The following is a 115,343-nucleotide window of genomic DNA, read 5'->3' as shown; positions in this document are numbered from 1 at the left end:
ATTGTTAACTTCATTGGTAAGCCTGGCAACTTTTTAAATGCCATTATTACTGCTATTATTGCCTTTGTTTTAGGTTTTATCTTCACCTTTTTACTCGCAAAAGTTAAAAAAACTGATTCAAGTGCGTCAAAAACATCAGATACATTAAATTCATCTAATACTGAAAATTACGCTGAATTTGAAGCTGTTAACGCTCCAGTTGATGGTAAAGTTATTCCTCTAGATCAAGTTAACGATGAAGTGTTCGCAAGTGGATCGCTTGGTTCAGGTCGCGGGATTGACCCTGAAACTGATCTAATTGTTTCTCCTCTAGCCGGTAAAGTTACTATGACCTATCAAACTGGTCACGCAATTGGAATCACATCAGATAATGGTAATGAATATCTGATTCATATTGGAATTAACACAGTTAACTTAAAGGGCGAAGGTTTCGACGTTCAAGTTAAAGAGCAACAAGAAGTAAAACAGGGAGATCCTTTGGTTCAAGTTGACTTTGCTAAAATTAAACAAGCAGGATATGATCCGACTGTTTTAATAATTGCGCTCAATAAACCAGACAACCAGTTAAACTATAACTCAGTAGATCAAGTAACTGTTGATGATCGAATCTTCAGCACTAGAATTAAAGGACAAGATGATAATGAGTAAAACTTATTCGTTTCCCAAAGACTTTTTATGGGGCGGAGCAACAGCCGCTAATCAACTTGAGGGTGCCTACAATGAAGACGGTAAGGGGTTATCCACGATGGATTTACTTACTGGTGGTGATCATCAGACACCGCGAAGAATCACACGTCAAATCGAAGACAACACCCTCTACCCTAATCATATGGCCGTTGATCACTATCATCATTACAAAGAAGATGTTAAGTTATTTGCCGAAATGGGTTTCAAAACATACCGTTTTTCAATTGCTTGGTCAAGAATTTACCCTAATGGTTTAGAAAACGAGCCTAATGAAAAAGGGTTAGAATTTTATGATAACTTAATTGCTGAATTGAAAAAATATCATATCGAGCCGTTAGTAACCATCTCACATTTTGAAAATCCCATTGGATTAACACAAGAGTTCAATGCTTGGGCCTCTCGTAAAATGATTCCCCAGTATGTTAAATTTGCTAAGACTATAATCAAACGTTATCACCAAGATGTTAAATACTGGCTTACATTTAATGAAATCAACATGCTTGCCAAACCGCTTGGGGCGTATATGGGCGGCGGAATGTACTTAGGTGATTCAGAGGTCTTCAATAATACTGAGGAAGACTCTACCCAACTACGTTATCAAGCATTACATTATCAGTTCTTAGCGAGCGCCGAAATTGTTGATTGGGCACATCAGTATGATTCTTCATTAAAAATGGGCTGCATGATGGCCTACCGCATGATCTATCCTCTAACCAGCCATCCTGACGATGTTCGCTATGCTCAATATATGACTGAAATCAATAATTTTTACTGTGGTGACGTGCAGGTTAAGGGAAAATATCCTTACTTTGCGCAAAAGTTCTGGAATGACCACAATCTTAAGTTAGATATCACTGACGATGATTTAAAATTGTTACAAAAAGGAAAAGTTGATTTTTATACTTTTTCTTATTATCAGTCATCTACTGTCACTGTTACCCAAGACGATGCTGAAAAAGCTGCTGGTAACTTCTTTAATGGTGTCAAAAATCCGTATGTTGAACGTAGTGCTTGGGGGTGGGAAATCGATCCTGTTGGCCTTCGAACAGCACTAAATCAAATATACGAACGTTATGAAATTCCACTAATGGTCGTTGAGAATGGACTGGGAGCAGTAGATCAACTAGTTGAAAAAGATGGTCAATATACTGTCGAAGATGATTATCGGATTGATTATCTTCATGATCATATTGTTGAAATGGCTAAAGCAATTGATGACGGCGTTAACTTAGTTGGCTACACCCCTTGGGGCTGTATTGATCTTGTATCAGCAAGTACAGGCGAAATGACTAAACGCTATGGCTTTATCTATGTTGATAAAAATGATGATGGTAGTGGAACTTATAACAGATACAAAAAGAAATCATTTAATTGGTACAAAAATGTTATTGCAAACAATGCAATAGACGATTAACAACACAAAATAAAAGAGCTTCATAATAGTTGGGCTTCAAGCTAGCTATTTGGAGCTCTTTTTTCATGAGCAAATATGCTAATATTTTGTGAAATCTGCTAATTCAGATGCAACAGAGTAATTACATTTTTGAGCAAACTAAAATACACGATTCGATTAAATCTAAATCGTGTATTTAAATGTTATTCAGTTATACAAATATTTTGTTGCTTAACAGATTAGATACGCTTTTTAAATGCTGCAACCATTCCTAGCAATGAAACTGCAAGGACAGAAATACCAGCTAATAACATCTTCAAAGAGTTAGTCTTATCAGAACCAGTTTGTGGCAAAACAGCTGGTTTAGCGGCAGGATCCTTAGTTGTTGTATTTACATTGTCACTCTTGTTCTCATCTTTTTTGGCAGTATCAGTTGAAGCTGCTGGGTCCTTCTTATCTTTGCTAGGATCCTTTTGATCAGAACTTGTACCAGGCTTTTCAATTGGGTTTTGAATTTGTCCTGAATTGTCAGTTACATTGGTCTCATTTGAACCATTGTCCTTAGTATAAATGTAGATTACCTCTTTAGGTGTGTCTTCAAAGTAACCTTCAGTTGGTCCTTGCCAATTCTTTAAAGTGTATCCAGGAATTGCCTTACGCATTGTTCCGTAGCTAACTTGTGTATGGCCGGCAATAGTTTGATCGTCAGCAATCTTATTTCCTGCTTCATCTTGATAATGAGCAACAACTGTAGCAGTTCTTCCATCGTTAACTACTGTAGCAGCAGGATTGGCAGCATCAGCTTTAACAACATTAGTTCCATTAACACCAGCAAAAGCAAATACTGCTGCAGCTGCGGCAGTCAATAAAGCAGAGCTTTTCTTGATTTTTAAGCTTTCAATTTTCTTCATAATTACTCTCCTAATAGCGTTTTCTATTCTTTAATACAATTATAATATCACAACTTGTTCCCCATACCTAGAAATTTTCTAAGTCTAATTTAAACCGGTTAGCTCCCACTTCTTTAGTTTCCAGGTATAAAAATTTTTGCTAAAGAACAAACACCAGTATTTTATACTAAGTTCCCAGCTTACTGCACACAATATGATTAGAATACCTCAGGTTTAGTGATGCAAAAAATAACACCTACCAAAAGTTTAAATATACATATATAATAGCTACGGTCATATATTTTTATTGTCCACAACGCCAGTGACACTAAACCTATGGCATATTTTTGAAGGGAGATCTTAATGATCAAAATAAAAAAAGTACTATCAGTTGTTGGAGTCAGCTTCTTAGCAATCGCATTAGGTGGATGCTCTTCTAATAACAAGTCGAGCAATTCTAACACACTCACTAAGACTGAACTGCAGAAAAAAGCTTTTAAAGAAAAGTATGACGAAATTAAGCTTGGAGATATTTCTAAAAAGGGTGGCGGCGGTGCTTCCATTACTGAAACCACTGAACTCTTAGGGAAACCAAAGTCCACTAAAACCACTTTAGTTAACGGACTAAAAATCAAAACAATAGGTTGGACTAAAACAAGTGCAGCACTTGTTGTTCAGTTCTATAATAAAAAGGCAATAACAAAGACCATTACTAATTTCAAGTGGGAAAAAACAGCTGGTAAATTAACTCTAAAATCATATAATAAAGTTAAAGAAAATAGCTCTTATGCCAGTCTGGTTAAAAAACATGGTCAACCCGATACATTAAACGAGAACATCGTAATGGGAAAAAAGAACAAGATTGCTTTTTATCAAACTAAAACGAAATCAAAATCCGATAACAATAGTAATCGCGTTACTTTTGTTTTTTCAGACAACAAGCTCGTTTCAAAAACAAAAGCTGAGTTGAGTAAATAGTTTTAAGTACTCTGCTCAAGCTACTTCTAAATTTATAATTTAACCTCTCTTAATTTATTCAATCAAAAGGGTCGCATTCCAACAATTTAATTGTGGACTGTGACCTTTTAATATGCTCTGATTATTTTTTTATGACAACATTGCTTAGTAGGACTTACAAAGTTGCTTTCTTTATAAAGCTGTTCACATTTACAATGTAGTATTCCTTATTCTTTATTCTAATAGGTACGCCATAAGTCTTTACCAGCCTGTTTTTCTTTAATTTTGTTTTTGTGCGGTTGCCATATCGATTATAAAGATATGCATTATGTTTCAAATTAGATTGCTTTGCATCAATTGTTTCCTGCAGCAAAATACAAACCATTTGACAGTTCATAATAGCTTCTTTCATTACCTGTTTGAAAAGTCGGCATAGAATAAAATTTGCCTGTAGATCTTAAACTTGAAATTAACTCAGAAATAAAGCACTTTGGACATGAATTTTTCCATTTATAACTATATATATTAGAAAAGTAAAATTTTTTATTATACGGAAAAGCAGTACAATAGATTTTGTTGTTTTCTCTTAAAAAATCACAGAGCCAAGTATATTCATTAAAGTCTAAAGGACTAAAAATAGTTATAATCAAGCTATCATCAGATATTTCTTTTATCTTTGCTTCAAACCGGTCGCTTTGAAAAGTATTAAGGTGGTAGCTCGTTAGTGTGTCATTTTTTTCATTCATGACTTTAGACATCAAGTTATATATATTTTGTATTGGTAAAAACTACTGTATTTTTATATTCAGAATAATATTCAACTTTTTCTTCGAGAAGCTGAGAATCCAACATAAACTTTAAAGTTGACTTATATATTTCTAAACCAAAATAATCTTCTAAAAACTGCTCAGTAACTAAATTTTTGTGAAGATTGTCTATCTTACTAAAGAAACTAATTATGCTTCTATTTGTAAGGTGATTTATCCCATTTTTATTTTGGACTACTGCATTATTAATATCATTATTTAAAATTAAAAACTGTGGTATTATATATGATTTCATAGTTATCTTATCCTTATGTTTTTAGCTTTTTCCTTAATTTCAAGGTCATGACTAATGATTATAACTAGATTAGTTTGTGCAATTTTTTCCAATAAGCATAATAAATCTGATTGCAATTCAGGGTAAATATTAGCTAGTGGCTCGTCTAATAAAAAGCAGTGCGCTTTCTTTTTCAAAATAGCAGAGTAAAGCTTTACTAATTGTATTTCGCCCGTTGAAAGCTCAGTCATTTTCTTATCTAACACTTTTTTTATATTAAATTGAGAAGAGCTAAATACTTTTTGGAAATATTGATCACCAGAAATACAGTTTTCGTTACTCTCATTTACATACATATCTAAATATTCCCTTACAAGACAATTTGGAAGAACCGTATCTTGGAATAAACAGCTCATATTATTTTCTCTCAATTTTTCCTTATTTATTAAATCAATATCTATATTGTTTATTAAAATTGTTCCTTTTTTCGCTGACGTATACAGTCCAATTATCGTCCTTAAAAAAGTAGATTTTCCTATTCCATTTTTGCCTCTAATAACATAAAAACCAGGATTATTAAAAGTACATGTAAGTTCTTTTGAAAATAAAGTATTTTGTGCATCCAAGCTAATATTGAAATTGTGAACTTGTATATTTTTAACATTAGAAATGACTATTGCTCCGTCTACTTCATTCCGGATAGACATCAATTGATCAATTCTCATGTATGCAGCTCGAAAAGACTCAAAGTTAAACAAAATAGAAAAGCTTTCATCCACTTGTCCTAATAATTGATTAAAGTATTGAAAAAGAACTGAAAAAGATCCAATTGTCATACTTCCTGATATTACGGCCAATCCGCCATTAATAAACAATATTATCTGGAAAATCAATTGTAAGACGATTTCACAAGTAGACATACCCAAATTAAGAAGAAAGTTTTTTCTTGTAATATTTAAAAGAGAAACTTTAGTCTTTTTCCATCTTCTGGATTCTATTTCTTCCCGTTTATTACCTTTAATTTCAACATATCTATTCAGCCATTCAGCAAACCCAGAAAAATATTCATTGTAAATTCGTCTTAATTCTAAGTTTATTTTGAATATTTTTGGTTTTAAAAAAAGGTACAAAATAATATAGGCTGGTAGCAAAATCATTACTAGCAAGAAAAAGTGAGATTTAGCTTTAATAATATAAATAAAAATTATAATCGAGGAAATAATAATTGAAGCGATTTGATTTACTGTTTGAAACAAGAAATTTAAGATTTCATTAGTATCTTCCGTAATTCTATCTGCAGTTTGAATAGGATCAAGTTTTAAGACTTCTAACGTATCTTTTGAATAAAGCTTCTTTATTATAATATCGTTTACTTCTATGTTTATTTTTCTGAACTTTAGAATTTGAATTTTATTTATAAAAAAAGATAAAAATAATCTTATTAGGTTTAAAACTATTATCACTATTATATTACGTATAAATGATGTCCTATCAGCCTTATATACTAGTGAATTTATTAGCATACCTTCCAAAATAACATTAGATGTCTCAATACATGTATTAATAATACTCATTCCTAAAAAAAGAAAATACTCAAACTTGTACTTGCCATTAATCTCTTTTAGAACAGCACGCATAAAATCACCTACATAATTTAATTAAAGGATAATATCTTCTAAGGATTGTACTTCTTTTTCTAATTTTATTTCAGAGCCACTACTGACTGAGTTACTCTTTTTATAATTTGGCAAAAAAATACCTTCCAAAAAACATTAAACACTTTAATATTTAGTTAAAACAAAATTAACTAAAGACTAATTGAGCGACTTTAAATTGTCAATAAATTTTTATTTATATTATGAAATCTGAAAGCACTAAAACTAGCCAAAACCCTTATAGATTCTGGCTTTTTGGTGTCTAAGTCAGATTTAAACCTACTTGTTTTACACTAACCAACTGTACCGATTTAGCTAAATATCTAAGATTAGCCCACTTGCACGTCTACTTAAAAATATAAAGTTTTTTAACTTGTCCTGAACTAATTACAGAAAATTCGAGAAAATAAAAATGCCTTTATATCAGCGTTTAAACCATCTGACATAAAGGCAAAAATGTAATTATTGGGATATCCGGGCTCGAACCGAAACATGCAGGAACCAGAAACCTGTGCCTTACCATTTGGCTATATCCCAGTGTTAATCACCCGTACGAGAATTGAACTCGTAACTCCACCTTGAGAGGGTGGCGTCTTAACCATTTGACCAACGGGCAAAATCAACAGTAATTATTATGCTTTATACAGCCCTTGTTGTCAAGTGCTTTTGACGCATTTACACCAAAGATTTTCAGCTTAAAAATCACATATCCTCAATATTTTTTACTTTCTGAGTTTTGATAAACTTCTTCTTAACATAAAAATACAATTATTGTCTTTTCGATACAATTTTATTACTTTAATTGTATATAATAGTAGGTAAAGTATTTTATGAAGGAATTTTTTATGCTTGATTATTCAACCACACAAAATTTAATTGAATCAATGGTTTCCGAAAGGATTGTTCCAGGCGTTAACTACGCTTTTATTAAAGACAAGCAAATTTTTACTTCAACAATTGGTTTTGCTAGTACATACCCCAAAGTAACTCAACTCAGTCCATTTGCCCAATATGATTTGGCAAGTCTAACTAAAGTGCTAATTACTGAAAATATTTTATTAAAGCTTTATCAAAACGATGAATTAAACTTTACTGAGCCACTTCAAGATTTTATTCCAGAGTTTCAAGACAAACGAGTTCGCCTTTTTCATCTTCTCACCCATACTAGTGGAATTCGCGGTTGGATTGAAAATCGTGACCAGCTAAACCATGATGAGTTAATACATGCAATTATTAACTTACCTGTAACTGACGAATTTGAGCATAAAATGCGGTATGCCGATACCAACTTCATTCTTCTGGGCTTAGTAATTAAAAGAATCTATGGTAAGCCTGTTCAGGAAGTTGGAGTAGATGAAATTATCAGACCAATGAAACTCTCAGAAACCACTTTTTCACCTGATAAGGATAACTGTGTTCCAACAGCAATGGTAAACGGTTCCGTCCTCCAAGGAGTGCCTCATGATCCTAAAGCAAGACAACTTGGGAGTGATTGTGGCTCTGCTGGCCTCTTTTCTACAATGTCTGATTTAATTAAAATTTCGAAAGGTTACATTGGCTTAGACGATAATATTCTTCCATATGACCAAGAAACCGTAACTAAGCTTTTTGAGAATAAAAATCCTGCCGGTGTTCAGCCACGTTCTTGGGGTTGGGACTTACGCTTTGACCCTGAATTTAATTACCCAATTATCTTACATACAGGTTTCACTGGGACACTAATTCTCCTAGATCGAGTAAAAAAATCCGGAATGATCGTTTTAACTAACCGTGTTCATCCCACGGGACATAACCAAGTTTTTCTTGCCATGCGGGAAAAAATCATTCAGAGCTTTTTAAAAGAAAATGTCCAGTAAAAAAACAGCTTTTTATATAAAAAGCTGTTTTTTTAGTATTAACACTTCTTCTTTGGCCAGAAGTGATAAATTAGGTCAACTAAGGCTTGAGCAAACATACCGCCTGCCATCCAGTACATAGCCATCATCATCTTATCAGTAAATGTAAAGTAAGCAGTAATGCCATAAACAATTACCCAAACAATCTTAAAAAACAAATTATCACACATCATAGGTAAAAACCCCTTTCATTTATTATCCAAATTATACCTTTTTTCATAGTAAAAATGGGGCTTTTTCAGGTTATTTAATGGGCTTAACTTTAAAAAATTAAAATTTATTCTAATTAGTGTTATCATTTCAAAATGTTTACATTCGTAAGCAATAAGCAAACTTTTTTCAAAAATATATTTTACCGTTACAAGGCATCATTTATTTTCCTGGTTATGTAATTTAATTAGTATTTAAACAGCAAAAAGGTTTGAACTAGGTTCAAACCTTTTATTAACTTCTAGTATATTTATTCACTCATTAACTGGTATGCTTGATCTAATACTTTGGCTCCATCCATCATACCATATGCTTGCATATCAATTACTGCTAGCCCAATGTTTTTACCATCAACTTTTTGCTTAAATTCGTTTTCCATATAACGAACCTGAGGTCCAAGTAAAATACAGTCAATTTTGTTTTGCGCAAGGTTGTCATCTGCTTCCGCTGCAGGACAAGCAAAAATTTCCACATCTTTTCCTTGGTCTTCAGCTGCTTTTTGCATTTTAGTAACAAGTAAACTTGTGCTCATTCCTGCAGAACAGCATAGCATGATTGTTTTTTCAGCCATATTAAAACTCCTTATTCATCTATCTCTAATTTAGTAACATTTTTAGCGTTTGTGGCAATTACTTTTTGATAAAAGTAGAAACTATCTTTTGGATAACGCTTCATATCACGTTCAGAATTATTGTCACGATTAACAAATACTAAGCCATATCGTTTATCCATGCCATCGTTAACACTTAATAAGTCCAAAAATGACCAAGGATTAAATGAAATTACATTTACGCCATCCTTAATCGCTTCACGTAATTCATAAATATGTCCGTTAAGGTACTTAACCCTCTTTGAATCATGGACTTTTCCATTTTCAAGCTCTTCACGTTCTGGCCAACCACATTCTGTAATAATAATTGGAATATTTGGATAGCGATCATTAACCTTTTGCAAGGCAAAGCGTAAACCAACGGGATCGTATGAAAAGTCCCATTCAGAATTCATTAAACGATCGTCCCTAACCTTCTCGACATTAGAAATAACACCATCGAGCATTTTAGGGCTTTCTTCATTGCTTAATTTGAACACTGAAGTTGAGTACCAGTTTAGGCCTAAGAAATTAGCTCTTCCTTTTTGCAATATTTCGGCATCACCTTCATGTACATCAAGTGTTATATTGCTGTCCTTAAGGTAACGTAAATAATAGCTCGGTAATTCACCACGAAGAGCAACGTCCATATCAATAAAAGAAATCATATCTTCCATTGATTTACTCTTTAGTGCATTAGCAGAAGTATGATCGTAAGGGAAATTGGTCATATATGATACAGCTGGACCTATTTTGGAATTAGGGAACATTTCATGACACAGTGAGTAAACCTTAGCTTGAGCTAAAAACATATTGTAGTTTGAATTCTCGCCTTTTTCTCTTAAACGATGCATGTCAGTGTCGGTAATTCCGTTCATCGCTGGTACATTGGCAATTAGTGACTGTTCATTGACAGTTAACCAGTATTTTACACGGTCACCAAATTGTTCAAAAACAGTTTTAGCATAGCGATAGTAATCATCAATTGCTTTTCTATTGGCCCATCCACCATATTGTTTAACCAAATCTTCTGGACAATCAAAATGGAATAATGTAACTATCGGCTCAATTTTATTTTTGACCAATAAGTTGATTAGCTTATTGTAAAAATCAATACCTTTTTGGTTTGGTTCCTCATCATTACCATGAGGATAAATACGTGCCCAAGAAATTGAAAAACGGTAACTTTTTAGGCCAAGCTCAGCCATTAAGGCTACATCTTCTTCAACATGATGATAATGATCAGCTGCAACTGAAGTATCTATATACTTACTTTTCTGTGAACGTAAATCAGCAACTGTAACGCCTTTACCGTCTTCATTAGCTGCACCTTCAACCTGAAAAGCTGAAGTACTTGCTCCCCACAAAAAGTCAGCTGGAAAATCGTCCTTGAGCTGCTTTTGAATGCTCATTTTTATTTACTTTCCTCCTCTAATGCTTGCTTGTCTGCAACCTTAAAGAATGGAAGATAGATTGCACACATTAATGCAAAGTTGATAATCCAAATAACTGCACCTTGCCAGCCCATAATCATAGCATCAGCAACTAATTTAGGCATTGTCCAAGGCATACCCATTCCTAAACTTGGATTGTAACTAGTAATGAAGCCAATTTTAACAGCTAATAAAGCTACACCACTAGATACAAAACTAGATAAAATAAATGGAATAAACATAATTGGGTTTAATACAATCGGCATACCGAAAATGATTGGCTCGTTGATGTTAAAAATATTTGGTAAAGCTGAAACTTTGAAAAATTCCTTGTAACGCTTAGACTTACCGAAAACTAACGCAACTAGAACTAAACTCAGTGTAGCGCCAGCAGCATCATTATTTGCAAATGAAAATACAACTAAATTACTTAAATATGGAATAGTTTTACCAGCTTGGTATGCTGGCGTACTACCTACCATCATTGAAATTACAATTGGAATAATAACCGACTGAATAGCAGCTGGATGAATACCAAAGGTAAATAATAGGTTAGATAACACCATAATTAAAATTAATGTAATTGGTGAACCACCTACATGTAATAATGGAGTTGTAATTAGCTTATTAACAAAGTCAAAAACATTTCCAAATGGTGAAAAGTCAAAAATAGCTCTTACAATAAATACGCCAACAAAAATAATAATTCCAATAATTAAAGGTTCAATAGATGAACTAACCATGCTAGGAACCGAATCAGGTAATTTGATTGTTAACTTCTTGTTTCTACTTAACTTAACATAGAAAACACCAATTAAAATTGATAGCAAAATAGCAACAATTATACCTTCACTGCCTAAATAGTTAATCTTAAACGCATTAATTGGCGTTTTGCCTGGAATAACTTGCGGCATCAAAATGAAAAAGCTGGCCAAACTTAATAGACCTGATACAACACCGTTTGCCTTAGACTTTTGAGCGTAGTCATAAGCAATTGTAAAGGCAATGAAAACAGCTAAAATGTTCATTGTCCCGTTAACGATAGCAGTCATGGATGGTGTAATACCAACTTTAGCAAACCAATCTGCTACAGGTTTAATTGGAAAACTGGCAAAAATAGAGAAAATAGACGCACCAATTGTCACTGGCAGTGTCATAACCATTCCAGATGAAATACTTTGTAGGACCTTATTTTGTCCTAGCTTATTTGAAAACGGAACTAGATATTTTTCTAGCCACTCTTGAAATTTTTTCATTTCTTAAACTCCTTAAATAACATAAATCGCTTTCAGCAAAACAAAGTATATAAGTAAAAAAGAGGCATAACCATATTCAAAAAACAGAAAATATGTGTCCTATTCCCAGTTTTAGTACTTGTAAATATAAAAAGACCAGTTTCAAATTAAAAACTGGTCTTCTTTTTACTTAGATGTATTTTTCTTTGGAGGTGCTGAGCCATTATCAGCACTGGCATATCTAGATTTGGTAATTAAGCTTCTTTTTGTTTGTTCTTTTCTACTCTTGAACCAAAGCGAGTAATGAACAGTGCAGCAGCAGTTACAGCTGAGATTACAATTCCTGCAATATAAGAATCATGTCCTGGTGCAATTTTTACTGCTGCAAGTAACATTGGAACAATCATTCCCGCAATTGAACCAAGTAATGTATTAATTGAAATAGCCAATGGGAATTGCTTCTGGTCTGTCAAAAGAGACATTTCAAATGGAGCTGTGGCATTAACTAGAACAATCCCCATCCCTGAGAAGGCATTACCGATAATGTGAAGCACAACATTTGATGAGAATACAATACAGATGAATGATAGCGCGAATGCAACAAATCCCCAAGCAATTGTATCGCTCTTTGTGAATTTTCTAATATAAGTTAAGAAAGTAGCAGTGATAATACCACCAACATTACCAAGTGCTGTTACCATTGCCACATATGCAGTTCCTTTTCCTTGAGCTGCTAAAACGATAGATTGGTTTGCAAGGAAAGTCATCATTGCTAATGAAAGCATGAAGTTTACAAGATAAAGTACATAAACAAGACCATTAAAGTTCTTTAATAGCTTCCAGAAACTTGTCTTTTCACCAGACTTCTTATCTTTGTCTGAACTAGCAAGCTTACTATCTTGTGGAATCAATAAAAGTGCCAAAATGAAGACAATTAAAGCTAATGCGTATACCCAGAAAAGATTACGCCAATTTGCACTTCCAAGAACTCCTCCAAGAGCGGTAAAGATCATCATTCCGACGTTAGTAACACCTGTTGCCCAACCCATTGTTGTAGCGCGAGCTTCACCTTCGAAGTTCTCTTGTAATAGCACTGGCACAACATTAGTAATTGTTCCCGTACCAAAGCCTACTAAAACCATGCAGGCTAAAATAATATTTAAGCTACTGCTGTAGATAGCTGGAATAACTCCGGCAATTCCAACAACTGCAACTGCTAAAAGACCTAGATTCTTTCTGGTCATTTTAAATGTCAAGTAGGCAAATAAAGCAGTAGCAATAATTTGACCTAATTGAGGAATTGAACCAATTAATTGAACTTTAGAAATTGGCTCAGATGGAAATGATTTTGCAATCGCAGCTATAGCTGAAGTTACAGCAGTTGAGAGCATTAACAATAGGTTCATACTTAGAATACCTATCGCTTTGGATATCTGTTTTTTATTCATTAAATTCTTCTCCTTAGCTAGAATTCGCTTTCAGATTTCACTTAAAAAGTATATTAGCCAGAGCAAGAACTTGACCATATCCAAAAAACAGAAGAATTATATTCATTTCCCAGTTTTCATTTAAAATAACATGTACAAAAAAAGCTGACAAGATATTATATCAGCTACGTTTTTAACTATTTTTATTACGGTATTCAGCTGGTGAAATTCCAAAATATTTTTTGAAAATTTTATAAAAATATGATGGATTTTCATACCCAACTCGATTTGCGATTCGCTCAATTGGAGCAGTGGTATAAGTCAAGTATTCAGCAGCAACATTTATTCTTTGCAGGTGAACCAGCTGAATAAAGGTTTTACCGGTTTGTTTTTTAAGATAATCAGACAAATAATTAGGATTAAAGCCAAAGCGCTTAGCCATTTCTTGTAGGGTTATGTGGCTGTAGTGTTTTTCGATGTATAAAAGAAGTGACAACAGATTATTGTTCTTTTTGCGATAATCTTTTACCTTTATTTCTGAATTTGCTGTCTGACGGATTAACCGCGAAAAAAGTGTGAGCATTTCCAACCTAATCAGCTGGTCAGATTGAATGTCAGGATGATAATATTCATCGATTACATCATAGATAAGCTCAGTTATTTTTCGATCATGATTTGTTTTGAATAGACTATATCTTCCTTCACCATATTCTTCATCAGACAAAAGTGAGAAAAGAATATTTGAGATATTTGAACTATTCTTTTTGTTTTTTAAATAATCTAGTTCATTTAGTGAAAAAGCTGAGCTTCGCAAGGCAATATTTACTACTATTCCATTTTTACTAATCGGTTTCACTTTATGAACGGTTCGATTGCCCATAAAAATCAAATCATCCTGATTGACCTTGACTTCTGAATGCTCTAATACCACAGTGCAATCCTCCACTAAGGGTATCATAATCTCAATATAATTATGAAGATGATACGGTACGAATGATTCAGTTGGCTGCACCGCAATTGAAATTGAACTACTGTTTAAAGTCAAATCATCTGAATATGTGTCAAAAAAACGATAAATTGGCTCATCGTTTACCTTGCCTACTCTTTTAGTCAAATTACCGCTTTCTTTAACAGTAGCAAGCACATCTTCCCAATCTCTCGGCGCATTGTTTTTCCTAAGTAAACTCAATACTTGGTCTTTCATTTTTACCTCCTTTTATGATATTTTCAACCTAAAAGCCTTTAAAAATAAAACTGTGATATCAACACAACTTTTATGACTTTTGGCAATAGCACAAAAACAAACACTAGATTAAAATAAACTCGAAATCAATTTATATTTATAGCACACGGAGGAAAAATATGACAGACTTATCGAAAAAGCCTTATAACTTGTCTGCTTCACAAATCGACTTTGTAAAGCAAAAAGTAGCAAGCATGTCGACAGAAGCTAAAATTGGACAATTATTTTTCGTTATTGGTGAAGACGAAGAAAATACAGATTTAAAAGAATTCGTTAAAAAGTATCAACCAGGCGGAATCATGTACCGTCCTGACGCTGCTAAAAAGCTGCAACATGAAATTGCCACTTCACAAGAAGCAAGTGATATTCCACTATTAATTGCCGCAAACCTTGAAGCTGGTGGTAACGGCTTGGTTAATGAAGGTACTTGGGTTGGGCGTCCACTTCAAGTGGCGGCAACTGATAATCCAGAAAACGCATATAACCTCGGTGATGTTTCAGGTTATGAAGCAAAACAAGTTGGTGGCAACATGTCTTTTGCACCAATTGTTGACCTTGACTTAAACTTCCGCAATCCAATTATGAACTCACGTACTTTTGGTAGTGATAAGGACCGCGTAATTAAAATGTCCGATGCAGAAATCGAAGGACTTAATGCTAACCACGTTATTCCTGTTGCTAAACACTTCCCTGGTGACGGTGTTGATGAACGCGACCAACACCTTTTAAGTTCAATCAATTCACTTTCTGCTGATGAATGGATGGAATCATACGGTGAAATATACCACCACTTAATCGAAAATGGCTTGCCAAGTATTATGATTGCTCATATTATGCAACCTGCTTGGGAACAAAAATTACAACCAGGAATTGAAGATAAGGACTTGCGCCCTGCCTCAACTTCTAAATTGTTAATTGATGGCTTACTTCGCGACGTTTTAAACTTCAACGGTTTGACAATTACAGACGCTACGCCAATGATTGGTTACAATGCAATCATGCCACGTTCTGAAGCTTTACCAGCTACAATTAACGCAGGAATCGACATGATTTTATTCAACAAAGACATTGACGAAGATTACAAGTTCGTCACTGATGCAGTGGCTAACGGTACCATTTCAATGGACAGAGTGGATGAAGCTGTTACTAGAATTATCGGAACTAAGGTAGCACAAGGTGTTATGAACACTGATTGTGAACTTTGTGAACCTACTTCAAGTAACATTGACTTAAAGCTTGCTGAACATGAAAAGTTAGCTGCTAAAGTTGCAACTGAATCAGTTACCCTTGTTAAAGATCGTGACAACTTGTTGCCAATTACACCTAAAAAATATCCTCGTGTTCGCCTAGTAGTTTTAGGTGACAACGATGACGGTGGCTTTAAAGAAGGTGGCAAGGTTACTGCTAAATTTAAGGAAAAACTTGAAGAAAAAGGCTTTGAAGTTACTGTCTTTGATCGCCAACACTTAAACTTCCAAGAAGTATTTGCAGGTGGTGTTCAATACGAAAAAGACCAATTTGACTTAGCTTTTTACGTTGGTAACGTTGAAACTGCTTCTAATCAAACCACTACCCGTCTTGACTGGATTCACTTAATGGCTGCTGATGCTCCATGGTTCATGAAAGACATTCCAACTGTTTTTGTTTCAACTTGCAACCCATATCACCTCTTCGATATTCCAATGGTTTCAACTTACGTCAACGCATATACAGGTAATGACGTTACCATTGATGCATTGCTAAGAAAGATGACCGGCGAAGAAAAATTCATTGGTACTAACCCAGTTGATCCATTCTGTGGTCGTTTTGACACACGCTTGTAAAGGGAGCTAAAAATGATCGAAATTAGTCAAATTTCAATTAACCATATGACCACTCCACTTGGTTTTGACTTATATAACCATTTACATATTGAATTTAGTGTAAATAGCTCTAAACCTATGACGGAAACCAAAAAAAGAGTCATTATAAAAACCGATGAAGTTGTTTACGACTCTGATTGGCAAAACTATGACAATAACTTTTTTGATTTTGCAATCGAGTTAGAACCTCGTACCCACTATACAGTGTCAGTTTCCGTTCAAAATGCCGGTGATGAAATAACTAAGGATAGTTTTTTCGAAACTGGAAAAATAACTGAACCATTTTCAGCTAACTGGATTGGAAACAGTAACAAAGATTTACAAAATACTTTGTTAAGAAAAGAATTTGCATTAGATAAAGAAATTGCTGATGCACGTCTTTACATGACTGGTTTAGGTGTTTACGAAGTTTACTTCAACAACGAAAAAATTGGTGACGAGTTGCTTGCTCCTGGTGTAACTGCCTATGATCAAGTAACCCAAGTTCAGACATATGATGTCACTAGTTTTTTACAAAAAACTCAAAAGCATGAATTATTGATTTCTCTAGGCGACGGTTGGTATAAAGGAAACTTCGGCTTTGACGGCGGTCAAGAAAATATTTATGGTGATCGTCAAATGGCCATTGCAGAACTGCATTTAACCTTTGCTGATGGGACTGAAGAAGTAATTAACACGGATGATTCATGGCAAACAACTTCTGGAAAAGTTACTAAGTCGGCAATTTACTATGGTGAGGATTTAGACGACACAAAGGAAATTACTAACTGGGAACCAGCAGTAATCATTGATCATTCAAAAGAAATTCTGCATGATCGTTTAAGCTTGCCACTTAAAGTTGAAGAATACTTACCAGTTAAAGAAATCATTCAAACTCCTGCTGGTGAAACTGTCTTAGATTTTGGCCAAAATCATGCTGGTTGGCCTGAACTCTTCAACCATGAACCTGCAGGACAAACAATTGAACTTCAAGTTGGAGAAATTTTACAAAACGGTAATTTTTATCGTGACAACCTTCGTGAAGCCCGCGCAGCCTTTAAGTATACTTCTGATGGCAAAGAAAAATGGGTTCGTCCCCACTTTACTTACTATGGTTACCGCTATGCAAAAGTTACAGGTAATACCAAGCCACTTAAGAAGGAAGATTTCCGTTCAGCAGTCATCTACTCCGACATGAAAACGACTGGTGGAATTACGACGAATAATGCGAAAGTCAATCGTCTTTTGCAAAACGTAATATGGGGCCAAAAGAGCAATTTCTTTGATGTCCCTACTGACTGCCCTCAACGTGATGAACGTCTCGGTTGGACTGGGGATGCAGATGTATTTTCAGCAACAGCCGTTTTGAACATGGATACCTATGCATTCTTTAAGAAATATGCACGTGATATGCAAATCGAACAGAATGCTCATGATGGCATGCTCACAATGTATGCTCCAGCAATGGGTAATGGTAGCGGTGGCGCTGCAATTTGGGGTGATGCTGCAACAATTATTCCATGGACTGTTTACCAAGCATATAATGATCCTGCTATTTTGCGTCAAAATTACTCAAGCATGAAAGCTTGGGTTGAATGGATTGGTAAAAATACTTCAACTAAGAACCTTTGGACAGGTTGCTTCCAATTCGGTGACTGGCTTTCACTTGATGGTGAAAATCCAGCAATGCCAACTGGTAAAACTGATGAAGACTTCATTGCTTCTGTTTACTATTACTACTCTACTTCTATTGTCGCTGAAACAGCACAAATACTTGGTTTTAGCGATGATGCTGCTAAGTACTCAAAACAAACTAAAGCAATTAAAAAAGCTATTTCTAACGAATATATTACTGCAACTGGACGTTTATCAATTGATACACAAACAGCTTATGCGTTGGCTCTAGCCTTTGATTTAGTACCTAATGAGCAAAAGCAACGTGTCGTTAAAGACCTAGTTGCTCGCCTTGGTAAAGATAATAACCATCTAAAGACTGGTTTTGTTGGTACACCAATTGTTTGTCGTGTTCTTTCTGAAAACGGCGAACACAAGCTTGCAACACAAATCTTCTTAAATGAAGACTTCCCAAGTTGGCTTTATGCAGTTAATTTAGGTGCAACAACAATTTGGGAACGTTGGAATTCAGTTATGCCTGATGGCTCAATGAATCCTGAAGGAATGAACTCACTTAACCACTACTCTATTGGTGCGATCATGCAGTGGGTTTACCAGCAAGTACTTGGAATCAGTTCTCAAACAAATGGCTATCAAGAAGTCACTTTGGCACCACAATTTGATTACCGTCTCAAGCATGTTCAAGGTCATTATGAAAGTTCATACGGTGATCTTCAAATTGAATACCAACTTGAAACTGATGAACAACACACAATCAAGCTCAACCTGAATATTCCATTTGGTCAACAAGTAACAGTAAAATTACCACGTGCTACAGGTGAAGTTCAGCTTAATGGTGAAGCCACTAGTCTGCCACTTAAGCTAACCGGTGGACAATATTCTATCAGTTATGTTCCAAGTTCTAGCTATATCGAATACTACAACATTGATATGCCAGCCAAAGACCTTATGGCAGATTCTGAATTAGTAGAAAAATTGTCACCACTGAATGATGTCTTTGGTTTCTTACAAGATCAAAATAACCTTGACACATTTGGTGGAAGTTCATTAATTGAAATGAATACAATGTTACCATTTGTTAATATCTCCGATGAAGATTTCGCTAACATCAAAGCTGTTTTAGCAGAGACTCCATTGGCTAGTGAAAGGAAGTTTTTAAATGAAGGGCGTACTATTTGATCTTGATGGTGTAATTGCCGATACTTCGGTTTACCACTTTCAAGCCTGGCGAAAACTCATCAAAGACCACTTTAATCGCGAATTACCTGATGAATTAGAAGTCCAAACTAAAGGCGTAAGTCGTGCTGATTCACTTACTGCAATTCTGAACTATTTAGACATTAAAGTAACTGATTCTGAATTTAACAAAATGACTGAAGAAAAGAATGATGTTTTTCGTGAGTTATTAGCCAACTTAACCCCTGCTAATATCCTACCTGGAATATCTGAACTTATTTCTGAACTTAAGGCACATAATGTTAAGCTTTCACTAGCTTCTGCAAGCTTGAACGGTCCTTATATTCTAGAGAAACTGGAGCTTATTAATACTTTCGATGCAATTGCTGACCCTAGCAAGGTTGCAGCAGGAAAACCAGCGCCTGATATTTTCATCGCCGCAGCTGATGCCATTAACTTATCTCCTAAAGAATGCGTTGGCATCGAAGATTCAATCGCTGGAATTAAAGCAATAAATTCTTCAGGTGCCTTTTCAGTAGGTGTTGGTAATGAAAATGAACTTAGCGAAGCCTACTTGCTCTATTCTGATACCTCCAAATTAAGCTATGAGCAAATAAATGCCGCATGGAAAAAGCATAATTAAAACAACTTATATCTATCCTTTGAATTAAAAAACTAACTAAAAATCAAATCAAACAAAAATAGCCAATTTCCTTACCGAAATTGGCTATTTTCTTTATTTTTTATTCACCTAAATAAGCAAAAACTACTTTTTCATCATAGATGTGAAGCACTTTTTCAAATAAAAAGCGACAAATTACTGCAACAATTGCTGGAATAACAATCCAAACAAGCAGTGCCATTATGAAATTCAAACTGTACTTACCTGCATCCATTGAAGCCAGTGGTCCAACAATGCCTACAAGACCAAATCCTGCTGATGCAGGAGTCCCAGATACATGGAATAATGCGACAGGTATTGCGGACACAATTGCTGTGATTAGTGAGGGCAGAAGAATAATTGGATGTCTAAATAGATTTGGCATCATCATTTTCATTGCGCCTAACGCAATTGCAATTGTTACCCCTGATTTGTTTGTGCGCCAAGAATGAACAACTAGCACAATTGTCGTTGCTGCTACACCCATAGCTGCAGCACCAGCTGAAAGCCCGTTTAATTGAATTGCCATGCCAATCGCAACCGTTGAAATTGGTGAAACAATCAAAATACTAAACATGCAGGAAATCAATATACACATTAAAATTGGTTGTAAATCAGTAAATGAATTAATGACATTTCCTAACCAAGTGGTAATTTTACTTACATAAGGTAAAATTAATAACCCGATCCAGCCTGCGCCAACTCCAATAATAATCGGAGCAGCTACAATTTTTACTGATCCAAAACGTTCCCCCACTAGAAATAGTAGGAAAACAGCTAGACCTGCAGTAATCATAGTATTAATCAAATCACCAGTTCCAGCAGAAACAAACACACCTTGTGCTTTAGTTGCTGGATTGACAATTTGCGGAACAAATTTAGTTACGCCTGATCCGACATATGCTGCTGCAGCTACAATAGCTACATCCAACGGAACCATTTTAAATTGGATTGCTATTAATGCCCCAATCAACAACGGTGTCGCACATTGGAAAATCAGTAATGCCTGACCGATACTGGCGGTAATTGCATTCTGCCCAAATAACTTTAAAATTGCGCTTACTACTGCATTAGGAATCAAACCAACAATGATCCCAGTTGCAGTTCCTGCTAGAATATTGTTAAAAAATGTTTTGATTGTTAATTTGTTTGTTGTGGTTGTGTCAGCCATAAGAAATACTCCTTCGAATTAATTTTTAATGTTGATTGCATTTAAAAATAATTCGTTGCAAGTAAAAACGGCTTGAATTCAGCTGCATTCTTTTTTCCTCCCGTTCAAAGATATTATCAATAGTTTAACATGATAAATTTAAAAATAAAGGAAAAATTAAATAAAAATGAGTTAGATTCATTAAAAAAAGGAAAGCCACCATATTACGCTTTCCTTTTCATTTCTATAACAACGCACTTCTATTTATTTCTTGCTTCTAACCTAAATAAATTTAGATAACTTAAGAAAATAATGACACTAATGATTGACATAACTAAGAAAGCAACCTGACTTCCCTGGGCAGTTAAAACAGAATAATTGCCTGGCTTTTTTTGCCATGCTGAAATAATTGTTGCCATAACCGTTGTTCCCATTGAGCCAGCATACTGTTGACCAGTCTGAAAGACAGCGGTAGCATCAGTATGTAATTCATCTGGTTGCAATTTGGATGCTTCAGCCATTGTATTGTTGAACGCCATTTGTCTCCCAATAATCATAATGCCGTAGAAGACGCCCACCATAACTGTTGAGATTTTCAGACCGAAAATGGTAAATAGTATACTTGCCGTAAAGCAAAAGATTGTACCAGTTAAAAATGGAAGTTTTGGCCCTTTTTGATCATAGATATGTCCAAACCACGGATTCAAAAAGCCACTTAAAATGCATCCCGGAAGTAAAACTAACCCGCCAATGAGTGAACTTTCATGATTAACAATCTGAACATAGTTTGGCAACACGAAACTAGTGCCAATATTAATAAACTGCAGTAATAAATAAGAAATCATCGCAAAAACAAATGCTTTATTTTTGAAAATATCTAAGTTGATTAGCTTCTTTTTGCTCTTCTTCGACAGTTTGATAAAAAGGAACACCAGCGCTGCAACAACAGCCATACTTATCCAAAAATATGGATCACCGATGCCATTACTAATTCGATTAAAGCCCAAGTTAAAGATAATCATAGCCGCAACAATCACAAAGTAACTCGCCCAATCAAAGCTTGGATGCTTTTTTTCGTGGTATTGCTCAATTGACAGAGCTCCGATGATTAGTACGACTACAGCAATTAAAGCAACAATATGAAAAATTAACGGCCAGCCAAAATAATAAACAACTGTCCCACCAAATGTTGGTCCTAAAGATGGGGCAAGAATAACTACTAGACCAGTTAATCCCATATAAAAGCCCCATTTTTCCTGCGGCATTAGTTCAACAACCAAATTAAACATCAGTGGAATTGACAAACCAGCTCCCACAGATGAAATGAGTCTTCCTGCAAGCAAAACCCAAAAATTTGGTGCAAGTCCAGCAACTACTGAGCCGCCAATAAATGAAATAGCTGCAGTTAAAAACAGCTGTTTAGCCGAAAAGCGCTCGTTTAAATATGAACTTGCAACCATAATAACTGCAATTGTTAAAAGATACCCTGTAGTGGTCCATTGAACAAGTCCTAGACCAATGTGAAATTGTTTCATTAGCGTAGGAAAGGTAACGTTCAAACTTGTTTCGGTTAGGATTGATACAAATGCCATCAGTGCGCAGCTAACAATTGCTAGAATATGTTTTGGCGACTCTTTTTTTCTTTCCATTCTTGTAAACCTCCCTGTAATAAAAAAGAGTAAAAAGCTAATTAGCTTTTACCCTTTCCAATCCTTAATCGGTTTTCACCGATCAGATAACAATGTACAGGACAAATTATCCTTATTCTTGCTCAAAACGTGATACTAAGTTATCGTGTAAAGCTTCGTAACCTGGTTTGTTTAATAAACCAAACATGTTACGTTTGTATTCTTCAACACCTGGTTGGTTAAATGGATTAATGCCATTGAGGTAGCCAGAAATTGAAATGGCTAACTCGAAGAAGTAAATGAGGTAACCTAATGTGTGCTCAGTTTGATCTGGAATATTAACAGTCATAACTGGTACGCCACCATCAGTGTGAGCCAAAACAACACCTTCGTATGCACGATCGTTAACAAAGTTTAAGCTCTTTCCTTCTAAGAAGTTCAATTGATCTAAATTACGATCATCCGAAGGAATCTCTACATCGTTTGCAGGATTTTCAACTCTAATAACTGTTTCAAATAAGTTACGTAAGCCTTCTTGAATGTATTGACCTAATGAGTGAAGATCAGTTGTAAAGTTTGCACTTGCTGGCCAAATGCCCTTGTTATCTTTACCTTCTGATTCACCCATTAATTGCTTGCACCACTCACTAAACATTCTCAAAGTTGGTTCGTAGTTTTCGACAATTTCAGTAGTGTATCCTTTACGGTATAAGATATTACGTAAAGCAGCGTATTGGTATGGTGTTGCCTTTGATAAGTCAGTATCAGTGTATTCGCTACGTGCATCAGCAGCACCTTGCATAAGTTGATCAATATCAGCACCAGAAACAGCGATTGGTAATAAACCAACAGCAGAAAGGACGCTGAAACGACCACCAATGTCATCTGGAACAACAAATTCTTCATAGCCTTCAGCATCTGCTTCAGTCTTAAGAGCACCTTTAGCACGGTCAGTTGTAGCAAAGATACGTTTTTGAGCTTCTTCTTTACCGTATTTCTTAATTAACTTATCTTTAAAGATTCTGAATGCAACAGCAGGTTCTGTGGTTGTACCAGATTTAGAAATAACGTTAATGCTAAAGTCCTTATCTCCTAACCATTCAATCAAATCGTGAAGATATGAACCAGAAAGTGAGTTACCACAAAAGACAACAGTTGGATACTTATCCTTGCCCTTACCATAAAAAGCGCTATTTAAGAATTCAATGGCAGCTTGGGCTCCAAGGTATGAGCCACCGATACCAATACAAATCAAAACTTCCGAATCGGCTTGAATTTTTGCAGCTGCTTTTTTAATACGAGCGAATTCTTCTTTGTCGTAATCAACTGGTAAGTCAATCCAACCTAAAAAGTCACTACCTGCACCGGTACCTTCCTTTAATTCCTTAGATGCAGCATCAACCATTGCTTGCATTTCGCCTAGTTCATTTTCGTGAACAAATGGTGTTAATTTACTGCTATCGAATTTAATTAAACTCATAAAATACGCTCCCTTTATTGAATTAAATATCTATTTCACAAAACCATTTTAGCAATCTTATTTTATAAATACCAGCGCTTTTTAAATTGTTTTCAGCTTTACTCGTAATTGTTGAAAAAGCCAGTATAGTAAATAACCCAAGGCCGCCCCACAACTATTAAAGAAGACATCATCAATGTCACTCACACCGGTTGCGAGTAAAAACTGCATTGTTTCAATAAAAACTGAAAATAAGACGCCTGCTACTAACACCCTGATAAAAGTTTGCTTTTTTGAAAAAACAAATGGTGCTAAAAAGCCGAATGGTAAAAAGCAAGCAACATTACCTAATGAATTGTATATAAAATCCAGCCGACTCTGGGCATAGTACATCTTCCAAGTTTCTTTCATAAATACGAGATTAATATCACTTAGCGGTCGATGGAAATTGAAAGAAAGTTGCCATGGGAAATAGGTTCGGCGAAAAGTGGTTAACATTAAAATCAAAATTAAATAAAAAGCAAACAGCCATACCGTCGCTTCTGATTTAAGTGTTCGCCTTCGTCTTACCACCATTAACCAAAACAAACGCAAAATCATGAAAACCCAAAAATAAAAAATTGTCTTATCAAATGCCAACATAATTAACTTAATTAAGGCAAAATGATTAACTTTAGTTGCATAACTTTGAGCAATTAAGTTATATAGCGGTCCTAGAAATATCATTTTCAGTTCAAGTCCTATAAATTTAGTGTTCATCTAGATTATACCCAATCTTTGCCAAATTTTTCTTAAAAAAGGACTAACAATTCAGAAATGATTGTCTAAAGTGCGCGAAAATTCTAAAATAATTAAATAAGGAGAGTTCAACTTGAAAAAAAAGAAGCTGATTAATTTTATCCAAACCCGTACAGGCTTTTTTTGTCTGTTGGTTATTTTGTTTACATTAAAATATATTTTTGCCGCCTATCATGATTTTAACCTAGGCATTAATGATCCCTACCAACACATTATCATGTGGATCAGCCCTATCGGATCGGCAGTTTTATTACTAAGCATTGGATTTTACTTTTCTAAGCCAGTCGTATCCTATGTCATCATGTTATTAATGGATTTTGCCAATACTGGTTTGCTCTTTGCTAACATCTTAAATTATCGACAATTTGCAGACTTCATTACTGTTAAAACAATGACTAATGCAGCTAAAGTAGCACCCGGTCTCGGAAAAAGTGCTGTCGCCCTATTAAAGCCCTCTGACCTGATTTTATGGCTCGACTTAATTATTGTGATAGGACTTTTGCTTGCTCATAAAATCAAAATTGACCAAAAATCATATGGATTACTAACTCCATTTACGATTACAACGTGTGGGGCCCTAATTTTAAGTCTCAATGTTTTTTTAGCAGAATCGTCACGTCCTCGACTTTTAGGGACAACTTTTGATCGTTCTTACATTGTTAAGTATCTAGGAATTGATACTTTTACCGTGTACGACGGCGTGAAAAATGAACAAACTGAACAAGTAAATCGTAATGCTAACACCGCTGACTTAAACAAAATATTGACTTATACACGTAAAAATAAATTACCAGTTAGCCCTCAGTATTATGGTGCTGCCAAAGGCAAAAACGTCATTGTAATCCACCTAGAGAGTTTCCAGCAATTCGTAATCGATCTCAAAATTAACGGCAAGGAAGTCACACCTTTTCTTAACTCAATCTATCATAGTCGTCATTCACTTAGTTTTTCTAATTTCTACCATCAAGTTGGAATTGGTCGTACTAGTGACGCAGAAAACATGCTTGAAACAAGCACATTTGGTATCTCAGACGGTTCACTTTTTACTGCGCTAGGTAGTTCAAATACCTTCCAAGCTGCTCCACAAATTTTACGCGAAAATGGCAATTACACTTCAGCCGTTTTTCACGGTAATGTTGGTTCATTTTGGAATCGTGACGATGTCTACAAAAATATGGGCTATAACTATTTCTTTGACCAAAATTATTACAGTCATGATCAAAGCGATAGTATTGGCTACGGAATTAAAGATAAAGTCATGTTCGCTGAAAGTGTTAAATATCTTGAACGCATGCAACAACCTTTTTATAGCAAATTTATCACCGTTACCAATCATACCCCGTTTGATATGGATGAAGAAGATCGCGATCCAAACTTTAAAACTGCGGATACATCTGATAAAGCTATCAACAACTACTTTGAAACAGCTCACTATCTTGATCAAGCAATCAGGGAATTTTTCAACTATTTAAATAAATCTGGTTTAATGAAAAACACCGTGGTAATGATTTATGGTGATCACTACGGCTTAAGTAATTCCGAAAATGAAACCTTGGCCCCTATTATTGGTGAAAGCTCGGATACTTGGAATAGTTATAATAATGTCCAAATGCAACGTGTGCCGTTTATGCTTTACTCGCCTAGCTTAAAGGGCAAGATTATGAACGAAGTTGCAGGAGAAATTGATGTTCTGCCTACACTACTTCACTTACTTGGCATTTCCAACAAGAACTATATTCAGTTCGGTAATGACCTGCTATCACCGAAGTATAAACCATGGATTGTTTTCAGAAATGGCACAATTGTCAGTCAAAAATACGTTATTATCGGTGGAAAAGGTAAAAAGGGCACTGTTTACGATCGAATCAGCGGTAAAGAAATTATCAATTATACTGAAAAAGAAAACAAAGAAATTGCTGAACTAGCCAAAAAAGGAAAGATGGCTCTTAAGTACTCTGATTTGCTCAATAACCATAACCTTTTACGTTTTTACACCCCGAAGGGATTCAAACCAGTTGATCCAGGTCAATTCGATTACTTGAGTAACTTCCAGCAAATGGAAGCCTTAAGAGCAAAATTAAAGACCAAATCAACAGCACTAATCTCCACACATAAGCGCTCCACTACTCGCTTTTACCGTACTGATGCCCCTGAATTAAATGGTCGCCACAATGAAATAACTGAAATTCCTGAATCAGTGGCAGAAAATCATTTAGATAAAAAAAGGGATAATGATAGCCAAAAGAAAAAAAGAGAATATAATTAAGACATAGTTAATCTTTTTATAATTTGAGGTGTTTTAAACTATGGTCTATTTAATTTTGGTTATTGTCGTTATCCTTTTATTCCTATCGTGTTGCCGAGTTGTTCCTCAAAATAATGAAGGACTCATCGAAACTCTAGGTAAATACTCAAGAACAGTAAAAGCAGGCCTTGTTTTTGTCATACCTGTAATTCAAAGGTTGCGCCGTGTTTCATTAGCAATGTTTCCAGCAGAAATTTCTAAGTACTCAATTATTACTAAGGACAATGCTGAAATCACCACTAGTTTGACGTTAAACTATTTAGTAACTGATTCATATAAGTACTTTTACAACAATACCGATTCAGTTAAGTCGATGGTTGAATTAATTAGAGGACACTTACGCGATATCATTGGTCGGATGGACTTAAACGATGCCCTTGGTTCAACTAGTAAAATCAATTCACAACTTGCTGATGCAATTGGCGATTTGACAGATTTATATGGTTCGTGTCAATATTGATGAATTACTTCCTAGTGTTGAAATTCAAAAGGCAATGGATAAACAACTAACTGCTGATAGAGAAAAAATTGCAGCAATTGAAAAAGCCGAAGGTGAAGTTAAAAACATTGAATTAACCACTAAGGCCAAAAATGAGGCATTAATTGCCACTGCAAAGGCTAAAGCTGAAGCTGTCAAAACTGAAGCCGATGCTGAGGCATACCGAATTAATCAGCTACAGGCAAGCTTGGATAAAGCTTCAGATGGTTACTTTAGAAACCAAAGCCTAGATAGTTTTAACAAGCTTGCTTCTGGTCCTTCTAACCTAATTGTAGTCGATAAAGATGATATGACTAACTTAGGTGCAGTACCTGCTACAGCAAAAATTTGGCAAAAATCTACTGACAAAAAAGAATAAACAAAAAGCACTTCAGTTGAAGTGCTTTTTGTTTATTCAGATAGATACTGTTCAAACCCTTCATTAAAGAAAGTGATTGTGAAAATAGCTCCTTCGTTAGGACTCGAATCTACGCTAATTTTGCCACCATGCTGCTTAATTAGCGAAGAGACAATTGAAAGGCCAAGACCAGATTCACCAGTTCCTTGACGAGCCCTTGACGGATCAGCTTTGAAAAAACGATCAAAGATATACTTCATTTGTTCATCGCTCATTCCAATTCCGTTATCCATAACCACAATTTCTGTAGCATGGTCTTTTCTTCGGCCACTAATTACTATTTGACCATTTTTGGTAAATTGAATTGCATTTTGAACCAAATTGAAAATTATTTGGGTAAAGCGATCCTTGTCCGCATAAACTGACAAATCGCCAGGTGCAGCAATTCGAATCTCATCATGTTCCTTTTCAGCGTTTTGTGAAAGCTGCATTTTCACATCTTCTAATATTTTAGTTGCATTAAATGAAGTTTTAACCAACAAAATCTGATTATTGCGAATTTTTTCAAAATCAAGATTTTCATTGACTAATCTGATTAGCCTTTTAGTTTCTTTTTTCATTAGTGAAATTGACTTAGGCTTAGCGTCTTCAGGAATCGCATCATATTGCAATCCTTCCAAAATTCCATTAATGGTTGTTAGAGGCGTTCTCATTTCATGAGCAGCGTCAGCCAGGAACTGATCCCGCCGTTTTTCCTGATTCTTGATTTCTTCATCAGACTGTTTCAGCGACCGTACCATTTGGTTAAAGTTATCGGCTAGCTGATCAATTTCATCGTTTCCCTTATAATTGAGCTGCACATCAAAATTACCGGAAGTAACCTTCTTGGTTGCAATCGAGAGGCGCTTAATTTTGCTAGTAGTGTAATATGACAAAGCTAAACTTAAGGCAGCTCCGACAGTTAACGCAACAATAAAAGCATTTACCAAATTTTGCTTCGCCATTGCTATTGGTCTTTCAACGTTTTTTACCCTAGCGCCAAGCCAAATTGCACCAATCATCTTGTGCTCACTCATCCAAGGAACAAGAACACCAGTACATGGATCATTAGTGTGGCCCATATAAGAATGAGAGTCGTTATTATTTTTAATACGAATTTCTTGCCCTTGTTTCAAAATACCATATATATCAGAAGCAAGGTGCAAGTCTTTAGCAGTCTTCGGATAAATTTGGCGACCATCTGAATCAAAAATACGGAGATGAAGATCATCACCACGTAAGACAAATTCCATTTGCTTTAGGAAATTTGCATTTAACATTAATGTGCCATTCTTTTTATCCGTCGCCGCCAAAGAGCCCAAAGAAGACGCATAGTCTTCCATTCGCTGATAGTTTTGCGAATATGATTGGTTTGTTACATAAGCAATTTCGGAATAGCCAATAATTGCAACAGTTGTTAAAATAATCAGCAAAAAGCTAAGCATGTGCTGATAAATCAATTTCATAATTTATTAAACCTGTGAATCGTCAAATTTGTAACCAATTCCCCAGACCGTTTGAATGACGTTTGCTCCAACTTTCTCCAGCTTATGTCGTAATTTCTTGATGTGTGCGTCGACTGTTCGTTCTTCGCCAAAAAAATTATAGCCCCAAACATAGTCAATCAGTTGGCTCCGCGAAAAAACCTGCTTAGGTTTTTCTGCCATTATAGCCAACAAATCAAATTCCTTTGGGGTAATATCTGGTACTTTTTTGTTATCAAACAAGATTTCACGTCTGTCTTTAGAAATTTTGATATGTTCTGTTTCAACATCAAATTTTTCTTTTACTTTATCAGCTTCGGCTTTAGCTCTACTTTGGCTTTCTTCTATATCAATTCTTCGCTGAAGAGCCTTGATTCTTGCAATTAAAGCTAATGGACTAAATGGCTTTGAAACATAATCATCTGCGCCTACGCCTAGGCCCAAAATCTGCTCTGCTTCACTATTTCTCGCCGTCAACATAATAATTGGAATAGTTGGCGATTTCTCTCTAATTTCTCTAGCAACCTGGATCCCGTCTTTTTTTGGTAAATTCAAATCCAGTGTAACTAAATTATACTGGTCAGGATTAGCAGAAAATTTTTCAACCGCTTGCTCCCCATCAGTAGCAACCTCCATTGTCCAACCCTCTTTTTTGATGAACATTTCCATCATTTCAGCAACGGACTGGTCATCCTCAACCATTAAGATATTTAATTTCATTTTCGGTCCCTAAATCCCTTAGTTTTCTCATGCTTTACGTCATCAGGATTAACGTAATCATGTGGCAATTCATGGCAATCGATCAAAAACTTCTTTAAGCTTTTCTCAGTTGCCATAATTGGAAATACAAGAAAAAGATAAAATGTGAGTAACCAAATTAGGAAATATCGATCCCAATTTAGCAAATGGACACCGATTCCAATTAGCAACTGTATTCCGCCAAAAAGGATAAAGTAAAGACTAGCCTTTTTTTGAGCAAACTTAAAACTAGTCGAATTAGTCTGAGCAAGGTATGAATAATATCCGTAAAGTGGATGAGGTTTTCGGGGAGGATTAATTAGCCAGATAATTCCCACAACCATAATAACTGATCCACAAGCGATATATATCATACTTTTCCCTCTTTTAATTTTGAAAATCTATTTGTCATTTCCTGGAGCAGAAATAACCATTTTCATTTTACCAGTGAAAGTGAATTTTTTCATCTGATTAGGAATGATCAGATTTGTACCCTTTTTTAATTGGTATGAATCAGATTCAGTTTCTAGCTGACCAGATCCATCAATTACAGTTATTAGCAGATACGGGTGTTCATTTAAGCCCGTTCTCCACTCACCATTTAAATCAATTTGCCATAGATAAAAATGTGGTGATACAGGTGGGGCAACCAAGGTCGTAATTTGCGCATCTTGATCTTGTTCAATCTTGCCGTTAAGCTTAGGATCAACGTGAGGAACGGTAGTAACATCGATAGATTTCTCAGTATGTAAATCTCTCTTTTGTCCAGTCTTGTCATCGATTCGATCATAGTCATATAAGCGATACGTAACATCACTTGACTGTTGTGTTTCAATTACCATGATTCCTTTAGTTAAGGCATGAATTGTACCTGCCGGAACGTAGAAGAAGTCACCTGCTTTAACTGGAACTTTCCGCAAAAGCTTATCCCATTGGCCTTTGTTAATCATATCAGCCAATTCTGCACGTGTTTTTGCAGTATGACCATAGATTAAATAAGAACCAGGATCAGCTTGTAGTACATACCAACTTTCAGTTTTTCCACGATCATTTTCTACTTTTTCAGCATAATTATCATCTGGATGAACTTGGACAGACAAATCATCATTAGCATCAAGAAATTTCACTAATAGTGGAAATTCCTTACTTTTCGGATCACCAAAAAGCTCAGGGTTTTCTTGATAAATCGAACGCAAGCTCTTACCTTTTAATTCGCCGTTTGTTGCCGTTGAGGCATCATCCTTATAACCTGAAATAACCCATGCTTCTCCGACTTTTCCATCAGGAATATCGTAGTTAAAGATTGTTTCTAGCTTACGGCCACCCCATATTTTTGATCTAAAATACGGAGTTAAAAAGATCGGTTCCATTCCCTATCACCTCATATATAAGTTTAAACTTTTACACATTAAAATTAAAACAAATTTTCAAATATGAAAACAAGTTGTTGTTACAATAATAATATTTTTTATAAATCGCTAATTCAAAAATACAGCCTAATTTTAAAAAATAAAAAAGAAATCCTATCGCAACAAGCTAGATAATTGATAAGTAATATTTTGCAGTCACTTTATATTGTTTTTCTTTATATGTTTTTATTAAGCAAAGTTGTGTGCTATTTGAAATAACCAGTATAAAAACCTATCATATTATAATTTTAAAGCAATCCATAAGCAATTTTTACTAGATGTGGTTAATTACTATTCATGGATTGCATCACTTATATGTTATAAAGTAAGTCTTGTTTTTTCAATAACAAATTAACATTTGTTTATAAAAAGTTGCAGACTATAGTTCTTTTAGATTGTTTAAGCCACCTACAAAATTGAGTAAAACAGAGGTTATTAAGTAAATAACAGCTACAATAAAAACCTGTCAGATTGTTCTGACAGGTTTTTTGAGGAATAATTCACAACTAGTTTCATTATTACTTTATTATATTAGTTTTTACTTTTTAAATCTTCCAATCGTGATTCTTCTATTTCATTCCTTAATTCAGTTTCATACTCTTCTCTTTGCACTTTATCCCAGCCGTAGTAATCAGCCATATGGTTGACAACGCCAGTTTTAACTTCATTCAACGTGTCACTCTTGAATAAAATGTGGTAAGTGCGACGTAAAAGATAATCGACAGGTGTCAGTGTCATTTCTTCAGCTAACGAATAGTCAAGTGCGGCAGTTTCCCCCAGACTTAATCCATCTGCTGGTTTAATTGTACGAGCATAATCATATATTTGTTCAGCTTCAGAACCAAATAAATTGGCAATTTCTGTCGCATCTGCTTTTGACAGACCAGCTTCTTCACCCTCTTTAGCAATACGGGCAAGTTCTTCTTCAGCATTGTCAGAGTCAAAGTCGCCACCTGCAACTTTAATTTCGGCTGAATCTTGTAAGGTAAAATTCTTTGAAAACTTATCGTGCAGTTTTTCCAAAATCTTATCCATTGCTCCATTTGCCATAATACGGTAATCGGTCAACTTACCACCAGCTAAAGTGATTAATCCATCTTCTGCTTCAGTTAATGAACTACCACGTGACACAGCTGATGGTGCCGAAGTACTGTCAGAAACACTGGCACCTGTTGCGGCATCAGCTGCTTCGTTTCCTTCAACTTCTACTTCAATTAATGGACGAACACCAGCCCAACTAGCTTCTACATCATCTATAGTTAAATGAGCAGAAGGATATTTCTTATTTATAATACCTAATAAGTAGTCAACATCGCCTTGCTCAACTGTTGGATGAGCATAGTCACCTCTAAAGTCGGTGTCTGTAGTCCCAAAATAGGTCTTGCCTTCCCGAGGAATAGTAAAAATCATACGACCGTCATCGGTACCCGAACCGAAATAAGTTGGTTGTGGTACTGTCAGACGTGATTGGTCAACAACAAGGTGCACACCTTTAGTAGGACGTAAACGTGGTTTCTTGTAAACTTCTTTATCTGATTGTCTTACCAAATCAGACCATGGTCCAGAAGTATTAATAATTACGTCCGCATGAATTTCAAAATCTTCACCAGTTAAATTATCATGAACGCGTACGCCGTTTGCTTGCTTTTGGTCATCATGCAAAATTTCAACACATTTTAGTCGACTAACAGCCAAACAACCTAATTCGTGTGCCTTTTTAACGTTTTCTAGTACCAGACGTGAATCATTATTTTGATAATCTAAATAAACTCCTGCTCCTAGAAGATTTTTACTATTTAACTGTGGCTCACGTTTTAAGGTTTCTTCCTTATCCATCGTATAATTAGCATATTTGGTCAAAGGAGAATCTCCTTCAATGCCAGCTAGATGATCATAAAGATCCATTGCAACTTTGACGGAAAACATAGTAAAGGCTGCACCAGGTTCGTCATAAATAGGTAAAATCATTGGATCTGGTTGAGTCATATGTGGAGCAATATGCTGAATAACTGCACGTTCCTTAACTGTGTCGGAAACTACCTGAACGTCAAAAGTTTTAAGATAGCGAATACCCCCATGAACTAATCTAGTCGAGCGTGATGAGGTACCACTACCAAAGTCTTGCATATCAATCAAGCCAGTTTTCATTTTAGCTGCACTAGCTTGCAAAGCCACACCTGCTCCTGTAATACCACCACCGATTACTAGCAAATCTAGTTTCTCGTTTTTTAAACGTTCAATTTCTTCTTCTCTTGTTTTAATTGAAAATGCCATGATTTATTCTCTTTCTTTGTAAAAAACACTACTTACTTCTTTAGGTATGGTTTGTATGAAAAGCTTTGGGCTGCCTTAACCGCTGATTTCCAGCCTTCGTAAAGATGTTCTCTTTCCTCATCACTCATTTGGGGTTCAAAGGTCTTACCTACTTTTTGAATTTTCTTAATTTCATCAAGACCACTCCAGAAGTTGATTGCTAAGCCTGCCAGAAAAGCTGCGCCAAGCGCTGTAGTTTCAATGTTAGCTTCACGCTCTATCTCGGTTCCTAAGATATCTGCTTGGAATTGCATCAAATAGTCATTGTTTGCTGCTCCACCGTCAACCTTCAACTTAGGAATATCAATCTTTGTATCTTCATGCATTGTATCAATTACATCGCGACTTTCATACGCTAATGACTGCAAAGTAGCTTTAGTAAAATCATTCTTGGTAGTACCGCGAGTTAAGCCAAAGACAGCCCCGCGCACATTAGAATCCCAGTATGGAGCACCTAATCCAGTAAATGCTGGAACAACGAAAACTTCGTTATTATCCTTTGAATTTTGAGCTGCCTCTTCTGATTGAGAAGCGTCATCAATAATTTCCATCTGATCACGTAGCCATTGAATTGCAGAACCTGCTACATAAATACTACCTTCTAAAGCGTAATTTACTTTGCCATTTATTCCGTAAGCTACAGTAGTTAACAAGTTATTAGAAGAAAACTTTGGCTTTTCACCAGTGTTCATAACTGTGAAAGCACCAGTACCATAAGTATTTTTAACCATGCCTGGTTCAAAAGCTAGTTGACCAAACAAAGCTGCTTGCTGGTCACCGGCCATTCCAGCTATTGGCACTTCACTACCATAAAAATGGTATTCCGCTGTAGTACCATAGACTTCAGAATTAGACCGAATTTCAGGTAGTAATTGTCTTGGAATGTTCAACAGCTTAAGAATTTCATCGTCCCAATCAAGTTGAGTAATGTTAAAGAGCATTGTCCGGCTGGCATTCGTATAATCTGTCACATGAACTTTACCACCTGTTAATTTCCAAACCAGCCAAGTGTCAATGGTGCCAAATAATAATTCGCCCTTTTCAGCCCGCTCTTGAGCACCAGGAACATGATCAAGAATCCAGCGTATTTTAGTTGCTGAAAAGTAAGCATCAGGTATTAAGCCAGTTTTCTCATGAATCATGTCTGAATAGCCATCGGCAATTAACTTGTCAGCTATATATGAAGTTTGCCGTGATTGCCAAACTATTGCATGATAAATCGGTAATCCGGTTTTTTTATCCCAAATTACTGTCGTTTCACGCTGATTGGTAATACCAATACCAGCAATTTGATTAGGTTTGATTCCCGAATTAATAAACGAATTGGCAATTGTAGATAATACTGAATTCCAAATTTCATTGGCATCATGTTCTACCCAGCCAGGTTTAGGAAAATATTGATTAAATTCTTTGCGTGAGTCAATTACTTTTTTACCATCATGGTCAAAGATAATTGATCGAGTACTTGTAGTACCTTCGTCAATCGCTAAAATATATTTTTCAGCCATTTATACTTTTTCTCCTTTTTAGTCACAAAACTAATTTAGTAATGCTAACCGTTTTTACAGATTTAATTTTACCCTCGCTTTTTAGAAAGCGCTAACACATAATGATAATAACTTATTAGGTAAAGTTATAAGCAAAAGGATAAAACGTGATGAAATACAGTTTATTAGCATATAAATACTTTATTGATGTAGTTGAAACTCAAGGATTTACTCCTGCTGCAAAAAGAAATTTTGTCTCTCAAACAGCAATCAGCAATGCGATTAAAAATTTAGAAGATGAGTTAGGTGTCCAACTAATTGACCGCTCAACTTCACACTTTAAGGTAACCGTGGCAGGAAATAACCTATACAACTGTGCAGTACCTGTTTTAAAAAATTACTACGAATTCAATGAAAAAATCAGTCAATTAAACAATTCATTTCAAATTTTGAGAATACACTACTTACATGGCTTTGATTATTGGACTGTAAAATTAGCTGACTCTTTGACCCAAAATAGCCCTAGCCTAAAAGTACAACTGGATACTGAAAATTTTTCAACAAGTATACCTAAGCTTGATGCTGGAGACTATGACGTACTGATTGGCTTTTCTACTGCTGTCAGTAAAATTAAAAATATCCATGTTAGAAAGGTTGGTACTGCTAGTTTTGGCATTTTACTGAATCAAAATTCTTTCGATTCAAACGGGAAACTTAAAAAAAACATACTAAAAAAGCACCCCCTTTTTTTACAAAGATGGAGTGCTACTGATAATAATGATGTACAAACAAAAATCAAAAATACTCTGGAAAAAATGCATATTAGTTATGAAGAAATTGATTATTTAGATAGTTTTGACTCTGCATTATCAAATGTTGTGTTAAATCATGGTATGGCAATCTATCCAGAGGAACTATCATTACCAAAGATCTATGATAGCCGTGTTACTTTTTTACCTGAGCTACCGAAATTAAAATATGATGTTGTTGCAATATATAAGAACCCAGCAATCTCTAATATATTAGAGCGTTCTTTATCAAAAGACTAAGTGATTTTTCTAAAATTTTATGATCAATCCTAGACAAAATGTAACAAGTCGGCGACCATTTGGCGACCACTAATGATAAAAAAGCCTATAACCACGAAGGTTATAGGCTTTTATTTAGGGAGATGAGGGGAATTTATAATTGAAATCATCAATAAATATCAAATATAAACCTTGATATAATAGCATTTTAAAAACGACTGATAATAGTAATTTATGAAAAGTTAGTCCATGTGGTTCTCTATGTCATTATTGTTTTCTAATTCATTTCTTTTTTCGGCAATAATCTTTTCCAAGTTGTCTAAATCTTCAAGGGTCGCAAATTTATTAACGAATCTTTTAGCTTGAGACCTAGCCGCAAGATAATTCATTCGCTCTTTATTTTTTTGATTCCATTTTTTATTTGCTTCTTTTTTTGCTTCAGTTAGCTTAGCCATTTTGTCACGCTCCAAATTATCGCAATGATTACTACTACAATTATAACTGTTTTAAGGATAGTTCTAGGTCTTAAATCTATTTTTGTCTTGATTGTCCAATTACCTTTTTGCTTTTTAAAATTATATACTTTGTTCACTGCTTTTGCTCCTTCCTAATTTTTCCTGAAATTTTCTTTTTTCTTGTCTACAATAAAGAATATAAATAATTTATTGTTAGATAAAAAGGAGAACAACATGATAAATACAAAAGCCTTTACTAAAATTTCTTCGGGACTTTTAATTGGCTTAGGACTTTTAACTATACAGCAAAGTTCAAGCCCTGTTTTGGCTGCCTCTTCACCTAAAGTTCAGTTAAGACAGAATTCCTATGTATATTCTTCAAAGGGTAGTAGAAAAAGTAAAGTTTCATTAAAACGAGGAACATATCTTAAAACTTATGGGAAAAAATCTATAAAAGGAAAAGTATATTACAATATTGGTAACGGACGATATGTAAAGAAAATTAATACGGTCATCCCCCCTAAGGAAGACAAGGATCCAGTTTTATTTACGGTTTATTTGAAATATGACGCTGAGTTTTATACAAAGCCTAACGGTGAAAATTCACTTTATACACTGATTGGAAAGCAAAACGTCTATGAAACATATACAGACAGTGATGGCCATATATGGTACCGACTTAAGTATCATAACTGGGTTAAGGCAAGTGACACACAAAAGTCAAAACCAAAAGAAGATAAAGATATTCCAACTTCTGATAATTGGGATGATCCAAATGATAATACTAGTATCGAAGAAGTGAAAGATGAATTAAGCAGCATTCCTACTGGAACTGCTTTTGATAGGTCGACTATTGTAGAAACTGCAAAATGCTTTGAAAAATTGGTTAATGACTGGCGCGCTTCTCAGGGAGTGGACACTAAGATGTCATATACAGATAAACATTTTGACTATGATGTTTCTCGTTCAATACATGATGCTCAACATTTTGATGCATATCATGATTCAGACAGGCATCAAGGCTCTTCCAATTTTTATGGAGAACTTGAGGCCTTGGTTAAAGAAGGAACACCTCAGCAAATGGCTCAAGAAGCATTCAATAATTTTGTTTTTTATGATGGAAGTGCCAACTTTGCTCATAGAGATCACCTAAAACGTAGATCATGTACCTCATTCGGACTTGGGCTAGCTTCCACTCACAAAAACGGTTTCTACGTAAACGGGGTCAGCTTTGTCGTTGTAACTAACAACTAAAAGTCAAATCCCCACTTTTTTATAACTAAGATAATAAAAAGTTAATTGAAAAAGCAGAATCCAACCCTAACCCTCGATATAATAGGCAATATATAATTTTTACAGCCATTTATACTGGCATGAGAATTGGTGAAATCATGGCACTTAAATGGTCAGACATCAACTTTAAGGCTAGGACTATCGATATTACAAAAAGCTATTCCTATGCTTCTCAAAAAATTAAAGAGCCTAAAACTCCTTCATCTATAAGAATCATTAGGGTCAATCAAAAATTATTGAACGTGTTACAACAACTTAAAAAATACAATCATGAATATGTTTTTGGAACTTCATTTGAAACTGTTCCAACTCCAACGGCATGTAATAAAGTATTAAAAAAGCTTCTAAAGCAATGCAATATAACTATTCCTGGCTTTCACTTTCACAGTCTGCGCCATACTCATGCTTCTATATTGCTATACAAAAGTGTTGACTTATATGCCACTAGTCAGCAACTAGGTCACTCTAACATGTCAATTACCGCAAAAGCTTATGCTCATATGATTGACGAATTAAAAGCTAAGACAGATAACCATATTGAAGAAATACTAGATACCTTGTAAATAAAAAAATGGACTAAACAGTACTCAAGATAAGTACCATTTAGTCCATTTTTAGTCCACCTATGTATAATATCAGCATTTATAGCATAGATTCTATGGAGATGAGGGGAATTGAACCCCTGTCCAAACGCATTCCGTCACTGACATCTACAATCATAGTTATATTACTTGAATTTCACTAATCCAAAACGCCATATAACAGGGCTAGAATGGACTAGCTAACCTGAAATGACTCTTTTTAACTATTCAGATGAGGTAGTTAAACGTAACTCACTAAGTTGATACTTTTTACCAGACGTGAGTAATCCGATAACAAGCAACACATGCGCTTAAATTAAGCAGCTAATGCGTAAGAATTTTCTTTATTTGCAGTTATAAAACTGTTGACGTTGTTAACGCAGACGTGACCTACGGATTGCAGTCAATGCGAATCTACGCCTGTCGAATCCCAAAACATCCCCAAATAGGATAGAAATAGTATAGCATAAATTACACTAACTTACTATCCGGTAGCTTTTGAGTTACAGTAGACAACTTTACAAAACAAATTTATTAAATGCCTGTTCAATACCATCTTCATCATTTGAAGCAGTTACATAATCTGCATGTTCTTTTGCTGCAGCAGAACCGTTTTCCATTACTACTGAAGTTCCAGCCACTTTAAACATTGGAATATCATTGCGTTCATCCCCGATAGCCATTACTTCAGCAGTTTTGAGTCCTAGTTCTTTTTTCAAAAATTCTAGTGCTACTCCCTTGTTAACATCTGGATGCATTATTTCTAAAAAGTTAGCTGCTGCACGCACCACGTAATTTTCTTTTCCAAATGTTTTTACAACGTCAGCTTCAACTTGATCAAGCTTATCTTTTTCATCACCAAAAACAGCCTTAATTACTTGATCATCTTCAGGTAATTCATTAGGCTTTCTGATTAAGACACCAGCACTGTTTTCCCATGCCTGGACAACAGTAATTCGATTAACATTTAAATTACTTGTAATGATTGCACTATTCTCATCAACAATATTGTAATCCACGCCATGTTCTTTCGAATATTGGTCAATCTTTTCATAAGTTGCTTTATCAATTCCAGATTTTTGTAAAGTCTTACCTGTCACCGTCTCAATAACAGCACCATTAAAAGTAACAACATATTGATTATTCTGAACTATTCCTAGCTCATTCAAAAAATGCTTCACACCAGCTAATGGTCGTCCAGAGCATAGCACGACCTTAATATCACGCTCTACTGCTTTTTTAATTACTTCAATAGTAGATTGAAGTAACCTTCCCTGACTATTTAATAATGTGTCATCAACATCAATCGCAACTAATTTAATCATTTATTTTTCCTTTACTATTTTGTTCAAGTTTTAAGTTATTTACCGTTGAATCCGACCATGCTTTTGTGAATTATATTGATAGTCAAAATCAATCTAATAATGCGAATCATATAACCAAACTGGTTTGGCTAGTCTTTCCGGTTCCTCAGTTTGAAATCCGGAAAAGGCATATGCATGCAATAAATTATTCGTATTGCCCAAAATGTCATAATTAATTCTCTATGGCTGAGAGACTTGAAAAATTGAATTCCCTAATAGTGCTATAACAGTCAAAAAAGCTATTCTCTCCTCTAAATCGTTTAATGACGACACATTTTTTTTAGGCAATAACACATATTTTTTCCTATGTTACAGCATTATTTCCAAATACTATAATATCAAAAATAAACAAAAAAAGTCGCTAAGTTTTTTCTTAGCGGCTTCTTTATTTAATTACAGGTTTTATCGTTAACTCAAGTGAGCTAGACGAACAACATCACGTTCAATCATCAATTCTTCATCAGTTGGAATAATCATTGCCTTGATTGCTGAATCTGGTTTAGAAATGAACTTCTCGCCATTAGACTTATTAGCTTCATAATCTGGCTTTAGTCCCATAAATTCAAAGGACTTCATGATTTCTTCACGAATACCTGCATCATGCTCACCGATTCCAGCAGTAAAGATAATTGCATCAACACCCTTTAATTCAACAATGTAAGAACCAATATACTGTCTTATGTGGTTAACAAAGATCTTACGTGCTAATACTGCTTTTTCATCTGAATTATTTTCCAAGTCACGCATATCAGAAGAAATGCCGGAAATACCTAATAAACCAGATTGATCATTCAAAATGTCAATCATTTGATTAATATCAAGGTTTTCCTTATTCATAATATATTGCAAAACGGATGGATCAACATCACCAGAGCGAGTCCCCATAGTAACACCAGCAAGTGGTGTGAAGCCCATTGATGTATCATATGATTTGCCATTCTTTACTGCAGTAACGGATGCACCAGAACCTAAGTGACATACGATTAATTTCAAATCTTTGGCATCACGTTCAAGCATTTCTGCTGCTCTACCAGTAATGTAACGCACAGAAGTACCATGTGCACCATACTTACGCACACCATATTTTTCATAGTATTTATAAGGGATTGAATACATGTAGTGTTCTGGATCCAATGTTTGATGGAATGAAGTATCAAAAACCCCTACTTCAGGAACATCGGGTAGTAACTTCATAAAAGCTTCAATCCCCTTTCCTTCAGCCGGATTATGTAATGGGGCATATTCTTTTAAATCGTAAACTTTTTGCAGCTTTTCCTGATCAATAATAGCAGAATCAGTAAAATCTTCACCACCGGCAACAATTCGGTGACCTACTCCAGCAATTTCACTCAAGTCTTCAACAACTTTATATTCTTTTAAAGCCTTTAATAACAAATTGACAGCTGTTTCTTGATCAGGAATTGCAACCTTTTCTTCGTGCTTTTCACCATTGGCTAACTTAATTTCAAAAGATGAGCCATCAATACCAACTCGATCAGCAATCCCCTCTGCCAGTACTTTTTCTTCAGGTACAGCAAATAGTTTATACTTAAATGAAGAACTTCCTGAGTTTATTGCTAAAACTTTTTTCATAAATGAGATTCCTCCATACACTTTAATTTGACTTTTTTCACAAGTTAATGAATATTTTTAGTATACCACTCATTTAGTTTAACATTAAGCTTGATTAGGTCCTCTTCTTTTTTAAGTGTATCTAACTTTGTGAGAAAAACCTCACTACTTTTAGCATTTTTACCATGATTTTGGAAAACTAAAACGGACTTTTGATTAAATTTATTTTGGAACGCATTATCTGGCAGCTCAATTATTGCTCTTAAATAAACTTTTTCTGATAACCATGGCATAAAGTCACTTCCAGTTTTTCCAGACAAAATGTCCTTAGGAACAACAAGGAAAGCATATCCACCCTGCGCCAAATTCTTAATTATCTGTTCAATAAACAAAAGATGAGCAAATGAATGACCTTTTTCAGCCTTGGTTGCAAAATTTTCTGCATTTTCATCAATTGGATAATAACCAATTGGTAGATCACTCACAACAACGTCTGGCTCAGAACAAAACCATGGTGTTAACGCATCTTGGTTGAATAGCTCTATTTCAAGACCATTTAAATGCGCGTTAATATCGGCAAAGTTCAACATATCTTCATCGTTATCAATGCCAAATAAGTTAAAATCTGCTTTTGAATGATTCGCATTTTTGAGCTGATTTACCACTGAGAATAATAAATTGCCTGAACCAATTGCGGGATCAATTATAGTTAGCCCTTGATCCGGTAATAATTTCTGCATAAACATCGCAATAATAGTTGATATCACTGGAGGTGTTGGCATCTGATTAGGATCTAAATCGTCCTCATTAATAGCCTTGAGTGTTAAAAAAGTAAATATTTGCACTTTGGCCTTTTGTGAAAGATCTTCATAATGCAGCTGTTGGTATTTTTCACTTAGTTGGGCCACTGTTTCTTTATCAGGTGCACCTAATTCAATCTTTATCTGCTCATTTTCCAAATTATCAAAAGTCTCTGTCAATGCCTCACTAAATGATACGTTTAAAGCATTCTGTAATAACTCAACGCAGTCTATAAATTTATTAAATAAGTTTTCAATTTTATCCACTTTGATACCCCGTTTCTTCTAAACATTTTAATAGAAATCAGGTAACAAGCGCAAGTAAATCAATATCGACATAAATATTCGATTAATAGCGTATTGTTTTGCATACTGCTACAATAGGTTTCTTGATAAAACTGTAAAAAAAGCAAACAGGTAGTCAAAACTAAAACGCTACTTAATAAAGCACTAGCCTTTAATTTCATCATTTTTTTTCTTTTCATTTTTTGTTGTTTTAGGTTTTGCATCCAATTTGAAATATATTTCAGATGATCGCCCATCTTTTTCGACGACGTTAATTTTTATTTGTTGGTCTTTACTAGTAAATGAGGCTTTTTTAACGTTTAACAGTAGTGGCATATGTCCTCCTTCAGGCGTCCTCATTCTAATCATGTTTTTATATGAAGCCAAAATATAAACTTGCGTTTTTCCGCTTTGATCAATTTTTTTGATAGCAACTTGACGGCTATTTGTTCCAGCTGGAAAAAGATAAACGGTTTTAGCATCTTCTTTCAAAAAATGATCAAATTGAACATAAGCAAATACTATGTCATCGGTTCGATGATGTGCTTTATCAGCCGTTGCCATACTCTTTAACATATTCTGTAAAGTTACAACTGCTAGCAAGGTTACAAAAACAGCAAATACAGCATCAGCCAATAAGAAGCCATTACTTTTTAACCTTGTACATTTGTTTTTTAGTTGCATCATAAATTTTTGAATCACCTATCATTTGATAAACATGATCATGAACAATAATTTGCTTAATTCCATTTTCCTTCATTACTCGAATAGCATAAGTACGATCAACTTCTTGTTCATTTTCTCGTTCAAATGATCTACTTTCGCTCACAATCAATGAAATACTGACAATTCCTAAAAATGTAATAAAGAGTGCGACACAACTTTCAGCCATTAAAAAACCACCTATTTTATGCTGCATCGTCAATCACTCGTCCCCACATCATTTGCAGCCTGATTGTCTTTCTTTCTTGACGATTGGCAATCACAATTGTTCTCGGTGACATTGAGCCGCTCGACGAGATCCATAAATCTGATAATTTATAAATCTTTATTTGGGGTGCAATTTTAACAACTTTTCTATGGCCTGCTCTGGTAACCGTCAACATATTCGAATTAGGATAATACCTGATGTAGCTTGCAACATGTTTAATGGTAGAAATTGTAGCAGCCTGTTCGATTGTGCTTTTAACTTCTTTGGTAGTATTATTTAACATCATTTTTTCACTATAACCGTCAAGACAAACTGTACCCAGCATAATTACCCCGATTGAAATTGCTAAAGTAATTACCATTTCAATAACTGTAAAGCCACGTTGGCTTGCTTTAGTTTGCATTCTTTTGAACAACACCGTTAGTTACTGTATAATCTTGTGTCTTATCAAACTGTTTCTTAGTTAAATAGCCGTCGTCAAACATATTTTTAAAGGAAATTTCCTTACCGTCGCGCTCTTTGTCTTCTTGATATAAATCTGCCTGAGTTTGGAGAGTCGTTTTAAATGCATCATTAGCTTTGTCATTTGCACTTTGCTTTTGTTTAGTCAAATTAGGTGCAATGATTAGTAACAACATAACGATAATAGCAACGACTACTACCATCTCAATCAAAGTAAACCCTTGTGCTTTTCTATTTTTTGCTAGTAAACCCAATAGATATTTTTTTATTGCTTTTTTCATTTTTATATCCTCCTAAATACTTTGCATCATTGCATACATTGGTAGTAATAACTTTAAGTACATTCCGATAATGCATAATCCAATTAAGATGAAGCAAAACGGTTGAACATTAACAATTAACTTTTCAATTTTGTTGGACAAATTAGTAAACAGTGTCTTCCCTAAGAGCAAGCAGCGCTTACTTAAATCACTCTTTTTCGCACCAGTTTGAACTAGCAATAACAGTTCATTTGGTAAAAAAGGCTCTTTCTTGATAATTTCCTCCAGGCTTTTACCATCCCTAAGCTGGTTACCAACTTTTGCACCAATCACTTGTTGTAGTGACCCTGTTTCTTGTTTAGCAGCATACTCACACATCTTTTGTAGTGAAAACCCACTTGCAAGCAATAAACCAGCATCATAAACAAGTAAGTAATTAACATATAATTTAATAGTCGAACCAATGATTGGATAATGTTCTAACTTAACCAGAGAACGATAGTCCTGTTTCTTCAATAAGGTGGTAACTTTAACTAAAAAATAGATAAAAAGTAGCCCCATAACAAGTAAAACAAATAGCATAATGTCACCAGTATGCTCTCCAGTATTCGCAAACTGACTAGAAACGAAGGTTTGCATGAATACGAGCAACAAAACCATCATTACAGCTAAAACAAATGGGTAGGACATTTCGGCTTTTAATTTCTTTATTTGTTCATTTTTCAATCTACTCAATGACGCAAGTTGGCCAAGGCATTCAACTAAGTTGCCTTGATTCATTGCTAAGTCGATCTGGGTAACAACAGTTTTTGAAAAGCCTAGTCGTTCCATTTCTTTGCTCAATTTTGTTCCAGACTGAAGGCGTTTGTTTAACTTTCCAAGGATCTTTTTCTGCTTTGACCAAACAATTGGCATTAATTCCAAACTTGTACCGAGAGAAAAACCGTTAAGTAAACTATTTTGTAAGTAATCCAAAAAGAGAAATCGTTCTTTACTATTTAGCTTACCCCTGCTTGAATTGCTCAAATATTGCCGCACTAATTCTCTCCTCCTGCTTTAACTTCAATAGATTATCTTGCCAGTCAATATAATCACCACGTTGAGATTTCAAGACACTTTTATGTAAAAAATTCCCACTTGCAATGTCCATTAGACAAGAAAAACCATTTTTTGTTGGCAATAAACGTTGATAACAAACGACATTAAGACAATTTACCAATTCACTTTTAGTAATGTTCAAACTTTCTAGTCTTGAAATTGTTTGCAGTGTGCTTTTTGCGTGAACCGTTGCAAAAACTAAGTGACCACTCAAGGCAGCATCAATTGCCAAACGTGCAGTTACTGCATTTCTGATTTCGCCAATGATTAGAATATCTGGACGATGTCGTAAAGCTGCTTCAAGTAATATCGGATATGTAATGGCTGCCTCTAAATTAACTTGTGTCTGTAAAAAACTAGCTTCATGGATTTCCACCGGATCCTCAATTGTCATCACCATCCTGTCTTGACCAACATACTTAGCAAGTTTGTACATGGTGGTCGTTTTTCCCGAGCCCGTTGGACCACTAGTAATAATAAGACCACGTTTTTGCGCTAAGCTTTTCAGTAATTCAAGTTGCTGGTTAAAGAAATACTTTCCTTCACTTACACGGTAAATAATTCTAATAACCAGTGACTCGCAGTCAGTATAATCACCAAGACTGGATAAGCGCAGATAATATACTTGCTTATTGTACTCAAAATCAAATGCCCCAACTTGTGGTCGTCGGTGTTCAGCAATATCCATTTGAGCCGCAAACTTTAAATAATTAATCAACTCCTTTCCTTCGTTAATCGAAAAATTCGCTTGATTTGCAATTCCATTAATTGTTCGAAAATTAACCACTAATTTTCCTTTTTGGGTTAAAAAGAACAGGTCGCTGGCATGACAGTCAATTGCTTCTTGAATTAATGAACTAACCGCTTCTTTAATTCGCATAAATACCTCCTTTTTGCCGCCAATAATAATTACGCAAAAAGCTGGAATTTTTTTGTTAAAATCAAATATTATTTTGGATAAACAAAAAAGCAGCACTTTAAGTGCTGCTTCTTTATTCTTCTATTCATTTTTATAGTAGACAGAATGACAAGATTAGCATAATGACTACACCACCAAGCATTGGTACAGAAGTCCGCTTGATAATTTGAGCTGTATCCAAGTGAGTTGCCTCGGAAACGATTAGGACGACTGCCGCAACAGGCGAAACTGCTCTTAACAAATTAGCTGCTAATTGAATTGGAACAGAAAGTTGCTGTGGGGCAATTCCGGCAGATTTTGCTAACGGTACAATCAATGGAATTAATGCAAAAATCAATGCAATACCACTACCACTCAAGATAACAATTATAGCAGTAAAGATTACCATAATTATTGGCAAGAGGATGCCGGCACTTTTAATATCTGTCATTGAATTTTGTAGCATTGCCATGATGCCAACAGCATTTAATCCTTGGACATAAGTTTGAGCAGCAACTAAAAGTACGACAATACTCATTGCATTGCCCATCCCTTTAATGAACACATTGCTGTCTTGCAAAACTTGTTTAGCATCTTTGGTATTAATTAGTTCAACGATAATGGCAATAATCCAACTGATAAGCGTCACTTCCTGCACACTCATGGTTGTAGTTACGCCTCTAACAAGATTATAGATGAAGTCAACTATCAAGATGATAATTGGTGCTAAAGGCAAGAGGCCGTATACAAAGCGTACGAATTTTCCACCTTTAACCTTAAGTTTCTGGGTACTCTCTTCTTTTAACCCATATTTCTTTAGTTCTTCTTCATAGCTAATTTCTTGTCCATCTTTCTTATCTTCATGTTTTTGCCAGAAATATTGAATTACTGCCATTAAAAGTAAGGTCGGGATTGAAATTAAAGCGTGGTAACCAAAAACATATTGTGTAGTTGACATATGTAGGGCTGAAGCCAATGCCACATTATCTGAACCTAATGGTGTTGGAATGATTGTAGCTGAAGTAGCAATCAAAGCAGCAGAAGTTAATCTACTCATTCCTGTTGCTCTTAAAACAGGATACAATGTTGCCAATAAAATAATTGCTAAGTTTGAAGCACTTGGAACTACAAGAGAAAGGATGTTTGACATTAAGAAAACAATTGGAACTAATAGGTAAACCGATTTAATTCCCTTCATTGAGGAAGTCAAAGCACTCACTGTCACATCGTTTGCGCCAATGTGACTCATGTAGGCACTATACCCAGCTAAAAGCAGAATTACAAATCCTGCTTGTGACAGCGTCGAAGTAAATTGATCTATTATAACCTGTATAGGTTTTAAAAATGGATTCGACACTGGAGCTAAAACGGTTATCTTATTCCCCATTAGAACTGCACAATACAAAAGTACAAGTCCTAAAGCAAATAGCACAATTTTAATATCCATTTTCTTGGATAACATGTACACCAAGATGACTACTGACAACAAAGTTAATACAACTGCGATTAACTGATTCATTAAAAATTCCCTTCTAATCTAACAAGCTTTTTTGATTGCTTCGATGAACCAAGCAATAAATTCATCAACATTAACCGACTTACCAATTAAGGCATTTGCTGGTTTATTCAATTTATTATTGAAGTCCATTAAAGAAGCACCGTTTGTAGGACCTTGATCGGTTATGATATCCACATAGGCCTCTTCAAAATCAAACATAGTCGGATTTAGTAAAATTCCTGCTGCAAGCGCATCGTAAATTTTCAATCCAGTATTGAAACTACCGCCACGGTAGCGTTTAAACAGGCTATAGAACATATCACCAACACTGCCAAGTGACTTGATTTGCTCACTTATTTCAGGCTTAACAAGTGCTTGGAAGCCAAGCTCTAACGGTGCAACGCGAATTTTTAGTCCACTTTCAAAAACAATTTTTGCTGCTTCAGGATCGCCGGCAATATTAAATTCGGAATAAATGCCGTAATTTCCGCGACCAATGCAGCCACCCATCAATACTAATTCTTCAATATTAGCTAAATCTTCAGGATATAGCCGAATGTAGAGTGCAAAATCTGTTAATGGTGCAATCCCCACCAAAGTAACTTTTTCACTTGAATTAGCCACTACCTTGTGAATAGCTTCGGGTGCTGTTGTATCTTTTAATAGTAAATCTAAATCAGGCTCTGGAAAGTCATAACCATCCATGCCACTTTTACCATGAACGCTAGCCGCATCTACTGGTGCCTTAATTAAAGCGCGTTTACAGCCCTCTACAACAGGAACTTTTTTGCCTAAAAACTTTTCAAGCTTTAACACATTGTTTAGTGTCTGTTCAATTCCCACATTACCAGCAGCTGCCGCAATTAGCTTCACATCTACTTGCGGATCAAATAATAGAATTGAGATTGCAACTGCATCATCAATTCCAGGATCCGTACTTAAAATAACGGGTTTTGTCATCTTAACTCTCCTACTCATTAAAATGTCTTGTAATAAAGAATCTAATTAATTCCAGTAAAACAGTATACTACTTGTATACCTAATATTCCCAATAAATTTGTGATTTATTACTCAAATTTATAAATATCTTTTACTAACTTTGTTAAATAATGCCATGTTTACTAGTACCATTATGATAAGACGCTATTTATTTTTTTGTGAAGCAGTCAACTTTATTTAAAGCAAATCTGATGCTTTTAGTTTAGCCTTTGCACGAACAGTTATTACATTGGTTAAGAAACAACTAATTATGGCAAATAAAAAACCTTCCAGAATAAATCTGGAAGGTTTTATCTTCTATTAATTAGTCTTCCTCAGCTGCAGTATAAACGTTTTGAACATCATCATCGTCTTCAAGCGCATCAACTAAGTTATCAAATTGTTCCTTCTTATCTTCAGGAACAGGTGTTGTATTTTCTGGAATCATTGTTAATTCCGCATTTGCCAACTTGTAGCCTGCTTTTTCTAAAGCATCACGAACTTGAGCAAATTGTTTTGGATCAGTGTAGATTTCGAACGCATCGTCACTAGTTTGTAAATCGTCACCACCAGCATCCATTACGTCAAGAAGCATCTGATCTTCATCTGCATCAGTAGTAGTACGATCAATTACGATGTAACCTTTACGGTTAAACATGTAAGCAACTGAGCCACTAGCACCAAGAGAACCACCGTTACGAGTGAATGCAACACGAACTGCAGAAGCTGTCCGATTCTTGTTATCAGTCAAAGCTTCAACAAATACTGCTACACCACCTGGTGCATAACCTTCATATGTAATTTCATCGTAGTGCTCATCTGAATTACCTTCAGCCTTCTTAAGCGCACGATCAATATTGGTTTTAGGCATATTATTGGCACGTGCCTTATCCATCACCATACGTAGGCTAGGATTCCCAGAGGGATCAGGACCACCATTCTTTGCAGCCATATATATTTCACGAGATAACTTTTGGAAAATTTTACCTCTCTTTGCGTCTTGCGCATTCTTGCGGCCTTGAATATTGTGCCATTTTGAATGTCCTGACATAAGAATCCTTCTTTCTCTGCTTAAAATATTAACGATATAATCTTAACGCACGGTTTAAGAAAATTCAATACTATCAAGTCAAGCGGAGTAATTTTCTTCCAATCTAATATAATTACTTATCATAATAATGCAGACGAATTTATTAATTATTCCCTAGTCTTTTTCATTTTTAATGCGTAAAATGTAAATAATTGTTTAAAAAAGGAGAGAACTTTTGTGGAGGAACTAGATTCTAATAAGAAATATATCTCGTGGCCTGTTTTAACCCTAATGGCTTTCTGTACGGTTATTGGCCTCGATGATATCATGTACAATTTCCAAAATCAGGGAATGCCAGTTGTCACCTCATGGATTATAATGTGTCTTTTTTATGTTATTCCATATTCATTAATGGTTGGACAATTAGGCTCAGTCTTTAATCAGGAAGGCGGTGGGCTTTCCTCATGGGTACGTGGTACCAATGGGGAATTCCTTGGTTACTTTACTGCATGGACATATTGGGCTGCATCTATCCCTTATGCCGTCGATTCAGCTAACGAGATTATTGTCGATATTGGTTGGGCATTAACCGGTTCAGAAAAGTTTCAGAGTCAAATATCTAACACCAAATTTGCTCTCATGACTTTTGCCATGTTTATTATCTTCATCATCATTGAACACTATTTCTCTCGTTCAATGGAAATTTTGTCGACTATTGGTGGTGGCTTGATGTTAATCATGACACTAATGTTTGTTTTCTTGGCTTTCTTAGGTTTAGCTAAATCAGGTGGCCATATGGCAACCCATCCCTTTACTTGGAAAACATTAATTCCTAAGTTTGACATGCATTATTGGACCACTATTGCCATGTTAATTTACGCTTTAAATGGCTGTGAGCTAGTAGCGCCTTACGTTACTAAAATGAAGAAACCAAAAGCTGATTTTCCTAAAGCAATGGTTGCTTTAGCAATTATGACCATTTTCTTAACTGTCTTTGGCTCATTCGCACTTGGTATTTACTTTGACGGTTACCATATTCCAAAAGATTTAAAGATGAACGGTGCCTACTACGCATTTGATATGGTCGGTCACCAATATGGTATGGGTAAAACATTACTTTACATTTGGGCTTGGACCTCAGTCTTTTACAACGCGGCCCTTCTGGCTGTTTTACTAGATGCAATGACAAGAATGTTAATTTCCGATACTGGTGACAAATACATGCCACACTTTTTGCAGAAAAAAGATAAAAATGGATTACCAATTAATGGTTACGTTCTAACTGTCGGTCTTTCAGCTTTCATCATGCTTTTAGGAATTTTCCTGCCTGATATGAATGATATTTTCAACTGGCTCTTAAACCTTAACGGTATTATTTCACCAGGTGTTACCTGCTGGATTTTCTTCTCATTCATGCAAATCAGAAAGAATTCACAGAAATTCAAGTCCGATTATGTCTTTATAAAAAACGACAAGCTTGGCTATCTGGCTGGACTGTTTTTATTGATTGTTACTGCAGTGGCAACAGTACTCGGCATTGCGCCACAAGACATTAAGCAGTTCAGTGGCTATTGGTGGTATGAACTAATTATTAACATTGTCGCAATTGTAGTATTGATTGGTTTGGGTGCAATACTGCCAAGTATCAGGAAACGTGAAGAAGAATACGGAATTGCTTTCAATCGTGGTCAATGGACAACTATGGGTGTTCTAGTAATTGGTTCAATTATTTTTGATTTGTACTTAGGTGAAAGGAATCACTTGTTTAATGGCGCCACACTTAGTCTTGGACAGGCTAAACTAGGCATGAACATTGTATTAATTCTGATTGAAACAGTGTTTGCAATTCTGATTTGCTGGTTAGTTGGCAGAAAAAAGCCTACTTCAGCTAAAAAATAGTTATCAAAATTTAAAAACAGATTCATCGTTAAATGAATCTGTTTTTTTGTTAAATGAAGAAAAACTAATCTATCTAATATATAATAATATAGAGGATTTTAGACGAAGGAGAACACCGATGACACCAATTCCATTTAAAGCAGTTGCCGTAGATATGGACGGCACTTTTGAAGATGATAATAAACAATTTGATCATCACCGGTTTGAACAAGTTTTAACCAAATTACGTGAGCAAAAAGTTCATTTCATTGTTTCTAGTGGGCGCCCTCTTTCGCGTTTGCGACAAGACTTTTTTGATTTTCTAGATCGAATCGACATTATAGCTGATAATGGCTCAATTCTTACCAAGGATAATCAGGTCATCGCTAGACATGTTTTTACTTATAAGACTGGCATTAAGCTAATTAATTTCATTCAGACTAATTACCCCCAAATAGAAATTGTTGCGAGTGGTTTGGATAGTGCCTACTTAAATAAACGTGCATCCACCAATTTTAAAAAATTAATGCACTTTTTCTATCCCAACATTGATGAAATCGCAAACTTACTTGACCTTCCAACCAGCGACAGCTTAACCAAGCTGACACTAAGCTGCTCTTCTGAACTAGCTAATGAAATTGAAAAGAAATTCAACGCAGATAATACTGAGCGAATTCACTGCACAACTAGCGGTTTTGATAATATCGACATCATGCCAGTCAACGTTAACAAGGGGCAGGGAATCAAATTCTTTTTACGCTACTTTGGAGTTGAGCCTGAAGAACTGATTGCTTTTGGCGATGGAATGAATGATAAAGAAATGATCGAACTTGCTGGTTATAGCTATGCAATGGAAAATGGTGATGAACGCTTAAAGAAAATTGCCAAATTTGAAGCCCCTAGCAACAATGAAATGGGCGTTTTGCAAGTGTTAGAAAAGTATTTAGGCTAAAATCAAGTTAAACTAAAGGCAAAAAACAGATTTAATAAGGAAAAATTATTTATGAGTTATATTGAAGTCAAACACAATTTTAAACGTTACCAAACCGGTGATACTGAAATTTTAGCTAATAACGACGTCAATTTTTCCATTGAAAAAGGCGAATTGGCAATTATTTTAGGAGCTTCCGGTGCTGGTAAGTCAACTATCCTCAATATCTTAGGCGGAATGGACACCAACACCTCTGGTGACATCATTATCGATGGCAAAAATATTGCAAATTATAATAAACGCCAATTGACTACGTATCGGCGTAATGACATTGGTTTTGTTTTTCAATTCTACAACTTAATTCAAAACTTAACTGCAAAAGAAAATGTCGAACTAGCATCAGAAATTGTTGCCGATTCACTTGATCCAGTTCAAACCTTAATTGACGTTGGCTTGAAAAATCGAATTAACAACTTCCCTGCTGAACTATCAGGTGGTGAGCAGCAAAGAGTTGCTATTGCACGTGCTATTGCTAAAAATCCCAAAATACTCTTGTGTGATGAGCCAACTGGAGCGCTTGATTACCAAACAGGAAAAAGCGTCTTACAGACCATTGCCAAAATGAGTCGCGAAAATGGCGCAACAGTAGTTATTGTTACGCACAATAGCGCACTGGCACCCATTGCAGATCGCGTGATTCATTTTCATGACGGCCAAGTAACCAAAATTGAGCAAAACGCTCAACCAGAAGATATTACAAATATTAAGTGGTAGAAAAGGCAGATCATGAAAAAAATAATTTGGAAAGATTTTTGGCAGTCAATTAAGCACACCAAAGGACAATTCTTGTCAATTATGGGCTTAATGATGATCGGAGCATTCGCGCTGGTCGGGCTTTTTGTTACTGGGCCTGATATGCGTGATACTGGTAATCACTATGCGCAAGAGCTTAATACTGCTGATTTATCTGTAATGTGTAATTATGGTTTTGACAAAAAAGATACCGAAAAAATCAAGCAAACAAAGGGTCTTGAAGAAGTTGAATTCGGCTATATGACTGACACCGTTTTAAAAAATACCGATGAAAGTTTTCGCGTTTTTTCAAAGCCTAAATCTGTCGGCAAGTACGAAGTGCGCCAAGGTCGCTTACCTAAAAGTAAAAACGAAGTTGCACTTGCTGAGCACTATCATAATCGCTACAAGATTGGTCAAGAAGCCAGTTTTACCGAAAAGAAGAATCTGCTTGGTAGTACCCTTCTAAAAAGAAAGACATTTAAAGTTGTTGGATTTGTCCGCTCAAGTCAAATTCTATCTAATGTTAACTTAGGTCAAAGTAATAGTGGTACTGGCGAACTTAAAGGATATGCTGTTGTTTTGCCAAGTGCTTTTAACCATCAAGTTTACACTGTTGCCAACCTTAGATATCACAATTTACGTAACCTTGATTCATATGGCAAAGTTTATACTGCCCGAGTTAGTGATCACAAAAAGGCACTGCAAAAAACGCTCAAGAAAGATACCGAGCAACGCCAAAAACGAATTTATGCTAGCTTTAATCAAGTAATAAAGCCAAAGGAACAGCAACTTACTAACGCCAAAAATAAAATAGCCGATACTAAAAAGCAACTGTTACTTGCCGAGCAAGAATTAGATGAGCAGAAAAATGCCTTAGCTGCTCAAACTTCGAGTGCTACTACACCGGAAGCAAAAATGCAGCTTCAACAGGCTCAAGCAGAATTATCTGCCAAGGCAAAAGTTTTACAAGCAAAAAAACAAAAAGCATTGACTGCTTCAGCAAGTGCTGAAAAAACAATTGCAAAGAATGAGCTTAAATTAGCTAAGGCAAAAAAGCAGGCCAAAAAGTTATCAGCACCAAGTTATAGTGTTTACAATCGTCGAGAAGTGCCTGGTGGTGAAGGAAATCTTGTCTATACTACGGTCGCAAGAGTTGTCGAAGACTTAGCGAAAGTCTTTCCTATCTTTTTGTACTTTGTAGCTGCTTTAGTCACATTTACCACTATGAATCGTTTTATCGATGAGGAAAGAATCAATTCTGGAACACTGAAAGCATTGGGTTATAGCGACAATGTTGTTATCAGCAAGTTTGTCTTTTACGGTTTTCTTTCAGGAACCATCGGAACAATTATTGGTGTTTATCTTGGCCATACTTTAATGCCACAGATTGTTTACCATGCTTACTATAAGTCTCTGACGATTCCACCAATTGAAGAACACTTTTACTGGCAGATTAGTTTAATTGCTCTTGTTTTATCTTGGATCAGTTCCGTTCTACCCGCTTATTTAACTGCAAAAGCTGAATTCCGTGAAAAACCAGCTGCATTACTTCTACCTAAGCCACCTGCAGCTGGTTCAAAAATACTTCTTGAAAGAATTCCGTTTATTTGGAACCATCTTAGCTTCACCCACAAGGTAACTGCCCGTAACATCTTCCGTTATAAAAAACGAATGTTAATGACAATCTTTGGTGTTTGTGGTGCAGCTACTCTTCTTTTTACAGGTTTTGCAGTAAAGAACTCTATCAGTAATATGAACAATCGTCAGTTTTCAGGATTAATTCATTACAACATGATAGTGGCTCAAAAATCCCCAATTTCAGCTAATGACCAAGCTACACTCGATGATAAACTAGAAGAAAGTAACATTAAATCCGAACTACCTATCTATTATGAGTCGATGTCAAAAACTGCTGGTAAATCTGGTGACACGCAAGACATTACTTTAATTGCTCCAAAATCAGACCACAAACTTGATCAATATCTTTATTTAAACGATCGTCGCAGTAAAAAGAAGATTACATTAACCAATGATGGTGTTGTCATTTCCGAACGCCTAGCCAGTCTCCTAAACGTTAATAAAGGTGACTATATGACTTTGACTGATAAAGACAATCATCGTCGAAGAATGAAGATTGCTAATATTACTGAAATGTATATGGGCCACTTTGTTCTAATGAACTCAAACCAGTATAAAAAGATTTTTGCTAAAAAGTATTCTACTAACGCTCATCTGGTTAACTTAAAGAACAGTTCTAATAAGAACACCAAAAAAGTAGCTGCAGAGTTTATGAAGCTTAACGGTGTCGCTGGTGTCGTTCAAAACACAGCAATTAGTCAAGAACTAGACGTCGTTGTGCAATCCCTTAACATGATAATGGTTGTTTTAATCATTGTTGCTGGTTTGCTGGCAATTGTTATTTTGTACAATTTGACTAATATCAACATCGCAGAACGAATTCGCGAACTATCTACCATCAAGGTATTAGGCTTTTACAACAATGAGGTCACAATGTACATCTACCGCGAAACAATTTTGTTAACGGGTATTGGCATTCTAGTAGGATATTTGACCGGTGATTTGCTTTATCGCTACATCCTGTATGTTGTTCCACCTGATAATGTCATGTTCAATCCAGCTCTTTCCGCCTCAAGCTTCTTGTGGCCATTAGGTGTAATTGGATTAATTACAATTATTTTAGGATTTATCGTCAACAAAAAGTTAAGAGATTTAGATATGCTAGAAGCATTGAAATCCGTTGATTAATATCCTTTGAATAGTAAAAAAGTCGAACTATTATGCTCGGCTTTTTTCAATAGTTTTTTGTAGTCAAATTAAAACCACTTTATTTAAGTGAAAACATCGTTACAAATAACTAATGCTCATACAGAATAAAAAAGGATAGTCGACTGAATTTCGACTATCCTTTTTGTGTTAAATTTTAGCTTTTCCTAGTAAAACAGAACTTATTACAACTGATAATGAGCTAAAGGCCATTGCAAGACCAGCTATTTCAGGGCTAAGAGTAAAACCAATTCCTGCAAATAACCCCGTAGCAATTGGAATTCCTAAAATGTTGTAAATAAATGCCCAAAACAGATTCAACTTAATTCGTTTAAAAGTTTTTTTACTCAATTTAAGTGCACGAACAACATCTTCTAAGTCATTTTTGATTAGAACAATTCCGCCTGCATCAATCGCAACATCAGTTCCAGAACCCATTGCTATCCCAACATCTGCTTGTGTTAATGCTGGAGCATCATTAATACCATCGCCAACAAATGCAACCTTGTAGTTATGTTGCAACTTTTTAATTTCGTCAGCTTTATCTATCGGTAAAACTTCTGCAATTACTTGATCTATTCCTACTTGTTTAGCAACTGAATCTGCAACTTGCCTATTATCACCGGTAAGCATAACTGTTTTTAAGCCTTCCGCTTTTAAGTCGGAAATCGCCTTAGCAGCTGTTTCCTTTGGAGCATCTTGAATTGCAATCAAACCGATAACCTTATCATCCATAGCAACAATAACAACGGTCTTTGCTTCTTTTTGCAACTTAGTTATCGCATCAGACATTTTGGTTTCAACAGTATATTGGTCAATTTCGGGTTTACCGACAAAAACAGTTTTCCCATCGATTATTCCCTTAATTCCGTGTCCTTCAATCGCCTTGAAATCAGTTACATCTTTCATCTCAACATTTTCAGTTTGAGCAGCAGTTAGAATTGCTGGTGCAAGTGGATGCTCTGATAATTTTTCTAGGCTTGCAGCTACTTGTAATACTACTAATTTATTCCCAATGACGTCTGTTACTTGCGGTTTTCCTTTAGTAATTGTGCCAGTTTTATCAAAAACTATTGCAGTTAAATTATTAGCAGCTTCAAGAATTTCACCATTTTTAATCAAGATTCCTTTTTTAGCGCCCAAACCTGTTCCGACCATTAAAGCGGTTGGCGTTGCTAATCCTAAAGCACAGGGACAAGCAATTACCATTACGGAAACTGCGTAGTTAAGAGCTGTTGGTACGCTCTTATTTAAAAAGACAAACCAAACTAGAAATGTGATAATAGCAATAATTAAAACAGTTGGAACAAAAACGTTAGCAACTTTATCGGTTAGTTTTTGAATCGGTGCATGGCTATTCTGTGCTTTCTTTACAATTTCAATAATTTGGGCAAGCATTGTGTCATTGCCAACTTTTTCGGCTTCAATGACAAAAGCTCCATTTTGATTAATTGTTGAACCAATTACTTGATCTCCAGCTTTTTTGGCAACAGGCATGCTTTCCCCAGTAACCATTGATTCATCAATATTTGAAGTTCCAGAAACTATTTTTCCATCGACAGGTACTTTTTGTCCCGGTAAAACTTGTATTAAATCACCTTTTACAACCTGACTTATCGGAACTTTCACAAACTCAGTTCCGCGTTTTACCAAGGCCTCTTTTGCCCCCAGGTTAACCAGCTTACTAATTGCATTCGAGGCATTACTGCGCATTTTTGCTTCCAGGACTTGCCCTAAGAGAACAAACGTAATTACAAACGCTGCTGTCTCAAAAAAGACTGGCCTTCCCGTGAACATGGCATAAATGCTGTAAAGGTAAGTGATCATGGTTCCCAGTGCAACAAGGGTATCCATGTTGGAATGATGCTTTAAGAATGCTGACCAGGCGCTAGAAACGAATGGACCCGCAGAAATCAACATAATAACTGTCGTAAACGCCAGCATTGTCCAATTACCACCTGGTAACATCCAGCCTGTAAAGGGATGGATTATCATCTCAACAAGCATTGGCAGGGAAAGTACCAATGAGGTCCAAAAACGTGTCGTTATCTTCATATACTGATTCCTTTTCCTAATTACTTAACGATTACCTTGCCATGAAACATGTTCATACTGCATCCCCAGTCATATTCGCCTGCTTTAGATGTATCAATCTTGACTTGCTCGACTTGACCTTTTGGCAATTCTTGATTAATTCCCAAGTCAGAGAAAATGACATGATCTAAGCAGCTAGAAGAATCTAATCGCTTAAAATTCAAAGTTGCTGGAACGCCCTTTTTTAGGACAACTTTTTCAGGTGAATAGCCACCCTTTACTTGAATGTTAACCGTTTGATTAGTAGAATTCACTTTTGCTTGCTCAACACTTGCATCATGTTTACCTAAGAACCACCAAGCAATAAAAGCGATAGCCATAATTCCTACAATTAATGTAATAACCTTCATAATTAACTCTCCTTCAACTTATTTTTTATTTGTTTAATTCTTTTTAATGTCTACATTTGTAAACTATAATTAGTTTAACACTAAATTTACATTTGTAAACATAAACGAATTAAAAAAACCACTAACTTTCGTTAATGGCTGTTGCGATTTTTACTTTGTCTATCTGACTTATCGATCCTCCAAAATCGATAAAATCGACTCGTGCGTAAAAATTATGTCGCATCCGGACTATCAAATTGCGCATAAGCAGCAGGTTAAGCATTATTAGCATTTGATACGCTTTTTTTTACTCCATTGCTTTTTAGCGTGAAGCTACTCAACTATTCAGTGATCAACTTGTTTAAATAAAACTTTTGTCTTTCATTTCATTTTCTATCCCATCTTTTAGACTTGGTCAAAAAACCGCAGATCATCAGTCTATGAGGATCTGTAATATCTTTCAAGAAATACCCGTCTACTTCAGCAGTTCTTTAGAAAATCTTTTAAAAAAACATGCGTTATCCTTATCTTCCTTATTACTTGTATATTTTATATTTGCTATTTAATCATAATAAAAACTAGTAGCACTTAGTATATTTTTTAAAGAAATGCATTAATTCTACCTTGACCAGCTCCCCAATCACTAGTAAAGTAAAATCAATTTATAATTTATCTATAGTTAAACAAGGAGCGTGCAGTAAATGTCAAATTGGTCAACAAAATTTGTAAAAGAAGGATTAACTTTTGATGACGTCTTATTAATTCCGGCTGAAAGTCATGTATTACCCAATGAAGTTAATTTACATACAGAGTTAGCACCAAATCTTAAACTTAAAATTCCACTAATTAGTGCTGGTATGGATACAGTTACTAAGGGTGCAATGGCAATTGCAATGGCACTTCAAGGTGGATTAGGTGTTATTCATAAGAACATGTCAATCAACGCACAAGCTGGCGAAGTCGCAAACGTAAAAAATGTTATTGTACCAAGTGACGTTTCTAAAGCAGCCGTCGACGAGAACAATCGTTTATTGGTTGCAGCTGCAATTGGTGTAACTAGTGATACGTTTGAACGTGCTGAAGCACTACTCGAAAACGGCGCTGATGCAATCGTTATTGATACTGCACATGGACATTCCGCAGGTGTATTACGTAAAATTAAAGAAATTCGTGATCATTTCCCAAATGTTACTTTAATTGCAGGTAATATTGCCACTGGTGATGCGGCAAGAGCACTTTTTGATGCTGGCGTCGATGTCGTAAAAGTTGGTATTGGACCTGGATCAATTTGTACAACGAGAGTTGTCGCTGGAGTTGGAGTTCCCCAAATAACTGCAATTTACGATGCCGCAACAGCCGCTCGTGAATATCACAAGCCAATTATTGCCGATGGTGGAATGAAATACTCCGGTGATATTGTAAAAGCCCTCGCTGCTGGTGGTAATGCTGTAATGCTAGGAAGCATGCTTTCTGGTACAACTGAAGCTCCTGGAGAAATTTTTGAAAGTGATGGCGAAAAATACAAGACCTACCGTGGAATGGGTTCTGTAGGAGCAATGGCACAAGCACATGGCTCATCTGACCGTTATTTCCAAGGTGGCGTAAATGAAGCCAATAAACTTGTTCCAGAAGGTGTAGAAGCACGCGTTGAATATAAAGGTGATGTTTCGGATATCATTTTCCAAATTATTGGTGGTTTACGTTCCGGAATGGGATACGTTGGCGCATCAACTATTTCTGAACTAATTGAAAATGCGCAATTTGTAAAAATCACTAATGCTGGTTTGAGAGAATCACATCCACATGATGTTCAGATCACTAAAAAAGCACCTAATTACGAAAGATAAATTTTAAATATCAAGTTCAAAAAAGGCTAGTTACACAAGCGTAACTAGCCTTTTTATTTCTCAGATAATATTTGATTTAATTTAAGCAGATTTTGTATCAGCTCTTTTTTTACTTCAGAACCCAAAATTTTCTCAGTTTCTTTCTCAGAAGAAACAAAATATGAGGTTATTTCAGGTTCCATTTTTCGAGCCTTATCTGTCAACTGGATTACCTTTAAACGCGTATCCTTATGATTAACTTCCTTTGTAATCAAATCCTTTTGCTCCATCAGATGCAAAATATTAGTTGCAGTCGACTTTCTGATATTGAACTCATGCTCAATATCCTTTTGATAAATATAGTGCTCTCCAGAAAAGGATGCTAAATATTCAATAATTAGCATTTGCATTCCTGTCAGACCTAATTCTCTAGCAAAATGATCTACATTACGGTTAAAAGTGTTTTGGGCGCGTTGTAAAGCCAAACCCAGTCTTTCCATTAATTATTCTCCTGCTTTAACAGCCTTTGTAGCTTTATAAAGCAAGTATACACCAATAGCAACTAAAATCAGCAAAAAGATTAAGCCAATTTGAGCGGCATCAACCAGTCGGCCAGCTGCAGTTGATCTAGTACTCATTTGTTGAACAAATTGCATAATTGCTGAAACAATTGAAGTACCTACTGCACCAGCAAATTGCTGCGCCATATTGAATAATCCATTACCATCAGTATGTTCTTTTTCAGTTAAAACATTTAGAGAAGCTGTCATGATATTGCCCATGATTAAACCAGTTCCAAGCATTGTCACTGTGTAAAACAGGATAATTTCAAGTGAGCTAAAGTTAGAAGCAAAAGCACAGAATAATGCACCGCCAATAAACTCTAGAATCGCACCAGTCATTACTGGTTTTCTGGCACCGTAGTTATCAAGCAAACGTCCACCAACAGGAGATGCAATCGCACCTACAATTCCACCAGTCAAAAGTAAAAGACCTGCTGTCATAGCTGTTTGCTTGTTAGCAATTTGAACATAGTTTGGCAGAATAAATGATAAACCTAACGTGTTAATTTGAAATACAAAGTATGCACTCAAACCTTGAGTAAACTTGTTTTTCTTAAATACTCGAATATCGATCAATGGATTTTCCACTTTTAAAGAGTGCTTAATAAAAATGATCAATCCGATAATTCCGATTACTAATGGAATAATAAAAGTAAGAGGCTTTTGCATAACCGTTGCTAAGTTACTAAAAGCAAAAATCAAAGCAATAAAAGTTACTGCAATACTTAAAAAGCCAACAAAATCTAATTTAGTGTGCTCAATCTTTTCTGAGTCTTTAGTAATTGAGCAAAGACCCATAACTAATGAAATAATCATTACTGGAAGCATGAAGATGAAGATGTAGCGCCAACCCATCGTATTCACAACTAAACCACCAAAAGTTGGTCCAAGTGCTGGGGCAACTGCAGTAATCATTGTTCCAATTCCCATTAATAAGCCAATTTTGTCTAATGGGGATTTTTCTAGAATAATGTTAAACATCAATGGAATAGCAATTCCGGCTGCTGCTCCCTGAACAATTCTTCCTATTACTAAGAGCATAAAATTCTTAGCAACTACATCAATTAAAAGACCAACAATAAACAAAACTGAAGCTGTAATAAACAGTGCACGTGAACTAAAATTACGTTTTAAATATGCTGAAAGTGGCATAACAATTGATGCAACCAATAAGTAACCAGTTGTCATCCATTGAACCATCGACATATTAACGTTAAATTCGCTCATTAGGACTGGAAAGGTAACATTTCCTGCCGTTTCAATCAAAACCCCCGAAAATGACATCAATCCTGCTGCAAAGATTGAACAAATCAATCTCGCATCTAATTTCCTTTGCATAAAATTCCTCCTTCAATTTTAGTTAGCAAGCTAACGATTTACTATCGTAACCTAAAAAAATTTAAAAAGCAATTAATAACGTTTTCAAAACAAAAACCCATCTAAAAAGATGGGTTTTATTTAATCATTTTTTAACTTAATAGCAAAATTAAGCATTAATAACGTACTTTTCCCAGTACTTCCATACGTTGTCACTGGAGAAGCGCTTTGCACTTTCGTATGCACCTTCATTTAGCTGCTTCATTAGTTCAGGATTAGCAAAGTAATCTTCAATTTTAACAGTCAAATCGTTAACATTGCCATTGGGGACAAGAAAACCATTTTTACCATTTTGAACTAAATCAGAAGGGCCATAGTTAATGTTATAAGAAATAGCTGGAACTCCATGCGATTGCGCTTCTAAAATTGCTAACGAAAATCCCTCAAATGTTGAAGTTAACAATAAGAGTTCCGCACTGTTGTAAACACTATCTGTATCCTGTGTATATCCCTTGAACTCAACTACATTTTCTAAATCGAGATCTTTAACAAGCTGCTTTAACATTTTTTCTTCTTTATAGCCATCCCCTCCATTACCGTAGCCATAGATGTCAAAGCTTAATGTCGAATTTTTCTTATATGCTTTGGCAAACGCGTTGATTGCATCAGCTAAACGCTTTTCGGGAAAAAGTCGTGCTATTGCTACAATTTTACCTGGAATACGTTCACTTATTGGAATATGTCGAGCATTCAACTGTTCATCAGGAACGATTCCAACTGGGATTGCCACAACTGGTACTTGAGTCCGTAATCGTTTCTTCATATCATCAGCTTGACGTTGAGACGGAGTGATAACTATGTCAGTTTTGCTTAACAAATCGTTGTTGGAAATAGACGAATAAGATAATGGGGAACTTGGATCCCAGTAATTTCGATAATGAATACTGTGAAAATGTTCAATTTTTCGAGCTGGAGTTTTCATATTAATCATTGGAACATTTGTACGATTGCTTCGGTCAGAAATAAAGGTCGACATTTCATCACCGTCTTGTTTATTTAACTCGTCAAGCATAATTGTAAATGCCTGCCCACTATTCATCAATGAATGCACCTTACCATGCGTATCGGTTAGTTGAATATTCGTCGCAGGATATACTTTGGGTTTTCTCTCATATGAAATTTCACAAAAAATTGTGTTATTGGGACGAAAAAGCTGTTCATAGATAAGGTGTCCATCAGCAGTGTCATAGATTTGAGTCATGCTCTTGAAGCCACGTGTATCATAAAAGTCTTGTTTTGTGTGGCTACCGTCAGCATTAAAGTAGTCAATCGTATCAATACTGCCATTAGAAAATAAACTAATTCGCATAGTTTTACGATTACCATCATAAACTTCATAACCATTGTTTATTTCTTTTATTTGATAGTCATCTGGAATCGGCAGATCAGAAACAGTTGCCACTTTTGCAGGAAACGATACTGTACCTGCAAAAAAGTCAAATGGATTAACGTAATCGTCATCATCTAATCCATATAACGGCAAATTTCTGTGTGCAAAACGATTGTACTCACGCATTGCTAATTTAGCAGGCACACCTTTTTGCTTGAATAATTTTAATCTCTTAATTTGTGCATGTTCAATGCCAGAACTATTAGCAGCCAATTTACCACTTAAAAAATAATACATAAGTTTAACCTCTTACTTTGTTAAATTACAATTAACACTTTTCTATTTTTATAATTTAATCACCATGATTGACCTAAGCATTAATAACATACTTTTCCCAATATTTCCAAACATTATCACCGGAAAAGCGTTGAGCATTTTCATATGCACCATCATTTAATTGCTCCATTAGTTTTGGATTGGCAAAGTACTTCTCAATTTTGGTAGCCATATCGTCAACATGACCACTTGGAACAATAATGCCGCTCTTACCATCCTGAATTAAATCTGAAGGACCATAGTTAATATCATATGAAATGACCGGAACTCCGTGCGACTGTGCTTCAACAATTGCAAGAGGAGCTCCTTCATAACGTGATGACAATATCAAAAGCTCTGCTGTATTGTATACACTATCCATATCCTGTATATAGCCTTTAAATTTAACTACATTTTCCAAATTAAGATTTTTAACAAGCTGCTTTAGCATATTTTCTTCCTTGAAGCCATCAGCACCATTTCCATAACCATAAATGTCAAAGCTTAGTGTCGAATTTTCTTGATGTGCCTTTGCGAAAGCATTAATTGCATCATCTAAACGTTTTTCAGGGAAAAGTCGAGCTATTGCTATTATTTTACCAGGTACACGTTCACTTATTGGAATATGTCGAGCATTCAGCTGTTCATCAGGAACAACTCCCACTGGAATTGCAACAACTGGTACTCGAGACCGCAACCGTTTCTTCATATCATCAGCTTGATGCTGCGATGGCGTAATAATTAAATCAGTCTTGTTCAATAACTCGGGACTAGAAATAGATGGATAGGTCAAAGGCGAACTCGGATCCCAGTAGTCTCGAAAGTGAATGCTATGAAAATGTTCAATTTTTCGAGCTGGAGTTTTCATGTTAATCATTGGAACATTTACCAAATTACTCCGATCAGAAATAAAGGTCGATATTTCGTCACCGTCCTGCTCATTTAATTCGTCAAGCATAATTGTGAATGCTAGACCCGTATTCATTAGTGAGTGTACCCTACCTTGCGTGTCAATTAACTGAATATTTGTTGCGGGATAATAATTTGGTCGCTTTTCATAAGAAATTTCAAAATAGACTGTATTATTTGGGCGATAGAATTGTTCATATACAAGATGCCCGTCAGCTGTATCATAAGTTTTGGTTGAGCTCTTAAAGCCACGCGTATCATAAAAATCTTGCTTAGTAAGATTAACGTCACCATTAAAGTAATCAACCGTATCAACACTACCATTAGGAAACAAACTAATTCGCATGGCTTTACGATTACCATCATAAACTTCATAACCGATATCTATATCTTTTACTTGATAACCGACTGGAATCGGTAAGTCAGAAATACTTACCACTCTTTCTGGAAAAGTCACTGTGCCAGCAAAAAAGTCAAACATATTAACATAATCATCATCAGTTAACTCGTATAATGGTAAGTTCCTATGCGCGAAGCGATTGTATTCACACATGACAATTTTAGCAGGTACACCTTTTTGCTTGAATAACTTTAATCGCTTAACTTGTGCATGCTCAATGCCAGAGTTACTAACACTTAATCCACCATTTAAAAAATAATACATCTCTTAATACCATACCTTGCTATATTATAATGTGTACTTTAAATCTATCACACTTACTTTACGATACTGTCTGTTTCCAACAAAACATTAATAATGAAATAAGCCCCGAAAGTCTGCTAACTTCGGAGCTTATTTCGTGTAAGATACGTTTTGCCGCTTCATTTCATAACTAATTAAGAAAAATCAGCATTGATTACATACTTTTCCCAGTCTTTCCAAATGCTATCACCAGAGAAGCGTTGTGCATTTTGGTATGCACCTTCATTTAACTGATTCATCAACTTTGGATTAGCAAAGTACTGTTCAATTTTGGCAGCCAAGTCATCAACATGTCCGCTAGGAACAATAAAGCCACTCTGACCATCTTGAATCAAATCTGCCGGACCATAGTTAATGTCATAAGCAATAACTGGTACGCCATGCGATTGTGCCTCAACAATTGCAAGAGGCGCTCCTTCATAACGTGACGATAAGACTAAAAGCTCTGCAGTATTGTAAACAGTTTCCATATCTTGGGTGTAGCCCTTAAACTGAACCACATTTTCTAAATCAAGATTTTTAACAAGCTGCCTTAGCATTTTTTCTTCCTTAAGACCATCGCGTCCGTTACCATAACCATAGATATCAAAGCTTAGCGTCGGGTTTTCTCTATATGCTTTAGCAAATGCATTAATCGCATCATCTAGACGCTTCTCATAGAATAAGCGTGCCACTGCTACAATTTTGCCTGGCGTACGTTCGCTCATTGGAATATGTCTGGTATTCAACTGCTTATCAGGAACGATTCCAACTGGAATTGAGACAATTGGTACTTGCGTACGTAAACGTTTCTTCATATCATCAGCTTGACGTTGAGATGGTGTTATAACCAAGTCAGTCTTGCTTAATAACTCATTATTAGAAATTGATGGATATGTTATAGGAGAACTTGAATCCCAAAAATCTCTGAAATGAATATTATGAAAATGTTCAATTTTCCGAGCTGGAGTTTTCATGTTAATCATCGGAACATTCGAACAATCACTTCTGTCAGAAATAAAGGTCGAAATCTCGTCACCATCTTGCTCATTTAATTCATCCAACATAATTGTGAACGCCTGTCCACTGTTCATCAGTGAGTGCACCATACCGTGCGTATCAGTCAATTGAATATTTGTTGCCGGATAGGAATTGGGTCTTTTTTCATAAGAAGTCTCGTAATAAATGGTATTATCAGGACGATAAAACTGCTCATAAATAAGGTGACCATCTGCCGTATCATAAATTTGAGTCATACTCTTGAAACCGCGAGTATCATAAAATTCTTGTTTTGTATGATTGCCATCGCCATTAAAGTAATCAATCGTATCAACACTGCCATTAGGAAAAACAGTAATTAGCATAGTCTTGCGATTACCATTATAAACTTCATAACCGTTATCTACTTCTTTTATTTGATACTCATTTGGAATTGATAAATCAGAAATAGTTGCCACTTTCGCCGGAAAAGTTACTGTGCCAGCAAAAAAGTCAAACATGTTAACATAATCATCATCAGTCATTTCATACAATGGTAAATTTCGGTGAGCAAGACGATTATATTCACACATGACTATCTTAGCAGGTACACCCTTTTGCTTAAATAATTTTAGTCGTTTAACTTCTGCATGCTCAATACCAGAGCTATTAGCATCTAATCTGTTATTTAGAAAATAATACATCATTTACTCCCTTACCTTGTTATATTGTAATTCGCACTTTTAATTCTATCATACCAATATCATAATATTGCTTATTTTCATAAAAAGACTAATAATATCATACACACTAATTGCGAATAATACTGTAATTATTTAGTTTCATGGTTATAGAATTTTTAAGCACAAAAAAGCACCGTCAGTATAGTCACTTCTATAGACGATGCTATTTTAAATTATTCTCTTTTTTTAGTTATTTTTAGGACCACTGGCCAAATAAATGTGAGCACCAATCCCATGGTAAGACCAAGCCATAAAACAGACGAAGTGGTCAATGAAATTCCATGATAAAGCTCTGTCTGCAAGTTTTGGGTTAGCTGATTTAAGTAATATTGCAGTGCGCCAAACGATCCTACAGAGGCAATCAATAAAACTATCGAAGCCCAAGAACTACCGAATAGTACAAGCAGAGCTGCAATAGCAAAAAGCAAAATAGCTGCGAAAAAGAAATAATGGAAAACATTAATGGTATCGTTAACTTGCTTGCCGTTGTTTTTGAGCTCTTTATTTAACCGATCTAAAATGACGTAATTGACAGCCTTTTGAACCTGATTCTTTTCAGATAAATTCAAATTTTGCGCTGTAACTTCACCATTTTCTTGGTAACTCACACTCAAATTATAAAGGTTAATATAAGACAAATCTCGATGATACTTTTGTGGTAGTTGTTCAAAAATCTTATCTTCAACACCAAAGTCTTTTGCTAACTGCAGCGATCCCTTTAAATTAGCATCCCCAGTCTTATTAACATTCTTGTCAATTACTGTTTTCGCCATTTTGGGAACATTCTGAACATTAATTGTTGCAACGCCGTCAAATAAAAATAACCCTGATAGACAAACCAATGCGGCAAAGATCAACCGTAGAAAAATACTAGTAAACTTCTTCATTAAGCTTACCCCCTTAGGTAGATTAACTATTGTTCTAGCATTCGTGTTGACCTGAAACTAAGCAGTTACATTTAATTACTGCAGGCGCCTTACTCTCCTTACCAGCAAGCTCATCCTCAATTGTCGAGATATCTGATTTAGATAATGGCATATCTTTCAAAAGTTCAATTAGAACTTGTCCTTTATGCATATCACACATGTGATCCATCATTTCTTTTGAAACCTGAATCATCATCTGCACTTGAGTAACAGTTGCGGAGTATGCATACCGATGTCCATCTTTTCTAGTCTTTAGCAAACCTTTTTTAACTAGTCTCCCAATCAATGTCTTGATTGTTGATTCTGACCAGTTCTTTTTAGCTTGTAATTGCTTAATGATATCACCAGTATGAATTTCACCAAGTGTCCACACTATCCTCATGACTTCCCACTCGGCTTCAGAAATATTATGTTCTTTATTTTTTTCTACCATAATAATCAACCTAACTTTATTCTACTACAAAACATATTTTTTTAATGCTTTGGCAATTCCGTCATGGTCATTATCATCAGTTACATAGTCCGCACTATCTTTAATCAGCTCGATTGCGTTTCCCATTGCAACTTTTTTAAAGTTTGGATTGGAAAACATCGAAATGTCATTCCCTTGATCGCCAAAGACCATTACTTGACTCTGATCAATCTTCAAGCGATCAGCAAGTACCATAAGAGCGTTACCCTTAGAAGCATCTTTAATGTTGATTTCAACATTAGTCGAAAAGCTTCGAACAATATCATACTTGGCAAAAGCCCACTCGGGAATATTGTTCCATAATTTTTCAACCTCGTTAACATCTTCAGTCATGCTAAAGCCAACTTTGTTAAAAGCAAAATCTTGTGGAATTTCCTCTGCCTTACGTACTTTAATCATGTTATTAGTCATTGCGGCATTCACTGCAAGATTAGCCCCTAAATCGCGATCACAGGTCCAAAAACATTCTGGCGTTTCAAAATGTAAATTAACATGAGCAAGTCTTTGAAGTTTGCGCATATTGGAAAAATCCTGATAGTTCATTTCTTGATTCATCAAAACATCGCCTGCCAAGTTTTGAATGACCGCGCCATTAAACACAATATTATATTGCTTCTTTCCAGCAAGGCCCAATTGCTTGTTAAAAGGCATTACCCCAGATAAAGGTCGACCTGTTGCAAGAACCACTTGAATTCCTTCGCTAATCGCGTTTTTTAAAGTCTTTTCTGTTTCTGGCAAAATCGAGTTAGTACTACTAAGCAAAGTACCGTCTAAATCAACAGCAATTAATTTTATTGACACAGTATTTTCCTCCCACTGCTTTTTGCATCGTCCCCTTTATTATACAAAAAGTCGTAATTACTTACGACTTTTTTCGGTATCTAGTTGTTTTGCTAGTTCTAAAAAAATATTTATTCAACAGTAACACTTTTAGCAAGGTTACGTGGTTTATCTACATCTAATCCCTTAGCTTTAGAGGCATAATAGGCAAATAATTGAGCGGCAACAACACTAACAAGTGGAGTTAGATAATAATCAATATCTGGCAAAATGATATCGTCGTCAGGTTTTGCCAGTTTCTTACTTGCAATGGTAATCACACTAGCACCTCTTGAGACAACCTCCTCGATGTTCCCGCGCATTAGGTCTGCTGTAACCGGATCATTAATTAGGCCAATTACCGGTGTATTCTTTTCAATTAACGAAATTGTGCCATGCTTTAATTCGGCTGCCGCAAATCCTTCTGTTTGGATATAAGATACTTCTTTCAGTTTGAGTGCAGCTTCAAGAGCAAGTGGATAATCAATTCCGCGTCCAATATAAAAAGCATTGCGTGACGGTACTAGATATTCTTTAGCTAATTGCTCAATTTTTTCTTTACTGGTGATTACTTGTTCTACTCCCTCAGCAGCTAAAGCTAAATTTTCCTTTAGAGCAAAATTTTTCGCTGCGTCATTGCCAGTTCTTTCTCCCATTGCTTTTGCTAGTATTGCCTCAACTACCACCTGAGCCGTATAAGCCTTGGTTGAAGCAACAGCAATTTCAGGTCCCGCTTCAAGTGACATTGAATAGCTTGCTTCACGAGCAAGTGTTGAACCTGGAACATTTGTTAATGTAAGGGTTGGTATATTACGCTTAATTGCTTCTTGTAAAACGACACGTGAATCTGCCGTTTCCCCAGATTGCGATAAAAAGATAAATAATGGTTTTTTCGACATCATTGGGAAATGATAACCAGCCTCTGATGCAAGTCCAACTTCTGTCGGAATATTAGCAAACTTTTCAAACAAAACTTTGCCAACCAAACCAGCATGGTAGCTGGTGCCTGCTGCAAAGATATATAAACGATCTGCTCGTGTCAGTGCATCAACGATTTCTTGATCAACTTTTGGCTTACCGTCTTCATCTAAATAGTATTGAGCCAAATGCCGCAAAACACTTGGTTGCTCGCATATTTCTTTTAACATATAAAATTCATAAGTGCCCTTAGAAGCAGCGTTAGGATCAATATTCACCTCATAAGGCTTTGCCTGAATTTTCTCTCCAGCAAGATTTTCTAGTACGTAGTTATCCTTAGTGATATCTCCAACTTGACCGTCAGCCAAATCAATAAAAGTCTTGGTTTGATCTAATACTGACAATGCATCTGAAGCAATTACATTAAAGTCTTTTCCTAGTCCAAGCATTAGTGGCGACTTATTTTTAGCAATAAAAATGTGATCAGGAATTGTATTGTCAACTAAAAGTATTGCGTATGAGCCTTTTACTTCTGCCAGTACCATCTTTAAAGCAGTAAAGGTATCGACCTTTTTGTCATTAACTACCTTACTAATTAATTGAACGATAACTTCGGTATCTGTATCTGATTGAAAATCAACGTCACTTAAATATTTTTCCTTTAGTTCTTGATAATTTTCAATTACCCCATTGTGAACCATGTAAAAACGATTTGTCTCATCAAATTGTGGATGTGCATTAGCTACAGTTGGCTTGCCATGTGTTGCCCAGCGCGTGTGCCCAATTCCAACAAGTCCATCCTCATCCTGCGTCATCTTAGCACGTAAGTTCTTAATACGCCCGGTAGTTTTGGTTAAGTATTCTCGCCCATTTAAGTCATTTAAATAAATGCCTGCTGAATCATATCCCCGGTATTCCAAGTTTGCTAAACCATCTAATACGACTTCTTTAGCCGATTTACCGATAATTCCAACAATTCCACACATATCGTTCTCCTTTGGTATAGTCCTAATTTTATTTTTTGGACTAGTAAAAATTTCTTTATTACGTATGGAATGATAATATTTATTTAAAAATTGGTCAAGCAATTAGTGCGGCAATTGGTATATACTAAGTCTGATAAGTGCTATTGTATACACAAAAAAGGCAGGAAAAAAAATTTCCTGCCTCTTACTTTTGATTGGACTTGTTAAATTTAGACGCCCATTTCTTTTTCAACTACATCAGTGATGCGTTTTACATAGGCATCAGTTTCTTCTTGTGTTGGTCCTTCTGCCATCACCCGTAAAAGCTCTTGCGTACCTGAAGGTCTAACCACGACACGACCATCACCATTCATATCATCTTCAACTTCCTTGATAACATCAAGAATTGGTTGATGCTCTTTCCAGCTCTTCTTATCTTTTACAGGAACATTAACAAGACATTGAGGGTAATCCTTGAAATCTTCAAGTAGTTCACTTAGTGATTTACCAGTCTTCTTCATTACTAGCATTAAATGCAAACCTGTTAGCATCCCATCACCAGTATTATGGTAGTCGCTCATAATTACGTGACCAGACTGTTCCCCGCCTAAGTTATAACCGTTTGCTCTCATTTCTTCGGAAACATAACGGTCACCTACTTGAGTACGAATGTTTTTAATGCCCTTTCTCTCAAGTGCCTTAGTAAAACCTAAGTTACTCATCACGGTAGTTACAATCGTGTCCTTCTTTAGACGGCCACCATCTTCCATGTAGCTGCCCAAAACGTACATAATGTGGTCTCCATCAACTTCATTACCATTTTCATCAACAGCAATACAGCGATCAGCATCCCCATCAAAAGCAAGTCCTAATTGGGCACCTTGTTTAACTACTTCTTCTTGTAACTTCTTTGTGTGGGTTGCACCAACGTGATCATTGATGTTTAAGCCATTTGGATGAGTTGCAATCGTAGTAAAATCAACACCACAATCAGCAAATAGACGAGAAATCAAGTTGCTAGCAGCACCATTAGCACCATCAATAACAACTTTAATTCCATCTAAATCAACTGGAATGGTATTTTCAATGAATTGGAGGTATTTTGCACTACCTTCGTGAAAATCAGTTACTGAGCCTAAACCCTCAGCTGAAGGACGAGGTAAGGTATCTTCTTTAGCATCAATTAGCTTTTCGATTTCTTCTTCCATTTCATCAGATAGTTTCAAGCCATCGCTACCAAAGAATTTTATTCCGTTATCTTGAACTGGATTATGAGAAGCGGAAATTTGTACGCCGGCATCTGCACCTTGCGCTCTTACTAAGTATGACAAACCTGGAGTCGTAATTACACCAACTTCTAAAACTTCAATTCCAACTGATAGCAAACCAGAAATCAGCGAATATTCTAACATTTGACCAGAGATTCTGGTATCACGAGAAACTAAAACTTTAGCTTGCTCATCTTTAGCCTTGTTCTTGGTTAAAATATAACCTCCGTCACGTCCTAATTTAAATGCCAATTCTGGTGATAAATCTTGATTTGCTACTCCACGAACACCGTCGGTGCCAAAATACTTCAACATCTAAAATACCTTCCTTTTACTTAATTTTTTTCACTTTTTACATTTGAATTTGCTACTTTAATGTCTATTCCAAGTTGGGCGGGATCAGACTTAACTACACCCGCCGGCAAGTCTAGTTTAATCACTTTGCTTGTCGACACTGCAACATCACTAAGGTCGACTGGAACTTTTAGCTTACTTATTTTAGCTAAATCTTCCTTTGCCCCATATATAGTAACATAGTCCGGTTTAGCCGTTAGCGAATATATTTTTCCGCTTTGCTCACTTTTTGGTTCTAGCTTAACCCTAACTCGTTTATGAGCGACTGAAACTGGTATTGTTACCTTAGCTGTAGCAGGTTCAATGACCACATTAAGCTGCCTTTTTTTGTGATCTAAGGCAATAAGGCTAACTTGCCGTTCATAGTCATGCTTCATTTCACTTGGAAGAACGACCTTTGCGACTATTTGGTCAATTTGTTCAACCTCACTCCGTGCTCCAGTAACCTCAACTTGTTGCGGATAAACGCTTGGATGACCAACCGTATAACCATGAGCTACAGCGTTCTCATTATACTCTATTTGAACAGGCATTGTTGTTGATTTTCTTTTCTGAATATCAACATGAACAACTTTTGGATTGATTGAATATGAAAGTTGCCTGCTAATGCCGTTAACGTGAACTTTTACTTCATGACTACCGATTTTCTTCTTAGTCAAATCAATATAGGCCCGAAAGTTTTGCGTATTGACAGTTGATGTCACTAGTGCATTAGAGCCCTCTAATGTAATGCTTACTTTTTCAGGATAGCCGACAACGTAATACTTATCTGTATCAACTGAAACTTGCAAAGGAACACTAATCGTTTGCGTTTTATTAGCAGTTTGTTTCGTCCTACTTGACTGTCCCTGAGTTAAAAAACCACCCTGTGTGTCATTAACATAAATTACCAATAAAATTGCAATCAGTAGTGAAACTAACCGAATGAACCAAGATTTTTTCCAAAAGTTTTTCATCGGTCAGCACCCCACTTCCAAACCTTACGAGCAATTTTTTGATACCATTTTTCTGCTTGGTTTTTCTTAGGAACAAGTTCAGCAGTCAGGTATTTCATGTACTCATCACGAGTCATATCAACTAGAAAACGCCCATTCCGCGTAATTGTCACGCCACCAGTTTCTTCGGAAACAACAATTGTAATCGCATCGGTAACTTCTGAAATTCCGACAGCAGCACGGTGACGTGTCCCTAAACGCTTCGGAATCATACTATTATCCGAAAGAGGCAAATAGGCTGCCGCAACGGCAATCTTATGATCATTATTAATAATGACAGCGCCATCATGTAACGGGGTATTAGGAATAAAAATATTAATCAATAACTCACCAGTTACATCAGCATTCAACTTAATACCAGTTTCAACATAGTCGTCTAGTCCTGTTTCTTGCTGAAGGGTGATTAATGCACCGATCCTTCTTTTCGACATATATTGAATTGCCTTATCAAGTTCATTAATAAACTTGATTGATTCAGTACGTTCACTGTCTTCTCGACCAGCAAAAATTGGCAAACGCCCTAAGTGCTCCAGTCCACGCCTAATCTCGGGCTGAAAAATAATGATAATCCCGACCACCGACCAAGAAACAATTTGATCGATCAACCAGGTCGTGGTATGTAATTGCAAAATTCCAGCAACTATTCGCACCACAAAAATCAGGACAATCCCTTTGGCAAGCTGAACTGCTTTAGTACCTCGGATTAAAATGACTAAATGGTAAACTAAAAACCAAATGATCAAAACGTCTAAGATAGTTGAGAAGTTCGCCCAAGTAAAAATATGTATTCCATTAGACTGCATAGATACTCCTTTCTATTATTGTAACAAGCAAAAATTAATCATTCGGCTTACCAATAATTCTAACTTCAGTCTCTAAATCAAGACCAAATTCCTCTTTAATCTTCTCTTGAATTAAATGGATTAAGTCAAGATAGTCCGTAGCTGTTGCTCCTCCTTTATTAACAATAAAGCCGGCATGTTTAGTAGAATCTTGCGCTCCGCCAATCTGTTTTCCTTGAAGACCCGCTTTAATGATCATCGGACCAACAAAATGACCAGCTGGACGTTTAAACACGCTACCACAAGAAGGATATTCTAATGGTTGTTTATATTGTCGCAATGCATTGAGATAGTTCATCTGCGCTAAAATTTCACTTTTCTGGCCTTTCTTTAATTCAAAGGTCGCAGATAAGACAATATCATCAGTGTCTTGAATACGTGAATGTCGGTATGAAAAAGCCATTTCCTCATTTGTATAAGTTTTAAACTCACCTTTTGCAGACATTACGGTAACCGACGCAACAACCTCACAAGTTTCACCGCCATACGCTCCTGCATTCATAAAAACAGCGCCACCAACACTACCTGGAATACCAGCCGCAAATTCCATTCCACTAAGTCCATGGTTGGCTGCCATAAAAGCAGTGCCAATAATTCGTGCACCTGCTTGAGCAGTAACTGTCTGACCTTCAACGGTAATCTTATCCATTTTGGTTAAAATAATGACGAGTCCATCAATGCCACCATCACGAATAATTAAATTTGATGCATTTCCAATAACAGTTAGCGGTATTTGATCAGCATTAGCTGCTTCAACTAGCTCTTGAAGCTCTGTTTGATTTTGCGGGAAAGCCAAAAATTCTGCTGGACCACCAGTTTTTGTAAACGTATATTTGCTAAGCGGGACTTGTTGCTTAATTTCTATCCCTTCTTTTGCTAAATCAAATAACTTCAAAGTTAAAATTCTCCTTATTAAATCTTTTGTTTATTTTACCGCATTCAGTGAATTGCTTCATCCTATGTTATACTAAAATTAAGTTTTAAAGGAGAGAAAATGAATTTTATTGCAATGGACTTTGAAACCGCCAACCGCCATCCAGAAAGTGCGTGTTCTCTAGCACTAGTAATGGTTCGCGACAATCAAATTGTTGACCGGTTCTATACAGTTATAAACCCCCAAATGCCGTTTGATGCGCGAAACATTCAAATTCATGACATTACTGCAGATGATGTAAAGGATGCGCCAACAATGGCAGAAGTTTGGACTCAAATCAAAGACTTGTATCAGCCTGGCATGCTAGTTTGTGCGCATAATGCACGTTTTGATACAAATGTAATGAAGCAAAGTTTAGCGCGTTACGATATTCAAGAACCGCACTATTTTGTAATCGACACCCTACAAACAAGTAAATTATTTGAACCTAATCTACCTAATCATAAACTGGATACTGTATCCGAAGCATTAAATGTTGAATTGTGGCACCATCACAATGCGCTTAGCGATAGTGAAGCCTGTGCAGGTATTCTTATCGCCCAAAACAAAGAATTTGGTGATGAACCAATTAAAAACCTTGTTTACCAAATCTAATAAATAAGTCAAAAAAGCAGAACTGATTAATTTCAGCTCTGCCTTTTTATTGCAATTTATTCATAACATCTTTTACCCACAGTTCATTGCGCTTTCCCTGCGGTCTAAATTCTAATGTCCTCTTAGTGGAATCCCAGCTATCATCAACTCTTCTAATTACTACCTGCAAATATTGATCTGGTAGATAGCCCTGAATAACTTCTGGCCATTCAATAATAACCAATCCTGGCTCTGACAGATAGCTATTTAAATCGATTGATGATAAATCGCTGTTTTCTAAACGATAAAAATCCATGTGATAAATTGGTAGTTTTGCCTCAGCATACTCACGGACAATCGTAAAAGTTGGACTTTTCACTGGACGTCTTACCCCAAGCGCATAACCAATTCCCTGTGTCAGCGTAGTTTTACCGGCTCCTAAATCACCATTTAGTAAAAGCAAATCGTGTGGCCTAGCCGTGGAGGCAATCGCTGCACCAATTTTCTTCATTTCAGCAGCTGAGTTAATCTCTAATTTAGTCATTATTCTTTGTCCTTAAAAAGTGCTTGAGCTGCTGTTAAAACAGCTAAGTCGTAGACATCCTGGCTACTTGCCCCACGTGATAAATCGTTAATTGGTTTATCAAGTCCTTGCAAAATAGGTCCAATTGCTGCAAAGTTACCCAAACGTTGTGTAATTTTATAAGCAATATTGCCCGATTGTAATTCAGGGAAAATAAAAATGTTTGCACGCCCTGCAAGTTTAGAATCAGGTGCCTTTTTTGCAGCAACTTCCGGAACAAAAGCAGCATCAAATTGTAATTCACCATCTGAAACAATATCAGGGTGCTCTTTAGCAAAAATTTCAGCAGCCTCGACAGTTCTAGTAACCATTTCGCCTTTTGCGGAGCCCTTGGTTGAAAAGCTAAGGAAGGCTACACGTGGCTCAAGGTCAATCATTTTGGCTGTTTCAACAGTTTGATAAGCAATTTCTGCTAACGTTTGACTATCAGGTGCTGGATTGATTGCACAGTCTGCAAAAAGATACTTTTCTTTCCCTCGCTCCATAATAAAGCTACCAGAGACGCGATGCATGCCTTCAGCAGTATGAACAAGTTGTAATGCTGGACGAACAGTTTCTGCCGTCGAATGAACTGCACCGGAAACCATTCCATCAGCAATTCCCATCTTAACCATCATTGTGCCAAAATAATTGGCATCCTTTAATGCTTTACGCACCTCGGATTCAGTAATTTCTTTGCCACGAGCTTGAATGAAGCTGACTATCATTTCATTCAGGTTCTCGTAATTATCAATGTCAATTAATAAAAGATCATCGAGTGAAATTCTTTCTTGCTGTGCAACTTGTTTTACTTGTTCTGGATCACCCAAAATAATTGGGCTAATGACATTATCGTCTTTAAGTTTTCTAACGGCTTTTAATATCCTAGGATCATTTCCTTCAGGGAAAACTATGCGATATTGCTTACTAGAATTTTTTACTTTGCTCTTTAATAATTCAAAAATACTCATTATTTCACCTATGCTAAATCAGATTCTGTGACTTGTTGCGGCAATTGCCAATCAATTGGTGTTTCACCAAATTTTTTTAAGGCCTCATTACAACGCGAAAATGGTCGTGAGCCAAAGAAGCCGCGATCTGCTGAGAATGGACTCGGATGAGCTGATTTAATCACATAATTCTTCTCTTGGTCAATTAATGCGATTTTATTTTGCGCATATTTGCCCCATAAGATAAAAACAACCTGACCACGATCGCTCAGGGCTTTGATTGCAGCATCTGTTACTTGCTCCCAGCCTTTGCCCTGATGTCCATTTGCATGTCCATATGGTACCGTTAAAACTGCATTCAGTAGAAGTACACCCTGATCAGCCCACTTTTTCAAATAACCATGTTGAACCGGAACACAACCCACATCATCATAAAGTTCCTTATAAATGTTCTGTAGGGATGGTGGTAATTTAACCCCAGGCATTACGGCAAAACTCATTCCGGTTGCCTGCCCTGGATTATGGTATGGATCTTGGCCTAGAATAACTACTTTAGTCTTAGCAAATGGGGTTAATTTAAAAGCAGTGAAAATATGGTACATATCTGGAAATATCCGCTTAGTTTGGTATTCTTTTTTCAAAAACTCATGAAGCGCATGGTATTCATTACTTTCAAATACAGGAGCTAATACTTCATCCCAGTCATTGCCAATAAACTTTTTCATTATCAAGACACCCTCTCTTTCACAGCCTATATGGTATCATGAAACTAATTCTGATTGAAAATAACTTAGACAATTTTAACGATTTTTACCATAACAAAGCGCATTTATTAAAAAAATAATAAACGACATGTTCTCTACTTATGTTAAGATGATTATGAAATAATAAAACGCTTCAGTTACGAAGGAGGCTCATCTCTTATCTTGATTAAATTAGTAGCTTGTGACCTTGATGGCACATTATTTAACAGTAATATTACCGTCTCAGACGAAAACGTAGCCGCAATTAAAGCGGCCCAAAAAAGTGGAATTGAGTTCTTGGTGGCAACCGGACGTTCACCTGAACAATCGCGTAAAGTAATTAAAGATTTTGGTATTAACACAGGTTTTATTAACATTAATGGTGCACTTGTATTTGATGCAAATGGTAAGCTGCAGGTTAAAAATCCGTTACCAACAGCCAAAGCGAAACAAGTAGCGGACATTTTGGACCGCCACCACATTTATTATGAGCTTGTAACCTCAGACTTGATTTTTTCAAAAGACATTAGCCAACGAGTAGTTAATTTAGCTCGTGCATTAACTGCGCTTAATCCGCGCCTAAGTTTTAAAAAAGCAGTAGCAACAGCAGCAGGAAGTAATGCAATGTTAAGCATGACTTACGTTGACAGTTTTACTGACCTATTAAACGATCCAGAGCTTGAAGTAATGAAGATAATTTCATTTGACGGACATGGACCTGAAGCTTTTGTTGAGGCAAAAAAGGAAATCATGGCTTTGGGAGACGTGGCAGTGACTTCAAGTTCTCCTGCTAATATCGAGATTAATGATGCTAAGGCACAAAAAGGTCCTGCATTGATGGAATATGCGAAAAAGAAAGGCCTGAAGCGAGAAGAAGTTGCTGCAATTGGCGATAACCTTAATGATGAGAGTATGATTAGGGATGCAGGTACAGGTGTAGCTATGGGCAACGCGGTTCCAGCAATTAAGAAATTAGCCCAAGTACAAACAAAAACTAATGATGAAAATGGAGTAGCTTATATTTTAAAACAGTTTATTAGCGAAAATGCTAAAGAATAGAGGTGCTTAAATGCGCTATTTACTAGAACTAACTCAAAAGCAAGAATACGGTCAGATTCCCGTTGCAAATGAAAAAGGCAAAATCAAATACTTAATTCAAGGTAATCTTGATAATCCTAACCATACACTTTATTTGAAGACATATAAGCAAACTGAAATTGGTCGGCTTTATACTGATGGTAATGGCATAATTTCATCCTATACTATTGACGTTGTCAATCATTCTTTAGTTAAAGTCAAACGCTTTAACAACTCTGTGTCGAATCTTTTTTATATTACTAGACTTAATTACTTAGTTACAGGTAGTATCAAAAACGGAAAATACCGCTTTTTATCTGGGGTTAAAACAGTGGCTACGGTTGAAACGGATATCAAGAAAAATGGGGTCGTTTTAACTTGTAATATTGCTCGCCCAGAAGATGTACCGTTTATTTTACTGTGTGCCACCCTTTTTACACAATGGCATACAACGCCTCTGCGGTTACCGACATTCCCACCTATTGGACGTAAATATAATGTTAAATTCAACTAAACAAAAGGAGCACTACTAATTGTAGTGCTCCTTTTGTTAATCAACCTTTTTCTTATAAGCCAACTTCTCATTTTCAAATGTCAGAAATTGGTCATCAAAAAAGATATATTTCAGCCAAATCAAAAAATGAGTTATTTTAATCTTTTTCTATATCTTGTTACACCAAAATAGTAGATTGCACTAACTAATAATGCCACTCCATAAACGTATTGTGTACTTATTGAGCCAAATTTTTCTATAATCCAACTTCCCCCAAATGTACCTAACGGTATCATTAGCGAAAGTATACTGTCATTGATAGTATCAATTCTACCTAAAATTGCTGATGAAAAGCTTGTTTGAACTAGAGTTTCAAAATCAATGTTCATCATTGTAATCCATAAAGAAGAGATTGCAGAGCTAATCAAGGCGAAAATCACACTAGTTTTTACAGTTAATGGAACCAAGAGTCTAAATATTCCCGCTCCCAAGAAGCATAAAGTAATAAAAGCTTCCATATTCTTTTTTCCTAACTTAAAATGCTGTATAACAAGAGCTCCTAGTATGCTTCCTAGGGAGGATACCATCAGCAATCCTCCATAGCCAATCGCCGAGTCATGTATATAGCTTTCCGCAAAATAAGGCAATCCAACATCATAAATGCCAAAAAAGAAGTTAACCACACATAACGGTAATATTAATTCAATAATATTACTCTCACTTTTCAAAGTAACCCAACCAACTTGTAAATCTTTTAAATAGGAGCCTGTAAAGTATTCTTCACTTTTTAGTACATCTTTTGCGAGCATATTAATTTGTACTCTTGCATAGATAAAGAGCGCTATGGTAAAAATAACCGCTGATATAATAATGGTTATACTGATAGATGTTGTAGCAATAATAAAGGTGGTTATACCGTCTAGTACTAAGTCCAATATCTTGTAGCTTACCTGAAAAAGGCCGTTAAAATGCAAGAGATCCTTCTTCTCAACAAGCACGGGCAACAGCTTATATTCTGTTGGATAAATAATTGATGATAATATTGTTGATATACCAAATAATAGAAGTAAAAATATGTCAATGATTACATTATTTTGCTTAAGGTATAGTACACAGGCGATAATAACACTAATTACAATTTGTATAAGAGTTGAATATTTTAGCAATTTTTTAACGGACAAACGATCAATTAGCGGACCAAATCCAAACGAAATTATGTCAATTCCAGCTTCAATTGAAAAAATTAGCGCTACCATTAATGGTGAATGACCAGTTTCTTTAAAGTACCAAAAAATTGCCATATAGAATAAACTATCAGCAATATTAGTTGCCACCCGTCCAACTAGTAATTTATAAACATTTAAATATTTCTTTTTTATCATCACTTTTCTATCCTTAAATATTATCCATTTTCTGTCTTGACTCTTCAATATTATGTTGCAAGCTTTTGTCCCAGTTGACTTCTCGGGGGAAAAAATCTAACACTTGGATTAGCAATAGTGCTTTTCTTTAATAAACGTCCTACATAGAATCCTGTGATTTGAGTTGAATGTATTCTTCTGAAACTGCAGATATTGGTATAGTTACATTTCCTGCAGCAAATAGCCTAGAAATCTTCTTTTTTGCTAAATCATTTGTTCCAGCTTTTACTTTAAAGTGAGATTTTTAACTGGAAAATCGCCAATTTCATTATTTCGATGAGAAACTAAAATTATCGTTTTACAATCTTTCAAAAACATTTGAAGTAAATCCTGCGACGATTTCAAATCAATGCTTGAAAAACTTTCATCAAGTAAAACAAGCTTGTTAGCAGAATCAATGAGACGAGCTAATGCAACTCGTTGTTTCTGTCCTCCAGAAAGAGAATTGTATTGCCATGAATCATCAATTCCAAACTTTTCTTTTACTGAGGCTAATTTTTCCAAATTAACTTTTCGTCCTAATGAAATATTATAGTTAATTGAGTAAGGGAAAATTGTAACCTTTTGAGGTAAGTATATAATCAACTCGTTTATGACTTTTTGTGGGATTTGATTAATATTAATTCCATTTAAAAGAATTTCACCAGAATTTGGTTTGAGCTGACCAGTTGCTAACTTAAGCAATGTTGATTTTCCCCTGCCAGAATCACCATTTAGTTTATAAAAATTATCCCTAGTAAAGGCATAAGAAAAATGACTTAATATTGTTGTTCTAGAACCAGGATATGAAAACGACACATCTCTAAATTCCAGTGTCTTAAATTGCATTGGAAAGGATGCCAGATCAAACTTTTGTTTGTCTGGAATAACAAGATTTTTTAGCTTAGAAAATTTTGCAAAAATACCTGAAGTTGAAAGCAATTGAGCTAAATAGCGATTAATTATTCCAGCTGAATCAAAGACTTTTGTCGCTAATTCTGCTGTCGACAAAATAGCTCCAGCACTCAAAACACCCTTGAAATGTAAAAATCCAGTAATTCCTAAAATAATTAGCTGACTACCAATATTTACTACACTAGTAATAATGTCGACAATCGATCTCCTAATAGCGTTATGAACATTTGCTTTCTTCAATATACTAGAGCCCGTATCAACGAGCTTTTTTATCTCTGACAGGGCATTAAAAACAAAGAGGGTCTCATAACCGTGTAATCCACTGCTAGTATACTTAAGAAATTTTTCGTTAGCTTTAGATATCTCTTCCACTCCATTACTAAGGTATTTTTTACAAAGCCGAGGTACTAATACAATTAAAACTACTAAAAAAATAGCAGTAATGAACAAAATTGGACTATATAGATATAATGCAATTAAAGCAAAAATTGCATTACCACTGAAGCGAACAATCCTGAAAAAGGTGTTTACACCTTCTCTTTGAATGAGATTAACATCGTTTTGCAAATACGATTCGTAATAGTCCACTGGATTATTCTGAAAATCACTCTCTGGCATTTCAGTTAGCGCTGTTGCAATATCATTTCTAATATCAGTTAAAATGTCTTGAGTTGCACTTTCTTCAATATAGCTTTCAAAAAAGGAAATAATAAAAGAAATAAACCATAGTAAAAAAATCAGCATCAATAATTGACCAAAAAGATTTATATTTTTCGCAATTAAAGCATTAGCTAAATTTGCCATTTTGGTAGCAGCCAAAACTTGCAGGAATGAATTGGTTAACAACAATAAGCAGGCACACCCGACGGAAAATAAATGTTGCTTAAGATATTTGTACATGTTGTGCCTCCTATATACAATTAACTTTTTCATTTAACTCTAATATTATCTGCTTATTCTGTCAATTAGCAAATAATGCTTATTTATATTTGGTTTAAGCTTCAAGAAGATAGCAAAAGACATTACCGGTCTACAGGGGTAATGTCTTTTGCTAATTAATCAACCTTTTTCTCATATGCTAGCTTTTCATTTTCGAATGTCAGAAGTTGGTCATCAAAATGATCAATTTTATAAGTTAGATAGTTAATTGTCTTTTGAATATCATGTATTTGCTTTATTAGTTCGTCACGTTGCATTTCTAATAATTCACGACGCTTTTTTCTGGTTTGTGGTTCATGCAAATATAGTACAACAAATTGCTTCAGCTTTTTAACCGGCATCCCAGCCTTACGCAAAACTAAAATATAAAAAATCTAGTTTTGATCGTATTCACTATAAACGCGATAACCATTTGATCACGCTTTATCGCAGGGATTAATCCTTCTTTTTCCCAATATCTTAATGTGTCTTTTGGTAAACCAAATTTTTTGCTCACTTCATTGATATTCAAACTTTTATTTCCTTAATCAACATTCCGTACTAGATCATGGATATTTTGAACAGCTGCTGGATCCCGATGATCAAAAAACTGACTTTTATTTTCATCTAGTGTTTTAATTTGTGCCATTTCTGCTTGAGTCAATTCAAAATCAAAGACTTGGCTGTTTTCAACTATTCTATCATGATGAACTGATTTTGGAATCACAACAATTTTTCTTTGAAGTAGCCAGCGTAGAATAACTTGCCCTACGGTCTTATGATACTTCTGTCCAATTTCAGCAATCAGTGAATTAGTAAATATTTGCTGCTTTCCTTCAGCAAATGGAGCCCATGCTTCCGGTTGAATATTGTGCTTCTGCAAAAAAGGAACATCATCTTTTTGTTGCATCCATGGATTAACTTCAATTTGATCAACAGCGGGACAAATCTTATTGTATAGCTCTAGATCCAAAACACGGTCTGCTGTAAAGTTCGAAACACCAATTGCTCTAATTGTACCTGCTTGATATGCTTCTTCCATTGCTCGCCAAGAGCCGTAAACATCACCATACGGTTGATGAATTAGATATAAATCTAAATAGTCTAACTGAAGTTTCTTTAAAGAAGTTAAAATTGCTCTCTTTGTTGCTTCATAACCGGTGTCAGATACCCATAGTTTTGTTGTAACAAATATATCAGCACGATCAACTTCACTATTTTTTATTGCTTGTCCTATCGCCTCTTCGTTGCCATATGAAGAGGCTGTATCAATTAAGCGATACCCTGATCTAATTGCATCTTCTACTACCTGTTCAGCTAAGGTTAAATCGGTAATTTGAAAAGCACCGAACCCTAAAAGGGGCATCTCTACTCCATTATTTAATGTTATTTTCTCCATTTTTAACTCTCCCAAAAATTCTTTTGTTAGAGTTAGTATAAACGTTAGAGTTAACTCCATAGCAAGGTTGAATCTACTATTTATTGCCAATTTTAGCTATTATTATCAAGTTCTTTAATAATTAAGTCAGCCAATAACTCATACCCTGCAGCACCAAAATGTAAACCATCATCTAATTGGCCTTGACAAAGAGTTGTTAAGCTTCCTTGCTTAGCCATTTTTTCAAAAAGGTTAATAAAATGTATTTTATAATTATTTGCTACTTGTTCCAATTCTGCTGTATAAGCAGCAACATCATTATTAGTTCGCTTTTCCTGTTTATGCTCATCAACTGCAGGCGGAGAAATCATTATGAAATTATTTGGATAATATAAGCAAACCATGCTGGAAATAATTAATGCCATGTTTTGCTTAAACTGCTCCAATGGAACCTTTTTATGCAGTGCCAAATCGTTTGTTCCAAGTAATAGAATCAACTTATCACAGTGGTCTATCTTAAGGACAAGGTCAGAAATCAAAGCAAAAAATGCACCTGAGTTAATTCCTGGTACTGCGGTATTAATCGTCTCTATATTAGAATTTTTCTTCTTTAAGGTGTAGTCAAGTCGTGGCCCTTTCAAGCCTTCTTTTCTAGCAATGATGCTATCACCTGTTAAAAGCAATTTCATTTGAAGCTTCTCCAATTAAAACTAATAAAAAACTGTAGTTACAGTTAAATTGTAACTACAGTCTATTTTAATTTCTAGGATTTACTTTACTATACTTCATATCCTTGAATTCATGAGCAGCATATTTTTTAGCCAATTCTTCAGTTCTGAAGTATTGGTTAGTAACTTCACCCACTTGAGGATGTGATTGGAATAAAACAGATTCTTTCTTTCCATCAATCACTTCAGTTTTTACAGTAAAAGCATAACCCATCTTAGTTGACTTTTCATCGACTGGACTCACAATTGTCCACTTGTCGCCATTCATTGTCTTAGTTGTTACTCTTGCATACTTAGCAAATAAATCAGCGTTCTTTGACTTCCAAGTTTTGGACATTTGCCAAGGGTACTTTTTAGTTCCCTTAACTGTTCCAATTTCAACAGCCTTAACATGGTCATTTGCCCATGGCGTATCGAATGAATTCTTTTGAATATTCATTGGATTAGGTGTCAAATTGTTGGTGCTGTACCACTTACCACGCAAAGTTTTGGGGAAAGTATATAGTTTGTTAAAACCATATTTATTTTTCTTAACAGTGGCAGCTTGAACTTGGGCTGGTTGATTTACTAGTGCTGGTGTAGCAGTAGTTAAAGCAACTGTTGCGGCTGCAAGCATTGTTAAAATCTTCTTACTTTTCATTTTTTTCGGCCTCCTGAGAACCTGAGATAATTTAATATTATATCAGTTATTTTCAACAATAAAAGTGTCTTTTGTGATTTAAATATATAATTATATATATTATTCCTGTTAACTAAAACAATTCCAAGTAAAAAGCCTCTGCAAATAGCAGAGGCTTTTCATTTTAAACATAAGAAAAACTAACACAAAAATAATTTACCATTGAGCAAATGTTTTTAACTCTTTTGGCTTTGTCCCACCATACATTCTAGCTAACTTAGCCGAACGCCAATAAACGTTAGTTATTCTATAAGAAGATGTAGTTCTTTCAATTAAAACGCGGTGTCCTTTGTAATGATATAAACCTAAACTCCTACCTGATGCAACAGGACTAAACCAAGGTAACATCGAGATATATTTTATGTTTTTGTCCTTTTTAAAAGTTACAGGGTAAAAAGCCCTTACCCAATTTCTGGTTTGCTTAGTATTCTTAATTCCCTTAGCATTAGTATCTTGCCTATGTAATTCATCAGAACCGATTTTATGCGCTTTTACTCTCAATTTATCAATTGTGTTTGATTTATAATTCATATCAAAAGCTTTGCCATACCAGGTACCACGCATCTTCTTCGGTGTAGTCAGTTTTCCTAAATTACCTTTTACATGAGCTGCTTGAACAACCGTGTTTGTATTGAAGAAGTTACTATCATTACTTTTTCCTACAAATAATCCAAGAGCCAAAGATGTAGTTATAGCAATAAGTATCTTTATTTTGCTTTTCTTTATTTGTTTATTCAATATTCTTTCCCTTCTTATTTAATAAAAGCTGACTTTTTGATAAACCTTCCACTTTTTTCCGTATAGTACTTTTTATCTAAATAGCCTGTGACTGGTAGTCCATATGTCATTACTCTCGTATGTTTTTTTAACTTTTTTAATTTCCCACCATCCGGAAAAATAACATACGCATCTTTCTTTAATTTGCGGCTCTTACCTTTTAGGTTAGTAGCCAGAATAAACTTACCATCTGAAATTTCATCAAAACTACGGCCGTTTGAAATTATAGAAGAAAGTAAACTTACTTTTGTTCCTTTTTCTACCCTTCCTTTTGTACGCACATATGCAGATAGTTTTTCATCTGGCGCGTAGATCGTGGACTTTTTTGCAACAACAGCTGTATTACTATTTTCTGATGCAAAAACTGTAGTTGTCGAACCAAGACTTATAAAAATAAAAGTAAGGTGCTTAAAAACAAACTTAAATTAAACTTATTTAGTTTCATTATTTTCTCCTAACGATCATTAATTTAATGACTACTTTATTTAATATATTAAATTTTAATACACGATTTTATAAAAAACAACTTGTACTTTGCTCACTTTATAGTAATAACCATGGTACTAAATTTTTGATAAGCAAAAAAAACCTCTGCTATTTGCAGAGGCTTTTCATTTATACAGTTAAAATTAGTCTTGGTAATTTACCAAAGCTAAATATGAATCAGGTTTAAGTGATGCACCACCAACTAAACCTCCATCAATATTTGGCTTACCCATCAATTCTTTAACATTAGCTGGGTTAACTGAACCACCATATTGGATACGAACATTTTCAGCAGTTTCATCATCGTACAAGTCCTTGACAGTCTCACGGATTGTCTTGCACATTTCTTCTGCTTGTTCTGAACTAGCAGTCTTACCAGTTCCGATTGCCCAAATTGGTTCATAAGCAATAACAAGGTTTGAAACTTGTTCAGCAGTTAAACCATCCAAATCAGCTTTAATTTGGCCAACTACCCATTCTTCTTGCTTGTTAGCTTCACGAGTTTCAAGTGATTCACCACAGCAAACGATTGGAGTTACGTTATTAGCAAATAAAACTTTAGCTTTCTTGTTAATATCTTCATCAGTTTCGTGGAAGTATTCACGACGCTCTGAGTGACCAATAATGCAGTAATCGATTCCCATTTCGTTAAGAACTTTAGGAGAAGTTTCACCAGTAAAAGCACCTTCAGTTTCGAAGTAGGCATTTTCTGCACCTACATGTAATTCTGAACCTTCAGCAGCCTTTTTCAATGCATCAAGGTCAACGGCTGGAGCACAAATTACTGATTCTACTTTACTTGATTCTGGTAACTCATTTTTAATAGAAGCTACGAACTCAGCAGTTTGTTCTGGGTTCATGTTTAGTTTCCAGTTACCAGCAATAATTGGTGTACGCATTTAATTATTGTCCTTTCTGATAGCTTATTTGTCTGAAATGCAGGCAATTCCTGGCAATTCTTTACCTTCAAGGTATTCCAATGAAGCTCCACCACCAGTTGAGATGTGAGTAATCTTAGGAGCAATACCTAATTGCTTAGCAGCTGCTGTTGAGTCACCACCACCGATAATAGTAGTAGCGTCAGTCAAATCAGCTAATGCTTTACCAACTTCTAAAGTACCTTCAGCGAAGTTAGGCATTTCAAATGCACCCATTGGTCCATTCCAAACAACAGTCTTAGCATCTTTCAAGATATCCTTGAACTTTTCAACAGTCTTAGGACCAATGTCAAGACCCATCATGTTTTCAGGAATGTCGTCACCAACAACTTTACGAGCAGCATCATTTGAGAATTCAGTTGCAGCCAAGTTATCTACTGGTAAAACAATCTTACCATCTGCTTTTTCAAGCAATTCTTTAGCCAAGTCAACCTTATCTGGTTCAAATAATGACTTACCAATTTCATGACCTTGTGCTGCTAAGAAAGTATAAGCCATACCACCACCGATCAAGATGTGGTCAGACTTAGGAATCAAGTTAGTGATAACGTCAATCTTATCAGAAACCTTTGCACCACCTAAGATAGTAACAAATGGGTGAACTGGATTTGCAACAGCATCACCTAAGAACTTGATTTCCTTTTCCATTAGGAAACCAGCTGCAGCCGGCTTACCAGCCTTCTTCATTGCTTCAGCAATTCCAACATTTGAAGCATGGCTTCTGTGTGCAGTACCAAAGGCATCGTTAACGTAAACGTCACCTAATGATGCCCAGTATTCACCAAGCTTAGGATCGTTTTTGCTTTCACGCTTACCAAAGTCATTGTCGATATCTTGGAAACGAGTGTTTTCAAGAACAACTACATCGCCATCTTGCATGTTGTTAATAGCATCTTCAACTTCTTTACCTTCGTTTTCAGGAACAAAGGTAACAGGTTTCTTCAATAATTCACTCAAACGATCAGCGATTGGTTTAAGTGATAAGTCCTTTTTGTCTGCATCTGACTTAATACGACCTAAGTGACTTAGTAAGATTGCCTTACCACCATTGTCGATAATGTAGTTAATAGTTGGAAGTGCGGCAACGATTCTGTTGTCGTCACCAATCACGCCATCTTTAATAGGAACATTAAAGTCAACACGAACTAATACCTTTTTATCTTTAACATCAACGTCTGAAACGATTAATTTAGCCATCTATATCCTCCGATAACTTAATTATTTTTCTTGAAAAAAAGGCGGAAGGAAGAATTTCCCTCCGCCTTCTCTTTACTACTTATTCAGTAATCTAATTTACAGATTAAAGAGTAGCAAATTTCAACAAAGTACGAACCATTTGGCAAGTGAATGAGTATTCATTGTCGTACCAAGCAACAGTCTTAACTAATTGGTTGTCACCGGCAGTGGTTACCATAGTTTGAGTTGGGTCAAAGATTGAACCAGCAGTCATACCTACAACATCACTTGAAACGATTTCATCATCGTTGTATGCAAATGATGGGCTTTCGTATTTCTTCAATGCTGAGTTAACTTCGTCAGCAGTTACCTTCTTGTCAAGGATTGAAACTAATTCAGTCAATGAACCATCAGTAACTGGTACACGTTGTGCGTGACCGTTAACTTTACCGTTCAATTCTGGAACAACAAGACCAATAGCCTTAGCAGCACCAGTTGAATGAGGAATAATGTTAACTGCAGCAGCACGAGCAGCGCGCTTGTTACCACCACGAACAGGTCCATCCAAAAGCATTTGAGTTGAAGTGTAAGCGTGGATAGTAGTCATAGTAGCTACCTTAACACCAAATTCTTTTTGCAAAGCGTCAACCATTGGTGCCAATGAGTTAGTAGTACATGAACCAGCAGATACGATTGTGTCGCTTGCGTCTAAAGTATCATCGTTTACTGAGTAAACAATAGTCTTCAAGTCGTTACCAGCAGGTGCTGAAATTAAGACTCTCTTTGCACCAGCGTCAAGGTGAGCTTGTGACTTAGCCTTGCTAGTGTAGAAACCAGTACATTCAAGAACAAAGTCAACACCATCGTTCTTAACCCATGGAATGTTTTGAGCTTGTGGTTCTGCGTATACACGGTATTTCTTACCATCTACAACGATTGAATCATCAGTAGCTGAAACTTCGTGGTTGAAAGTACCATGAGTTGAGTCATACTTCAATAAGTGTGCTAAAAGTGCCGGAGTAGTCAAGTCGTTAATAGCAACAACTTCGATATCCTTTGACTTTTCGCCCAAATCCATGATTCGACGGAATGCTAAACGACCAATACGGCCAAAGCCGTTAATACCAATTTTAACTGTCATATTCTAAAGTCCTCCTTAAGAACTATAAACATCTTTTTATTTTAAATGAGAATTATTTCTCCTTTAAAATCTTCTTTGAGGCTCCCTCATCAGTAATTAACCAGGTTTGATGAGGAGCATTAGGCATATAAGCTTTGATTGCTTTGGCTTTTCTGCCACCACAAGCAAAGGCAAATATGTGAGGTATTTTGTTCAGATTTTCGAACTGCAAGCCAACCTGATGCACGCGGTCGACAATCTTACCATCGCTATCGAAAAAACACCCAAAACATTCGGTAACGACCTTTTTTTCACGCAACTCAGACAAACGAACCGAATCGTATCCTCTGCGCCGCGCCATATCTTGAGCTAGCCCTATTCCATGAATGACAACATCAGTTTTTGAAATATCTTCAAGCACATCAGCAACAGTTGATTCACGAATCAGTGACTTATAGGCTTCTGTAGAAACCTGCTCAGGTAAATATAAAGTTCTATATTTACCACCTGTTTTCAGTGCCATTTCCTGAACAATTGTATTGCTTTGAATCGCAACATTTTCACCCAGGGCACCTCTACCAGGTACAAATTCTAATTGCCGATTCTTACCTAAATTTCTAGACAAATTTTTTGCTGACTTCGCAAGTGCAGCTCCACCTAAAACAGTGATAATTGAGTGTCCTAGAGGCAAAAGCAAGTCAAGAGCTGAATTGAGTTCTTCACCCATTCGCTCATAAACAAGTTCTTGCAAGTCACTATCACCAGGAACAATAATCGTCCGTTCAATTCCAAGCTTACGAGCTAAATCAACCTCAGTCTCACGTGCATTGAATAGTCGATCAATCACCGGCGCTGCATCCTGCAACATCTTCTGACCTTTTTCTGTCATAAACATTCCAAAGCTTTTAATCTCGATTAAGCCGAGATCACGAAGATACTCCGTTTCAGTTCGAACGTTCCTTTCAGAAAGTCCTAAAGACTGAGCAACACTTCTACGCCCAATTGGGGCTTTAAGGGATATCTGCTCTAGAACAAGATATCTTTGTCGAAAAACTTTTAAAATGTCAGGAACGAGAGCTTCTAGCACAGGAATTTCCGAGTACATCGACTTCTCTCCTTCTCCCGGGACATTTTTGACCTAGCTATTGTCATTTTTTGTCCCAGATTGTCTAAAAATATAAGAGAAACGTGAACTTATATCAATTAAATTCTTCATTCCTCAATCGACATCTATAGTATATCAACCACCCAAAAATAATTCAAGCAAAAATGAACCGATTAGAAAGTCTTAATAATTTAACTGCTTTTTCCTTAGTTTTAAGTAATAACTGAGTCCTGCTTAGCTTTTAGAATAAAAAGAATTCAATTTTTTGCTTTTTTCTGCTATACTTGTTCAAGTGCTAATTGGGTCCTTAGTGTAATGGATCGCACGTAAGATTCCGGTTCTTAAAATCTGAGTTCGACTCTCAGGGGACCCATAACTAAACAATAAAAGAGCTAAATGAATTGTTGTCATTTAGCTCTTTTTGCTTTTACTGTCTTTGTTCTAGTATTTCTTGCAATTCACTTTGATACTGACTAGCAATCTTGATTGAATCAGCGTCTGTAGCAAAATTGGCATTAAGTAAATAAACAAACACTGCACGCATAGCAGCTTTTTTATTGGCTGCTTGCTCCCACGCAATTGATTTTTCACCTTCAAGAACAGAAGCACTGACCTCTTCGCCCCTATTAGCAGGCAAGCAGTGCATAAATTTAACATTAGGGTTTTCGGTTTTTGCAATTAACTCGTCATTAACTTGATACTTAGGGTAAAAGATCTTCATGTATTCATCTTTATTCAGTTCTTGGTCATATAAGCCGTACCAAACATCCGTATAAATGAAGTCTGCGTTTTTTAAAACTGCTTCATCTTCAGATAAAGTGATTGTACCACCTGTTTTGTCAGCAATTTTTTTTGCTTTTTCTACTATTTTCTTTGGCATTTGCTTAGCTTTAGGGCCATATTGCACAAATTGCATGCCCATTTGTGCACACAGATAAATTGCTGAAACAGCTATTTGCGTAGCATCCCCGACAAAAACAAGCTTTACTTCAGATAGTTTCTTACCTTCAGGTAAATACTCCATAATGGTAATCAAATCACCTAATGCTTGAGTAGGATGATCATCATCGGTCATGAAGTTGACAACAGGTACCCTAGAATTTTGAGCTATCTCTTCAACATCTTCTTGGCTAGCTGTTCTAACTCCGATAATATCGAGTAAGTCCCCTAGAGCATGACTGGTATCCGCTAATCCTTCATGACCACCCTCGCCTAATTGAATTTGACCAGGTGCTAAATATAGTGCATGACCACCTAATTCAGTCATTGCAGCTTCAGCAGAGCAGCGCGTTCTTGTTGAGGATTGATCGAAAATCATCCCCAAACTCTTGCCCTTTAGTAATGGTGGATAATATCCATGTTCAATTGCCTCTTTTAGCTTCAAGCCCAGTTCGGCCATATATTGCATTTCAGCTTGTGAAAAATTACAGCTATCAATAAAATCTCTTTTAGTCAAAAGGTTCTCCTTAATCAAAATACTTGTTTTATCAGACTAAAATGATACCTGATATCTTTCCTTTGAAAAACGGTTTTGCTGAAATTATAAAAACTCTTAAACATTGCCATACATAGCAATATTATTCACATGTTCTAGCATCTTAATATCTCATTTTTAAACAAAAAGGACTAACTTTCGATTAAAAATCAAAAGTTAGTCCTCATCTGAATTATAATGCGCTACTCTAATTTTTATATTTATGTCAGGCATACAATGATTCAACTTAGAACTTTTAGTGTTGCCAGTTTCTATATGCCTTTTCAATCAACAGGCTAAATATAACCGTTAAGAAGAGTGGAATTAGCATCAGTAATCCTATGACTTTTTGGGAGCCAAGACTCATTTCTTTTTGCCAAAAAGCAGTCAAATAAATTTGCCATGACCAGGGTACAATCGGCCAAATAAAGTCGAAGATAACTGTAATGCTTAAAGCAGAAATTACGGATCCAAAGAATCCTAAAATCATTGCTCCCCCAACGTTCCATTTAAGTACAATTAATTGAGCAATTGCGTATTGCAAAAAGCCAAAAAGAGCAAAAGCAATGCTTGTTAGAAGAAGCTTTAAGAAGGAGATACCCGTTACACGGAACCCATATTTTAGAATCAAATAGTAAAAAATACTTGTCCCTACTATTTCAACAAAATACCACAGCCAATAGTACAGCAATTGCGTCATTATAGTTTTACCCTTCCCTATAGGATTGGACAACCAATTTTTGCAGCCGCCGGCTTTTTCTTCTCTATCAAAAACAAGACAAACCACAACGCTAATGACTAAAGGAGAAACAATTGCTAATATTTCATAAAAACTTATAACCATGGTTTGGGAATTAACAAAATTCTTCTTACTTCCATAGTAAAGTCCCATAATTAGCGGGAAAATAAGTAGCACAAATAAATGCATGTATAATAAAAAGCTACGCTTTAATTTTACGTTTTCGGCTTTAAATATTTTATTAATCATTTTTCTTTACCTGATTTCTGAATGATCTAGCACCTAAGTAACTTAAAATCACAAATAAAACAAGTGCTGCTCCAATCGTCCAGTAATTATTCGATAAGCCTGAAGTATTTGCTATCGGGAGACCATTTATTTTAATCTTAATTAGAGAAATTGGGAAAATTTCAGACCAAGTAAATGGCCAAATTTTCCCCCAAGCGTATTCATTAATTTCTATGCCAATAAAAACTCCGATAGCCGCAATAAGCACTGTAACATACATATTCGTCAAACGACTAATCCATGTATATAAAGGTACTTGCCATAAATTCACAAGCCATAATCCCAAAATCGCCAAAACTATTGAGGAGACTGAAACACTAGTAACTGTCACAAATGAAAGTACGCAAACCAAAATAACTAGGACAAGGGAAGTAATCAGGCCTTGCAGAGACCCATGAAGAATTCTACCTAACTCATAACTAAATAAGTCATTCGGTGAGCTCAGAATCATTTTATATTCAGTACTATTTTTTTCATGGCGATCATTTAGCCCAATGATTAGTGCTAAAAATAATGGAAACCAAATACAACTCCACTGATTAATTATGCTTTGAGCCACATAGCCGGCTGCTGCAAATAATAGAAAAGTGACAATTGCTACTAAGAATGGAAAAACCCAGATTAATTGTCTAACAAGAGTTCTTTTAGTTTTAAGAGTTTCTATTGATAGAGCTTTAAGCACCTGTAACACCAGCTTTCATCAACGTACTATTAAACAGCTCTTCCAAGTTTTCCTGATGATCTATCGGCTTTTCTAAGAGAAGTTTACCGTTTCCGATAATTCCAATGTTATCTGCTAAATGCTCAACTTCTGATAACATGTGACTTGAAATAATAATTGTGATATCTTTCTTTTTAAATTCAGCAATCAGGTTACGTAATTGTTGAATTCCTAGTGGATCAAGTCCGTTTGTTGGCTCGTCTAAAATCAATAGCTTAGGACTACCAACTAAGGCTAGCCCAATTCCCAATCGTTCTTTCATACCTAAAGAAAAATTTTTAGCAAGTTTCTTTCCAGTTTGATCCATACCCACTGTTGCTAAAATATTATCTATTTCATTAGTATCTATGCCTCGCAAATTACAAATGACCTGCAAATTTTCTCTTGCAGTTAGGTTGCCATATAACGGAGCATTCTCAATCAACGAACCGATAGACGCAAGATCTTTTCTAGACCATTCATGTCCAGCAAAGGAAATCGATCCTTCTGTGGCTGAAATCATTCCAGTTAAAATTTTCATCAGTGTCGTCTTACCGGCTCCATTTGGTCCAAGCAAGCAATAAACCTGATTGGCAGGTACATGTATATTAACATGATCAAGTGCAACTTGATTTTTGAACTTTTTGGTTAAGTTAGTTGTTTCTAGTATGTTTTGCATAGGGACCTTCCTTAAACTATTTTAAAAATACTATAAATGAAATTATATAATAATTAAAGTAATACGCAAACTTTATAAGTACAGTTAATTTATTATTAATCCGGACTAAAACAAAAACAGTCTTCCTTTCGGAAAACTGTTTTTAATTCATTTTATTTTGCCTTACCAACGGTTAATTCCCCACGTTGAGCAAATTCAGCGTAAATCTTATTACCGGAAACAGACAGACCCTCAAGCTCACGTTTTATGTTGAAATGATGTGTCTTCTTATAAGTGCCGTCTTTGGCCACTTTGAAAATGTAGTCGTTAAAACCAACGTAGAATTGGTCATGCGATGGGTCATAAGTAAATCCTTGAACAGGTGAATGGTTGCTGACAAAGTTCCCCCTTGTCGCACCAACTTCTTCTGGTACCCAAGAATCACCATTCCGCGTTACTTTCCAGTATTCATAATAACCATTGCCACCATTGTGGAATAAGCAGTACATCGTGTTATCATCAGAGAATGTTGCATTGTGAATGTACCTTGGTGATGAACCACTCCAGATTCTGAAGCTCCAAATTTGGTTAACCATCATGTCTGACTTACGAATTTGATAAATCTCTTCAGAAGCAGTGGAATTCTTCATCTTGTTGTCATTAGCAATTACATAAATATAATTTGCTGATGAGCCGATTGCTTGGCCATGTCCAAGTTTAATGTATGGGCTGACTTTAATGTGCGATGCATAATTTTTAAAAGTTGACCATTTTAAACCTTGTAAATTCTGCGCACCATACTTGCTAACATGGTTTAAATCATATGAAACCAAGTGACCGTATTGATCACTACTTGAATTGAAGACAGCAACTGTAAAGTTGGAACCGCGTACAGTTATTCCCTCCGGTATTACCCCAACTTGTCCCATCTTATCAGCTGCCTTGTTGTAATCCAAACTGACAAAACGAGGTTGGAAAAACTTGGTTTTAAGAGTTAAGCCATTTGACTTAAAAGTATTTGAACTGGTTTCAAAAGTGTAATGGTGCGCCGCATTCCAATTTCTTGAACTAGACTTTGAACTGCCTTTCCAAGTAGATACTTCTTTAGGGCCATTTTTAGGAGCAACAGAAGCTCTAGCTATACCCTCATTTTTGTCAGCACGAACCGTCACAGTTGTGCTTGCCTTTGCGTTGCCATAACTGTAATTAACTGTTGTTGTGCCAGGGGTAGCAGAACTAACGCTTGAAGTCGAAACTTTAATCTTATCAGCTTTAACAGCTGTCCCCTCACTGTTTGTAGCATAGTTAATTGCGTCCCTTGTATCAAATGAAAAGTTTGGATTTTGTACTAGACTAACTTTGGAAACAACTGCTATTTTGTTTCTTGCAAAAAAGTCTTGGCTAACCCAGCCAACTGTTCGTCCATCAACAATAATCTTCCAAAACTTACCCTTTTTGGTATCAAGTGATTGCTTTGATTGAATTTGAGCATGCTTAAAATACTTAGTCGATGTAAATTTGCCTGATGGACCCTTTCTATTTGTATTATGATAAATAGCGTAATTACCATTACCTGCAATTTTAGTAACAGCTTTATGGTAACTCTTGGCATTTACTTCAGTTGTATTACTCCCAACAAATAAGCTAGTTAGCAAAATTGAGCAAGCAACTAGCAATTTACTTATAAACTTTTTTTTCATTAAATCTTTCTACCTCCTAATGATACATATAAAGATAGTTTCACACTTTTAAAAAGCTAAATCAATAGTGTGCTCCTATGATTCTAATAAAAATAGATTTTTATAATTGTCTGCGTTACAATATTAACGTTATTATTTTTTCTGTAAGGAGAACTAGGTTATGGAAACATCGCAAGAAAATTCCAAAAAAATGATGTGGCCCACCCTAGCAACTATGGCCTTCTCTATTGTTTGGAGCTTTGGTAATGTTGTTAATGGGTTCATTTATTTTGATGGAACAAAAGTTATTCTCAGTTGGATTATTATTTTCCTTCTGTTTTTCATCCCTTATGCACTAATGGTTGGTGAGCTCGGCTCTGTCTTTCAAAACTCCGAAGGTGGGGTCTCATCATGGATTAATGCTACAATTGGTCCAAAATGGGCTTATTATGCTGGTTGGACTTTCTGGGCTGTTCATGTCGTTTACATTTCAAGTAAGGGTACTGGTGGATTAAGAGGTATGTCATGGGGCATTTTTGGCAATACTACTTGGTATGACAGTTTGCCTACTACCTGGACTCAATTAGCTACTCTTGCTGTCTTTTTATTCTTCTGCTGGGTAGCTAGTCGTGGTGTGCCAGTTATTAAGACATTGTCAACGATTGCTGGTTCCTCAATGTTCATCATGTCAATTTTATTCATTATCATGATGTATGCAGCACCAATGATCAATCCTCACGCCGGCTTTAATAATATTAGCTGGAACTGGAAGAATTTTGTACCTGACTTTAACCTCAAGTACTTTACCTCACTATCAATTTTAGTCTTCGCAGTTGGTGGGGCTGAAAAGATTTCACCATATGTAAACAAGTTGAAAGATCCTTCTCGTAACTTTCCTAAATCAATGTTAGGTTTAGCTGCAATGGTTATGATTTCCGCAATTTTAGGAACAATTGCGTTGGCAATGATGTTTGATCCTAAGGTTGTTAACGCCAATTTAAACGAATACATCTCTAACGGACCTTACATGGCCTTTGCCAAATTGGGCCAATACTACGGTGTTGGTGGATTGTTTATGTACATTTATGCTTGGTGCAACGTTATTGGACAATTCTCAGCTTTAGTAATCAGTATTGATGCTCCATTACGTATCCTATTAGGTAGTAAGGAAGCTAAAGATTACATTCCTAAGAAGCTATTGAAAGTTAACAAGCATGGCGCCTACATCAATGGTATCTGGATGGTTGTTTGCTTATCCGGTGGTCTAATTGTTTTACAAGCTATCATGCCAAACGCTCAAGCAGTCATGGCTCAATTGGTTAAATTAAACTCTATCGTGATGCCAATGCGTTATTTATGGGTATTCATTGCTTACATTGCATTACGTAAGCAAGCTACTAAGTTCCACAATGGCCAAAACTACGAAATGACTAAGCATCAATGGCTTGCATATACGCTTGGTGTTTGGGGATTAATTGTTACAGTTGCATGTTGCTTAATGGGAATGTACTCTGATGATCCATTCACATTATGCTTAAACATTGCTACCCCAATCGTTTTATTCTTACTTGGTATGATTTTACCAACGATCAAGCACCATCAAGATGCTAAAGAACAGTAAATACTAATTAAAGATTAATTAAGTCGCCTAATAAAAGGCGACTTTTTTTGTGCATTTAATGCTAAACTATACTTAATAAACTAAGGAGATGAAAACTGTGCCAAACTACTTAAAAGAAACAGAAGATTTACTACGTGAACATAATTTGAAAGTCACTAAGCCACGGCTTAAAATCTTAAAATATCTGCGGACACATCATAATCATCCTACTGCAGCTACTGTTTTTAAAGCAATTAGCGGCGACGAGCCAGCCTATCGAGCAACAGTCTACAACACACTAAACAAATTAGTTGATGCAGGCATTGTTATCGAAATCAAAAATAGTGATGACTCAATTCATTACGACTACTTTGTTGAACCCCACTTCCACATTATTTGTAAACAATGCGATAACATAGCTGACGTTTATTATCCTGACTTTGAAGCTGTTGAAAATCGTATGCGTGCAGAAGCAGAAAAACAAACGGGCTACGTTACTTCTGCAAGTCACTTAGAAATTTTTGGTATTTGTCCTGAATGTCAAAAGAAGAATCAAAAAAAGAAGAGCTAAATTGCTCTTCTTTTTTGATTTAAAGTTTATTTAATTGATGTTCATACTTACTAATAGCTCTGCACGCTGTGCTAAGTTAACGTATAGTTTACCATCATGTACAGAAATACCTTCGATTTCACGACCGGTATCAAATGAATAGTGATCCTTTAAAGTCCCGTCACGACCAATCTTGAAGATCAAGTCATTAAATGCTAAGTAAAAGTTCTTATGATCGGGATCATAAGCAAAACCTTGAACTGGTGAATTGTTATTAACAAAATTGCCATCTGTCTTACCAACTAATTTTGGATTCCAGTTGTCACCAGTACGAGTTAGTTGCCAATATTCATAGCGATTATTCTTAGTATCATGATATACCGTGTACATTTCATAATCGTTCATGATTACTCCGTTGTGGAAGTAACGAGGACTATTTTGATCACCCACCCAAGTTTTCATTGTCCAAATTTTGTTAATTTGTAAATCACTCTTACGGATTTGAACAATTTCTTCTGAATCGGTTGTTTCGTTTAATTTATTATTATTATTAATTACGTAGATATACTTGTCACTTGCACCCATTGCTTGGCCATGTCCAATTGGGATGTATGGACTGACCTTGATATGCTTAGAATAATTATTAAAGTCCTTTTGAGACATATCTAAAAGATGTTGCGCATTATACGGGCTAGTTAACTTATTCAAGTCATAACCTACAACGTGGCCAGAACTTAAATAAGTATGACTCAATAAACTAGTATAAGCCCAGCCGTTTGAAACAGTCACGCCTTCTGGAATATGACCAACACGGTTAATATTATCATCGGTTGGATCTTTTACGCTGAGAAGGACTGGTTGATAAAATCTTGTCTTCAAAGTCAGATTACCACTTGTTAGAGTATGTGATTCTGTTTCAGGCGTATATTCCGTAGGACTAATGTAATTAACTGAAGAACCGTAATGCGTCTTCCAGGCTTGGTGTTCATTTGTACCAGGCTGAGCAGGGAACGAATTAGTTACATCAGGATCAGCAATTCCTTCAGTAGTGCTTTTTCTAACTGTTATCTTAACACTTGCTTTCGCGTCACCATATGTATATTTGACTGTGTAGGTTTTTGGAGTAGCACAAGAAATGGTCTCACGAGAAATTTTTACATTGTCATTGCTAATAACAGTGCCCATGTAATTAGTTGCATATGAAATTGCATCCCGTGTGAAAAATTCATAAAACTCATTGTTAACCAAACTAATTGTTTTAGGCACAGCTATTTGATTTCTAGCAAAGAACTTTTCGTTTACATAACCAACTTTTCGACCATTAACATAAATTCTCCAGTAACGAGCACTTTTTGTTTCAATTAGTTGATCTGATTGAATATGGCTATATTGAAAGTTAATCCCATCAGCAACTTTTTTGCTAACTTTACCATCTTTTACGTTTGCCCAAACCTTGTAGTTCTTGTTACCAGCAACTTTGGTCATCATTGCATAGCCTGTAATTACTTGTTTGGGTGCTTTCTTTTTCACTGGTGGCTGTTTGGTATTCGAGTTGTCTGAGTTGGTATTACCAGGATCAGGTTGACTATTGGGATCACCACTGTCATTCTCCTCATCGGTATTTTCGCCTTGACTACTATTCTTGCTAGGAGTGGTTTTTGTTTCTCCTTGCGCTGGCTGCTGCGACTGATTAGAATCAGCTTCAACCGATGTAATTACAAGTCCAGTCGACAACGCTAGCCCCGCAAGCACTGTGGTCGTAAGAATTGCAATTTTCTTAAAAAGCTTCAAAATTATTCCTCCAATATTTTAGTTTACTCTTCGTATTATATAATAAGAACGTTGTAATTTAGAATACAAAATTAATACACTTTCATTGACAGTATTTAATGTAAGTGATTTAATTAGCACTGTACTTATTAGAGTGCTAACAAAATGACTTTAATTTTAGGAGGTAAAAAGATGCTTGTACCTACAGTTATTGAACAAACTGCTCGTGGTGAACGCGCTTATGACATATATTCTCGTTTGCTAAAAGATCGAATTATCATGCTCAGTGGAGAAATTAATGACGACATGGCAAATACAATTATTGCCCAGTTATTATTCCTTGATGCTCAAGACAACACTAAGGACATCTCCCTTTATATCAACTCACCCGGTGGTGTAATTACTTCTGGTTTAGCAATTATGGATACGATGAACTTCATTAAGTCAGATGTATCAACTATTGCAATCGGAATGGCAGCTTCAATGGCTTCCATTTTATTAACCAGTGGTGCAAAGGGTAAACGTTTTGCTTTACCTAACTCTACTGTATTGATTCATCAACCTTTAGGTGGTGCTCAAGGCCAACAGACTGATATTCAAATTGCAGCTAATGAAATTTTAAAGAGCCGTGAAAAGATCAATAAGATTCTTCACGAAACTACTGGTCAACCACTTGAAAAGATTCAGAAAGATACTGAACGTGATAACTACCTAACTGCTGAAGAAGCAAAGGATTATGGCTTAATTGATGAAATTATGGTCAACCAAAAGAAGTAGTTAGATACTAATTAAACTAAAAGATCTCCAAGCTAAATAGCTCGGAGATCTTTTTTATTCTTCTAATTTCTGTGCCATTTCATGTAGTTTAGCAAAACGATGATTTGCACCTGATTTTGAAATAGGTCCATCTGGAACTTGCTGAGCAATCTCTTTTAATGACAGTTCCGGATTGGCCAGCCGCAATCTTGCGATTCCCTGCAGCTTTTCTGGAATATTTTCAAGCCCGATTTTGCGTTCTATTAGTTCAATATCCTCAACTTGTTTAGCAGCTGCATTAGCAGTCTTTTTCAAATTTGCCGTGTCACAATTAACTAAGCGATTAACCGAATTGCGCATATCACGCATAATTCTTAAGTCCTCAAAGGATAGCATTGCGTTGACCGCACCAACAACATGAAGAAAATCGCCAATTTTCTCTGCTTCTTTGAGATAGACTATATAACCTCGCCTTCTACTAATTGTTTTGGCGTTAAGATTAAAATAATGATTCATTAGTTCTAATAAATCATTGTTGTGATCTTCATAAGCAGAATATATTTCCAAGTGATACCTGCTTGTTTCCGGATTATTTACACTCCCACTTGCTAAGAAAGCACCACGCAAATACGACATTGCCCCCTCGCGCGAATCAATTATTCTTTTAGGTATTCGCGTGATTAAACCCGAATCAGGCGCTAAAATTTCCAAATTAGTCAAAATTTCTTTGACATGATTTTGCAGGCGCACCAAATACTGGTTATTTTTCTTTAGTTTCATTTTACGCGAAACGATTAATAACGGTTCTACACGATACGCTGTTTTTATTAAAGAAAAAATTCGTCGAGCAATTGCTGGGTTTTCAGTTGTGATATCAAGACTAAACATACGGTCATGATAATTTAAAACACCGTTCATCCGCAAAAAAGCAGCTAATTCAGCCTTTGCGTGCTCAGGATGAATTGGTAAGGAGGTAAGTTCCTTCTTTACTTCACTTGCATAACTTGCCATTGGTTATTCCGTAGTCTTTCTGGTCGACATTGCCGTAAATGCACGATTAATTATCTCGTTTGCCACTTTTTCACCATCATGGAACACAAGGCCGCTTCGTTGGTCAATGAAGTCATCTGTGATTACCCGGCAGCCTTGCTTTCGCAAGCCAGCATAGTCATTTTTAACGGGCTCAATGTAGGCATCATAATCCTTAGGATTAAATTTTGACATGTCAATTTTGGCACCATTAACCAAAGTTGTGTTTACATAATGACCACCAAGATGCTTGTTGATAACGTCAACATGATCACAGTCGGAGAAGTGATCAGTCTCGCCAAGTTGAGTCATGATATTACAAATATAAATAACTTCTGCTTTTGTTTTTCTAACAGCCTCACCGAGATTAGGTATCATCAAATTAGGAAGAATTGAAGTGAATAAGCTTCCTGGACCCAAAACAACCGCATCAGCTTGCATTATTGCGTCCAGAACAGGTGAAACAGCCTCCGGTTCTTTATTAGAATTCGTATCTGTTACCCAAACACGCTTGATTCGCTTGTCCTTGTTAGTTATTTCCTTTTCTCCCGCTTGGATTGTCCCGTCAATAAATTCCGCATTCAATGTTAAAGGCTCGTTGGAAGCTGGAAAAACATGTCCATCAACACGCATCATTTTTGACAATGATTGGACAGCGTCAAAAATATTACCATGCATTTCATTTAAAGCAGCAATAATCAAATTACCTATCGCATGTCCCGAGAAAAATGAGTCTGATGAATCGAAACGGTATTGAAAAACATCTTTTTGTTCTTGTGGTATGTCGCTTAGAGAAACTAATACGTTACGAATATCACCAGGTGGAACAACATTAATGAAGTTACGAATTGTTCCAGAAGAGCCGCCATCATCTGAAACTGTCACAATTGCTGTGATTTGCGCATCTTGTTCTTTTAACGCACTCAAAACAACTGGTAGACCCGTTCCGCCACCAATTACAACAATTTTGGGTCTTCTACTTCTCGTTACCCTAATCACTTTTGAATCGCTATATGTCATATTTTCACCTTTTTCTGGTATACCTGCTAATTTCGCGATGAGTTATATCAACTGGATAGTCTTGTGACAAATCATGTGCAAGCTGCCTAGCAATTGCTACACTACGGTGTTGACCACCTGTACAGCCAATCGCAATAGTTAACTTGCTCTTTCCCTCTTTAATATACCCAGGCATGGCTGTTCTCAATAAATCTAACAGTTTTTCATAAAATACTTGTGTAATATCTTTATCCATCACATAATCGAAAACTCGTTGATCAAGTCCCGTGAAAGGTCGTAATTCAGAAATATAAAATGGATTTGGTAAAAAGCGTACATCTATCACAAGATCAGCATCAATTGGCAGACCATATTTAAAGCCAAAAGAAAGAACTTCAATTGAAAATGGCTGCTTTTCTTGATCACTAAATTCTTCAAACATTTTTTCTTTTAATTCTTGAGGAGTAAGGTTTGACGTGTCAATAATGTCATTAGCACGATTTTTAATTCCTGCAAGAATATGTCGCTCTTCAATAATGCCATCAAGTAGCCTCCCACCATGAACTAGTGGAGGAACGCGCCTTGTTTCTTTATAGCGAGCAACCAATATATCATCCGAAGCATCCAAAAAGATAATCCGTGTTTGAACACAGCTATTATCCTCAAGTGAACTTATTTCATTTATTAAGTCCTTATAGAAACTGCGCACTCTTAAATCGATTACCACTGCTACTTTAGAATAATCATCCGAGTTGACAATTAAATCCCAAAAACTTGAAAGTAAGGTTGGAGGCAAATTATCAACAACAAAGTATCCCATGTCTTCTAAGGAATGTGAAACGACAGTCTTTCCAGCCCCACTCATTCCAGTGACAATCAACAATTGTTTTTTATTATTAGTCATGTTGCACTCCCCTCTACTCAAATTATAACATACCGGGTGTTTCACATTTCAGGTCAAAAAAAAAGTTCATTACGAACTTTTTCAATCTTTATCTATGAGCAAATGCTGCAATTACTTCGCTTATTCCAAAAATAAATAGCCAGAAGGCAACGAGCAAAATTAATGTCAATGCTGAAAGCATTGGGTTGAACATTAATCCTACTGCAATCAAGAGCCCGAAAATATTCAGTATCATGTTTACCCAGAAATAAAAACCAGATAAACTGCGTAAATGCCACGTGAAAATAATTCCAGAAATTGAATCAAACAGGAACCAGAAGGCAAATAAGTATGCAATGGTTAAACCCGCTGCATCGTATGAATAGAGGAATAAAATACCAATGATGATATCCAAAACCCCCGTGACGATTGAAATCCAACTAAAGGAAACAAAATAACGAAAGCGACTATAAAATGCGAGCCAGACAAAACCTTGGACTATTGAAATAATCGCAAACAGCAAGACAAATGCATGTAAAGCCTTATTGGGGTGACTAATTAAAAATACTCCTGCAATAATCATTAATATGCCGGAGATAAGTGCAGCCCAATTAAAGCCGCGTCTTTCTCTGTAATTTGAAAAATTATCCATTTCTATTCCTCCCTGTCCGATATTTTACACTTTTTATATGTAAATAAATACTATTTCTTTGCTTTTTTCGCTGCTTCTTTAGTTAGCGCAGTGTCTCGTTTAAGAACAGGGGCAAGATATTGTCCTGTATAACTTTCCTTTACTTTAGCAACGTCTTCAGGGGTACCAGTTGCAACAATTGTGCCACCACCTTCACCACCGTCAGGACCAAGGTCAATTAACCAGTCAGCATTTTTAATCACATCAAGGTTATGTTCAATAATTAATACTGTATTACCTTGATCAACTAGCCGCTGCATTACTTCAAGCAGACGCTTAATATCATCAGTATGAAGACCAGTTGTTGGCTCATCTAGAATATAAAAATTCTTACCAGTCGAAATTTTTTGTAACTCCGCTGCTAACTTCATTCTTTGCGCCTCTCCACCAGATAAAGTAGTGGCAGATTGACCTAATTTCACGTAACCCAATCCTACATCGACGATTGTTTGCAACTTGCGAGCAATTTTCGGAATATTTTTGAAAAAGTCGCATGCTTCACTAATGGTCATATCAAGGACTTGGGCAATATTCTTCTTACGATATGTGACTTCAAGCGTTTCTGAGTTGTAACGATTGCCGTGACATACCTCACAAGGTACGTAAACATCTGGCAAAAAGTTCATTTCAATTTTAATTATACCGTCACCGCGGCATGCCTCACAGCGTCCACCTTTGACGTTGAATGAAAAACGAGCTTTAGTATAGCCACGTAATTTTGATTCATTAGTTTGAGCAAATAATGCTCTAATATCATCAAAAACACTAGTATACGTAGCTGGATTACTTCGAGGTGTTCTACCAATTGGACTCTGATCAATATCAACTATTTTTTCGATATTTTTATAGCCAGAAATACTCTTATATTTACCAGGTTTAGTTTGGTTACGATTCAGTTTTTGCGCTAATACGCGTTTTAAAATCATGTTGACCAAAGTCGATTTACCAGAACCTGACACGCCAGTGACAACAATTAGCTTACCAAGTGGAAACTCAACCTTAAGATTTTTCAAATTGTTCTCTTCGGCACCAGTAATGGTAATCTTTTTCCCATTACCTTTACGTCTTTCCAATGGAACCGGCACAAATTTTTTACCTGACAAATATTGTCCTGTAAGTGATTTTGGATTAGCTTCAACTTCTTCTGGAGTTCCGGCGGCCATTACTTCACCACCGTAACTACCAGCACCAGGACCCATATCAACAAGGTAGTCAGCCTGACGCATTGTCTCATCATCGTGTTCAACGACGATTAACGAGTTACCTAGATCACGCATTCGTTTCAATGCAGAAATCAAACGATCATTATCACGTTGATGCAGCCCAATCGATGGCTCATCCAAAACATACATTACGCCGGACAAGTTTGAGCCAATTTGTGTGGCCAATCTAATTCGTTGAGCTTCCCCACCAGACAGAGTATTAGCAGAACGAGACAATGTTAAATAGTCTAGGCCAACACTATTCAAGAAAGTTAAACGATCGCGTACTTCTTTAAGAATTGGTTTAGCAATAATTGTTTCTTGTTCATTTAATTTAATGTTATTGAAGAATTCTAAAGCCTTAGTAATCGACATTTCAGATGCTTCCGAGATATCTTTTCCCATGACTTTAACTGCTAAGGCTTTTTGGTTAAGGCGCTTGCCGTGACAAGTTGAACACGTTAATTCTGTCATGTATTTACCCATGACATCGCGCATAAATTTGGACATTGGGTTCATGTAGCGTCTTTCAACGTTTTCCATTACGCCTTCAAATGGTGCAGTGGTGTTCTTCACGCCAAATTCACCAGATAAATGAAAAGAAATTTCTTTCTTAGAGCCATGCATCAAGATTTCTCTTTGATTTTTGGTCAATTTACTATATGGCTTATCCATTGGAATCTTTAATGCATCACATGCTTGTTGAAGCATCCCACCATAGTAATTTGAAGTCTTCCAAGGAACAATTGCCCCTTCAGCTAGTGTCTTACTTTTATCAGGAACAACTAAATCTTCATCAACTGAACGCTTCACTCCCAATCCATCACAATCTGGACAAGCACCAAACGGTGCATTGAAAGAGAACAAACGTGGTTCCATTTCGCCTACTGTAAAACCACATTTAGGACAAGCGTAGAACTCAGAAAAGTTTAGTGTCTCACCATCAATAATATCAACATCCATGTATCCTTCTGACAGCCTTAGCACAGCTTCCACTGAATCAAAAAGACGTGATTTGATACCTTCTTTAACTACCAACCGGTCAACGACAATATCAATGGTGTGGCGTTTATTTTTGTCTAAATCAAAATCCTCACTGATATCATGCATCTCACCATCAACAATCACACGCACATAACCAGCACGTTGAACCCTTTTAAATACTTCCTTGTGAGCGCCACGCTTAGATCTGATTACAGGTGCGAGTAGCTGAATTTTAGTCCTTTCAGGTAATGCTAAAATTCGATCAACCATCTGCTCAACGGATTGTCTTTCAATTAACGTTCCATCATTCGGACAGATTGGATGACCAACTCTAGCCCATAGTAAACGCAAGTAGTCATTGATTTCAGTAACTGTACCAACTGTTGAACGAGGATTATGCGAGGTAGTTCTTTGATCAATTGAAATTGCCGGATTTAAGCCATCAATTGAATCAACATCCGGTTTGTCCATTTGACCTAAAAATTGACGAGCATAGCTAGACAATGATTGAACATAGCGTCTACGACCTTCAGCATACAGTGTATCAAAGGCAAGCGAGCTCTTACCAGAACCCGATAAACCAGTGATTACCACCATTTTATCTTTTGGAATTGTTAAATTAATATCTTTTAAATTGTGTTCACGTGCCCCGCGAATTACAATCTTATCATTTGCCATTTAGTGTTTTTCCCTTTTTCTCAATTGGTTTTCTTGTTGAACTTTCAAGTTCCATGATTGCGTCACGCAATGTTGCGGCACCTTCGAAATCAAGTTTCTTAGCGGCTTCTTGCATTTGCTGACGAAGATCTTTAATCATCGTCTTCTTCTGTTTAACAGTTAGTTCATCAAAGTTCAGATCAGCAAAGCTATCAGTCTCAGCAACTTCATCAACAGCCTTGGTGGCAGAAATCACGTCTCTAATCGGCTTAACGATTGTCTTTGGTGTCATATCGTGTTCTTCGTTAAACTTGATTTGCAATTTACGTCTTCTCTGCGTTGCCTCAATTGCTTCCCGCATAGAATCCGTGATTGTGTCAGCATACATAATTACTTCACCATTAGAATTACGCGATGCACGTCCCATTGTTTGAACAAGTGGGCGGTAAGCTCGTAAAAAGCCTTCTTTATCAGCATCAAGAATCGCGACTAATGAAACTTCAGGAACATCGATACCTTCACGAAGAAGGTTAATTCCAATTAGCACATCATACTTGCCCATTCGTAAGTCACGTAGTATTTGCATTCTTTCAAGTGTCTTTACATCAGAGTGCAGATATTGAACCTTAATCCCTAAATCCTTTAGATAATCGGTCAAGTCTTCTGCCATTTTCTTAGTTAATGTAGTGATAAAGACACGTTCATTACGCTCAATTCGCTTATTAATTTCACCGACCAAATCATCAATTTGACCTTCAACCGGTCGGACCTCAATCTTCGGATCCAACAATCCTGTTGGTCGGATAATCTGCTCAACCTTGTGGTCAGTTCGCTCGAGTTCATAATCACCAGGTGTAGCAGAAACATACATAATTTGATTTACATGCTTTTCAAACTCATCAATTTTTAAAGGCCGGTTATCCAATGCAGATGGTAATCTGAAGCCGTAATCAATTAACGTTTTCTTTCGATTACGGTCACCATTGTACATTGCTCGAATTTCGGGCATCGTGGCATGGGACTCATCAATTAGAATTAAAAAGTCATCTGGAAAGAAATCAAGCAGAGTGTAAGGCGGTTCGCCCTCTTTTCGATTTTCCATATGTCTGGAATAATTTTCAATTCCACTGGTAAAACCAACTTCTCCCATCATTTCCATGTCAAAAGTAGTGCGCTGCTTAATTCTCTCCGCTTCAAGGAGTTTTCCCTCTCCCTCAAACTTCTTAACTTGAAGTTTCATTTCTTGCGAAATAGCTTTAAGCGCTCTGCGCATTTGTTCTTCATTAGTCATGAAGTGCGTAGCTGGAAATAGTGAAATACTCTCACGCTCACCAATTACCTCACCTGTTAAAGAATCAATTTCAACGATTCGGTCAATTTCATCCCCAAAGAATTCAATTCGGTAGGCATGACTTGAGTTACCAGCTGGAAAGACTTCAACAACATCTCCGCGTACTCTAAACCGTCCGCGCTGAAAATCAATATCATTGCGATCATACTGAATGTTTACAAGATTGCGCAGCAATGTATTACGCCCATAGTCATCGCCTTCATGAACAGTAATCACACTTGCAGAATACTCTTTTGGATCACCCAAACCGTAAATACAAGAAACAGATGCTACGACAATCACATCGTTTCGCTCCATCAAATCACTGGTAGCTTGGTGACGCAACTGATCAATTTCGTCATTGATTGATGAATCTTTTTCAATATAGGTATCCGACTGGGGTACATAAGCCTCAGGTTGGTAGTAGTCATAGTACGAAACAAAGTAGTCAACTGCATTGTTAGGGAAAAACTCCTTAAATTCGCCATACAACTGACCAACCAAAGTTTTATTATGTGAAATTACTAATGTCGGCTTGTTCAAATTGGCAATAACATTAGCCATCGTAAAGGTTTTACCTGTACCAGTAGCTCCTTCAAGAATTTGTTCCTTATAACCTTTTTTAAAGCCGTCAGTTAATTTATTAATTGCCTGCTCTTGATCTCCTGCAGGTTTAAACTTTGAGACAAGCTCAAATTTTCGTTTATCTTGTCGTTTAATCATAGATAGGCTCCTCATAAAAAAATTGGACCAAAAAGTCCAACCTTTATTTCGTTTATTCTATTCTACTACCTCGAACGTATTTTCGCACGTCTTTTGTTTTTATTTTAAAAGTTGTGCTAAAGCTTCTTGATAGTCCTGCGCTGCCGCTTCAGCTTGTTTAATGTCTGGCTTGTTAACCCCAACGTATGCTTTAATAACTGGCTCAGTGCCTGATGGTCTTAGAGCAAGCCAAGTATCATCGGCAAGATAGTACTTCAATACATTGGACTTAGGTAAGTCAGTAAATGGTTGTTTTTGCTTTCCACTAAACTGTTCTTGCAATAAGTAGTCTTCAATTTTAGAAACCCTTACCCCATTTATCTCGGTTAACTGACTTTCACGCAATTTAGCCATTAATTGAGTCATTTTCTTTTGTCCACCAATGCCAGGCATTTCAATTGCTCGTGTGAGTTCATATGATGTGCCATACTTTTGCCAGATCTCGTTTAAGCCATCCAAAACAGTCATTTGACGAGAAGCATAGTACGAGGCAACCTCTGCAAACATAATTGCGCCCTGCATTGCATCCTTATCGCGTGCAAATGGTTTGAATAAATAGCCATAGCTTTCTTCAAAGCCCATTAAGAAACGGCCATCGTGCTCCTTATTCATCCGGTCAATTTCTTCGCCGATAAATTTAAAGCCTGTTAACACCGTTTTGGTTCTAATTCCAAAGTCTTGTGCGATTTTCAGTGGCATACTACTTGAAACAATTGAAGTGATTAATTCATAGTCACTTGCTAGTTGATGATTGTCTTTTAAGTTAACTAAAAGATAATAAATCATCAAAGTGGCAATTTGATTACCTGTCAGAACCTGGAATTCACCATCTTTTGTCCTTACACAAGCGCCCATTCGGTCTGCATCCGGATCCGTCGCAATAATCAAGTCAGCATTTACTTGGTTGGCAAGTTCAATTCCTGGATCAAAAACATCACGATACTCAGGATTAGGCTTCTTAGTTGTTGGAAATTCAGGATCAATAATCGATTGACTTGCTACAGGGTAAACATTAACGAACCCGTTTTGCTTAAAGGCACGCTCATAAAGCATCTTGCCTGTACCATGGAGTGGTGTATAGACAATTTTTAATTGATCTGCATTCTGCTTAATCTGTTTTTTATCAACATTAACCGTTTTCAGTTCAGCTAAATAGGCTTCATCCAGATCTTCACCAATTAAATCCAAAGTGCCATTGGCGCGTAATTCCTGAACTTCAGCAGTCTTAACTTGAAAAATATCTGTTATCTTTTGTGCATAGTCAAAAACACGGTCAGCATCGTCTGGTCCCATTTGGGCACCATCTTCACCGTATACTTTATAGCCGTTATATTGCTTGGCATTATGCGAAGCGGTGATGTTAATACCGGCAAATGTATGGAGATAACGGACTGCATAAGACAATTCCGGCGTTGGCCGCAAATCATCGAAAAGGTAGACCTGAATACCATGGGCTCCAAGCACCCGAGCCGCATGTTCAGCAAAGTCACGTGAATGATATCTTGAATCAAAAGAAATGACTACGCCTCGTTTTTGCGCCTCAGAACCTTTTTCATCAATTAATCTTGCTAGCCCTTCTGTTACCCAGCCAATTGTAAACAGGTTTATCCGATTAATTCCCGGTTCAAGTCGGCCTCGCATACCGGCAGTTCCAAAATTAATTTCTTGGCCAAAAGCATCTTCAATCCATTTCGGATCTTGTCCCAACTGTTCTAGTTGTCTCTTTAAGTAATCGGGCATATTAGGCGCTTTTTGCCAAACTTGAAATATTCCTTTAGCGTTCATTACAGCACTAAACCTCTTTTTCTTGTATTTAAATGGCTAATTCGTTTTCATAATTTCTATTCTAGCATTTATCAACCTAGCTATCCGCAATAATAAAAAAAGAATCCATTTTTATGAATCCTTCCTTAGTTTTATTTATCATTTAAATCTTGTAGATAATTGTAAGCGGCTTGACCAGCTATACTACCGTCACCAACAGCATTAGCAATCTGACGCAAATCCTTTGCTCGAACATCACCTAAGGCAAAAATACCATCAACCTTAGTTCGCATGTGGTCATCTGTTGGAATCCAGCCCTGCTCATCGGTTATTCCAAGTTCTTTAAAAGGAGCGGTTTGAGGAATCACACCAACGTAAATGAAGACACCACGAGTAGCCAATTGCTTTTCTTCACCAGTTTCTTTGTCCTTGTATGTAACACCTGTTACGCGTTGACCATCGCCATCGATTGATTCAGTTATCCCATTCCAAATGAAATTGATTTTATCATTGGCAAAAGCACGTTTTTGTAAAGTTGGCTGAGCCCGTAACTGATCCCGACGGTGAATAACGGTCACTGATTTAGCACTTTGAGCTAAATAAATCCCTTCTTCAATCGCTGAATCGCCACCACCGATTACTGCAATGTCTTCATCCTTGAAAAATGCAGCATCACAAACAGCACAATAAGACACACCCTTACCAGAATATTCTTCCTCTCCTGGTACATTCAAGTGCCGATGATCAGCACCTGTTGCAATAATCAATGCAGGAGCACTATATTCGCCAGTGTCAGTCTTAACAACCTTGTTTTCACCCTCTACGGTAACTGATTGAACATCACCATATTCAAATTCGGAGCCAAATTTCATTGTCGAGTTATACATTTTTTCGCCCAACTCAGGTCCCTTAATTTCAGTAAAACCCGGATAATTGTCAATTGCATCGGTATTGTTCATTTGACCGCCGTATAAACCACGATCCAAGATTAAAACTGAAAGGTTAGCTCGCGAAGCATATAGTGCTGCAGTTAATCCGCCTGGACCAGCACCAATCACAATTACATCATATTTTTTTGCCATAATTACACCTTAACTATACTCTTATTTTTCGTAAGTAAATCTTATATCTAAAGTCGATTAAAGTCTAATTTCTTGCTTTGGACTTCTCCCCATCATTTTGGTAATTTCATCGTCAACATTAGAATTTTCATATAGTACACGATAAATTGCTTCACTGATTGGCATGTCAATTTGCTTTTCTTGGCATAATTCATGAACTGCCTTCACGGTTGTCGCACCTTCAACAACTTGTCCCATATTCTGCAAAACATAATCAAGGCTCTTGCCTTCGCCAAGTTGTTTACCACAACGCCAATTACGTGAATTAACTGAAGTACAAGTAACGATTAAATCACCGATACCAGATAAGCCACTAAATGTCATTGGATCAGCACCAAAGTAGTTAACGCCAAGTCTGGTGATTTCAGCAAGACCTCTAGTCATCAAAGCTGCTTTAGCATCATCACCATAATGCTTACCAACCAAAATTCCCGCAGCGATTGCAATTACGTTTTTAACTGCACCTGCAACTTCAACACCAACTAAATCGCTATTAGTGTATAAACGGAAATAGTCATTTGAAAACATTTCCTGTACTTTTTCGGCGTTTTCTTTACTTGTTGATGCACAAGAAATAGCAGTGAGATCTTTTTGAGCAACACTTTCTGCATGGCTTGGACCTGAAATTGCCACAATTTTATCCGTGTCGTTAGGATAGACTTCTTCGGTAAGAATGTCTGAAATTAATTTCTTAGTCCCTGGCTCAATTCCCTTAGTTGCAGTTACAATTAAAGGCTTGCGACCAGTTTCAGTCAAAATTTGACCAACTTGCTTGGCAACAATCCTAATTGCTTGCGTTGGCAACACAAAAAGAATGACTTCAGCCCCATCAAGCGCCTTGTTTAAGTCACCTGTGGCTGTAGCTGTTTCATTAACACTCCAATCCTTCATGTAGTGCTCATTGGTGTGATGCTTGTTAATTTCTTGGTTAACTTCCTCATTATTACCGTAAAGTACGATTTCATTACCTTTATCAGCAAGCATCGAACCTAAAACTGTTCCCCATGAACCTGCTCCTAAAACTGCAATTTTTGTCATTGTTTTTCCAATCTTTCTATTTATATTTTTACTAATCTCTTGAATACGGGAATTTTAGCCCACTTCCGTCAAGATACCATTTAGGTTTGACGACTTTTCTTCGATAAATGAATAAAGCAATTACAGCAATAAACAAAATCAAACTTAATAATTGTGAAACCCTTATTTCACCTGTTAAATATAAACTATCTGTACGCAATCCTTCGACAAAAAAGCGCACGACAGAATACCAGCCTAAGTACAGCATAAAGACCTCACCTTGTTTAAACAAGTGCTTTCTGTGTCTTAATACCAGAATCAGAATTAACCCAATGAGATTAAAAAATGATTCATATAAAAATGTCGGCTGATAATAAGTTCCACCAATCTTCATTTGATTAATGATAAAATCTGGCAAATGTAGGCTCTGTAAAAAATGCAAAGTTGTTGGCCCACCGTGAGCTTCTTGATTGAAAAAGTTACCCCAGCGTCCAAGAA

At 36.1% G+C, this 115,343-nt stretch carries 101 protein-coding genes, 2 tRNA genes, 1 other RNA gene and 2 pseudogenes (2 of these 106 cut by a window edge); 23 read left to right on the top strand and 83 right to left on the bottom strand.

Annotated features, from left to right (window positions below; all coding sequences use genetic code 11):
* Together DKL56_RS03155 and DKL56_RS03150 are read left to right on the top strand one after the other, a co-directional pair.
* Positions 1-648, top strand: partial view of a beta-glucoside-specific PTS transporter subunit IIABC gene (locus tag DKL56_RS03155; protein ID WP_109715381.1) — the final stretch only. It extends 1,245 nt beyond the left edge of the window; the window shows 648 of its 1,893 coding nt (coding positions 1,246-1,893); its start codon lies off the left edge, out of view; the stop codon is at positions 646-648.
* The gene (locus DKL56_RS03150) at positions 641-2,101 is read left to right on the top strand and encodes a glycoside hydrolase family 1 protein (protein WP_109716028.1); all 1,461 of its coding nucleotides are present in this window, start codon (positions 641-643) and stop codon (positions 2,099-2,101) included. Before DKL56_RS03155 ends, DKL56_RS03150 begins: the two co-directional genes overlap by 8 nt.
* 218 nt (positions 2,102-2,319) lie before the next feature.
* Here the strand turns inward: DKL56_RS03150 and DKL56_RS03145 are convergent, their stop codons facing one another.
* Complete coding sequence (locus tag DKL56_RS03145; RefSeq protein ID WP_109715380.1) at positions 2,320-2,991, bottom strand: MucBP domain-containing protein; 672 nt, start codon at positions 2,989-2,991, stop codon at positions 2,320-2,322.
* 342 nt (positions 2,992-3,333) lie between these two features.
* Between DKL56_RS03145 and DKL56_RS03140 the strand changes: the two genes are divergently transcribed.
* Positions 3,334-3,948, top strand: a complete 615-nt coding sequence (locus tag DKL56_RS03140; protein WP_074425491.1) for a DUF3862 domain-containing protein — start codon at positions 3,334-3,336, stop codon at positions 3,946-3,948.
* A 154-nt stretch (positions 3,949-4,102) separates the two neighbouring features.
* Here DKL56_RS03140 and DKL56_RS03135 read toward each other — a convergent pair whose 3' ends face one another.
* The 6 genes from DKL56_RS03135 to DKL56_RS03115 all read right to left on the bottom strand — a co-directional run bounded on the left by DKL56_RS03135 (position 4,103) and on the right by DKL56_RS03115 (position 7,239).
* Positions 4,103-4,324, bottom strand: a complete 222-nt coding sequence (locus DKL56_RS03135; RefSeq protein WP_162542497.1) for an SLAP domain-containing protein — start codon at positions 4,322-4,324, stop codon at positions 4,103-4,105.
* Positions 4,281-4,673, bottom strand: coding sequence for an McbB family protein (locus DKL56_RS07920; RefSeq protein WP_239440605.1), 393 nt, complete (start codon positions 4,671-4,673; stop codon positions 4,281-4,283). Before DKL56_RS07920 ends, DKL56_RS03135 begins: the two co-directional genes overlap by 44 nt.
* 16 nt (positions 4,674-4,689) lie before the next feature.
* Positions 4,690-4,989, bottom strand: a complete 300-nt coding sequence (locus DKL56_RS07915) for a hypothetical protein (RefSeq protein ID WP_239440604.1) — start codon at positions 4,987-4,989, stop codon at positions 4,690-4,692.
* 2 nt (positions 4,990-4,991) lie between these two features.
* Positions 4,992-6,605, bottom strand: coding sequence for an ATP-binding cassette domain-containing protein (locus DKL56_RS03125; protein WP_109715378.1), 1,614 nt, complete (start codon positions 6,603-6,605; stop codon positions 4,992-4,994).
* Positions 6,606-7,088: 483 nt separating this feature from the next.
* Positions 7,089-7,160 (bottom strand) — tRNA-Gln (locus DKL56_RS03120).
* 7 nt (positions 7,161-7,167) lie between these two features.
* Positions 7,168-7,239, bottom strand: a tRNA-Glu gene (locus DKL56_RS03115).
* 229 nt (positions 7,240-7,468) lie between these two features.
* Between DKL56_RS03115 and DKL56_RS03110 the strand changes: the two genes are divergently transcribed.
* The gene (locus DKL56_RS03110; protein ID WP_109715377.1) at positions 7,469-8,479 is read left to right on the top strand and encodes a serine hydrolase domain-containing protein; all 1,011 of its coding nucleotides are present in this window, start codon (positions 7,469-7,471) and stop codon (positions 8,477-8,479) included.
* A 38-nt stretch (positions 8,480-8,517) separates the two neighbouring features.
* On the opposite strand, the gene DKL56_RS07890 is transcribed toward DKL56_RS03110, so the two are convergent.
* From DKL56_RS07890 to DKL56_RS03085, 6 genes are all read right to left on the bottom strand, one after another.
* Complete coding sequence (locus DKL56_RS07890; protein ID WP_165775957.1) at positions 8,518-8,691, bottom strand: hypothetical protein; 174 nt, start codon at positions 8,689-8,691, stop codon at positions 8,518-8,520.
* 287 nt (positions 8,692-8,978) lie between these two features.
* A complete protein-coding gene (locus DKL56_RS03105; protein WP_109715376.1) occupies positions 8,979-9,299 on the bottom strand; it encodes a PTS sugar transporter subunit IIB in 321 nt (106 codons plus the stop codon).
* An 11-nt stretch (positions 9,300-9,310) separates the two neighbouring features.
* The gene (locus DKL56_RS03100) at positions 9,311-10,729 is read right to left on the bottom strand and encodes a glycoside hydrolase family 1 protein (RefSeq protein ID WP_109715375.1); all 1,419 of its coding nucleotides are present in this window, start codon (positions 10,727-10,729) and stop codon (positions 9,311-9,313) included.
* A 2-nt stretch (positions 10,730-10,731) separates the two neighbouring features.
* Positions 10,732-12,006 (bottom strand): PTS sugar transporter subunit IIC, encoded by a 1,275-nt coding sequence (locus DKL56_RS03095; protein ID WP_109715374.1) that lies wholly within the window; start codon positions 12,004-12,006, stop codon positions 10,732-10,734.
* Positions 12,007-12,239: 233 nt separating this feature from the next.
* Positions 12,240-13,433, bottom strand: a complete 1,194-nt coding sequence (locus tag DKL56_RS03090) for an MFS transporter (protein ID WP_109715373.1) — start codon at positions 13,431-13,433, stop codon at positions 12,240-12,242.
* Positions 13,434-13,605: 172 nt separating this feature from the next.
* Positions 13,606-14,616 carry an AraC family transcriptional regulator gene (locus tag DKL56_RS03085; protein WP_074425500.1) on the bottom strand — a complete coding sequence of 337 codons (1,011 nt, stop codon included), beginning with the start codon at positions 14,614-14,616 and terminating at the stop codon, positions 13,606-13,608.
* 158 nt (positions 14,617-14,774) lie between these two features.
* On the opposite strand from DKL56_RS03085, the gene DKL56_RS03080 reads away from it, so the two are divergent.
* Genes DKL56_RS03080 through pgmB form a run of 3 tightly spaced genes read left to right on the top strand, consistent with a single transcriptional unit; the run spans position 14,775 to position 19,950 of the window.
* Positions 14,775-16,478 (top strand): glycoside hydrolase family 3 protein, encoded by a 1,704-nt coding sequence (locus DKL56_RS03080; RefSeq protein ID WP_109715372.1) that lies wholly within the window; start codon positions 14,775-14,777, stop codon positions 16,476-16,478.
* Positions 16,479-16,493: 15 nt separating this feature from the next.
* Positions 16,494-19,310, top strand: a complete 2,817-nt coding sequence (locus DKL56_RS03075) for an alpha-L-rhamnosidase (protein ID WP_109716027.1) — start codon at positions 16,494-16,496, stop codon at positions 19,308-19,310.
* The gene (gene pgmB / locus DKL56_RS03070) at positions 19,291-19,950 is read left to right on the top strand and encodes a beta-phosphoglucomutase (RefSeq protein WP_109715371.1); all 660 of its coding nucleotides are present in this window, start codon (positions 19,291-19,293) and stop codon (positions 19,948-19,950) included. The genes DKL56_RS03075 and pgmB overlap by 20 nt, the downstream gene beginning before the upstream one ends.
* A 100-nt stretch (positions 19,951-20,050) precedes the next feature.
* Here the strand turns inward: pgmB and DKL56_RS03065 are convergent, their stop codons facing one another.
* From DKL56_RS03065 to DKL56_RS03050, 4 genes are all read right to left on the bottom strand, one after another.
* Entirely contained in the window at positions 20,051-21,139 is a 1,089-nt protein-coding gene (locus DKL56_RS03065; RefSeq protein WP_109715370.1) for a PTS sugar transporter subunit IIC, read from the bottom strand.
* Between the two features lie 239 nt (positions 21,140-21,378).
* The gene (locus tag DKL56_RS03060; protein ID WP_109715369.1) at positions 21,379-22,767 is read right to left on the bottom strand and encodes an MFS transporter; all 1,389 of its coding nucleotides are present in this window, start codon (positions 22,765-22,767) and stop codon (positions 21,379-21,381) included.
* 112 nt (positions 22,768-22,879) lie between these two features.
* Complete coding sequence (locus DKL56_RS03055) at positions 22,880-24,226, bottom strand: glucose-6-phosphate isomerase (RefSeq protein WP_109715368.1); 1,347 nt, start codon at positions 24,224-24,226, stop codon at positions 22,880-22,882.
* An 81-nt stretch (positions 24,227-24,307) separates the two neighbouring features.
* Positions 24,308-24,931: a VanZ family protein gene (locus tag DKL56_RS03050; protein ID WP_109716026.1), complete on the bottom strand. Its 624-nt coding sequence runs from the start codon at positions 24,929-24,931 to the stop codon at positions 24,308-24,310.
* 145 nt (positions 24,932-25,076) lie between these two features.
* On the opposite strand from DKL56_RS03050, the gene DKL56_RS03045 reads away from it, so the two are divergent.
* Positions 25,077-27,269 (top strand): LTA synthase family protein, encoded by a 2,193-nt coding sequence (locus tag DKL56_RS03045; RefSeq protein WP_109715367.1) that lies wholly within the window; start codon positions 25,077-25,079, stop codon positions 27,267-27,269.
* A gap of 40 nt (positions 27,270-27,309) precedes the next feature.
* Positions 27,310-28,165: pseudogene (locus DKL56_RS03040) on the top strand (SPFH domain-containing protein).
* Positions 28,166-28,197: 32 nt separating this feature from the next.
* Here the strand turns inward: DKL56_RS03040 and DKL56_RS03035 are convergent.
* From DKL56_RS03035 to glpK, 6 genes are all read right to left on the bottom strand, one after another.
* Positions 28,198-29,649 carry a sensor histidine kinase gene (locus DKL56_RS03035; RefSeq protein ID WP_109715366.1) on the bottom strand — a complete coding sequence of 484 codons (1,452 nt, stop codon included), beginning with the start codon at positions 29,647-29,649 and terminating at the stop codon, positions 28,198-28,200.
* Positions 29,650-29,655: 6 nt separating this feature from the next.
* On the bottom strand, positions 29,656-30,387 hold the full coding sequence (locus DKL56_RS03030; protein WP_109715365.1) for a response regulator transcription factor: 732 nt from the start codon (positions 30,385-30,387) through the stop codon (positions 29,656-29,658).
* Complete coding sequence (locus DKL56_RS03025) at positions 30,384-30,779, bottom strand: SdpI family protein (protein WP_109715364.1); 396 nt, start codon at positions 30,777-30,779, stop codon at positions 30,384-30,386. Before DKL56_RS03025 ends, DKL56_RS03030 begins: the two co-directional genes overlap by 4 nt.
* Before the next feature lie 27 nt (positions 30,780-30,806).
* Positions 30,807-31,775, bottom strand: a complete 969-nt coding sequence (gene manA, locus DKL56_RS03020; protein ID WP_109715363.1) for a mannose-6-phosphate isomerase, class I — start codon at positions 31,773-31,775, stop codon at positions 30,807-30,809.
* 570 nt (positions 31,776-32,345) lie between these two features.
* A complete protein-coding gene (locus DKL56_RS03015) occupies positions 32,346-34,088 on the bottom strand; it encodes an FAD-dependent oxidoreductase (protein ID WP_109715362.1) in 1,743 nt (580 codons plus the stop codon).
* 32 nt (positions 34,089-34,120) lie between these two features.
* Positions 34,121-35,635 (bottom strand): glycerol kinase GlpK, encoded by a 1,515-nt coding sequence (glpK, locus tag DKL56_RS03010; protein WP_109715361.1) that lies wholly within the window; start codon positions 35,633-35,635, stop codon positions 34,121-34,123.
* A 149-nt stretch (positions 35,636-35,784) separates the two neighbouring features.
* Here glpK and DKL56_RS03005 point away from each other — a divergent pair, with 149 nt between their 5' ends.
* On the top strand, positions 35,785-36,663 hold the full coding sequence (locus DKL56_RS03005) for a LysR family transcriptional regulator (protein WP_109715360.1): 879 nt from the start codon (positions 35,785-35,787) through the stop codon (positions 36,661-36,663).
* A 221-nt stretch (positions 36,664-36,884) separates the two neighbouring features.
* Here DKL56_RS03005 and DKL56_RS03000 read toward each other — a convergent pair whose 3' ends face one another.
* Positions 36,885-37,097 carry a hypothetical protein gene (locus DKL56_RS03000; RefSeq protein ID WP_109715359.1) on the bottom strand — a complete coding sequence of 71 codons (213 nt, stop codon included), beginning with the start codon at positions 37,095-37,097 and terminating at the stop codon, positions 36,885-36,887.
* Positions 37,098-37,331: 234 nt separating this feature from the next.
* On the opposite strand from DKL56_RS03000, the gene DKL56_RS02995 reads away from it, so the two are divergent.
* Positions 37,332-38,351: an SLAP domain-containing protein gene (locus tag DKL56_RS02995; protein WP_109715358.1), complete on the top strand. Its 1,020-nt coding sequence runs from the start codon at positions 37,332-37,334 to the stop codon at positions 38,349-38,351.
* Positions 38,352-38,395: 44 nt separating this feature from the next.
* Positions 38,396-38,953, top strand: coding sequence for a site-specific integrase (locus DKL56_RS02990; RefSeq protein WP_109715357.1), 558 nt, complete (start codon positions 38,396-38,398; stop codon positions 38,951-38,953).
* Between the two features lie 93 nt (positions 38,954-39,046).
* Here DKL56_RS02990 and ssrA read toward each other — a convergent pair.
* The 13 genes from ssrA to DKL56_RS02920 form a co-directional block, all read right to left on the bottom strand.
* Positions 39,047-39,414: a transfer-messenger RNA gene (ssrA, locus tag DKL56_RS02985) on the bottom strand.
* Positions 39,415-39,489: 75 nt separating this feature from the next.
* Positions 39,490-40,296, bottom strand: a complete 807-nt coding sequence (locus DKL56_RS02980; RefSeq protein WP_109715356.1) for a Cof-type HAD-IIB family hydrolase — start codon at positions 40,294-40,296, stop codon at positions 39,490-39,492.
* Between the two features lie 447 nt (positions 40,297-40,743).
* Positions 40,744-41,928, bottom strand: coding sequence for an acetate/propionate family kinase (locus tag DKL56_RS02970; protein WP_109715355.1), 1,185 nt, complete (start codon positions 41,926-41,928; stop codon positions 40,744-40,746).
* A 44-nt stretch (positions 41,929-41,972) separates the two neighbouring features.
* Positions 41,973-42,974, bottom strand: a complete 1,002-nt coding sequence (locus tag DKL56_RS02965) for a class I SAM-dependent methyltransferase (protein WP_109715354.1) — start codon at positions 42,972-42,974, stop codon at positions 41,973-41,975.
* 183 nt (positions 42,975-43,157) lie between these two features.
* A complete protein-coding gene (locus DKL56_RS02960) occupies positions 43,158-43,679 on the bottom strand; it encodes a ComGF family competence protein (RefSeq protein WP_109715353.1) in 522 nt (173 codons plus the stop codon).
* Positions 43,639-43,884, bottom strand: coding sequence for a hypothetical protein (locus tag DKL56_RS02955; protein WP_046306589.1), 246 nt, complete (start codon positions 43,882-43,884; stop codon positions 43,639-43,641). The genes DKL56_RS02960 and DKL56_RS02955 overlap by 41 nt, the downstream gene beginning before the upstream one ends.
* Before the next feature lie 16 nt (positions 43,885-43,900).
* Entirely contained in the window at positions 43,901-44,326 is a 426-nt protein-coding gene (locus tag DKL56_RS02950) for a pilus assembly FimT family protein (RefSeq protein WP_109715351.1), read from the bottom strand.
* The gene (comGC, locus tag DKL56_RS02945; RefSeq protein WP_046306587.1) at positions 44,316-44,666 is read right to left on the bottom strand and encodes a competence type IV pilus major pilin ComGC; all 351 of its coding nucleotides are present in this window, start codon (positions 44,664-44,666) and stop codon (positions 44,316-44,318) included. Before comGC ends, DKL56_RS02950 begins: the two co-directional genes overlap by 11 nt.
* Before the next feature lie 12 nt (positions 44,667-44,678).
* Positions 44,679-45,683 carry a type II secretion system F family protein gene (locus DKL56_RS02940; RefSeq protein WP_109715350.1) on the bottom strand — a complete coding sequence of 335 codons (1,005 nt, stop codon included), beginning with the start codon at positions 45,681-45,683 and terminating at the stop codon, positions 44,679-44,681.
* Positions 45,649-46,623 carry a competence type IV pilus ATPase ComGA gene (comGA, locus tag DKL56_RS02935; RefSeq protein ID WP_109715349.1) on the bottom strand — a complete coding sequence of 325 codons (975 nt, stop codon included), beginning with the start codon at positions 46,621-46,623 and terminating at the stop codon, positions 45,649-45,651. Before comGA ends, DKL56_RS02940 begins: the two co-directional genes overlap by 35 nt.
* Before the next feature lie 130 nt (positions 46,624-46,753).
* Positions 46,754-48,160, bottom strand: coding sequence for a C4-dicarboxylate transporter DcuC (gene dcuC / locus DKL56_RS02930; protein WP_109715348.1), 1,407 nt, complete (start codon positions 48,158-48,160; stop codon positions 46,754-46,756).
* A gap of 18 nt (positions 48,161-48,178) precedes the next feature.
* Positions 48,179-49,099 (bottom strand): nucleoside hydrolase, encoded by a 921-nt coding sequence (locus tag DKL56_RS02925; protein WP_109715347.1) that lies wholly within the window; start codon positions 49,097-49,099, stop codon positions 48,179-48,181.
* Positions 49,100-49,442: 343 nt separating this feature from the next.
* Complete coding sequence (locus DKL56_RS02920; protein ID WP_109715346.1) at positions 49,443-50,168, bottom strand: YebC/PmpR family DNA-binding transcriptional regulator; 726 nt, start codon at positions 50,166-50,168, stop codon at positions 49,443-49,445.
* A gap of 270 nt (positions 50,169-50,438) precedes the next feature.
* Here DKL56_RS02920 and DKL56_RS02915 point away from each other — a divergent pair, with 270 nt between their 5' ends.
* From DKL56_RS02915 to DKL56_RS02900, 4 genes are all read left to right on the top strand, one after another.
* A complete protein-coding gene (locus DKL56_RS02915) occupies positions 50,439-52,046 on the top strand; it encodes an APC family permease (RefSeq protein ID WP_232352304.1) in 1,608 nt (535 codons plus the stop codon).
* A gap of 118 nt (positions 52,047-52,164) precedes the next feature.
* Positions 52,165-52,977, top strand: coding sequence for a Cof-type HAD-IIB family hydrolase (locus tag DKL56_RS02910; RefSeq protein ID WP_109715345.1), 813 nt, complete (start codon positions 52,165-52,167; stop codon positions 52,975-52,977).
* A gap of 51 nt (positions 52,978-53,028) precedes the next feature.
* Positions 53,029-53,730: an ABC transporter ATP-binding protein gene (locus DKL56_RS02905; RefSeq protein WP_046306572.1), complete on the top strand. Its 702-nt coding sequence runs from the start codon at positions 53,029-53,031 to the stop codon at positions 53,728-53,730.
* A 12-nt stretch (positions 53,731-53,742) separates the two neighbouring features.
* The gene (locus tag DKL56_RS02900; RefSeq protein WP_109715344.1) at positions 53,743-56,517 is read left to right on the top strand and encodes an FtsX-like permease family protein; all 2,775 of its coding nucleotides are present in this window, start codon (positions 53,743-53,745) and stop codon (positions 56,515-56,517) included.
* Positions 56,518-56,685: 168 nt separating this feature from the next.
* Here DKL56_RS02900 and DKL56_RS02895 read toward each other — a convergent pair whose 3' ends face one another.
* Together DKL56_RS02895 and DKL56_RS02890 are read right to left on the bottom strand one after the other, a co-directional pair.
* Entirely contained in the window at positions 56,686-58,590 is a 1,905-nt protein-coding gene (locus tag DKL56_RS02895) for a copper-translocating P-type ATPase (protein ID WP_109715343.1), read from the bottom strand.
* Between the two features lie 20 nt (positions 58,591-58,610).
* Positions 58,611-58,979 (bottom strand): cupredoxin domain-containing protein, encoded by a 369-nt coding sequence (locus DKL56_RS02890; RefSeq protein WP_109715342.1) that lies wholly within the window; start codon positions 58,977-58,979, stop codon positions 58,611-58,613.
* Positions 58,980-59,659: 680 nt separating this feature from the next.
* Here DKL56_RS02890 and guaB point away from each other — a divergent pair.
* A complete protein-coding gene (guaB, locus tag DKL56_RS02885; protein ID WP_109715341.1) occupies positions 59,660-60,805 on the top strand; it encodes an IMP dehydrogenase in 1,146 nt (381 codons plus the stop codon).
* A gap of 53 nt (positions 60,806-60,858) precedes the next feature.
* Here the strand turns inward: guaB and DKL56_RS02880 are convergent, their stop codons facing one another.
* The 13 genes from DKL56_RS02880 to murB all read right to left on the bottom strand — a co-directional run bounded on the left by DKL56_RS02880 (position 60,859) and on the right by murB (position 76,135).
* Complete coding sequence (locus DKL56_RS02880) at positions 60,859-61,284, bottom strand: MarR family winged helix-turn-helix transcriptional regulator (protein WP_109715340.1); 426 nt, start codon at positions 61,282-61,284, stop codon at positions 60,859-60,861.
* A 3-nt stretch (positions 61,285-61,287) separates the two neighbouring features.
* The gene (locus tag DKL56_RS02875; RefSeq protein WP_109715339.1) at positions 61,288-62,685 is read right to left on the bottom strand and encodes a DHA2 family efflux MFS transporter permease subunit; all 1,398 of its coding nucleotides are present in this window, start codon (positions 62,683-62,685) and stop codon (positions 61,288-61,290) included.
* Positions 62,686-62,833: 148 nt separating this feature from the next.
* Positions 62,834-64,351 (bottom strand): glycosyltransferase, encoded by a 1,518-nt coding sequence (locus DKL56_RS02870; RefSeq protein WP_109715338.1) that lies wholly within the window; start codon positions 64,349-64,351, stop codon positions 62,834-62,836.
* 73 nt (positions 64,352-64,424) lie between these two features.
* Positions 64,425-65,942 carry an accessory Sec system glycosyltransferase Asp1 gene (asp1, locus tag DKL56_RS02865; RefSeq protein WP_109715337.1) on the bottom strand — a complete coding sequence of 506 codons (1,518 nt, stop codon included), beginning with the start codon at positions 65,940-65,942 and terminating at the stop codon, positions 64,425-64,427.
* Between the two features lie 173 nt (positions 65,943-66,115).
* Positions 66,116-67,645, bottom strand: coding sequence for a glycosyltransferase (locus DKL56_RS02860; RefSeq protein ID WP_109715336.1), 1,530 nt, complete (start codon positions 67,643-67,645; stop codon positions 66,116-66,118).
* Positions 67,646-67,854: 209 nt separating this feature from the next.
* On the bottom strand, positions 67,855-68,568 hold the full coding sequence (locus tag DKL56_RS02855) for a hypothetical protein (RefSeq protein WP_109715335.1): 714 nt from the start codon (positions 68,566-68,568) through the stop codon (positions 67,855-67,857).
* Between the two features lie 34 nt (positions 68,569-68,602).
* The gene (locus DKL56_RS02850; RefSeq protein ID WP_109715334.1) at positions 68,603-69,040 is read right to left on the bottom strand and encodes a CopY/TcrY family copper transport repressor; all 438 of its coding nucleotides are present in this window, start codon (positions 69,038-69,040) and stop codon (positions 68,603-68,605) included.
* A gap of 24 nt (positions 69,041-69,064) precedes the next feature.
* Positions 69,065-69,880 (bottom strand): Cof-type HAD-IIB family hydrolase, encoded by an 816-nt coding sequence (locus DKL56_RS02845; protein ID WP_109715333.1) that lies wholly within the window; start codon positions 69,878-69,880, stop codon positions 69,065-69,067.
* A gap of 110 nt (positions 69,881-69,990) precedes the next feature.
* Positions 69,991-71,802: a glutamine--fructose-6-phosphate transaminase (isomerizing) gene (gene glmS / locus DKL56_RS02840; RefSeq protein ID WP_109715332.1), complete on the bottom strand. Its 1,812-nt coding sequence runs from the start codon at positions 71,800-71,802 to the stop codon at positions 69,991-69,993.
* A gap of 209 nt (positions 71,803-72,011) precedes the next feature.
* The gene (gene glmM / locus DKL56_RS02835; protein ID WP_109715331.1) at positions 72,012-73,364 is read right to left on the bottom strand and encodes a phosphoglucosamine mutase; all 1,353 of its coding nucleotides are present in this window, start codon (positions 73,362-73,364) and stop codon (positions 72,012-72,014) included.
* 20 nt (positions 73,365-73,384) lie between these two features.
* Positions 73,385-74,359, bottom strand: coding sequence for a CdaR family protein (locus DKL56_RS02830; RefSeq protein WP_109715330.1), 975 nt, complete (start codon positions 74,357-74,359; stop codon positions 73,385-73,387).
* On the bottom strand, positions 74,356-75,201 hold the full coding sequence (cdaA, locus tag DKL56_RS02825) for a diadenylate cyclase CdaA (RefSeq protein ID WP_074425541.1): 846 nt from the start codon (positions 75,199-75,201) through the stop codon (positions 74,356-74,358). The genes DKL56_RS02830 and cdaA overlap by 4 nt, the downstream gene beginning before the upstream one ends.
* A 34-nt stretch (positions 75,202-75,235) precedes the next feature.
* Positions 75,236-76,135 (bottom strand): UDP-N-acetylmuramate dehydrogenase, encoded by a 900-nt coding sequence (gene murB, locus DKL56_RS02820; protein ID WP_109715329.1) that lies wholly within the window; start codon positions 76,133-76,135, stop codon positions 75,236-75,238.
* A 99-nt stretch (positions 76,136-76,234) separates the two neighbouring features.
* Here murB and DKL56_RS02815 point away from each other — a divergent pair, with 99 nt between their 5' ends.
* Complete coding sequence (locus tag DKL56_RS02815) at positions 76,235-76,768, top strand: 3'-5' exonuclease (RefSeq protein ID WP_109715328.1); 534 nt, start codon at positions 76,235-76,237, stop codon at positions 76,766-76,768.
* A gap of 46 nt (positions 76,769-76,814) precedes the next feature.
* On the opposite strand, the gene tsaE is transcribed toward DKL56_RS02815, so the two are convergent.
* The 3 genes from tsaE to DKL56_RS02800 are packed head-to-tail and all read right to left on the bottom strand — an operon-like array spanning position 76,815 to position 78,984.
* Positions 76,815-77,291 (bottom strand): tRNA (adenosine(37)-N6)-threonylcarbamoyltransferase complex ATPase subunit type 1 TsaE, encoded by a 477-nt coding sequence (gene tsaE / locus DKL56_RS02810; RefSeq protein ID WP_109715327.1) that lies wholly within the window; start codon positions 77,289-77,291, stop codon positions 76,815-76,817.
* Entirely contained in the window at positions 77,291-78,280 is a 990-nt protein-coding gene (gene pta / locus DKL56_RS02805; RefSeq protein WP_109715326.1) for a phosphate acetyltransferase, read from the bottom strand. The genes tsaE and pta overlap by 1 nt, the downstream gene beginning before the upstream one ends.
* An 8-nt stretch (positions 78,281-78,288) precedes the next feature.
* Positions 78,289-78,984 carry a uracil-DNA glycosylase gene (locus tag DKL56_RS02800; RefSeq protein ID WP_179853673.1) on the bottom strand — a complete coding sequence of 232 codons (696 nt, stop codon included), beginning with the start codon at positions 78,982-78,984 and terminating at the stop codon, positions 78,289-78,291.
* A gap of 201 nt (positions 78,985-79,185) precedes the next feature.
* On the opposite strand from DKL56_RS02800, the gene DKL56_RS02795 reads away from it, so the two are divergent.
* Both DKL56_RS02795 and DKL56_RS02790 read left to right on the top strand, forming a co-directional pair.
* A complete protein-coding gene (locus DKL56_RS02795; protein ID WP_046306536.1) occupies positions 79,186-80,061 on the top strand; it encodes a Cof-type HAD-IIB family hydrolase in 876 nt (291 codons plus the stop codon).
* Between the two features lie 10 nt (positions 80,062-80,071).
* Positions 80,072-80,593: an LURP-one-related/scramblase family protein gene (locus tag DKL56_RS02790; RefSeq protein WP_046306534.1), complete on the top strand. Its 522-nt coding sequence runs from the start codon at positions 80,072-80,074 to the stop codon at positions 80,591-80,593.
* Between the two features lie 131 nt (positions 80,594-80,724).
* Here the strand turns inward: DKL56_RS02790 and DKL56_RS02785 are convergent, their stop codons facing one another.
* The 17 genes and pseudogenes from DKL56_RS02785 to DKL56_RS02705 all read right to left on the bottom strand — a co-directional run bounded on the left by DKL56_RS02785 (position 80,725) and on the right by DKL56_RS02705 (position 97,751).
* On the bottom strand, positions 80,725-81,954 hold the full coding sequence (locus tag DKL56_RS02785) for an MFS transporter (RefSeq protein WP_109716025.1): 1,230 nt from the start codon (positions 81,952-81,954) through the stop codon (positions 80,725-80,727).
* Between the two features lie 264 nt (positions 81,955-82,218).
* A complete protein-coding gene (locus DKL56_RS02780) occupies positions 82,219-83,787 on the bottom strand; it encodes an ATP-binding cassette domain-containing protein (protein WP_162542496.1) in 1,569 nt (522 codons plus the stop codon).
* Between the two features lie 155 nt (positions 83,788-83,942).
* A pseudogene (locus DKL56_RS07950) lies at positions 83,943-84,337 on the bottom strand (MerR family transcriptional regulator).
* Between the two features lie 12 nt (positions 84,338-84,349).
* Complete coding sequence (locus tag DKL56_RS02770) at positions 84,350-85,204, bottom strand: aldo/keto reductase (protein ID WP_109715324.1); 855 nt, start codon at positions 85,202-85,204, stop codon at positions 84,350-84,352.
* Between the two features lie 92 nt (positions 85,205-85,296).
* Positions 85,297-85,872, bottom strand: a complete 576-nt coding sequence (locus DKL56_RS02765) for a GDSL-type esterase/lipase family protein (protein ID WP_109715323.1) — start codon at positions 85,870-85,872, stop codon at positions 85,297-85,299.
* Positions 85,873-85,939: 67 nt separating this feature from the next.
* Positions 85,940-86,551, bottom strand: a complete 612-nt coding sequence (locus DKL56_RS02760; protein ID WP_109715322.1) for a hypothetical protein — start codon at positions 86,549-86,551, stop codon at positions 85,940-85,942.
* 195 nt (positions 86,552-86,746) lie between these two features.
* Positions 86,747-87,328: a hypothetical protein gene (locus DKL56_RS02755; RefSeq protein WP_109715321.1), complete on the bottom strand. Its 582-nt coding sequence runs from the start codon at positions 87,326-87,328 to the stop codon at positions 86,747-86,749.
* Positions 87,329-87,342: 14 nt separating this feature from the next.
* Positions 87,343-87,648, bottom strand: a complete 306-nt coding sequence (locus tag DKL56_RS02750) for an SLAP domain-containing protein (protein WP_162542495.1) — start codon at positions 87,646-87,648, stop codon at positions 87,343-87,345.
* Between the two features lie 348 nt (positions 87,649-87,996).
* Positions 87,997-88,752 carry a triose-phosphate isomerase gene (tpiA, locus tag DKL56_RS02745; RefSeq protein WP_074425556.1) on the bottom strand — a complete coding sequence of 252 codons (756 nt, stop codon included), beginning with the start codon at positions 88,750-88,752 and terminating at the stop codon, positions 87,997-87,999.
* Positions 88,753-88,776: 24 nt separating this feature from the next.
* The gene (locus DKL56_RS02740; protein ID WP_046306517.1) at positions 88,777-89,988 is read right to left on the bottom strand and encodes a phosphoglycerate kinase; all 1,212 of its coding nucleotides are present in this window, start codon (positions 89,986-89,988) and stop codon (positions 88,777-88,779) included.
* Between the two features lie 103 nt (positions 89,989-90,091).
* On the bottom strand, positions 90,092-91,108 hold the full coding sequence (gap, locus tag DKL56_RS02735) for a type I glyceraldehyde-3-phosphate dehydrogenase (protein ID WP_046306516.1): 1,017 nt from the start codon (positions 91,106-91,108) through the stop codon (positions 90,092-90,094).
* A 52-nt stretch (positions 91,109-91,160) separates the two neighbouring features.
* Entirely contained in the window at positions 91,161-92,192 is a 1,032-nt protein-coding gene (locus tag DKL56_RS02730) for a sugar-binding transcriptional regulator (RefSeq protein ID WP_046306514.1), read from the bottom strand.
* 427 nt (positions 92,193-92,619) lie between these two features.
* On the bottom strand, positions 92,620-93,648 hold the full coding sequence (gene argF, locus DKL56_RS02725) for an ornithine carbamoyltransferase (RefSeq protein WP_109715319.1): 1,029 nt from the start codon (positions 93,646-93,648) through the stop codon (positions 92,620-92,622).
* A gap of 274 nt (positions 93,649-93,922) precedes the next feature.
* A complete protein-coding gene (locus DKL56_RS02720) occupies positions 93,923-94,654 on the bottom strand; it encodes an ABC transporter permease (protein WP_109715318.1) in 732 nt (243 codons plus the stop codon).
* Complete coding sequence (locus DKL56_RS02715; RefSeq protein ID WP_109715317.1) at positions 94,647-95,375, bottom strand: lantibiotic immunity ABC transporter MutE/EpiE family permease subunit; 729 nt, start codon at positions 95,373-95,375, stop codon at positions 94,647-94,649. The genes DKL56_RS02720 and DKL56_RS02715 overlap by 8 nt, the downstream gene beginning before the upstream one ends.
* Positions 95,368-96,072: a lantibiotic protection ABC transporter ATP-binding subunit gene (locus DKL56_RS02710; protein WP_109715316.1), complete on the bottom strand. Its 705-nt coding sequence runs from the start codon at positions 96,070-96,072 to the stop codon at positions 95,368-95,370. The genes DKL56_RS02715 and DKL56_RS02710 overlap by 8 nt, the downstream gene beginning before the upstream one ends.
* Before the next feature lie 152 nt (positions 96,073-96,224).
* Complete coding sequence (locus DKL56_RS02705) at positions 96,225-97,751, bottom strand: LBA0864 family S-layer associated protein (protein WP_109715315.1); 1,527 nt, start codon at positions 97,749-97,751, stop codon at positions 96,225-96,227.
* 160 nt (positions 97,752-97,911) lie between these two features.
* Here DKL56_RS02705 and DKL56_RS02700 point away from each other — a divergent pair, with 160 nt between their 5' ends.
* The gene (locus DKL56_RS02700; protein WP_109715314.1) at positions 97,912-99,351 is read left to right on the top strand and encodes an APC family permease; all 1,440 of its coding nucleotides are present in this window, start codon (positions 97,912-97,914) and stop codon (positions 99,349-99,351) included.
* Positions 99,352-99,448: 97 nt separating this feature from the next.
* Positions 99,449-99,901, top strand: a complete 453-nt coding sequence (locus tag DKL56_RS02695; protein ID WP_239440601.1) for a Fur family transcriptional regulator — start codon at positions 99,449-99,451, stop codon at positions 99,899-99,901.
* Between the two features lie 30 nt (positions 99,902-99,931).
* Here the strand turns inward: DKL56_RS02695 and DKL56_RS02690 are convergent, their stop codons facing one another.
* Positions 99,932-101,671: a GW dipeptide domain-containing protein gene (locus DKL56_RS02690; RefSeq protein WP_239440599.1), complete on the bottom strand. Its 1,740-nt coding sequence runs from the start codon at positions 101,669-101,671 to the stop codon at positions 99,932-99,934.
* Between the two features lie 171 nt (positions 101,672-101,842).
* Here DKL56_RS02690 and clpP point away from each other — a divergent pair, with 171 nt between their 5' ends.
* Positions 101,843-102,427: an ATP-dependent Clp endopeptidase proteolytic subunit ClpP gene (clpP, locus tag DKL56_RS02685; RefSeq protein WP_046306499.1), complete on the top strand. Its 585-nt coding sequence runs from the start codon at positions 101,843-101,845 to the stop codon at positions 102,425-102,427.
* A gap of 54 nt (positions 102,428-102,481) precedes the next feature.
* Here the strand turns inward: clpP and whiA are convergent, their stop codons facing one another.
* The 10 genes from whiA to lgt all read right to left on the bottom strand — a co-directional run.
* Entirely contained in the window at positions 102,482-103,417 is a 936-nt protein-coding gene (whiA, locus tag DKL56_RS02680) for a DNA-binding protein WhiA (protein ID WP_109715312.1), read from the bottom strand.
* A 3-nt stretch (positions 103,418-103,420) separates the two neighbouring features.
* Positions 103,421-104,455 (bottom strand): gluconeogenesis factor YvcK family protein, encoded by a 1,035-nt coding sequence (locus DKL56_RS02675; protein ID WP_074425567.1) that lies wholly within the window; start codon positions 104,453-104,455, stop codon positions 103,421-103,423.
* A 4-nt stretch (positions 104,456-104,459) separates the two neighbouring features.
* On the bottom strand, positions 104,460-105,338 hold the full coding sequence (gene rapZ / locus DKL56_RS02670; protein WP_109715311.1) for an RNase adapter RapZ: 879 nt from the start codon (positions 105,336-105,338) through the stop codon (positions 104,460-104,462).
* Between the two features lie 88 nt (positions 105,339-105,426).
* Positions 105,427-105,969 (bottom strand): HdeD family acid-resistance protein, encoded by a 543-nt coding sequence (locus DKL56_RS02665; protein WP_109715310.1) that lies wholly within the window; start codon positions 105,967-105,969, stop codon positions 105,427-105,429.
* A 50-nt stretch (positions 105,970-106,019) separates the two neighbouring features.
* Entirely contained in the window at positions 106,020-108,872 is a 2,853-nt protein-coding gene (gene uvrA, locus DKL56_RS02660) for an excinuclease ABC subunit UvrA (RefSeq protein ID WP_109715309.1), read from the bottom strand.
* On the bottom strand, positions 108,862-110,904 hold the full coding sequence (uvrB, locus tag DKL56_RS02655; RefSeq protein ID WP_109715308.1) for an excinuclease ABC subunit UvrB: 2,043 nt from the start codon (positions 110,902-110,904) through the stop codon (positions 108,862-108,864). The genes uvrA and uvrB overlap by 11 nt, the downstream gene beginning before the upstream one ends.
* 99 nt (positions 110,905-111,003) lie before the next feature.
* Complete coding sequence (locus DKL56_RS02650) at positions 111,004-112,728, bottom strand: phospho-sugar mutase (protein WP_109715307.1); 1,725 nt, start codon at positions 112,726-112,728, stop codon at positions 111,004-111,006.
* A gap of 131 nt (positions 112,729-112,859) precedes the next feature.
* Positions 112,860-113,789: a thioredoxin-disulfide reductase gene (gene trxB, locus DKL56_RS02645; RefSeq protein ID WP_109715306.1), complete on the bottom strand. Its 930-nt coding sequence runs from the start codon at positions 113,787-113,789 to the stop codon at positions 112,860-112,862.
* 57 nt (positions 113,790-113,846) lie between these two features.
* Positions 113,847-114,866 (bottom strand): NAD(P)H-dependent glycerol-3-phosphate dehydrogenase, encoded by a 1,020-nt coding sequence (locus DKL56_RS02640; protein ID WP_109715305.1) that lies wholly within the window; start codon positions 114,864-114,866, stop codon positions 113,847-113,849.
* Positions 114,867-114,897: 31 nt separating this feature from the next.
* Positions 114,898-115,343 carry the 3' portion of a prolipoprotein diacylglyceryl transferase gene (gene lgt / locus DKL56_RS02635; RefSeq protein ID WP_109715304.1) on the bottom strand. It continues 391 nt past the right edge of the window, so the window shows 446 of its 837 coding nt (coding positions 392-837); the start codon falls outside the window, past its right edge; its stop codon occupies positions 114,898-114,900.

This window comes from Lactobacillus apis, from assembly GCF_003150935.1.
Classification (GTDB): domain Bacteria; phylum Bacillota; class Bacilli; order Lactobacillales; family Lactobacillaceae; genus Lactobacillus; species Lactobacillus apis.
This window is presented reverse-complemented; position numbering and strand designations above follow the sequence as displayed.

Coding starts and splice junctions, on each gene's coding strand:
- DKL56_RS03145 (WP_109715380.1), bottom strand. CDS start 2,991: ATGAAGAAAATTGAAAGCTTAAAAATCAAGAAAAGCTCTGCTTTATTG.
- DKL56_RS02970 (WP_109715355.1), bottom strand. CDS start 41,928: ATGAAAAAAGTTTTAGCAATAAACTCAGGAAGTTCTTCATTTAAGTAT.
- DKL56_RS03030 (WP_109715365.1), bottom strand. CDS start 30,387: ATGAAATTAAATATCTTAATGGTTGAGGATGACCAGTCCGTTGCTGAA.
- DKL56_RS07890 (WP_165775957.1), bottom strand. CDS start 8,691: ATGATGTGTGATAATTTGTTTTTTAAGATTGTTTGGGTAATTGTTTAT.
- uvrA (WP_109715309.1), bottom strand. CDS start 108,872: ATGGCAAATGATAAGATTGTAATTCGCGGGGCACGTGAACACAATTTA.
- DKL56_RS02910 (WP_109715345.1), top strand. CDS start 52,165: ATGACACCAATTCCATTTAAAGCAGTTGCCGTAGATATGGACGGCACT.
- trxB (WP_109715306.1), bottom strand. CDS start 113,789: ATGGCAAAAAAATATGATGTAATTGTGATTGGTGCTGGTCCAGGCGGA.
- glmM (WP_109715331.1), bottom strand. CDS start 73,364: ATGTTGAAGTATTTTGGCACCGACGGTGTTCGTGGAGTAGCAAATCAA.
- tsaE (WP_109715327.1), bottom strand. CDS start 77,291: ATGACTAAATTAGAGATTAACTCAGCTGCTGAAATGAAGAAAATTGGT.
- DKL56_RS02955 (WP_046306589.1), bottom strand. CDS start 43,884: ATGGCTGAAAGTTGTGTCGCACTCTTTATTACATTTTTAGGAATTGTC.
- DKL56_RS03035 (WP_109715366.1), bottom strand. CDS start 29,649: ATGAAATTGATTTATCAGCACATGCTTAGCTTTTTGCTGATTATTTTA.
- DKL56_RS02995 (WP_109715358.1), top strand. CDS start 37,332: ATGATAAATACAAAAGCCTTTACTAAAATTTCTTCGGGACTTTTAATT.
- DKL56_RS03110 (WP_109715377.1), top strand. CDS start 7,469: ATGCTTGATTATTCAACCACACAAAATTTAATTGAATCAATGGTTTCC.
- DKL56_RS03095 (WP_109715374.1), bottom strand. CDS start 12,006: ATGAAAAAATTTCAAGAGTGGCTAGAAAAATATCTAGTTCCGTTTTCA.
- uvrB (WP_109715308.1), bottom strand. CDS start 110,904: ATGATTAAACGACAAGATAAACGAAAATTTGAGCTTGTCTCAAAGTTT.
- DKL56_RS03140 (WP_074425491.1), top strand. CDS start 3,334: ATGATCAAAATAAAAAAAGTACTATCAGTTGTTGGAGTCAGCTTCTTA.
- DKL56_RS03055 (WP_109715368.1), bottom strand. CDS start 24,226: ATGAGTTTAATTAAATTCGATAGCAGTAAATTAACACCATTTGTTCAC.
- DKL56_RS03005 (WP_109715360.1), top strand. CDS start 35,785: ATGAAATACAGTTTATTAGCATATAAATACTTTATTGATGTAGTTGAA.
- asp1 (WP_109715337.1), bottom strand. CDS start 65,942: ATGTATTATTTTTTAAATGGTGGATTAAGTGTTAGTAACTCTGGCATT.
- DKL56_RS03090 (WP_109715373.1), bottom strand. CDS start 13,433: ATGAATAAAAAACAGATATCCAAAGCGATAGGTATTCTAAGTATGAAC.
- gap (WP_046306516.1), bottom strand. CDS start 91,108: ATGACAGTTAAAATTGGTATTAACGGCTTTGGCCGTATTGGTCGTTTA.
- DKL56_RS03150 (WP_109716028.1), top strand. CDS start 641: ATGAGTAAAACTTATTCGTTTCCCAAAGACTTTTTATGGGGCGGAGCA.
- DKL56_RS02915 (WP_232352304.1), top strand. CDS start 50,439: ATGGCTTTCTGTACGGTTATTGGCCTCGATGATATCATGTACAATTTC.
- pta (WP_109715326.1), bottom strand. CDS start 78,280: ATGAGTATTTTTGAATTATTAAAGAGCAAAGTAAAAAATTCTAGTAAG.
- DKL56_RS02800 (WP_179853673.1), bottom strand. CDS start 78,984: ATGAAAAAGTTTATTGGCAATGACTGGGATGAAGTATTAGCTCCTGTA.
- DKL56_RS02855 (WP_109715335.1), bottom strand. CDS start 68,568: ATGAAGAAGTTTACTAGTATTTTTCTACGGTTGATCTTTGCCGCATTG.
- DKL56_RS03135 (WP_162542497.1), bottom strand. CDS start 4,324: ATGAACTGTCAAATGGTTTGTATTTTGCTGCAGGAAACAATTGATGCA.
- glmS (WP_109715332.1), bottom strand. CDS start 71,802: ATGTGTGGAATTGTTGGAATTATCGGTAAATCGGCTAAAGAAGTCGTA.
- DKL56_RS03065 (WP_109715370.1), bottom strand. CDS start 21,139: ATGGCTGACACAACCACAACAAACAAATTAACAATCAAAACATTTTTT.
- DKL56_RS03100 (WP_109715375.1), bottom strand. CDS start 10,729: ATGAGCATTCAAAAGCAGCTCAAGGACGATTTTCCAGCTGACTTTTTG.
- whiA (WP_109715312.1), bottom strand. CDS start 103,417: ATGGCAAGTTATGCAAGTGAAGTAAAGAAGGAACTTACCTCCTTACCA.
- DKL56_RS03015 (WP_109715362.1), bottom strand. CDS start 34,088: ATGGCATTTTCAATTAAAACAAGAGAAGAAGAAATTGAACGTTTAAAA.
- DKL56_RS02815 (WP_109715328.1), top strand. CDS start 76,235: ATGAATTTTATTGCAATGGACTTTGAAACCGCCAACCGCCATCCAGAA.
- DKL56_RS03085 (WP_074425500.1), bottom strand. CDS start 14,616: ATGAAAGACCAAGTATTGAGTTTACTTAGGAAAAACAATGCGCCGAGA.
- DKL56_RS03050 (WP_109716026.1), bottom strand. CDS start 24,931: ATGATATTTCTAGGACCGCTATATAACTTAATTGCTCAAAGTTATGCA.
- DKL56_RS02770 (WP_109715324.1), bottom strand. CDS start 85,204: ATGGAGAAAATAACATTAAATAATGGAGTAGAGATGCCCCTTTTAGGG.
- comGC (WP_046306587.1), bottom strand. CDS start 44,666: ATGAAAAAAGCAATAAAAAAATATCTATTGGGTTTACTAGCAAAAAAT.
- DKL56_RS03105 (WP_109715376.1), bottom strand. CDS start 9,299: ATGGCTGAAAAAACAATCATGCTATGCTGTTCTGCAGGAATGAGCACA.
- DKL56_RS02875 (WP_109715339.1), bottom strand. CDS start 62,685: ATGCAAAGGAAATTAGATGCGAGATTGATTTGTTCAATCTTTGCAGCA.
- DKL56_RS02790 (WP_046306534.1), top strand. CDS start 80,072: ATGCGCTATTTACTAGAACTAACTCAAAAGCAAGAATACGGTCAGATT.
- DKL56_RS02700 (WP_109715314.1), top strand. CDS start 97,912: ATGGAAACATCGCAAGAAAATTCCAAAAAAATGATGTGGCCCACCCTA.
- DKL56_RS02785 (WP_109716025.1), bottom strand. CDS start 81,954: ATGATAAAAAAGAAATATTTAAATGTTTATAAATTACTAGTTGGACGG.
- rapZ (WP_109715311.1), bottom strand. CDS start 105,338: ATGACTAATAATAAAAAACAATTGTTGATTGTCACTGGAATGAGTGGG.
- DKL56_RS02765 (WP_109715323.1), bottom strand. CDS start 85,872: ATGAAATTGCTTTTAACAGGTGATAGCATCATTGCTAGAAAAGAAGGC.
- manA (WP_109715363.1), bottom strand. CDS start 31,775: ATGGAACCGATCTTTTTAACTCCGTATTTTAGATCAAAAATATGGGGT.
- DKL56_RS02720 (WP_109715318.1), bottom strand. CDS start 94,654: ATGATTAATAAAATATTTAAAGCCGAAAACGTAAAATTAAAGCGTAGC.
- DKL56_RS02830 (WP_109715330.1), bottom strand. CDS start 74,359: ATGAAAAACTTTTGGAAAAAATCTTGGTTCATTCGGTTAGTTTCACTA.
- DKL56_RS02890 (WP_109715342.1), bottom strand. CDS start 58,979: ATGAAGGTTATTACATTAATTGTAGGAATTATGGCTATCGCTTTTATT.
- DKL56_RS02880 (WP_109715340.1), bottom strand. CDS start 61,284: ATGGAAAGACTGGGTTTGGCTTTACAACGCGCCCAAAACACTTTTAAC.
- DKL56_RS03025 (WP_109715364.1), bottom strand. CDS start 30,779: ATGATATATATCGCTTGTGGATCAGTTATTATGGTTGTGGGAATTATC.
- DKL56_RS02740 (WP_046306517.1), bottom strand. CDS start 89,988: ATGGCTAAATTAATCGTTTCAGACGTTGATGTTAAAGATAAAAAGGTA.
- DKL56_RS02870 (WP_109715338.1), bottom strand. CDS start 64,351: ATGTATTATTTTTTAAGTGGTAAATTGGCTGCTAATAGTTCTGGCATT.
- DKL56_RS02905 (WP_046306572.1), top strand. CDS start 53,029: ATGAGTTATATTGAAGTCAAACACAATTTTAAACGTTACCAAACCGGT.
- DKL56_RS02895 (WP_109715343.1), bottom strand. CDS start 58,590: ATGAAGATAACGACACGTTTTTGGACCTCATTGGTACTTTCCCTGCCA.
- DKL56_RS02760 (WP_109715322.1), bottom strand. CDS start 86,551: ATGAAAAGTAAGAAGATTTTAACAATGCTTGCAGCCGCAACAGTTGCT.
- DKL56_RS02860 (WP_109715336.1), bottom strand. CDS start 67,645: ATGATGTATTATTTTCTAAATAACAGATTAGATGCTAATAGCTCTGGT.
- DKL56_RS07915 (WP_239440604.1), bottom strand. CDS start 4,989: ATGAAATCATATATAATACCACAGTTTTTAATTTTAAATAATGATATT.
- DKL56_RS02710 (WP_109715316.1), bottom strand. CDS start 96,072: ATGCAAAACATACTAGAAACAACTAACTTAACCAAAAAGTTCAAAAAT.
- DKL56_RS02665 (WP_109715310.1), bottom strand. CDS start 105,969: ATGGATAATTTTTCAAATTACAGAGAAAGACGCGGCTTTAATTGGGCT.
- pgmB (WP_109715371.1), top strand. CDS start 19,291: ATGAAGGGCGTACTATTTGATCTTGATGGTGTAATTGCCGATACTTCG.
- DKL56_RS02850 (WP_109715334.1), bottom strand. CDS start 69,040: ATGGTAGAAAAAAATAAAGAACATAATATTTCTGAAGCCGAGTGGGAA.
- DKL56_RS02640 (WP_109715305.1), bottom strand. CDS start 114,866: ATGACAAAAATTGCAGTTTTAGGAGCAGGTTCATGGGGAACAGTTTTA.
- DKL56_RS02780 (WP_162542496.1), bottom strand. CDS start 83,787: ATGTACAAATATCTTAAGCAACATTTATTTTCCGTCGGGTGTGCCTGC.
- DKL56_RS02925 (WP_109715347.1), bottom strand. CDS start 49,099: ATGACAAAACCCGTTATTTTAAGTACGGATCCTGGAATTGATGATGCA.
- dcuC (WP_109715348.1), bottom strand. CDS start 48,160: ATGAATCAGTTAATCGCAGTTGTATTAACTTTGTTGTCAGTAGTCATC.
- DKL56_RS02980 (WP_109715356.1), bottom strand. CDS start 40,296: ATGATTAAATTAGTTGCGATTGATGTTGATGACACATTATTAAATAGT.
- clpP (WP_046306499.1), top strand. CDS start 101,843: ATGCTTGTACCTACAGTTATTGAACAAACTGCTCGTGGTGAACGCGCT.
- DKL56_RS02705 (WP_109715315.1), bottom strand. CDS start 97,751: ATGAAAAAAAAGTTTATAAGTAAATTGCTAGTTGCTTGCTCAATTTTG.
- tpiA (WP_074425556.1), bottom strand. CDS start 88,752: ATGCGTACACCAATTATTGCTGGTAACTGGAAACTAAACATGAACCCA.
- DKL56_RS02900 (WP_109715344.1), top strand. CDS start 53,743: ATGAAAAAAATAATTTGGAAAGATTTTTGGCAGTCAATTAAGCACACC.
- guaB (WP_109715341.1), top strand. CDS start 59,660: ATGTCAAATTGGTCAACAAAATTTGTAAAAGAAGGATTAACTTTTGAT.
- cdaA (WP_074425541.1), bottom strand. CDS start 75,201: ATGCAGTCTAATGGAATACATATTTTTACTTGGGCGAACTTCTCAACT.
- DKL56_RS02920 (WP_109715346.1), bottom strand. CDS start 50,168: ATGTCAGGACATTCAAAATGGCACAATATTCAAGGCCGCAAGAATGCG.
- DKL56_RS07920 (WP_239440605.1), bottom strand. CDS start 4,673: ATGAATGAAAAAAATGACACACTAACGAGCTACCACCTTAATACTTTT.
- DKL56_RS03060 (WP_109715369.1), bottom strand. CDS start 22,767: ATGGAAAGAAAAAAAGAGTCGCCAAAACATATTCTAGCAATTGTTAGC.
- DKL56_RS03000 (WP_109715359.1), bottom strand. CDS start 37,097: ATGGCTAAGCTAACTGAAGCAAAAAAAGAAGCAAATAAAAAATGGAAT.
- DKL56_RS02675 (WP_074425567.1), bottom strand. CDS start 104,455: ATGACATATAGCGATTCAAAAGTGATTAGGGTAACGAGAAGTAGAAGA.
- comGA (WP_109715349.1), bottom strand. CDS start 46,623: ATGCGAATTAAAGAAGCGGTTAGTTCATTAATTCAAGAAGCAATTGAC.
- DKL56_RS02650 (WP_109715307.1), bottom strand. CDS start 112,728: ATGAACGCTAAAGGAATATTTCAAGTTTGGCAAAAAGCGCCTAATATG.
- DKL56_RS02730 (WP_046306514.1), bottom strand. CDS start 92,192: ATGTACTCGGAAATTCCTGTGCTAGAAGCTCTCGTTCCTGACATTTTA.
- glpK (WP_109715361.1), bottom strand. CDS start 35,635: ATGGCTGAAAAATATATTTTAGCGATTGACGAAGGTACTACAAGTACT.
- DKL56_RS03080 (WP_109715372.1), top strand. CDS start 14,775: ATGACAGACTTATCGAAAAAGCCTTATAACTTGTCTGCTTCACAAATC.
- DKL56_RS02950 (WP_109715351.1), bottom strand. CDS start 44,326: ATGCAAACTAAAGCAAGCCAACGTGGCTTTACAGTTATTGAAATGGTA.
- DKL56_RS02960 (WP_109715353.1), bottom strand. CDS start 43,679: ATGATGCAACTAAAAAACAAATGTACAAGGTTAAAAAGTAATGGCTTC.
- DKL56_RS03125 (WP_109715378.1), bottom strand. CDS start 6,605: ATGCGTGCTGTTCTAAAAGAGATTAATGGCAAGTACAAGTTTGAGTAT.